General features: G+C 65.2%; 98 protein-coding genes (1 of these 98 running past the window's edge). 37 read left to right on the top strand and 61 right to left on the bottom strand.

Translation table 11 applies throughout. The annotated features are described in order from the left end of the window. Nucleotides 1-46: 46 nt before the first annotated feature. Nucleotides 47-1,699, top strand: coding sequence for an alpha-amylase family protein (locus ELY13_RS09115; protein WP_206436022.1), 1,653 nt, complete (start codon nucleotides 47-49; stop codon nucleotides 1,697-1,699). 22 nt (nucleotides 1,700-1,721) lie between these two features. On the opposite strand, the gene ELY13_RS09110 is transcribed toward ELY13_RS09115, so the two are convergent. Then, nucleotides 1,722-2,225, bottom strand: a complete 504-nt coding sequence (locus ELY13_RS09110) for an NUDIX hydrolase (protein ID WP_126173595.1) — start codon at nucleotides 2,223-2,225, stop codon at nucleotides 1,722-1,724. An 8-nt stretch (nucleotides 2,226-2,233) separates the two neighbouring features. Continuing rightward, a complete protein-coding gene (locus ELY13_RS09105; RefSeq protein ID WP_126173594.1) occupies nucleotides 2,234-3,055 on the bottom strand; it encodes a DUF4336 domain-containing protein in 822 nt (273 codons plus the stop codon). Nucleotides 3,056-3,206: 151 nt separating this feature from the next. On the opposite strand from ELY13_RS09105, the gene ELY13_RS09100 reads away from it, so the two are divergent. The 10 genes from ELY13_RS09100 to ELY13_RS09055 all read left to right on the top strand — a co-directional run bounded on the left by ELY13_RS09100 (nucleotide 3,207) and on the right by ELY13_RS09055 (nucleotide 14,718). Further along, entirely contained in the window at nucleotides 3,207-4,361 is a 1,155-nt protein-coding gene (locus ELY13_RS09100) for a PepSY-associated TM helix domain-containing protein (RefSeq protein ID WP_126173593.1), read from the top strand. Further along, the gene (locus tag ELY13_RS09095; protein ID WP_206436025.1) at nucleotides 4,358-4,558 is read left to right on the top strand and encodes a hypothetical protein; all 201 of its coding nucleotides are present in this window, start codon (nucleotides 4,358-4,360) and stop codon (nucleotides 4,556-4,558) included. Before ELY13_RS09100 ends, ELY13_RS09095 begins: the two co-directional genes overlap by 4 nt. 12 nt (nucleotides 4,559-4,570) lie before the next feature. Next, complete coding sequence (locus tag ELY13_RS09090) at nucleotides 4,571-6,694, top strand: TonB-dependent receptor (protein WP_126173592.1); 2,124 nt, start codon at nucleotides 4,571-4,573, stop codon at nucleotides 6,692-6,694. A 69-nt stretch (nucleotides 6,695-6,763) separates the two neighbouring features. Then, entirely contained in the window at nucleotides 6,764-7,168 is a 405-nt protein-coding gene (locus tag ELY13_RS09085; RefSeq protein ID WP_126173591.1) for a metallopeptidase family protein, read from the top strand. 102 nt (nucleotides 7,169-7,270) lie between these two features. Next, nucleotides 7,271-8,641 carry a 2-oxoadipate dioxygenase/decarboxylase HglS gene (hglS, locus tag ELY13_RS09080; protein WP_126173590.1) on the top strand — a complete coding sequence of 457 codons (1,371 nt, stop codon included), beginning with the start codon at nucleotides 7,271-7,273 and terminating at the stop codon, nucleotides 8,639-8,641. Further along, a complete protein-coding gene (locus ELY13_RS09075) occupies nucleotides 8,638-9,849 on the top strand; it encodes a hydrolase (protein WP_126173589.1) in 1,212 nt (403 codons plus the stop codon). The genes hglS and ELY13_RS09075 overlap by 4 nt, the downstream gene beginning before the upstream one ends. Next, nucleotides 9,846-10,862 (top strand): arginine N-succinyltransferase, encoded by a 1,017-nt coding sequence (locus tag ELY13_RS09070; RefSeq protein WP_126173588.1) that lies wholly within the window; start codon nucleotides 9,846-9,848, stop codon nucleotides 10,860-10,862. Before ELY13_RS09075 ends, ELY13_RS09070 begins: the two co-directional genes overlap by 4 nt. A gap of 4 nt (nucleotides 10,863-10,866) precedes the next feature. Beyond that, nucleotides 10,867-12,132 (top strand): N-succinylarginine dihydrolase, encoded by a 1,266-nt coding sequence (locus ELY13_RS09065; protein WP_126173587.1) that lies wholly within the window; start codon nucleotides 10,867-10,869, stop codon nucleotides 12,130-12,132. Next, nucleotides 12,129-13,514, top strand: coding sequence for a succinylglutamate-semialdehyde dehydrogenase (gene astD, locus ELY13_RS09060; protein ID WP_126173586.1), 1,386 nt, complete (start codon nucleotides 12,129-12,131; stop codon nucleotides 13,512-13,514). The genes ELY13_RS09065 and astD overlap by 4 nt, the downstream gene beginning before the upstream one ends. A gap of 91 nt (nucleotides 13,515-13,605) precedes the next feature. Further along, entirely contained in the window at nucleotides 13,606-14,718 is a 1,113-nt protein-coding gene (locus ELY13_RS09055; protein WP_126173585.1) for an NADH:flavin oxidoreductase/NADH oxidase, read from the top strand. 9 nt (nucleotides 14,719-14,727) lie between these two features. On the opposite strand, the gene recQ is transcribed toward ELY13_RS09055, so the two are convergent. Next, nucleotides 14,728-16,491 (bottom strand): DNA helicase RecQ, encoded by a 1,764-nt coding sequence (recQ, locus tag ELY13_RS09050; protein ID WP_126173584.1) that lies wholly within the window; start codon nucleotides 16,489-16,491, stop codon nucleotides 14,728-14,730. Between the two features lie 148 nt (nucleotides 16,492-16,639). Between recQ and ELY13_RS09045 the strand changes: the two genes are divergently transcribed. After that, entirely contained in the window at nucleotides 16,640-17,755 is a 1,116-nt protein-coding gene (locus tag ELY13_RS09045; RefSeq protein ID WP_126173583.1) for an NAD(P)-dependent alcohol dehydrogenase, read from the top strand. Nucleotides 17,756-17,761: 6 nt separating this feature from the next. On the opposite strand, the gene maiA is transcribed toward ELY13_RS09045, so the two are convergent. The 10 genes from maiA to ELY13_RS08995 all read right to left on the bottom strand — a co-directional run bounded on the left by maiA (nucleotide 17,762) and on the right by ELY13_RS08995 (nucleotide 28,233). After that, nucleotides 17,762-18,421: a maleylacetoacetate isomerase gene (gene maiA, locus ELY13_RS09040; RefSeq protein WP_241233613.1), complete on the bottom strand. Its 660-nt coding sequence runs from the start codon at nucleotides 18,419-18,421 to the stop codon at nucleotides 17,762-17,764. Further along, the gene (gene fahA / locus ELY13_RS09035) at nucleotides 18,418-19,710 is read right to left on the bottom strand and encodes a fumarylacetoacetase (protein WP_241233612.1); all 1,293 of its coding nucleotides are present in this window, start codon (nucleotides 19,708-19,710) and stop codon (nucleotides 18,418-18,420) included. The genes maiA and fahA overlap by 4 nt, the downstream gene beginning before the upstream one ends. Continuing rightward, a complete protein-coding gene (locus ELY13_RS09030; protein WP_126173580.1) occupies nucleotides 19,707-20,252 on the bottom strand; it encodes a VOC family protein in 546 nt (181 codons plus the stop codon). Before ELY13_RS09030 ends, fahA begins: the two co-directional genes overlap by 4 nt. Further along, complete coding sequence (gene hppD, locus ELY13_RS09025; protein WP_126173579.1) at nucleotides 20,249-21,346, bottom strand: 4-hydroxyphenylpyruvate dioxygenase; 1,098 nt, start codon at nucleotides 21,344-21,346, stop codon at nucleotides 20,249-20,251. The genes ELY13_RS09030 and hppD overlap by 4 nt, the downstream gene beginning before the upstream one ends. Before the next feature lie 119 nt (nucleotides 21,347-21,465). Next, nucleotides 21,466-22,323, bottom strand: coding sequence for a phenylalanine 4-monooxygenase (phhA, locus tag ELY13_RS09020; RefSeq protein ID WP_126173578.1), 858 nt, complete (start codon nucleotides 22,321-22,323; stop codon nucleotides 21,466-21,468). Nucleotides 22,324-22,361: 38 nt separating this feature from the next. Beyond that, the gene (locus tag ELY13_RS09015) at nucleotides 22,362-23,207 is read right to left on the bottom strand and encodes an HpcH/HpaI aldolase/citrate lyase family protein (RefSeq protein ID WP_126173577.1); all 846 of its coding nucleotides are present in this window, start codon (nucleotides 23,205-23,207) and stop codon (nucleotides 22,362-22,364) included. Next, nucleotides 23,204-23,656: a MaoC family dehydratase gene (locus ELY13_RS09010; RefSeq protein WP_126173576.1), complete on the bottom strand. Its 453-nt coding sequence runs from the start codon at nucleotides 23,654-23,656 to the stop codon at nucleotides 23,204-23,206. The genes ELY13_RS09015 and ELY13_RS09010 overlap by 4 nt, the downstream gene beginning before the upstream one ends. Beyond that, entirely contained in the window at nucleotides 23,656-25,524 is a 1,869-nt protein-coding gene (locus ELY13_RS09005) for an acetyl/propionyl/methylcrotonyl-CoA carboxylase subunit alpha (RefSeq protein ID WP_126173575.1), read from the bottom strand. Before ELY13_RS09005 ends, ELY13_RS09010 begins: the two co-directional genes overlap by 1 nt. Nucleotides 25,525-25,528: 4 nt before the next feature. After that, the gene (locus ELY13_RS09000) at nucleotides 25,529-27,124 is read right to left on the bottom strand and encodes a carboxyl transferase domain-containing protein (protein ID WP_126173574.1); all 1,596 of its coding nucleotides are present in this window, start codon (nucleotides 27,122-27,124) and stop codon (nucleotides 25,529-25,531) included. Next, nucleotides 27,121-28,233, bottom strand: a complete 1,113-nt coding sequence (locus tag ELY13_RS08995; RefSeq protein WP_126173640.1) for an isovaleryl-CoA dehydrogenase — start codon at nucleotides 28,231-28,233, stop codon at nucleotides 27,121-27,123. Before ELY13_RS08995 ends, ELY13_RS09000 begins: the two co-directional genes overlap by 4 nt. A 243-nt stretch (nucleotides 28,234-28,476) precedes the next feature. On the opposite strand from ELY13_RS08995, the gene ELY13_RS08990 reads away from it, so the two are divergent. Further along, on the top strand, nucleotides 28,477-30,588 hold the full coding sequence (locus ELY13_RS08990) for a PQQ-dependent dehydrogenase, methanol/ethanol family (RefSeq protein ID WP_241233611.1): 2,112 nt from the start codon (nucleotides 28,477-28,479) through the stop codon (nucleotides 30,586-30,588). Nucleotides 30,589-30,766: 178 nt separating this feature from the next. On the opposite strand, the gene ELY13_RS08985 is transcribed toward ELY13_RS08990, so the two are convergent. From ELY13_RS08985 to ELY13_RS08970, 4 genes are read right to left on the bottom strand one after another with little or no spacing between them, the layout of a single operon-like run. Continuing rightward, nucleotides 30,767-31,045 (bottom strand): hypothetical protein, encoded by a 279-nt coding sequence (locus tag ELY13_RS08985; RefSeq protein ID WP_126173573.1) that lies wholly within the window; start codon nucleotides 31,043-31,045, stop codon nucleotides 30,767-30,769. A 4-nt stretch (nucleotides 31,046-31,049) separates the two neighbouring features. Next, nucleotides 31,050-33,590 (bottom strand): cbb3-type cytochrome c oxidase subunit I, encoded by a 2,541-nt coding sequence (locus tag ELY13_RS08980; RefSeq protein ID WP_126173572.1) that lies wholly within the window; start codon nucleotides 33,588-33,590, stop codon nucleotides 31,050-31,052. Beyond that, nucleotides 33,587-34,621 carry a cytochrome c oxidase subunit II gene (locus ELY13_RS08975; protein WP_126173571.1) on the bottom strand — a complete coding sequence of 345 codons (1,035 nt, stop codon included), beginning with the start codon at nucleotides 34,619-34,621 and terminating at the stop codon, nucleotides 33,587-33,589. The genes ELY13_RS08980 and ELY13_RS08975 overlap by 4 nt, the downstream gene beginning before the upstream one ends. Then, nucleotides 34,614-35,036 carry a c-type cytochrome gene (locus tag ELY13_RS08970; protein ID WP_126173570.1) on the bottom strand — a complete coding sequence of 141 codons (423 nt, stop codon included), beginning with the start codon at nucleotides 35,034-35,036 and terminating at the stop codon, nucleotides 34,614-34,616. The genes ELY13_RS08975 and ELY13_RS08970 overlap by 8 nt, the downstream gene beginning before the upstream one ends. A gap of 58 nt (nucleotides 35,037-35,094) precedes the next feature. Here ELY13_RS08970 and ELY13_RS08965 point away from each other — a divergent pair, with 58 nt between their 5' ends. Next, nucleotides 35,095-35,838 carry a c-type cytochrome gene (locus ELY13_RS08965; RefSeq protein ID WP_126173569.1) on the top strand — a complete coding sequence of 248 codons (744 nt, stop codon included), beginning with the start codon at nucleotides 35,095-35,097 and terminating at the stop codon, nucleotides 35,836-35,838. On the opposite strand, the gene ELY13_RS08960 is transcribed toward ELY13_RS08965, so the two are convergent. The 3 genes from ELY13_RS08960 to ELY13_RS08950 are packed head-to-tail and all read right to left on the bottom strand — an operon-like array spanning nucleotide 35,729 to nucleotide 38,746. Continuing rightward, the gene (locus ELY13_RS08960; RefSeq protein ID WP_126173568.1) at nucleotides 35,729-36,379 is read right to left on the bottom strand and encodes a cytochrome b; all 651 of its coding nucleotides are present in this window, start codon (nucleotides 36,377-36,379) and stop codon (nucleotides 35,729-35,731) included. The genes ELY13_RS08965 and ELY13_RS08960 overlap by 110 nt on opposite strands. Continuing rightward, entirely contained in the window at nucleotides 36,376-37,101 is a 726-nt protein-coding gene (locus ELY13_RS08955; RefSeq protein WP_126173567.1) for a cytochrome c oxidase assembly protein, read from the bottom strand. The genes ELY13_RS08960 and ELY13_RS08955 overlap by 4 nt, the downstream gene beginning before the upstream one ends. A gap of 46 nt (nucleotides 37,102-37,147) precedes the next feature. Continuing rightward, on the bottom strand, nucleotides 37,148-38,746 hold the full coding sequence (locus tag ELY13_RS08950) for a GMC family oxidoreductase (protein WP_126173566.1): 1,599 nt from the start codon (nucleotides 38,744-38,746) through the stop codon (nucleotides 37,148-37,150). A 172-nt stretch (nucleotides 38,747-38,918) separates the two neighbouring features. Between ELY13_RS08950 and ELY13_RS08945 the strand changes: the two genes are divergently transcribed. From ELY13_RS08945 to ELY13_RS08935, 3 genes are all read left to right on the top strand, one after another. Beyond that, nucleotides 38,919-39,779, top strand: coding sequence for an alpha/beta fold hydrolase (locus ELY13_RS08945; protein WP_206436021.1), 861 nt, complete (start codon nucleotides 38,919-38,921; stop codon nucleotides 39,777-39,779). Beyond that, on the top strand, nucleotides 39,776-41,044 hold the full coding sequence (locus tag ELY13_RS08940) for a spinster family MFS transporter (protein WP_126173564.1): 1,269 nt from the start codon (nucleotides 39,776-39,778) through the stop codon (nucleotides 41,042-41,044). Before ELY13_RS08945 ends, ELY13_RS08940 begins: the two co-directional genes overlap by 4 nt. A gap of 331 nt (nucleotides 41,045-41,375) precedes the next feature. After that, a complete protein-coding gene (locus ELY13_RS08935; RefSeq protein ID WP_241233610.1) occupies nucleotides 41,376-41,969 on the top strand; it encodes an OmpA family protein in 594 nt (197 codons plus the stop codon). Nucleotides 41,970-42,015: 46 nt separating this feature from the next. On the opposite strand, the gene ELY13_RS08930 is transcribed toward ELY13_RS08935, so the two are convergent. From ELY13_RS08930 to ELY13_RS08920, 3 genes are read right to left on the bottom strand one after another with little or no spacing between them, the layout of a single operon-like run. Then, nucleotides 42,016-43,452, bottom strand: a complete 1,437-nt coding sequence (locus tag ELY13_RS08930; RefSeq protein ID WP_126173562.1) for an efflux transporter outer membrane subunit — start codon at nucleotides 43,450-43,452, stop codon at nucleotides 42,016-42,018. A gap of 8 nt (nucleotides 43,453-43,460) precedes the next feature. Next, on the bottom strand, nucleotides 43,461-45,026 hold the full coding sequence (locus ELY13_RS08925) for an MDR family MFS transporter (RefSeq protein ID WP_126173561.1): 1,566 nt from the start codon (nucleotides 45,024-45,026) through the stop codon (nucleotides 43,461-43,463). Beyond that, on the bottom strand, nucleotides 45,026-46,165 hold the full coding sequence (locus ELY13_RS08920; protein ID WP_126173560.1) for an HlyD family secretion protein: 1,140 nt from the start codon (nucleotides 46,163-46,165) through the stop codon (nucleotides 45,026-45,028). Before ELY13_RS08920 ends, ELY13_RS08925 begins: the two co-directional genes overlap by 1 nt. Before the next feature lie 96 nt (nucleotides 46,166-46,261). On the opposite strand from ELY13_RS08920, the gene ELY13_RS08915 reads away from it, so the two are divergent. Beyond that, the gene (locus ELY13_RS08915) at nucleotides 46,262-46,705 is read left to right on the top strand and encodes a MarR family winged helix-turn-helix transcriptional regulator (protein ID WP_126173559.1); all 444 of its coding nucleotides are present in this window, start codon (nucleotides 46,262-46,264) and stop codon (nucleotides 46,703-46,705) included. A 3-nt stretch (nucleotides 46,706-46,708) separates the two neighbouring features. Here ELY13_RS08915 and ELY13_RS08910 read toward each other — a convergent pair whose 3' ends face one another. Further along, a complete protein-coding gene (locus ELY13_RS08910) occupies nucleotides 46,709-48,034 on the bottom strand; it encodes an FAD-binding oxidoreductase (RefSeq protein ID WP_126173558.1) in 1,326 nt (441 codons plus the stop codon). Nucleotides 48,035-48,250: 216 nt separating this feature from the next. On the opposite strand from ELY13_RS08910, the gene ELY13_RS08905 reads away from it, so the two are divergent. Genes ELY13_RS08905 through ELY13_RS08895 form a run of 3 tightly spaced genes read left to right on the top strand, consistent with a single transcriptional unit; the run spans nucleotide 48,251 to nucleotide 50,870 of the window. After that, nucleotides 48,251-49,039, top strand: a complete 789-nt coding sequence (locus ELY13_RS08905) for a nucleotidyltransferase family protein (protein ID WP_126173557.1) — start codon at nucleotides 48,251-48,253, stop codon at nucleotides 49,037-49,039. After that, the gene (locus ELY13_RS08900) at nucleotides 49,020-49,751 is read left to right on the top strand and encodes a metallophosphoesterase family protein (protein ID WP_126173556.1); all 732 of its coding nucleotides are present in this window, start codon (nucleotides 49,020-49,022) and stop codon (nucleotides 49,749-49,751) included. Before ELY13_RS08905 ends, ELY13_RS08900 begins: the two co-directional genes overlap by 20 nt. A gap of 42 nt (nucleotides 49,752-49,793) precedes the next feature. Continuing rightward, nucleotides 49,794-50,870 (top strand): AI-2E family transporter, encoded by a 1,077-nt coding sequence (locus ELY13_RS08895; protein ID WP_126173555.1) that lies wholly within the window; start codon nucleotides 49,794-49,796, stop codon nucleotides 50,868-50,870. Nucleotides 50,871-50,973: 103 nt separating this feature from the next. Here ELY13_RS08895 and ELY13_RS08890 read toward each other — a convergent pair whose 3' ends face one another. The 5 genes from ELY13_RS08890 to ELY13_RS08870 form a co-directional block, all read right to left on the bottom strand. Continuing rightward, complete coding sequence (locus ELY13_RS08890) at nucleotides 50,974-52,341, bottom strand: phosphomannomutase/phosphoglucomutase (protein ID WP_126173554.1); 1,368 nt, start codon at nucleotides 52,339-52,341, stop codon at nucleotides 50,974-50,976. 297 nt (nucleotides 52,342-52,638) lie between these two features. After that, nucleotides 52,639-52,941 carry a hypothetical protein gene (locus tag ELY13_RS08885; RefSeq protein ID WP_126173553.1) on the bottom strand — a complete coding sequence of 101 codons (303 nt, stop codon included), beginning with the start codon at nucleotides 52,939-52,941 and terminating at the stop codon, nucleotides 52,639-52,641. Nucleotides 52,942-53,014: 73 nt separating this feature from the next. After that, nucleotides 53,015-53,227, bottom strand: a complete 213-nt coding sequence (locus tag ELY13_RS08880; RefSeq protein ID WP_126173552.1) for a hypothetical protein — start codon at nucleotides 53,225-53,227, stop codon at nucleotides 53,015-53,017. 56 nt (nucleotides 53,228-53,283) lie between these two features. Then, nucleotides 53,284-54,246 (bottom strand): glycosyltransferase family 2 protein, encoded by a 963-nt coding sequence (locus tag ELY13_RS08875; RefSeq protein ID WP_126173551.1) that lies wholly within the window; start codon nucleotides 54,244-54,246, stop codon nucleotides 53,284-53,286. Then, nucleotides 54,243-55,067 (bottom strand): hypothetical protein, encoded by an 825-nt coding sequence (locus ELY13_RS08870; protein WP_126173550.1) that lies wholly within the window; start codon nucleotides 55,065-55,067, stop codon nucleotides 54,243-54,245. The genes ELY13_RS08875 and ELY13_RS08870 overlap by 4 nt, the downstream gene beginning before the upstream one ends. 194 nt (nucleotides 55,068-55,261) lie before the next feature. Between ELY13_RS08870 and ELY13_RS08865 the strand changes: the two genes are divergently transcribed. The 5 genes from ELY13_RS08865 to ELY13_RS08845 all read left to right on the top strand — a co-directional run bounded on the left by ELY13_RS08865 (nucleotide 55,262) and on the right by ELY13_RS08845 (nucleotide 59,851). Next, a complete protein-coding gene (locus tag ELY13_RS08865) occupies nucleotides 55,262-56,710 on the top strand; it encodes a carotenoid oxygenase family protein (protein ID WP_126173549.1) in 1,449 nt (482 codons plus the stop codon). After that, nucleotides 56,707-57,237 carry a nuclear transport factor 2 family protein gene (locus ELY13_RS08860; RefSeq protein ID WP_126173548.1) on the top strand — a complete coding sequence of 177 codons (531 nt, stop codon included), beginning with the start codon at nucleotides 56,707-56,709 and terminating at the stop codon, nucleotides 57,235-57,237. Before ELY13_RS08865 ends, ELY13_RS08860 begins: the two co-directional genes overlap by 4 nt. Continuing rightward, entirely contained in the window at nucleotides 57,234-58,337 is a 1,104-nt protein-coding gene (locus ELY13_RS08855; RefSeq protein WP_126173547.1) for an NAD(P)-dependent alcohol dehydrogenase, read from the top strand. Before ELY13_RS08860 ends, ELY13_RS08855 begins: the two co-directional genes overlap by 4 nt. Further along, complete coding sequence (locus ELY13_RS08850) at nucleotides 58,337-59,191, top strand: alpha/beta hydrolase (protein WP_126173546.1); 855 nt, start codon at nucleotides 58,337-58,339, stop codon at nucleotides 59,189-59,191. Before ELY13_RS08855 ends, ELY13_RS08850 begins: the two co-directional genes overlap by 1 nt. A gap of 81 nt (nucleotides 59,192-59,272) precedes the next feature. After that, nucleotides 59,273-59,851 (top strand): YceI family protein, encoded by a 579-nt coding sequence (locus ELY13_RS08845; protein WP_126173545.1) that lies wholly within the window; start codon nucleotides 59,273-59,275, stop codon nucleotides 59,849-59,851. On the opposite strand, the gene ELY13_RS08840 is transcribed toward ELY13_RS08845, so the two are convergent. From ELY13_RS08840 to ELY13_RS08740, 21 genes are all read right to left on the bottom strand, one after another. Beyond that, the gene (locus tag ELY13_RS08840) at nucleotides 59,852-60,778 is read right to left on the bottom strand and encodes an XdhC family protein (protein WP_126173544.1); all 927 of its coding nucleotides are present in this window, start codon (nucleotides 60,776-60,778) and stop codon (nucleotides 59,852-59,854) included. Next, nucleotides 60,775-63,243 (bottom strand): malto-oligosyltrehalose synthase, encoded by a 2,469-nt coding sequence (gene treY / locus ELY13_RS08835; RefSeq protein ID WP_126173543.1) that lies wholly within the window; start codon nucleotides 63,241-63,243, stop codon nucleotides 60,775-60,777. Before treY ends, ELY13_RS08840 begins: the two co-directional genes overlap by 4 nt. Continuing rightward, entirely contained in the window at nucleotides 63,240-65,243 is a 2,004-nt protein-coding gene (gene malQ, locus ELY13_RS08830; RefSeq protein ID WP_126173542.1) for a 4-alpha-glucanotransferase, read from the bottom strand. The genes treY and malQ overlap by 4 nt, the downstream gene beginning before the upstream one ends. Further along, the gene (gene treZ / locus ELY13_RS08825; RefSeq protein WP_126173541.1) at nucleotides 65,240-66,925 is read right to left on the bottom strand and encodes a malto-oligosyltrehalose trehalohydrolase; all 1,686 of its coding nucleotides are present in this window, start codon (nucleotides 66,923-66,925) and stop codon (nucleotides 65,240-65,242) included. The genes malQ and treZ overlap by 4 nt, the downstream gene beginning before the upstream one ends. Beyond that, complete coding sequence (glgX, locus tag ELY13_RS08820; RefSeq protein WP_126173540.1) at nucleotides 66,925-69,024, bottom strand: glycogen debranching protein GlgX; 2,100 nt, start codon at nucleotides 69,022-69,024, stop codon at nucleotides 66,925-66,927. Before glgX ends, treZ begins: the two co-directional genes overlap by 1 nt. 6 nt (nucleotides 69,025-69,030) lie before the next feature. Continuing rightward, nucleotides 69,031-71,223 (bottom strand): 1,4-alpha-glucan branching protein GlgB, encoded by a 2,193-nt coding sequence (gene glgB, locus ELY13_RS08815; RefSeq protein WP_126173539.1) that lies wholly within the window; start codon nucleotides 71,221-71,223, stop codon nucleotides 69,031-69,033. Then, complete coding sequence (treS, locus tag ELY13_RS08810) at nucleotides 71,220-74,456, bottom strand: maltose alpha-D-glucosyltransferase (protein WP_206436020.1); 3,237 nt, start codon at nucleotides 74,454-74,456, stop codon at nucleotides 71,220-71,222. The genes glgB and treS overlap by 4 nt, the downstream gene beginning before the upstream one ends. Beyond that, complete coding sequence (locus ELY13_RS08805; RefSeq protein ID WP_126173538.1) at nucleotides 74,453-77,548, bottom strand: alpha-1,4-glucan--maltose-1-phosphate maltosyltransferase; 3,096 nt, start codon at nucleotides 77,546-77,548, stop codon at nucleotides 74,453-74,455. The genes treS and ELY13_RS08805 overlap by 4 nt, the downstream gene beginning before the upstream one ends. An 84-nt stretch (nucleotides 77,549-77,632) precedes the next feature. After that, on the bottom strand, nucleotides 77,633-78,046 hold the full coding sequence (locus tag ELY13_RS08800) for a DUF2934 domain-containing protein (protein WP_126173537.1): 414 nt from the start codon (nucleotides 78,044-78,046) through the stop codon (nucleotides 77,633-77,635). 84 nt (nucleotides 78,047-78,130) lie between these two features. After that, nucleotides 78,131-80,146: an acetyl-CoA carboxylase biotin carboxylase subunit gene (locus ELY13_RS08795; RefSeq protein ID WP_126173536.1), complete on the bottom strand. Its 2,016-nt coding sequence runs from the start codon at nucleotides 80,144-80,146 to the stop codon at nucleotides 78,131-78,133. Next, nucleotides 80,147-81,148, bottom strand: a complete 1,002-nt coding sequence (gene bioB, locus ELY13_RS08790) for a biotin synthase BioB (protein WP_126173535.1) — start codon at nucleotides 81,146-81,148, stop codon at nucleotides 80,147-80,149. Between the two features lie 98 nt (nucleotides 81,149-81,246). Further along, complete coding sequence (gene scpA / locus ELY13_RS08785) at nucleotides 81,247-83,388, bottom strand: methylmalonyl-CoA mutase (protein ID WP_126173534.1); 2,142 nt, start codon at nucleotides 83,386-83,388, stop codon at nucleotides 81,247-81,249. Then, nucleotides 83,381-83,803 (bottom strand): methylmalonyl-CoA epimerase, encoded by a 423-nt coding sequence (gene mce, locus ELY13_RS08780; protein ID WP_126173533.1) that lies wholly within the window; start codon nucleotides 83,801-83,803, stop codon nucleotides 83,381-83,383. The genes scpA and mce overlap by 8 nt, the downstream gene beginning before the upstream one ends. A gap of 153 nt (nucleotides 83,804-83,956) precedes the next feature. Beyond that, on the bottom strand, nucleotides 83,957-84,790 hold the full coding sequence (locus ELY13_RS08775; RefSeq protein WP_126173532.1) for an HAD-IIA family hydrolase: 834 nt from the start codon (nucleotides 84,788-84,790) through the stop codon (nucleotides 83,957-83,959). Continuing rightward, nucleotides 84,787-86,253: a biotin carboxyl carrier protein gene (locus tag ELY13_RS08770; protein ID WP_126173531.1), complete on the bottom strand. Its 1,467-nt coding sequence runs from the start codon at nucleotides 86,251-86,253 to the stop codon at nucleotides 84,787-84,789. Before ELY13_RS08770 ends, ELY13_RS08775 begins: the two co-directional genes overlap by 4 nt. Next, entirely contained in the window at nucleotides 86,253-87,602 is a 1,350-nt protein-coding gene (locus tag ELY13_RS08765; RefSeq protein WP_126173530.1) for an acetyl-CoA carboxylase biotin carboxylase subunit, read from the bottom strand. The genes ELY13_RS08770 and ELY13_RS08765 overlap by 1 nt, the downstream gene beginning before the upstream one ends. A 2-nt stretch (nucleotides 87,603-87,604) precedes the next feature. Beyond that, complete coding sequence (gene accB / locus ELY13_RS08760; protein ID WP_126173529.1) at nucleotides 87,605-88,084, bottom strand: acetyl-CoA carboxylase biotin carboxyl carrier protein; 480 nt, start codon at nucleotides 88,082-88,084, stop codon at nucleotides 87,605-87,607. Then, on the bottom strand, nucleotides 88,081-89,133 hold the full coding sequence (locus ELY13_RS08755; RefSeq protein WP_126173528.1) for a PEP/pyruvate-binding domain-containing protein: 1,053 nt from the start codon (nucleotides 89,131-89,133) through the stop codon (nucleotides 88,081-88,083). The genes accB and ELY13_RS08755 overlap by 4 nt, the downstream gene beginning before the upstream one ends. 3 nt (nucleotides 89,134-89,136) lie before the next feature. Then, nucleotides 89,137-90,972: a PEP-utilizing enzyme gene (locus tag ELY13_RS08750; RefSeq protein WP_126173527.1), complete on the bottom strand. Its 1,836-nt coding sequence runs from the start codon at nucleotides 90,970-90,972 to the stop codon at nucleotides 89,137-89,139. 215 nt (nucleotides 90,973-91,187) lie between these two features. Next, nucleotides 91,188-91,691 carry a general stress protein gene (locus ELY13_RS08745; RefSeq protein ID WP_126173526.1) on the bottom strand — a complete coding sequence of 168 codons (504 nt, stop codon included), beginning with the start codon at nucleotides 91,689-91,691 and terminating at the stop codon, nucleotides 91,188-91,190. Between the two features lie 323 nt (nucleotides 91,692-92,014). After that, entirely contained in the window at nucleotides 92,015-92,986 is a 972-nt protein-coding gene (locus ELY13_RS08740) for a helix-turn-helix domain-containing protein (RefSeq protein WP_126173525.1), read from the bottom strand. Between the two features lie 130 nt (nucleotides 92,987-93,116). On the opposite strand from ELY13_RS08740, the gene ELY13_RS08735 reads away from it, so the two are divergent. The 4 genes from ELY13_RS08735 (at nucleotide 93,117) to ELY13_RS08720 (ending at nucleotide 96,076) form a co-directional block, all read left to right on the top strand. Beyond that, nucleotides 93,117-94,157, top strand: a complete 1,041-nt coding sequence (locus ELY13_RS08735; protein ID WP_241233609.1) for an amidohydrolase family protein — start codon at nucleotides 93,117-93,119, stop codon at nucleotides 94,155-94,157. A gap of 299 nt (nucleotides 94,158-94,456) precedes the next feature. Beyond that, nucleotides 94,457-95,002, top strand: a complete 546-nt coding sequence (locus tag ELY13_RS08730; RefSeq protein WP_126173524.1) for a DUF6644 family protein — start codon at nucleotides 94,457-94,459, stop codon at nucleotides 95,000-95,002. A gap of 13 nt (nucleotides 95,003-95,015) precedes the next feature. Next, complete coding sequence (locus ELY13_RS08725; protein ID WP_126173523.1) at nucleotides 95,016-95,519, top strand: DUF6644 family protein; 504 nt, start codon at nucleotides 95,016-95,018, stop codon at nucleotides 95,517-95,519. Between the two features lie 50 nt (nucleotides 95,520-95,569). After that, a complete protein-coding gene (locus tag ELY13_RS08720; protein ID WP_126173522.1) occupies nucleotides 95,570-96,076 on the top strand; it encodes a hypothetical protein in 507 nt (168 codons plus the stop codon). 72 nt (nucleotides 96,077-96,148) lie between these two features. On the opposite strand, the gene ELY13_RS08715 is transcribed toward ELY13_RS08720, so the two are convergent. Genes ELY13_RS08715 through ELY13_RS08700 form a run of 4 tightly spaced genes read right to left on the bottom strand, consistent with a single transcriptional unit; the run spans nucleotide 96,149 to nucleotide 99,887 of the window. After that, complete coding sequence (locus tag ELY13_RS08715) at nucleotides 96,149-96,997, bottom strand: class III extradiol dioxygenase subunit beta (RefSeq protein WP_126173521.1); 849 nt, start codon at nucleotides 96,995-96,997, stop codon at nucleotides 96,149-96,151. Next, nucleotides 96,997-97,422: a protocatechuate 4,5-dioxygenase subunit alpha gene (gene ligA, locus ELY13_RS08710; protein ID WP_126173520.1), complete on the bottom strand. Its 426-nt coding sequence runs from the start codon at nucleotides 97,420-97,422 to the stop codon at nucleotides 96,997-96,999. Before ligA ends, ELY13_RS08715 begins: the two co-directional genes overlap by 1 nt. A gap of 51 nt (nucleotides 97,423-97,473) precedes the next feature. Next, entirely contained in the window at nucleotides 97,474-99,429 is a 1,956-nt protein-coding gene (acs, locus tag ELY13_RS08705; RefSeq protein WP_126173519.1) for an acetate--CoA ligase, read from the bottom strand. Between the two features lie 47 nt (nucleotides 99,430-99,476). Then, nucleotides 99,477-99,887: a MarR family winged helix-turn-helix transcriptional regulator gene (locus ELY13_RS08700; RefSeq protein ID WP_126173518.1), complete on the bottom strand. Its 411-nt coding sequence runs from the start codon at nucleotides 99,885-99,887 to the stop codon at nucleotides 99,477-99,479. A gap of 100 nt (nucleotides 99,888-99,987) precedes the next feature. Here ELY13_RS08700 and ELY13_RS08695 point away from each other — a divergent pair, with 100 nt between their 5' ends. The 3 genes from ELY13_RS08695 to ELY13_RS08685 all read left to right on the top strand — a co-directional run bounded on the left by ELY13_RS08695 (nucleotide 99,988) and on the right by ELY13_RS08685 (nucleotide 104,572). Continuing rightward, nucleotides 99,988-100,848, top strand: coding sequence for a p-hydroxycinnamoyl CoA hydratase/lyase (locus tag ELY13_RS08695; RefSeq protein WP_126173517.1), 861 nt, complete (start codon nucleotides 99,988-99,990; stop codon nucleotides 100,846-100,848). Between the two features lie 129 nt (nucleotides 100,849-100,977). Further along, nucleotides 100,978-103,101: an acetate--CoA ligase family protein gene (locus tag ELY13_RS08690; protein ID WP_126173516.1), complete on the top strand. Its 2,124-nt coding sequence runs from the start codon at nucleotides 100,978-100,980 to the stop codon at nucleotides 103,099-103,101. Between the two features lie 31 nt (nucleotides 103,102-103,132). Beyond that, nucleotides 103,133-104,572: an amidase gene (locus ELY13_RS08685; protein ID WP_126173515.1), complete on the top strand. Its 1,440-nt coding sequence runs from the start codon at nucleotides 103,133-103,135 to the stop codon at nucleotides 104,570-104,572. A 13-nt stretch (nucleotides 104,573-104,585) separates the two neighbouring features. On the opposite strand, the gene ELY13_RS08680 is transcribed toward ELY13_RS08685, so the two are convergent. The 5 genes from ELY13_RS08680 to tsaD form a co-directional block, all read right to left on the bottom strand. Beyond that, the gene (locus ELY13_RS08680) at nucleotides 104,586-104,969 is read right to left on the bottom strand and encodes a response regulator (RefSeq protein ID WP_126173514.1); all 384 of its coding nucleotides are present in this window, start codon (nucleotides 104,967-104,969) and stop codon (nucleotides 104,586-104,588) included. A 92-nt stretch (nucleotides 104,970-105,061) separates the two neighbouring features. Continuing rightward, nucleotides 105,062-105,682: a hypothetical protein gene (locus ELY13_RS08675; RefSeq protein WP_126173513.1), complete on the bottom strand. Its 621-nt coding sequence runs from the start codon at nucleotides 105,680-105,682 to the stop codon at nucleotides 105,062-105,064. 197 nt (nucleotides 105,683-105,879) lie between these two features. Continuing rightward, nucleotides 105,880-107,433: a lipopolysaccharide biosynthesis protein gene (locus ELY13_RS08670; protein WP_241233608.1), complete on the bottom strand. Its 1,554-nt coding sequence runs from the start codon at nucleotides 107,431-107,433 to the stop codon at nucleotides 105,880-105,882. Then, complete coding sequence (locus ELY13_RS08665; protein WP_126173512.1) at nucleotides 107,430-108,422, bottom strand: NAD(P)H-dependent glycerol-3-phosphate dehydrogenase; 993 nt, start codon at nucleotides 108,420-108,422, stop codon at nucleotides 107,430-107,432. Before ELY13_RS08665 ends, ELY13_RS08670 begins: the two co-directional genes overlap by 4 nt. After that, nucleotides 108,419-109,465 carry a tRNA (adenosine(37)-N6)-threonylcarbamoyltransferase complex transferase subunit TsaD gene (gene tsaD, locus ELY13_RS08660; RefSeq protein ID WP_126173511.1) on the bottom strand — a complete coding sequence of 349 codons (1,047 nt, stop codon included), beginning with the start codon at nucleotides 109,463-109,465 and terminating at the stop codon, nucleotides 108,419-108,421. The genes ELY13_RS08665 and tsaD overlap by 4 nt, the downstream gene beginning before the upstream one ends. 47 nt (nucleotides 109,466-109,512) lie before the next feature. Here tsaD and hemC point away from each other — a divergent pair, with 47 nt between their 5' ends. Genes hemC through ELY13_RS08645 form a run of 3 tightly spaced genes read left to right on the top strand, consistent with a single transcriptional unit; the run spans nucleotide 109,513 to nucleotide 112,128 of the window. Continuing rightward, nucleotides 109,513-110,439: a hydroxymethylbilane synthase gene (gene hemC / locus ELY13_RS08655; protein ID WP_126173510.1), complete on the top strand. Its 927-nt coding sequence runs from the start codon at nucleotides 109,513-109,515 to the stop codon at nucleotides 110,437-110,439. Continuing rightward, nucleotides 110,436-111,143 (top strand): uroporphyrinogen-III synthase, encoded by a 708-nt coding sequence (locus ELY13_RS08650; RefSeq protein WP_241233607.1) that lies wholly within the window; start codon nucleotides 110,436-110,438, stop codon nucleotides 111,141-111,143. Before hemC ends, ELY13_RS08650 begins: the two co-directional genes overlap by 4 nt. Nucleotides 111,144-111,162: 19 nt before the next feature. Then, nucleotides 111,163-112,128, top strand: a complete 966-nt coding sequence (locus tag ELY13_RS08645; RefSeq protein WP_206436019.1) for an MICOS complex subunit MIC60 — start codon at nucleotides 111,163-111,165, stop codon at nucleotides 112,126-112,128. Here the strand turns inward: ELY13_RS08645 and ELY13_RS08640 are convergent. Further along, nucleotides 112,125-113,357, bottom strand: a complete 1,233-nt coding sequence (locus ELY13_RS08640; protein ID WP_277600648.1) for an FAD-dependent monooxygenase — start codon at nucleotides 113,355-113,357, stop codon at nucleotides 112,125-112,127. The genes ELY13_RS08645 and ELY13_RS08640 overlap by 4 nt on opposite strands. 28 nt (nucleotides 113,358-113,385) lie before the next feature. Then, nucleotides 113,386-115,053: an alkaline phosphatase family protein gene (locus ELY13_RS08635; RefSeq protein ID WP_126173509.1), complete on the bottom strand. Its 1,668-nt coding sequence runs from the start codon at nucleotides 115,051-115,053 to the stop codon at nucleotides 113,386-113,388. Between the two features lie 83 nt (nucleotides 115,054-115,136). Here ELY13_RS08635 and ELY13_RS08630 point away from each other — a divergent pair, with 83 nt between their 5' ends. Further along, nucleotides 115,137-115,343, top strand: the 5' end (the start) of a protein-coding gene (locus ELY13_RS08630; protein WP_126173508.1) for a protein-disulfide reductase DsbD family protein. 1,803 nt of this gene lie beyond the right edge of the window; the window shows 207 of its 2,010 coding nt (coding positions 1-207); its start codon is at nucleotides 115,137-115,139; its stop codon lies off the right edge, out of view.

Genomic DNA, 115,343 nt, shown 5'->3' with positions numbered 1-115,343 from the left:
TGAGGGAACGTTGGAGCGGAGGCTACGTTTGCCCCGAATGGTTCAGATGGTCTGGTACAAAAACGCCATCATCTATTCCGTCAATGTCGAGAGCTACATGGACGGGAATGGCGATGGAATCGGCGACTTCAAGGGGTTGGCGCGTCGTCTCGATCACATCCACGGCATAGGCGTAGGGGCCATCTGGCTGCTGCCCTTCCAGTCCAGCCCGAGGCAGGACCACGGGTACGACGTTTCCGACTACTACAGTGTCGATCCGCGATTCGGGACGCTGGGAGACTTCGTCGAATTCACCGATCAATGCGCGCAGCGCGGCATCCGGGTGATGATGGACCTCGTGTTCAATCACACGTCGGACCAGCACCCCTGGTTCCAGGAAAGCCGCTCCAGTCCCGACAATCCCAAGCGGGACTGGTACATGTGGTCCAAGGAAAAGCCGGAAAACATCCATGAGGGCATGGTGTTTCCCGGCAAGCAGGAAGCCGTCTGGACGTACGACAAGAAGGCGCGCGCCTGGTATTTCCACCGATTCCACAAATTTCAGCCCGATCTCAACATGAAGAACCCCGAGGTGCAGGCGGAAATCCTGAGAATCATGGGCTTCTGGCTGCGGCTGGGCGTGTCTGGCTTCCGGCTCGACGCGGTGCCCTTCATCATCGCGACGGACGAGCATGAGGAGGCAGGCGGCACCGAGCGGGAGTTCGCACTGCTGCGCAAGATGCGCGAGTTCTCCCAGTTCCGTGACGGAGATTCGGTCCTGCTGGCCGAAGCCAACGTGAAACCGGAGGCCAGCATCGAGTATTTCGGCCCATCGGCCGAGCGCCTGCACATGATGTTCAACTTTTGGGTCAATCCGCGCATCTTCTATGCCTTTGCCACTGGGGATGCGGGGCCGCTCAAGGAAGGGCTCGAAAAGACGCGCGAGATTCCGCAAAGCAGCCAGTGGGCCCAGTTCCTGCGCAACCACGATGAGCTCGATCTCAGCCGGCTGACCGAGGAGCAGCGGCAGAAGGTCTATGACGAAATGGCTCCGGATGAGGGGATGCGCGTGTTTGACCGGGGCATCCGCCGCCGTCTGGGGCCGATGCTGAAGGGTGATCAGCGGCGGATCAAGGCTGCGAACAGCCTCTTGATGAGCCTGCCCGGAACCCCCGTGCTGCGGTACGGCGACGAAATCGGGATGGGCGAGAATCTGGACCTGGAAGGGCGCACCGCCATCCGCACGCCCATGCAGTGGGACGAGCACGGCCAAGGCGGTTTCACCACCGCCGAAGAAGCCTGTATCCCGCTGATCGAGCACGGGCCTTACGGCTTCCACGAAGTCAACGTCTCGCAGCAGCGGCGGGACCCGGAATCTCTTCTCAACTGGTTCGAGCGCATCATTCGCCTGCGCCAGGAACTGCCGGAAATCGGCTATGGCGCCTTCCGGATCATCGAGACCGAGCCGGAAATCCTGGCGATGTGCCACGAATGGGAGGGTTCCGCGATCCTGACGGTGCACAACTTTGACGGGCAGCCGCGGCAGGTGGAATTCAGGATCAATGAAGACGAACAGGAAAAGCCGCCGCTCATCAACCTGCTGTCGAACGATCACGTACAGCCGCAAGCCGACGGCATGTACCGCTTCGTGATCGATCCGTATGGCTACAACTGGTTCCGCTGCGGTGCGACCAGCGTCGGGCTGGCGCGCAAGGATTGACGGATCCCGGCCGGCGCTGGTCTTAACGCGAAGGGGGTGCCGATCCGGAGGACTTCAGCCGATCTTCCAAGGCGTACAGTAGCGGCTTCTGGCTGGTCAGCATCATCGTTTCCGCCTTCCTGAGCGGAAACCAGCGTGCGATCTCCACTTCAGGAAATTCAGCCCAGGCTCCGCTTTTGGGCGGCCACTCCATGCGGTAGGTGTTGCTGCGGACCGTCTCGTGATCGAGATCCTGTTCCAGTGCAAACGCCTCCACCAGCTTCCCGCCAGCCTGCCGGACAGTCGCCAGCGGTTCCGGCGTGTCCGCAAGCGGTGTCCCGAGTTCCTCTTCCGCTTCGCGCATCGCTGCGACCAGCGGGCTCTCGCCTTCTTCGATCAGGCCCTTCGGGATCTGCCAGGCCCCCACGTCGCGACTTGTCCAGTACGGGCCCCCCGGCTTGATCAGCAGCACTTCGACGTCCGGGCCACGTCGCCGGAAAAGCAGCACCCCGGCGCTCCGTTCCTTGCCTTTTGCCCGGCCGCCCATTCCTTGTCTCAGCCAAGCCAGGCCAGCGCCTGGCGCAGCCGCTCCGCTCCGCGTTCGGCGAACCAGTCTCCGTGGGCAAAGATCACGCGTTCGGGTGCAAGGCCGGACAAGCGGCGCACACTCGCCTTGGCTTGCGCACCTCCCAGCTTGATCGCGGCGCGTGCGTGAGCAGGAGTGGTGGCGCTGGTAGCCATCGCGGCCTCCATCACCATTCCGCTTACGGCCGGCAGCTTCTCCGGTTCAAGATTGTCGATCAGGTCGGTCAGCAGCAAGGTGCGGGAAGGCGTGTGGAAGAACCAGGCTTCCCGGAAGCCCTTGCCCTCGATGATGCCTTGCTCGATTTCGTCCGACCATGCCCCCGGGGGTACGGGTCCAAGGTCGCGGTCCAGCCGCACGCCGGATCGGCGGACCTGAAAGCGATTGCGCAAGCCCGGAACTGCCCAGGTGATCGCTTCCGGATAAGCCTGTTCCCAATCCTGCAAAAAGGTCCAGTGTCCGATGCTGGGGGCGACCAGGTGGCGAACAGGGCCAAGTTCCTCGATCTGCCGCGCCATTTCGGGCGAATACTGCGTCGGGGAATGAAGCAGGAGATCGCCCGATGCGAGCCGGATCACCGTCATCCGCACCGGCAAGGACAAGCCCATCGGGTGGATCGGGCCGCTGTCGACGATCCAGACGTTGTCGGCCACTGGTTTCAGCGTGTCGGTCGGTGGGTACGTAACGAGCGGGTCGGTTCCCCCCGGTCCCTGCCGACGGGACAGGGCATACGCGGCCAGCGCGCCAGCGCCTAATGCGGCGGTTGCGGTCAGAAGCTTCGTTCCGGTTTTCATGCGATCCTCGCGAACACGATCAAGGGAGTTAAAAAAGCAGCGAACAGGCGGCGAGTCCGTTCCCGCGGTGAGGACCGATAGGCGCAAAGCTCCGCGCTATTGCGAGTGATTTGCATTGACCGGAATCGGGGCGGCGAATAGGGCGCAGCCCATGAAGAGCGCTGCGATCCGCCGCTGGTATATCGTGCACAAGTGGAGCAGCCTGATTCCCACGCTGTTCCTGCTGATGCTGTGCGTCACCGGGCTGCCGCTGATCTTCCATGATGAGATCGATGTCCTGGCGGGAGAGGACTATGAAGCGCGGCTCGCCGGCATCCCTTCGGCCGAAGGGGGCGTTCCGCTGGACACGATGCTGTCGCGCGCCCTGGCCGATCGGCCAAGGGAAGTGCCGTTGTTCATGGCATTCAGCCCGGACAGTCCGCTGCTTACCATCACCACCGGGCCAAGCCCCGATGCGCCGGGCAGCGCGATGACCCTTCTGTTCTTTGATCGGGCAAGCGGCACGCCGCTCGGCCCGGCGCCGACCGGCGGGTTCATGGATTTCATCCTCCAGCTGCACACCGACGTGTTTCTCGGTCTGCCGGGAATGCTGCTGCTGGGCGCGATGGGGCTGCTGTTTGTCGTGGCGCTGGTTTCCGGTGCGGTGCTCTACGCCCCGTTCATGCGCCGCCTCGACTTTGGAACGCTGCGGCTGGGGCGCAGCAAGCGCACCGGCTGGCTGGACCAGCACAATCTGCTCGGCATCGTGGCGCTCGCCTGGATGCTGGTGATCGGGCTGACCGGGGCAATCAACGCCTTCGCCGATCCGCTGACCGACAACTGGCGCAACACGGAACTCGCGGCGATGACATCGGCCTATGCGGGAGCGGCGCCGCTTTCCCCGGATCGCTACGGATCGCTGGACATGGCAATGGCGGCGGCGCAGGCGGCCTTGCCGGGGCGTTCACCCCAGTTCATCGCCTTTCCCGGCGGCAGCTACAGCTCCGCGCATCACTACGCCGTGTTCTTCCAAGGCGATACGCCGCTGACCCAGCATCTGCTGACACCGGCGCTGATCGATGCGCAAACCGGCGCGCTGACCGATGCGCGCGCGATGCCGCCGATCAACCAGGCCCTGATGATGTCGAAGCCGTTGCACTTCGGCGATTACGCGGGCCTGCCGCTGAAGATCATCTGGGCCGCCCTGACGCTGGCGACCGTCTGGATCCTGTGGACTGGCGTCCTGCTGTGGCTGCGCCGCCGACCCGGTGCGGTCGAGCGCCGGGTTGCGGAGATCGCCAGCGGGGCAAGCGGCGAGCTTGCATGATGAAGCCGCGTCGCCCTGCACGCTCCTTGGGGCAGGCTTTCGCGTGGCCGCTGGTTCTGGCGATCTCCACCGTTGCCGGGCTGCTGCTCGGCCTGACCGGAGACGGCTTGCCCGATTTCGCCGCATGGGTCCTGCTCGCCAGCGCGCCGGCCGCGCTGGTGGTTGCCTGGGGCCGCCGCCAAGACAACAAGAAGTGAGAGACACGACAAATGTTTAGCCAAAAGGCTGCCCGGACTGCATTCCTGCCGGCATTCGTGATCGCCGCCGCACTCGCGCAGCCCGCTTTCGCGCAGGAGGTGACCAGCGAGATCATCGTGACGGCACAGGCCCGCAACGCGACCGAAGTCATCAACGGCGGGAGCGCGGGCGTGCTGGGTGATAAACCGGCGGAAGACCTGCCGTTCGCGATCCGCAGCTACAGCGAGGCGCTGATCCTCAACCAGCAGCCGCTGACCCTGGGCGAAGTGCTGCAGAACGATCCGACCATTCGCACGACCTACGGCTTCGGAAACGCGGCCGAACAGTTCATCATCCGCGGCTTCACGCTGTACGGAGACGACGTGGGGCTGAACGGCTTGTACGGCATAACCCCGCGCCAGTTGATCGCGCCGGAACTGTTCGAAAGCGTGCAAGTGCTGAACGGCGCCAACGCCTTCCTCTACGGCGCGGCTCCCGGCGGATCGGGAGTGGGCGGCAGCGTGAACCTCGTGCTCAAGCGGGCGGGCCTTCTTCCGCTCACGCGCGCGACGGTGGGTTACACTGAAGAGGCGCACTTTGGTGTCAGCTTCGACGTGGCCCGCCGGTTCGGGCCTGATGGCCAGTGGGGTGTGCGGATCAACGGGGCCTATCGAGACGGCGAAGTGGCGATAGACGGGGAGGACCGGAGCACGAAGGTGCTGGGTACTGCATTCGACTGGCGCGGAGAGCGGGCGCGGGTTGCGGTCGATCTTGCGTGGCAAAGCGTCCAGGTCGACAACCTGCGGCCGAAAGTGACGCTTGGCTCCAATGCAATCCCCCGTGTTCCGGAAGCGGACGCGAACTACGCGTCCGACTTCACCTATACCGATCTGCGCGATGTGTTCGGAACGGTCAGCGCAGAGTACGATCTCGCACCCGATACGCTGCTCTATGCCCGGGCCGGCGCGCGAGACGGGAGCGAGGAAGGGATCTACGGCGGGATCACGGTGCTGGATGCCGCAACCGGGGCTGCTACCGGCAACGCCCTTTACGTCCCGCGGACCGACAACAACGAAGCGCTGGAAGCGGGGCTGCGGTCGAAGTTCGGTGCCGCCATCACGCATGAGATCAACGTCGGCGGCAATGCGGTGTGGCAGGTGAACCGCAACGCGTTCGACTTCCGGTACGGACCGGGTTACGCGGGGTTTGCCACGAACCTGTACGATCCTGTGCAGGTCGAGCTGCCGAGTTCTACAATCGTCGGGGGCGACCTGGACGATCCTTTCCCGATCGCGCGCACCCGGCTGATGAGCGCCTTTGCCTCCGATACGATTGGTTTTCTGCAGGATCGGGTGCTGCTGATAGCCGGTCTGCGGCTGCAGGCCATCCGGGTGAAGAGCTACAGCGCCTACAACGGCGGCCAGCTCGATATGACGTATAACGAAGACGCGCTGACGCCGGTTGTGGGTATTGTTGCGAAGCCCGTTTCGAACGTTTCGCTTTATGCCAACCGGATTGAGGCGCTGCAGCAAGGGCCGACCACGCCCATCGATCCCGCTCTGAGCAACCCCGGGGAAATGCTGGCCCCTCGTCGTTCCGTTCAGTACGAAGTGGGCGGCAAGATGGATCTGGGCCGGATGTTCGCCGCACTGGCGCTCTTCAACATTGAACGTCCGGGTGAAGGTATCCTGCCTGATGGTTCCTACGGATATGTGGGGGACCAGCGGCACCGCGGGCTGGAGTTCACGCTCAACGGCGCCATTGCGCCCGGACTGCGTCTGATATCCGGCCTGACGGTGATCGATGCCGAGTTCGAGGGCGGAAACGCGGTAGCGGGCGTGCCGGAGTTCGCGGCGAACGCGAACCTTGAATGGGACATGCCCTTCGCGCCGGGGCTGACCCTGACGGGACGAGTGATCCACACTGGGGAGCAGTGGGCGAACGCGGCGAACACGCTGGAGCTGGACGACTGGACCCGGTTCGATCTGGGCGGGCGCTATGTCTTCGTGGCCGGGGACACGCCGGTCACGCTGCGGCTGACGGTCGATAACATAGCGAACGAACGATACTGGGCATCGGCTTTCGACACCTTCAGCGCCGCGCTGCTTCAGGGCCAGCCCCGTACGGTCAAGGCTTCGATCTCCGCGGACTTCTGATCCACGGGGGGTTTGTACCAGGGTAAGGGGGCATTGCAGTGCACGGCTCCCGCTCCTACTCTCCTGCTTATGGCACGGCGTATCGGCATGGCTCCCACGGCGGAGGAAATGGAAGCGATGGCGCGGGCCGCGCTTGCGCGCCTGCCGGACGAGTTTGCCCGTCATCTGGGCGCCGTGGTGCTACAAGTGGAGGAATTCGCCGACGAGGAAACCCTCGGTGAACTCGGGATCGAGGATCCGTTCGAGCTGACGGGAGTGTACCAGGGGCTCCCCCTCCACGTGAAGAGCATCGAACACACCGAGACGATGCCCGACCGCATCCGCTTGTTCCGCGCGCCCATTCTCGATGAATGGATGGCGCGCGGCGACGTGAGCCTGGAACAGCTCGTCAGCCACGTCGTGATCCACGAAGTCGGCCATCACTTCGGCCTGTCGGACGACACGATGCACGCGCTGGAGGACGAGGCAGACTGAGCGGAGCCGGAAAGGGATCGCAGGGTTTGAGGTGGCGCGAAGACTAGGCTAGACCCGGTCGGTTGCATATGAAACCATGTGCGCCGCAACGGAGGTCCTGTGATGCAATTCGTGCCTTCCGATCATGTCCGCGCTGCCTTTTCAGCGACGATGTCGGCGATGTACCGGACCGAAGTGCCGTTGTACGGCGATCTGCTGGACATCGTGGCGGGCATCAACGCAGCGGTGCTGGAACGCGACGATGGGTTGCGCCAGTCCCTCGCTTCGGCCGATGAACTGGACCGGCTCGACAGCGAACGCCATGGGGCCATCCGGGTCGGCACGGCGGAGGAATTGCGGCTGCTTCGCCGAGCGTTCGCCCTGATGGGCATGAAGCCGGTCGGCTATTACGACCTCACGGTAGCGGGGGTGCCGGTCCATTCCACGGCGTTCCGCCCGGTAGAACTGGAGGCCCTGCAGCACAGCCCGTTCCGGGTATTCACATCCCTGCTGCGGCTGGACCTGATCGAGGATGCCGATCTTCGCCGCGAAGCCGGGGAGCTGCTCGGCGCGCGCCGCATTGCCTCATCCCGTGCGGTGGATCTGGTGGAAACCGGAGAGCGGCAAGGCGGGCTCGATCCGGCGCAAGCGGACGAATTCGTGGCCGAAGCGGTCGACATCTTCCGCTGGCACAGCGAGGCGAACGTGCCGCTCGATACATATGGTCGCTTAAAGCAGGCTCATCCCCTGATCGCAGACGTCGTCTCGTTCAAGGGGCCGCATATCAACCACCTGACCCCGCGCGTGCTCGATATCGATGCCGCGCACGCGGAAATGCAGCGCCGGGGAATGGAAGCCAAGGCGGTGATCGAGGGCCCACCCCGGCGCGCGGTGCCGATCCTGCTGCGGCAGACGAGCTTCAAGGCGCTGGAGGAAAGCGTGCAGTTCCCGGGCGCAATTTCGCTTAGCGACGGCACGCACACCGCTCGTTTCGGAGAAATCGAACAGCGCGGCGTGGCGCTGACTCCAGCGGGGCGCGCGCTCTACGATTCCTGCCTGGATGAAGCGCGGGGCCAAGGCGGATCGCAAGCCCTCGATTACCCGGACCGCTTGTCCGCCGCGTTCGCGCGTTTCCCGGACGATCTCCAGGCCCTGCGGCAGCAGAAGCTCGCCCATTTCCGCTATACGGTAACAGCCGAGGGGAGAGACAACGGCAAGGGGGATGCCGGACGGGATCCGGAACGCTGGATCGCCGAAGGCTGGGCCGAAGCGTATCCGCTGGTGTACGAGGATTTCCTGCCCGTCAGCGCCGCCGGGATCTTCCAGTCCAATCTTGGCGGGCAGGAGCAAGGCGCCTACGCTGGCAAGTCTTCCCAGGACGCGTTCGAGCGCGCACTTGGCACTCCGGTGCTCGACCCATTCATGCTGTATGAAGCAATCGAGCAGGCTTCGCTTGAAGCCGCCGCGAAGGCCGTGGGGGCAGCCGTCCAATGAACCAGCTATTCTCCGCCGAACAGGACGTGATCGATTTCGTCGATGCCGCCGCCATGCTGGGCCAGGTGGAACGCTGGAGCGCAATCAATTCGGGCACGCGCAACCTTGATGGGCTGGATCGGCAAGCCAGCGAACTGGCGGAGGCGTTTTCCGCCTTGCCGGGAGATGTGCGGCTGGAGAACCCCGCGCCCGTGACCGCGATTGCGCCCGGCGGGCAGGAAGTGGACTTGCAGCACGGGCGGCACCTCGTCCTGTCGGTCCGTCCCGAAGCCGGGCGGCGATTTTTGCTGACCGGGCACATGGACACCGTCTTTGGGCCCAATCACCCGTTTCAGCAGCAGCGATGGCTGGACGATGAAACGCTGAACGGCCCGGGCGTCGCGGACATGAAGGGCGGGATCGCCGTGATGCTTGCCGCGCTTCTGGCGTTTGAGCGCAGCCCCGCAGCTTCGTCGGTCGGCTATGACGTGATGATCAATTCGGATGAGGAGACGGGATCGCTGTCTTCCGCTTCGCTGATCGCGCAGCTGGCGGCCGGGAAAGCCGCCGCCCTGACGTATGAACCTTCCGCGCTGCCGGACGGCACGCTCGCCCACGCGCGGGGCGGCAGCGGGAACTGGAGCGTGACGATCACCGGCCGCTCCGCCCATGCCGGTCGCAACCCGCAGGACGGGCGCAACGCGGTAGTCGCCGCCGCCGCGCTGGCGCTGGAACTGAAGGCGCTCGAAGGACCGGACATCACCATCAACCCGGCTCGGATCGATGGCGGCAGCGCGACCAATGTCGTGCCCGACCACGCCGTGCTGCGGTTCAACATCCGCCCAAAGTCCAACGAAGCGGCGGAAGCCTTCATTCAGCATCTCAATGGTTTGGTGCGCAATCTTGAGGCGGTGCACGAAGTAAAGGCGACCCTGCACGGGGGGCTCAGCCGTCCGCCCAAGCCGGTGGATTCGGCGGCGGACAAGCTGTTCGCGCTGGTGAAAGGCGCGGGGGCGGCGCTGGGCCAGACGATCGGCTGGCGCGACACCGGGGGAGTGTGCGACGGCAACAACATCGCCGCGTGCGGTGTGCCCGTGGTGGACACCATGGGGGTGCGCGGCGGATCGATTCATTCGCCGGACGAGTTCCTGATCGTGCCCTCGCTCGCCGAGCGGGCGGCGCTATCCGCCGTGGTGCTCCACCGTCTTGCATCGGGAGAAACGGCATGACCTTCCGTATTCGCGCCGCCACGTCCGGCGATCTTGAAGCGTTGTATGAAATGGCCAAGCTGACCGGCGGAGGCTTTACTAACCTGCCGCCCGATCGCAATTCCCTCGGGGCCAAGCTCGCCAAGGCCGAAGCCGCGTTCGCTCGAGACGAGCAATCGCTGTCCGATGAGCTGTACGTGATGGTGCTGGAAAACGTCGCCACCGGGGAAGTGCGCGGCACGTGCCAGCTGATGAGCCAGGTCGGCCAGCAGTGGCCGTTCTATTCCTATCGCAAGACCACCCACACCCAGCATTCGCGAGAGCTGGAGCGGACCGTCCGGGCCGAACTGCTGTTCCTCGTCACCGATCTGGAAGGCTGCAGCGAAGTGGGCGGATTGTTCCTCCACCCCGCGGAACGGGCCGGCGGCCTGGGCCTGCTGCTTGCACGCAGCCGCTATCTGTTCATCGCAATGCACCGGGCTCGCTTTGCCGATCGGGTCCTAGCCGAACTGCGAGGGATCATCGATGAGCGCGGCGGCTCCCCGTTCTGGGACGGGGTAGCGGGCCGGTTCTTCGGGATGAGCTTCCAGGAAGCCGACTATTTCAACGCGATCAACGGCAACCAGTTCATCGCCGACCTGATGCCCAAATATCCGGTCTATGCCGCGATGCTGACCGACAGCGCGCGCACCGCCATCGGAATGCCGCACCCGACCGGGCGCGCGGCGATGCGGATGCTGGAGAACGAAGGATTTTCCTACGAAGGCTATGTCGATATCTTCGATGGCGGCCCGACGATGATCGCGCGCACGGACAACGTGGCCAGTATCGCCAGCGCCCGGGCGGCCCGAACCGGGCGGATCGATCTGGAAAGGGGCGAGCAGGCGCTGATTGCCAGTGGAACCCTTGGCCGCTTCCGGTGCTGTTACGGAGCGCGCGCCTTCGCGGAAGATGGGACGGTGTCGATCGACGCCAGCGCGGCGGACATGCTCGGCGCGGAGCCGGGGGACGAGGTATGGAGCGTGAGCCGGTAATCCCATGGCACTGACGGAAATCAACTTCGACGGCATCGTCGGCCCGAGCCACAACTACGCAGGTCTCAGCCTCGGTAACCTGGCCGCGACGGCGCATGCGGGGAATGTCTCCTCTCCGCGCGCCGCCGCCTTGCAGGGGATCGCCAAGATGCGGGCGAACAAGGCGCTGGGGCTGGTGCAGGGATTTTTCCTTCCGCTGCCCCGGCCCAACGCGCGCTATCTGACGCACCTCGCCGCCGATGCCGCCACTGATCGGGGGCTTATTGCCGGGGCATGGTCTGCCTCCAGCATGTGGACCGCAAATGCGGCGACCGTTTCGCCGGCGCCCGATACGGCGGACGGCAAGTGCCACCTGACGGTCGCGAATCTCGTCACGATGCCGCACCGCGCGCACGAATGGCCGGACACGCTGCGCCAGCTGCAGGTCGCTTTTTCCGACAAGGCGCATTTTGCCGTCCACGATCCGGTGCCGCCGAGCTTCGGCGACGAAGGCGCGGCCAACCACATGCGGCTGACGGCCGGACACGGGCAGCCGGGGCTCGAAGTATTCGTTTACGGACGCAGTGGCGGCCGCTTTCCGGCACGGCAGCATGAACAGGCGAGCCGGATCGTCGCCCGTCAGCACAGGCTTGATCCGGAACGGGTCCTGTTCATCGAACAGAACCCGGACGCAATCGCGGCCGGCGCGTTCCACAACGATGTCGTCTCGGTCGCAAACGAGCGGGTGCTGTTCACGCACGAACAGGCCTTCGCCGATCCCGCAGCCGCCTACGAGGCAATCCGCGCGAGGTTTCCGGCGGTCGAGATCGTGGAAGTCCCAGCCAGCGCGGTCAGCCTCGAAGAAGCGATCCGCACCTACTTGTTCAACGCCCAGTTGCTGAGCCTGCCCGAAGGCGAGATGGCGCTGGTGATCCCAACGGAGGCGGACGAATCCTCGGCGGTGCGCGGCTGGCTTGACCGGATGCTTGCCTCGAACGGGCCGATCCGGCGCGTGATCCCGGTGGACGTCAAGCAATCGATGGCCAACGGCGGCGGCCCTGCGTGCCTGCGCCTGCGCGTCGTCGCCGATCCCGCCACCGTCGATCCGCGCTTCCTGCTGGATGACGAAAAGGCCGACCGGATCGAACGGGTGATTGCCCGCCATTGGCCCGAGCAGATCGACCCGGCCGACCTCGGCAGCCCATCGCTGGAAAAGACCGTGCAGGATGCGCGCAGCCATTTGCTGGACGCGCTGGACCTTGCCAAACTTGCTGGATCGGAGAGCGCATGACCACCTTCCAATCGACGAACCCGGCGACCGGTGAGGTCGTATGGGAAGGCCCCGGTACCGGAGCAGACGAATGCGCGGCGCTGGTCGCCCGCTCCCGCGCCGCATGGCAGGACTGGCGCCGCACCGCGCTGGAAGACCGGATCGCCATCACGCGGCGGTTTGCTGAAATCCTTGAGCGCGATGCGGAAAGCCTGGCAGAGGATCTTGCTCGGGAAACCGGGAAGGTCCGCCGGGAATCCCTGGCCGAGATCGGCAGCATGCGGGGCAAGGTCGCCATCTCCATCGCCGCGCAGGCGGAGCGGGCCGGAACCCGCAGCGAGCCGACCGCCTTCGGCCAGGCGGTGCTGCGCCACCGCCCGCACGGAGTGATCGCGGTCTATGGGCCTTACAACTTCCCCGGACACTTGCCCAACGGCCACATCGTCCCTGCCTTGCTGGCGGGCAATTGCGTGGTGTTCAAGCCGTCCGAGGAAGCGCCCCTGATCGCGGAGCGGACGCGGGCTGCCTGGCGAGAGGCGGGATTGCCCGAAGACGTCCTGCTGCTGGCGCAGGGCGGGGCGGAAACCGGCGCGGCGCTGGCGGAACAACGGATCGACGGTTTGTTTTTCACCGGATCGGCCAGCGTCGGCGCGCATCTGCGCCGCGCGATGGCGGAACGGCCGGACGTCATCCTTGCGCTGGAACTGGGCGGCAACAACCCGTTGATCGCGTGGGATGCAGATCCGCAGGCGGCCGCGTCCATCGCGGTGAACTCCGCGTTCGTAACTACCGGCCAGCGCTGTTCCTGCGCCCGCCGCTTCATCGTGCCGGACGATGCATCGGGCGCGGCGATGATCGAGGCGACGGTTGCGCTGGCGAGCGACCTGAAAGTTGGCGCTTGGGATGAGCAGCCGGAGCCGTTCATGGGGCCGTTGATATCGGCCAAGGCGGCGGACCGCGCGCTGGCGCAGGTCGAACAGCTGCTGGCGCGCGGCGCGAAGCCGCTCAAGCCGTTCGAGCGGATTTCCGGACGTTCCGCCGCCTTCGTCACACCTGCCGTGCTGGACGTGACCGGCTGCGATGTGCCGGATGAGGAAATCTTTGCGCCCGTGCTGCAAGTCCGCCGCGTGTCCGATTTCGACACCGCACTCGCGGTTGCGAACGATACCCGCTTCGGGCTTGCGGCCGGACTGGTCAGTGCGGATGCGGCGTTGTGGGACCGCTTCTTCGACACCGTCCGCGCCGGCGTGGTCAATTTCAACCGTCCGACCGCCGGTGCATCCGGCGCGATGCCGTTCGGCGGAATCGGCGATTCCGGCAATCACCACCCGAGCGCTTACTATGCGGCGGATTACTGCGCCTACCCTGTGGCCAGCCTGGAAGCGCCGAAGCCGGGAGGCTGATGCCAGTGCGACTGGAACAGGCCGCGAGCGGCGCGGTTGCCGGTAAGACATCTGCTTCGCAGCAGCCTTACCCCGTATCAGGACAAAAAGAATGACCGGACCCAAGCTTTTCGCCCCGTTTCAGGTGGGCGGCCTGACGCTCGCCAACCGCATCGTGATCGCCCCAATGTGCCAGTATTCGGCGGTCGACGGGCAGATGACCGATTGGCACACGATCCATCTTGGCCAGCTTGCCTTGTCGGGCGCGGCGCTGCTGACGATCGAGGCGACAGCGGTGGTGCCGGAAGGACGCATTACCTACGCCGATGTCGGCTTGTGGGATGATGCCACTGAAGCCGCGATGGCTGAGACGCTCCGGAAGGTCCGTCAGTATTCGGACATGCCGCTGGCGATCCAGCTGGCCCACGCCGGGCGCAAGGCTTCGACCGAAGTGCCGTGGAAGGGCGGACAGCAGCTTGCCCCGAGCGATCCCAATGGCTGGCAGACGGTCGCTCCGTCCGCCTTGCCGTTCGAGGAAGGGGAGAACCCTCCTGTCGCTCTCGACCGGGAAGCGCTGGCTGACTTGTGCCGGGCCTTCGCGGAAGCGGCGCGGCGGGCAGCCCGGCTGGGGATCGAAGGCGTGCAGATCCACGCGGCGCACGGTTACCTGCTCCATGAGTTCCTCTCCCCGCTCTCCAACCGGCGAGAGGACGAATACGGCGGCAGCCTTGAGAACCGCATCCGCTTTCCGCTGGAAGTGTTCCGTGCCGTGCGGGAGGCTTTTCCCGCTGACCAGCCCGTTACCGTCCGCGTATCCGGCACCGACTGGGTTCCGGGTGGCTGGGACATTGAGCAGACCATTGCGTTTGCCAAGGCGCTGGAAGCAGAAGGCTGCGCGGGAATTCACATTTCGAGCGGCGGGCTCGACCCCCGGCAGGACATTCCGGTGGGGCCAAACTACCAGGTCCCGCTGGCGCGCGCGGTCAAGCAGGCGGTGGACATGCCGGTCATCGCCGTTGGCTTGATCACGGAGTATGAGCAGGCCGAGGCGATCGTCGCCACCGGCGATGCGGACATGATCGCACTGGCCCGGGGCATGCTCTACAATCCGCGCTGGCCCTGGCACGCTGCCGCCCATCTGGGAGCGCAAGTGCAGGCCCCGCCGCAGTACCTGCGGTCCCAGCCGCATCGCTACCGCGACTTGTTTGATCTGGAGCGGGACTGAAGGCCTGCGTCAGGCGTAGGCGGCGATCACATCCAGAAAGGCTTGCCCGTAAGCTTCGCGCTTGCGGGTGCCGATGCCGCTGATGCGGCCAAGCTCACCCTCCGTCATCGGGCGGGTTTCCGCCATGTCGCGCAAGGTGCTGTCGTGGAAGATCACGTAAGGCGGCACTCCGGCCTCCCGCGCCAGATCGCGGCGGCACGCCCGCAGCGCCTCGAATAGCGGATCGCCGATCGGGTTGGCGTCCGATCCGCCGCGCTTGCGCCGCGCGCGGGCAGGGGGAAGCACCAGCGCCACGGTTTCTTCTCCCCTTAGCAGGGACCGTGCGGCGGGGCCGAGCGCCAGCCCGCCGTGTTCGTTGGTCTGCAAGGCGTCGCGGACCATCAGGGCGCGGGCGACCGGCTTGATCAGGGCCGCTTCCTCGCCTTCCACGATCCCATAAACCGACAGCGCATCATGCCCCCGCTGGCTGATCCGCTCATTCGGTTTTCCCGTCAGCACGGCCTCGATATGGCCAAGCCCGAAGCTCTGGCCCGTGCGATAGACTGCCGACAGCAGCTTGCGTGCCGTCTCGGTCGCGTCGGTGCAGGCCGGCGGGGACAAGCAATTGTCGCAATTTCCGCACGACGCCGGCGGGTCTTCGCCGAAATGGCGGAGCAGGACAGCCCGGCGGCACCCGGCCGTTTCCACCAGTGCGCCCAGGGAGGAGATGCGCACCCGCTCCCCCGGCTGACGGGCAGGCTCCACTTCCGCGATGCGCTGGCGGGCGCGGGCGAAGTCTTCGGCTCCCCACAAGAGCGTGGCCACGGCGGGATCGCCGTCCCGGCCGGCGCGGCCGCTTTCCTGGTAATAGCTTTCGATCGACTTCGGTAGGCCTGCATGGACCACGAAGCGCACGTCCGGCTTGTCGATCCCCATGCCGAAGGCGACGGTGGCAACCATGACCATTTCCTCGCTGGCGAGGAAGGCGGACTGGTTGGCAGCGCGCACGGCCGGATCGAGCCCGGCGTGGTACGGCAGGACCGGGCGTCCCTTGTCGCCCAGGCTCTCTGCCAGCCGCTCCGTCATCGCGCGGGTCTGGGCATAGACGATGCCGGGGCCGGGATTGGCGGCAAGGATATCCGCGACTTGCCGGGTCAGGCTCGCGCGAGGCTGCACGGCATAGCGGATGTTCGGCCGGTCGAACCCGGAGACGATCAGCCCTTCTTCCGGAATGCCGAGCTGGGTCAGGATGTCCGACCGGGTGTGCGCATCCGCCGTCGCGGTAAGGGCGAGGCGAGGGACGCCGGGGAAGGCATCGAGCAAGGGACGCAGCAGGCGGTAGTCGGGGCGGAAATCGTGCCCCCATTCCGATACGCAGTGTGCCTCGTCAATCGCGAACAGGCTGATGCTGGCCCGCTCCAGCAAGCTGCGAAACCCGTCGCGGCTGGCGCGTTCCGGAGCGACGTAAAGCAGGTCCAGCTCACCCGCGACCAGGCGGTCCTGCGTCTCGCGCCAATCCTCGTCCGCGGACGTCAGGCTGGCAGCGCGAATGCCCACCGCCTGGGCGGAGCGGAGCTGGTCGTGCATCAGCGCGATCAGCGGGGACACGACGACGCAGCACCCCGGAAGCGCGACCGCGGGAAGCTGGTAGCACAGGGATTTGCCCGCGCCGGTCGGCATGATCGCCAGCGTCCCTTCGCCTGCCATCACCCGGCGGACGACGTCTTCCTGCACCCCGCGAAAGGATTCGAAGCCGAAGATGTCGTGGAGGAGGTTGGCGATTTCAGGAGGCATTTCGAACAGGCTATAGGAATGCCGTGCGGGTCTGCCTAGACGCAGCTGTCTGAAAAGAAGGGCCTGCCGCCCGGACCTTGCGCCCGGAGGGTAGACGGCAGAGCGAAACGGTGAGACATCCGCAGGGTAACCTACCGGGAGACAGGATATGGAAGTCAAGGCCGCCGTTTGCAGCGGAAACACCGAACCGTTCACGATCCGGAACGTGACGCTGGACGATCTCCGGCCCGACGAACTGCGGATCCGCATGGTCGCTTCCGGGATCTGCCACACCGACATGGCGGTGCGCGACCAGCAGCTGCCCGTGCCTCTGCCCGTGGTGCTTGGCCATGAGGGCGCCGGAATCGTCGAGGAAGTCGGCAGCAACGTCACCTCCGCGCAGCCGGGCGACCGCGTGGTGATGAGCTTCAACAGCTGCGGGCACTGCCCCAGCTGCGATGCGGAAGCGCCGACGTATTGCTACGATTTCTTTCCGCACAACTGGTCCGGCACGCGCGCTGACGGCAGCCCGACGCTGTTCGCCGACGGGGAGCCGATGAACGGCAACTTCTTCGGCCAGTCCAGCTTTGCCACGTACGCCATCGCGCACGATCGCAACGTGGTGAAGGTACCGGACAGCGCATCCGACATTCCGCTGGAACGGCTTGCTCCGATCGGCTGCGGTTTGATGACGGGCGCCGGGGCCGTGCTGCGGTCGATGAAGGTGCGCGCGGGGATGCCGATCGCGGTGTTCGGCGCGGGTACGGTGGGAATGGCTGCAATCATGGCGGCGAAGATCGCCGAGGCCAATCCGATCATCGCGGTGGACGTCAATGACGAACGGCTGGCCCTGGCAAAGGAACTGGGCGCGACCCACGCCTTCAACGGGCGCGACGATGCCCCGGGGAAGATCCGCGAAGTGTGCCCTCAGGGCCTTGGTTACGCGTTCGATACCACCGGCATCAACACGGTGATCGAACAAGCCTGGAGCCTGCTTGCGCCGAAGGGCGTGGTCGGCATGGTCGGCGCGTCAGATCCGGCAGATGAGCTTAACTTCAATGAAGCGATGTTCATGGGCGGCGGACGCACGGTGATGGGCATCCTCGGCGGCGATAGCGACGTCGGCCCCTTCATGCTGGAGCTGATCGGCTACCATCTGGAAGGCCGGTTTCCGTTCGAAAAGCTGATCGGCTACTTCGATTTCGGCCAGATCAATGAGGCCATCGAAGCGAGCGAAAGCGGCAAGGTGGTGAAGCCGGTTCTGCGGATCGGCAACGAAAGCTGAGCTCGATCACCCGGGCCGGTCAGCATCGGGCTGCCGGTCCGGGTGGGCAGCGGCCACTTCGGGCACGCGTTCGGCTCGTGTCGCGGCGGCGCACAAGGCGGGGTAGGCGTCCAGCGAAACATTGAACCGCCGCGCGGAGTAGACTTGCGGCACCAGATGGCAATCCGCCAGCGTCAGCGTGTCTCCGAAGGCATATTCCCCGCCGTGCTGGCGGATCGAGACTTCCAGAGCGGCAAACCCGTCCGCGATCCAGCGGGCGATCCAGCGGGACTTGCCCGCATCGTCCACACCCATGTCCTGCGTCAGCGCCTGCAGCACCCGCAGGTTGTTGAGCGGGTGGATGTCGCAAGCAACCGTCATCGCCATCGCACGGACGATCGCGCGGTCGTCCGCGCTTTCCGGCAGCAGCGGAGGATCGGGATAGGTTTCCTCCAGCCATTCGAGGATCGCGCTGCTTTGGGTAAGGGCCGTGGTCCCAGCGACGAGCGCCGGGACCAGCCCTTGCGGATTCAGGGCGCGGAAATCGTCCGAACGCTGATCCCCGGTGCGGAGGTCCCGCGGGACCTGCCGGTACTCGACGTTCTTTAGGTTCAGCGCGATCCGCGTGCGGTAGCTGGTTCCGGACCGCCAGTACCCATGCAGGACGAGATCGCGCGTCTCGCTCATGGTGCAGGCGCGATCCGGGCGCGGCATTCGCCAAAGCCGATCCGCACATGACCGGGTGCTTCGGCGAAGGCGGTGATGATGACTTCGTCGCCATCCTCAAGGAACGTGCGCGTTTCCCCGTTGCCGAGGTCAACTGCTTCCTTCCCGCCGCCGCTCAGTTCCAGCAAGCTGCCCCGGCTATCCTCTTCGGTGCCGGACAAGGTCCCAGTGCCGAGCAAGTCACCCGGGCGCAGGTTGCAGCCATTGGACGTGTGGTGGGCAAGCAGCTGGGCCGCCGTCCAGTACATCGCCGTCATCGGGCCCTGGCTGAGGCGATGGGGCGCCTGGCCCTGCTCGCGCATTTTCGGGGTCAGGATGTGGACTTCCATCGTCAGGCCAAAGGCGCCGCGTTCCTGGTCTTGCGGGTCGAGCAGGTAGGGCAGGGGTTCCGGATCGCCGCCCGATCGCGCCGGTTGCGCCTTCCGGTATGGCGCCAGCGCGTCGAGCGTCAGGATCCACGGGGACACCGTCGAATGGAAGCTTTTGGCGAGGAAGGGCCCAAGCGGCTGGTATTCCCACGCCTGAATGTCGCGGGCCGACCAGTCGTTGAGGATGGAAATGCCGGCAATGTGTTCCGAAGCTTCGGAAATCGGCACCGGGCGGCCAAGATCGTTACCCCGGCCCACCCAGATCGCCATTTCCAGCTCGTAATCCAGCCGCTTGGTCGGGGCGAAGCTGGGCGCGTCCGTGTCCGGTGCCTTGGTCTGGCCGTTCGGCCGGATTACCTCGCCGCCGGACGCGCGGACCGAGGAGGCACGCCCATGGTAGCCGATCGGCACGTGCTTGTAGTTCGGCAGCAACGGGTTGTCGGGCCGGAAGATGCTGCCGACGTTCACCGCGTGGTTAATCCCGGCATAGAAGTCCGTGTAGTCGCCGATTTCAACCGGTAAGTGCAGCGTACAATCCGCCGCTTTGTGGAGGTGGGGCCGAACGCTGGTTTCCTTGGCGGGATCGGTCAGGAGATCGAACAAGGCAAGCCGCAGCGCGTGCAGCGCTGCGTTGCCGGAACCGAGCAGCGGGTTCAGCACCGGGCCGCCTGCCACGTGCGCTGCCTCCGCCGCATCGCCGTCCAGCAGGGGCGCGATGGCGGCGATATCGAGAACCATGTTCCCGATGGCAACGCCTCCACGGGGTAGACCACCGGGAGGGGAGAACACGCCGAGCGGCAGGTTCTGAACCGGGAAATCCGGGTGCTTGTTGGCGGATTCGACCCAGCTTTGCGCATGGGGATCATGGGTGTGGTCGGTCAAGCTTCCGGCTCCTTGTGTAGCCAATCGGCGTGGCGGGGGGCTTTCTTGGTCCGGGACCATTCCTCCAGCATCGCCGGGGCGACGCGGGACAATTCCGCGTACTGGTCAGGCGTGCCGATGTCGCAGGCCAGTTCGATCCGGTGGCCGTTCGGATCGAAGAAGTAGATCGAGCGGAACACTCCATGGAAAGTCGGGCCAAGCACGTCGATGCCTTGCGCCTCGATATGCTCCCTGGCTGCGAGAAGCGCATCCATGTCCGGCACGCGAAGGGCAATATGCTGCACCCACGCGGGCGTGTTCTGGTCCCGTCCCATTTCCGGCTTGCTTGGCAATTCGAAGAACGCGATCACGTTGCCGCCGCCGCATTCCAGGAACACGTGCATGTAGGGATCGGGCTCTCCGGTCGAAGGGACGCGGTCTTCGGCAAAGGCGGTGGTGAAGGTCATGCCGAGCACCCGCTCATACCATTCGACCGTCTCCTGTGCGTCCTTGCAGCGATAGGCGACGTGATGAATGCCGCTGGTCTTGAACTTTGCCGTCACGCCTGGCCTTCCTTTTCCCGCAAGTCCTTCTCCAACGCACCGCGCCGCATCTGGTCCCGCTCCATCGATTCGAACAAGGCCTTGAAGTTGCCTTCGCCGAAGCCTTCATCCTTCTTGCGCTGGATGAATTCGAAGAAGATCGGACCGATCAGCGGTTCGGAGAAGATCTGCAGCAACAGCCGGGGATCGCCTTCCTCGGTCGATCCATCGAGCAGGATGCCGCGCTGCTGCAACTCGCCGGCGGGCTCTCCGTGGCCGGGCAGACGCTCATCCAGCATCTCGTAATAGGTCTGCGGCGGCGCGGTCATGAACGGGGTGCCGAGCGCTTTCAGCTTGTCCCATACGGCGATCAGATCATCGGTCAGGAAGGCAATGTGCTGGATGCCTTCACCATTGTATTCCTTCAGGAATTCCTCGATCTGTCCGCCGCCTGCATCGCCTTCCTCGTTCAAGGGAATGCGGATCAGGCCGTCCGGCGCAGTCATCGCACGGGAGGTGAGGCCGGTGTATTCGCCCTTGATGTCGAAGTACCGGATCTCTTTGAAGTTGAAGAGCTTTTCGTAGTACTTCGCCCAGTGCTCCATCTGCCCCTTGTGGACGTTGTGGGTCAGGTGATCGATGATCTTGAGCCCCGCGCCCTTGGGATGGCGGTCCACGTTCGGCAGGTACTCGAAATCGATGTCGTAGATCGACACCTCGTCATAACGGTCGATCAGGTAGATGATCGCCCCGCCGATCCCCCGGATGGCGGGGAGGCGCAGTTCCATCGGTCCGGTATCGACCTGCACGGGCTCGGCCCCGCGGGAAAGCACTTCGTCGTAAGCCTTGCGGGCATCCCGCACCCTAAACGCGAGCCCGCAGGCCGACGGACCGTGCTTGGCAGCAAATTCCGCGGCCGGGGATCCGGGTTCGTAGTTGGTGATCAGGTTCACGTCTCCCTGGCGCCACAGCTCCACATCCTTGGAGCGGTGACGGGCAATGCGGGTGAAGCCCGTCGCCTGGAAGACCTGTTCCAGCACGCCTTTCTCCGGAGCGGAAAACTCGACGAACTCGAAGCCGCACAAGCCGATGGGATTTTCGTGCAGATCAGCCATTCTCTCTCTCCAGACCAGTGGCGGCTGCAAGGCCGCAGATAGTTTCGATGGAAACTACATTGCTCCTGCGCGAGCTCCTTTGCAAGGGCGGAAGGGTGTCATTGGGGGGAGCCGTTCGATCAGCGGGACCGGGAATAAGCTTGCGTGCCGCGATGGATCACCCGATCATCCGGCAGCACCGCGTCCGGCGCGATTTCTTCCGCGCCGATCAGTTCATCGTACAGCGGGGCAAAGTCGGTGTTCAGCGTCCGGTCCAGCAGATCGTCGAAGCTGTCGATCACGAAGTAGGTCTGCTGGAAATCGTCGATCTTGTACTGCGTCCGCATGATCCGCTTGAGATCGAACCGGATCCTGTTGGGTGAAGGATCGTCGAGCGCGAAGATGGATTCGCTGCGCGAGGATACGATTCCCGCGCCGTACAGCCTCAACCCTTCCGCCGACTGGATGAGACCGAATTCCACCGTGTACCAGTAAAGCCGGGCCAGGAGGTCGATCGCTCCGCGCCCGCCCGCGCGCTGGCCGCCGATGCCGTAGGCCTGCATGTAATCGGCGAATACCGGGTTGGCGAGCAGGGGCACGTGTCCGAACACGTCATGGAAGACGTCCGGCTCCTGCAGGTAATCGAGCTGGTCCGGTTTGCGGATGAAGCTTCCGGCAACGAAGCGCCGCTCCGCCAAATGGTCGAAGAACACCGCATCCGGGACAAGGCCGGGCACCGCGACCACTTGCCAGCCGGTCGCCTTCATCAGCCGGTCGGACAATTCCTCGAAATCGGGAATGCCGGGCTTCGACAGGCGCAGGATGTCCAGCCCTTCGAGGAACTCCGGCGCGACGCGGCCGGGCAGCAGCTTCGCCTGCCGTTCGAACAGGGTGTCCCAGACGGCATGCTCTTCCGGGGTGTAAGCGTTCCAGTTCTGGGGAATCGTCCAGTCGCTGGCGGCCCCTTCCGGGAGAACGAGAGTATCTGCGTCGGCCATCCTTTTTCTCCTCAGAAAAAATGCGCCAGTTCCAAAACTTATCCCTCAGCGCATCGCAGGATCAGGCCTGCTTGCTTGAGGTGCGGGGCATCGAGCATGCGGCCGTCCAGCGCGATGGCGCCGGTTCCGGGGTTGGCTTCGAACAAGTCCACGATCCGGCGCGCGCGTTCGATTTCCTCGGCGGACGGGGTGAAGGCCTGGTTGATGACCGGGACTTGCGCCGGGTGGATCGCCATCATCCCGGTAAAGCCGTCCCGCCGCGCCCGGGCAGCATAAGCGGCGAGGCCATCGGTATCGCGAAAATCGGGATAGACCGTCTCGATCGCCGGAACCCCCGCCGCGTGGGCGGCAAACAACGCTAGGCTGCGGACGAGTTCGTACGGCGCGGTGTACCGGCCATCCTCCTCCCGAGAGGAGATCGCGCCGATCGCGGCGGGCAGGTCTTCTGCGCCCCACGTCAATCCGGCAAGCAGGCTGCCTTTTTCGGCGTAGCTGCCGAGTTGGAAGATCGCGGCAGGGGTTTCCGTGGCGATGGGGAGGATCGGGGCCGAGATGCCTCGGCTCTCCATCTGTTGGCGCAAGTCCGCCACGCTCCCCGCGCCTTCCGCCTTGGGCAGGACGATGGCGGCAGGGGCAAGACCGGTGAGCGCATCGAGATCGTGCGCGTTGCCGGCACCGTCCAGCGGGTTCACGCGAACCATCACCTGCACGGAACCGTGATCCTGCTGGAGGAAGGCAGCAACCGCCTGCCGGGCCTGACTCTTGTTGTCGGACGTCACCGAATCCTCAAGATCCAGGATCAGCGCATCCGCGCCCGAGCCGAGTGCCTTTTCCATTCGGTCCGGCCGATCCCCGGGGACGAACAGGAGGGAGCGCAGCCTCACGCGCCGCTCCGCTTCAGCAGGGCGGTACGCAGACACTCGCAGACGATCTCGTCCCGCTGGTTCAGCAGGCGGTGGCGCCAAGTGACGATCCCTGCCTCCGGACGGGACTTGCTGTCCCGCAGGTCGGTGACTTCGCTTGTCGCCCGCAGGGTGTCTCCGATAAATACCGGCTTCGGCATCGTCAGCTTGTCGTAGCCGAGATTGGCAATCAGCGTGCCGAGCGTCGTGTCGCCGACGGTCAGCCCCACCATCAGGGAAAACGTAAAAGTCCCGTTGACGAGGATTTGCCCGAACTCGCTCGCCTTCGCCGCTTCCGCATCGAGGTGAAGCGGCTGCGGGTTGTGGGTCATGGTGGAAAACAGGAGGTTGTCGGTCTCGGTGACCGTGCGGCGGATGTCGTGCTCGATCCGGTCGCCGATTGACCATTCGTCGTAAAAGCGGCCCGCCATCAGCTTTCCTCCGGTTGGATCAGGGCGAGCAAGGCGCCTTCGGTCACTTGCCCACCGGTTTTCGCGGACAGATCGGCCACTGTTCCGTCGAACGGAGCGAGCAGTGCCTGCTCCATCTTCATCGCCTCAAGCACGAGCAGCTTCTGGCCCTTTGTCACCGCGTCTCCGGCCGCGACGTCGACCGAGATGATCCGGCCCGGCATCGGGGCGAGGATCGCTCCATCCGAAATGCCGCCCGATGTCGCGTGATCGGCGGACGGTTCCGCGACGGACCACGCCTCTCCCTTGTGGAACAGCACGCGTTCCCCGCCGACCGCAATGGTCCTTGCTTCCGGAGCAGGATCTTCCAGCGTGACGACGTGCGGCACCGCGCCGACTTCTACCACCACGCGCAGGTCGCGCGGTTGGTTGGGGCGCAAACCGGAAAGCGCCGTCCACGGATCGGAGCCTGGAGGCGGCAGCAGGGACTGCGCGGCGGCTTGCAGGACCTCCTGCGAAGGCTCACCGCCCGGGATCAGCCGGTCGGCGTGACGTTCGATGAAACCGGTGTCGATGTTTCCGGCGACGAAGTCCAGATCGGACGCCGCGCGGGCGAGGAAGGCCGCGTTGGTCTTCACCGGCCAGACTTCCACGTCCTCGCACGCCGATGCCAGCGCCCGCGCAGCCGCCGTGCGGGTGGGCGCATGGACAACCAGCTTGGCAATCATCGGATCGTACCAGGTGGTGACCTCATTCCCTTGCTCGACGCCGCTTTCGACGCGAATGGTCCCCGGCAACGAAAGATGGCGCAGCGGACCGGTAGAGGGGAGAAACCCGGCGGAAGGATTTTCAGCGTAGAGCCGCGCTTCCATCGCCCAGCCGTGGATCGCGAGGCCTTCCTGCCGTTTCGGCAGCGGTTCGCCCGAGGCGACGCGCAATTGCCATTCGACCAGATCCTGCCCGGTGATTTCCTCCGTGACGGGATGTTCAACCTGGAGCCGGGTGTTCATCTCCATGAACCAGATGCGGTCCGCCCGCAGGCCTTCGCTGGCGTCGGCAATGAACTCGATCGTGCCTGCGCCGACGTAGCCTACTGCCTTGGCGGCCTTCACAGCGGCTTCGCAGACAGCGGCGCGGGTCTCCGGGTCCATTCCCAACGCGGGCGCTTCCTCGATCACCTTCTGGTGCCGCCGCTGGAGCGAACAATCCCGTTCGAACAAGTGGACGACGTTGCCGTGAGTGTCGCCGAACAGCTGCACCTCGATATGGCGCGGAGACAGGACGTATTTCTCGATCAGCACATCGTCGTTGCCGAACGAACTGGCCGCTTCGCGCCGGCAGCTGGCCAGCAAGTCGCGGAACTGTTCCGCATGATCCACCCGCCGCATGCCCTTGCCGCCGCCGCCCGCGACCGCCTTGATCAGCACGGGATAGCCCACTCGCCCGGCTTCGGCTTCCAGCCGTTCGGGGCTCTGGTCATCCCCGTAATAGCCGGGCGTCACGGGAACGCCTGCGCTCTCCATCAGGCGCTTGGCTGCGTCCTTCAGGCCCATCGCGCGGATCGCGGATGGCGGCGCGCCGACCCAGACAAGGCCGGCCGCGCTCACCGCTTCGGCGAACTCGGCGTTTTCGGACAGGAAGCCGTAGCCGGGATGGATCGCCTGCGCTCCCGTCCGGCGCGCTGCATTGAGGATCTTCTGCTGGTCAAGGTAGCTTTCGCGCGCCGGGGCAGTGCCGATGCAGACGGCCTCATCCGCTTCGCGCACGAACGGCATGGCCGCATCCGCATCGGAATGGACAGCAATGGTGCGAATCCCCAGCCGCCGCGCGGTGCGGATGATCCGGCAGGCAATTTCCCCGCGATTGGCGATGAGAAGGCTTTCGATCATCGGATCACATCCTGAACACGCCGAACTGCGCCCGGTCGGGAATCGGGGCGTTCAGGGTTGCGGAGAAGGCAAGGCCAAGCACGTCCCGGGTCTGCACCGGGTCGATGATCCCATCGTCCCACAGCCGCGCGGTGGCGTAATAGGGATTGCCTTCATCCTCGTACTTCTGGCGGATCGGGGCCTTGAACGCCTCGGCTTCTTCTGGCGTCCAGTTGTCTGCATCGCGGTGCACGGTGGCGAGCACGCTGGCGGCTTGTTCCCCGCCCATCACGCTGATCCGCGAATTGGGCCAGGTGAACAGGAACCGGGGCGAATAGGCCCGGCCCGCCATCCCGTAATTCCCGGCGCCGAAGCTGCCGCCGATCAGGACGGTGATTTTCGGCACTTGTGCGGTGGCGACCGCGGTGACCAGCTTGGCCCCGTGGCGGGCGATCCCTTCCGCCTCGTACTTCCCACCGACCATGAAGCCGGAGATGTTCTGCAGGAACAGCAGCGGGATCCCGCGCTGGCAGGCGAGCTCTATGAAGTGGGTACCTTTCACCGCGCTTTCGGAAAACAGCACGCCGTTGTTCGCCAAGATCGCCACCGGCATGCCCCAGATATGTGCGAAACCGCAGACCAAGGTCGTGCCGTAGAGCCGCTTGAACTCGTGGAATTCCGATCCGTCGACAATCCGGGCAATCACTTCGCGCACGTCATAGGGCGCGCGTACATCAGTCGGGATCAGGCCGTAGAGGTCCTGCGGATCGAGCAGGGGCGGGCGCGATTCCTGAAGGTCAAGCCGCGCGTGGGACGGCGGGGGCAGGGTGCCGACTATGTCGCGCACGATTGCCAGCGCGTGCGCGTCGTTTTCGGCCAGGTGATCGACCACGCCGGATTGCCGCGCGTGCAGATCGCCGCCGCCCAGAGCCTCTGCGCTGATCTCCTCCCCGGTTGCCGCCTTCACCAGCGGCGGACCAGCCAGGAAGATGGTCGCCTGATCGCGGACGATCACGCTCTCGTCGCTCATCGCCGGGACATAGGCGCCCCCGGCGGTGCAGCTGCCCATCACGCAGGCGATCTGGGCGATTCCTTCCGCCGACATCTGCGCCTGGTTGAAGAAGATGCGGCCGAAATGATCCCGGTCGGGAAACACGTCTGCCTGGTACGGCAGGTTCGCGCCGCCGCTGTCGACCAGATAGACACAAGGGAGCCGGTTTTCCCGCGCGATTTCCTGCCCGCGCAAGTGCTTCTTGACGGTCATCGGGAAGTACGCGCCGCCCTTCACGGTCGCATCGTTGGCGGCGATCATCACCTCGCGCCCGCGTACCCGGCCGATCCCGGCGACGATCCCCGCGCCCGGTGCCTCGTCGCCGTACATCCCGTTCGCGGCAAGCTGGCCGATTTCGAGGAACGGCGATCCGGGATCGAGCAGCCGGTGGATCCGGTCGCGGGGGAGCAGTTTTCCGCGATCCAGCTGCCGTTGCCGGTGGCGTTCTCCGCCTCCCATGGCGGCGGCGGCGACTCGGTCGCGCAGGTCCTCCGCAAGCGCGCGGTTGTGCCGTGCGTTGGTCTGGAAAGCCTCGCTTTCCGGATCGATCAGGGTGGACAGGCGGCTCATCCCGCCACCAGCTCCCGCCCGATCAGCATCCGGCGGATTTCGTTCGTTCCGGCCCCGATATCGAGCAGCTTGGCATCCCGCATGTAGCGTTCCACCGGCCAGTCCTTCGTGTAGCCCGCTCCGCCCAGCGCCTGCACGGCTTCGTTTGCGACCTTCACCGCGTTCTCGCTCGCCAGCAGGATCGCGCCGGCTGCATCGAACCGCGTGGCCTGCCCGGCATCGCAGGCCCGCGCGACGGAATAGACGTAAGCGCGCGAGGAATTGAGCGCCACATACATGTCGGCGATCTTGGCCTGCATTAGCTGGAAGCTGCCGATCGGCTGACCGAACTGTTTGCGGTCCCGAACGTAAGGCAGGACCACGTCCAGACAGGCCTGCATGATTCCCAGCTGGATGCCGGACAGGACGACGCGTTCGTAATCCAGCCCGCTCATCAGCACTTTCACACCGCCGTTCAGCGGCCCCATCATGTTCTCTTCCGGCACGAAGCAGTCGTCGAACACAAGCTCGGAGGTGGGGGATCCGCGCATCCCGACCTTGTCGATCTTCTGGCCGATGGAAAATCCGTCCATGTCCTGTTCGATCAGGAAGGCAGTGATGCCTTTCGCGCCCGCATCGGGATCGGTCTTGGCATAGACGACCAGCACATCGGCATAAGGCGCGTTGGTGATCCAGAACTTGGTGCCGTTCAGGCGATATCCGCCGTCTACCTTTTCCGCCCGGAGCTTCATGGACACGACGTCGCTGCCCGCGGCGACCTCGCTCATCGCGAGCGCGCCGACATATTCGCCGGAGATCAGCTTCGGCAGGTACTTGCCCTTCTGATCCTCATTCCCCCAGCGGCGAATCTGGTTGACGCACAAGTTGGAATGCGCGCCGTAGCTGAGGCCGACGGAGGCAGAGGCGCGGGCGATCTCTTCCTGCGCCACGACATGCTCAAGGTAGCCGAGGCCAAGTCCGCCCCATTCCTCTTCCACGGTAACACCGTGCAGGCCAAGCTCCCCCATCTGGGGCCACAGCTCGATCGGAAAGCGATCGTTCTCGTCGATCTCGGCTGCGATCGGCGCGATCTTCTCGGCCGCGAAGCGCGCCGTCGTATCCCGGACCATGTCGGCAGTTTCGCCCAGGGCGAAGTTCAGGCCAGTTTCAAGCACTCGATCCTCCAAAAGCTCTGTGCGGCTCTTTCTTCCATCTTCGCAGGCGGGAGCGGGTCTGTGAAGTGGTTACGTTCGAAACCTTATTCGAATGCGAAACAGGAGCCCGAAACAATTTCATCAACGCTGACGCTCCGGTCTGGCTCCTGCGTCCAGATGGGCTAAGCTTTCAAAAAACAGTTGGTGAGGAGAGAGGGTGTGGGGATCAAGACGGCGAGTCTTTCGCTGGGTGTCGCGTCAGTCCTGTTCATGCTGGCGGGATGTGCAAACACGGCGCCGCAAGCGGGCGCCGTGACGGAGGAACGGCTGCTCGCCGCCGAAGACGATCCAGACAACTGGCTTGGCCACGGACGCACGTATGCAGAGCAGCGCTTCAGCCCCTTGAGCGACATCAACGAAGGCAACATCGGCCGCCTCAGCCTTGCCTGGGCGGTCGAACTCGACACCAATCGCGGACAGGAAGCGACGCCGATCATTGTCGACGGGGTCATGTACATCACCACCGCGTGGTCGAAGGTGATGGCAATCGATGCTGCGAGCGGCGAGACGCTGTGGACGTTCGATCCGAAGGTGATCGGCGCGAAAGGTGCGGATGCCTGCTGCGATGTGGTCAACCGCGGCGCGGCGGTATGGGAGGGCAAGGTCTTCGTCGGCACGATCGACGGGCGGCTGATCGCGATCGATGCCGGCACGGGGGAAAAGCTGTGGGACGTGGTCACCGTTGACCAGTCGAAACCGTACACCATCACCGGTGCGCCGCGCGTGGTGCGGGACAAGGTGATCATCGGCAACAGCGGCGCCGAACTGGGCGTGCGCGGTTATCTCAGCGCCTATGACACCGATACCGGCAAGCTGGCCTGGCGGTTCTACACGGTGCCGGGAAATCCCGCCGATGGCCCTGACAACGCCGCGTCCGATGAAGCTTTCGCGCGGTTCGCGGGCAAGACCTGGAACGGCAACTGGTGGGAAATGGGCGGCGGGGGGACCGTGTGGGATTCGATCGTCTACGATCCAGAATTCGACCAGCTGCTTGTCGGCGTCGGCAACGGATCGCCCTGGAACCACCGCGCGCGTTCGGCGGGGAAGGGGGACAACCTGTTCCTGTCCTCGATCCTCGCGCTTGATCCCGATACCGGGGCCTACAAGTGGCACTATCAGGTAAACCCGGCCGAGACATGGGATTTCACGGCCACTCAGCAGATCACGCTGGCGGACCTAAAGATCGAAGGGAAGCCCCGCAAGGTGCTGATGCAGGCACCGAAGAACGGGTTTTTCTATGTGATCGATCGCAGCAACGGGAAGCTGATCAGCGCCGAACCCTACACGGAGCAGAACTGGGCCGAAAAGATCGATCTGATTACCGGGCGCCCGGTGGAAGTGCCGGAAGCGCGGTTCGCCGACAAGCCTTACACGGTCTATCCCTCGGGTATCGGCGGCCATGCCTGGATGCCGATGAGCTATTCGCCCAGGACCGGCCTGGTTTATATCCCGACGATGCACGTCCCGCTCTCCCTTGCGGATGATGTGAACTATGAACGCCACCCGGGGCGCTGGAACACCGGCGTCTCCTTCCTTGCACCGCCGGAAGGATCGATTGCCGGCGATACGCCGCTGGAACGGCGGCAGGCGCTGGCGGCGACGAACCGCGGGACGCTGGTCGCCTGGGACCCGGTGAAGCAGGAAGCCGCGTGGAAAGTCGATTACGACTGGCCTTGGAACGGCGGCACGCTGGCGACCGGGGGCAACCTGGTGTTCCAGGGTGACGGACGCGGGATCTTCCATGCCTATACCGCCGATACAGGCAAGGAAGTATGGCGGTTCGATGCCCAGCGCGGCGTACTTGCGGGCCCGGTCACCTACCGGGTGGATGGAGAACAGTATGTCGCCGTAATCGCCGGGTACGGCGGATCGATGGGCATGGCGACCGAGACCGACTGGATGCGCCGTCCGCCGCCCAGGGGCGTGATGCTGGCGTTCAAGCTGGAAGGGGACGCAAAGCTCGCCCCGCTACCTGCAGCCGCGCCGCGCCCTTACGTTACCAGCGATGAGACGTTCACCGCAGAGCAGATCGCGGATGGGCAGCGGTGGTACCTGACCTACTGTTCGATCTGCCACGGCGGCCCTGTGAACCCGGACTTGTTCCGCTCTCCCGTGGCCACCAGCCAGCAGGCGTGGCACGCTGTGGTGATCGAGGGCGCGCTGGCGGACAACGGAATGATCAGCTTCGCCCCGTGGCTGTCTCCGGAACAGGCTGAAAACGTCCGCGCCTACGTTCTGTCCGAAGCGAGAAGGAAGCAGGCGGGGTCGTGATCCCCATTCACGGAGGCTATCCGCGAGGAGCGGTGGTTGCGAGCCTGGCGACGAAGGCGGAGCGGGAATCCCGTTCCGCCGCGTCAGCCGCAGAGTTGCCTAGGATGGCCTGCCTCGGTTTCTGACCGTCCGCGCAAAGCGCGTGGTCCTGAACCCGTCAGCCGCTTGGGTCCTCTTGTTACCAGACCAGCAACGGCGGCAAGGCGTCGTAGATGACGCCCGTGGTCGCAATCCCGATCGCCAGCAGGCCCAGCGTGCTGTGATCTTCGCCCCGTTTCCATAGCCAGAAGAGGGCTGCCAGGGCGATCAGCGTGGCCCCGGCGGCGACCCATCGTGCGGCCGACTGGTTCGGAAAGATCAGCTCTCCGGAATACGCGGCCCCGAAATGGATCAGCCAGATCCCGAAGGCGTACACCAGCGTGCGCCAGTTCTGCGGCTGGTCGATCGGGCCGTCCATCCGCTCAACCCCCCAGGAACAAGCGGGGGAGGAGCGTGAGCGCCGTCCCCTGGATGGCGGAATAGGCGATGAACCGGGCAACGATGTCCATCGTCACGTTCGTGGGGGTCGTCAGCAGGCCCCGCGCTTCCCGGAAGCCGAGATACGCGGCCATGATCAGGCTGATGATCACGACCTGCCCCTGCAGCACCATCAGCATGAACACGATCGCTCCCATCCCCGATTCCGTGGGCCGAAGTCCGATGTCCTGCCAGCCGGTCATGTCGAGGTACAGCGATCCTGCCAGGATCACCGCGGCAATGGCCTGGAACACCCACGGCGCGTCGTGCGCGTATCCGCCCGCTCGCCGCTTCAGAATCCAGCGCCCGATCCAGGTGCAGGCGAGGGCCACCCCATTGGCGCCGACGATCAGCGCCGTCTCGCCCAGCGAGGGGGGATCGATCCAGACTTCGGGGTTGATGCCGTAAAGATAGAGGTAGGCAAAGACCGCCATGAACGCGATCATCCCCAGCACCACCATCAGTACATTGAGCGCCCACCAGCCGTGGCCCTTGGGACCGGTGATGGCGACGGGCACCATGATGCCGCCGCCGATGTCGACTTCCTTCTTATCGGGAAGCGGCCGGTCGGTTTCCCATAGCCACCGCAGCACGGAAAACACGGCAATAACCCCGCAGAATATTCCGAACATGTAGGCTTGGACGGTCAGCGACAGGAAGAACCCGGCCGTGAACACGGCGGCGGCTAGCGGCCAGGGTGACGGCCCCGGCATCAGCTGAACGTATTGCGGTTCCGCCCGAATCGGTGACGTGATCAGCGTCTCGCGCGTTCCGGTGGGTGCGTTCGGCAGGAAGTAGCGGCCCTCCTCCACCTCATCGCAGATGTTCGGATTGTCCCACAGCGGCTGGCGCGAATGGACAACCGGGATCGAGCGCGTCGAATAAAGCCCCGACGGCAGCCACTCCAGGGTGCCGCCGCGATAGACGTTCCCTGCGCTTTCTTCCGTGGAGAAGCGGAAGTTGCGGGCGAGGTCGAACAGGAACAGCAGGATTCCGGCGCCCAGGATGAAGGATCCGATGGTGGACGTCAGGTTGAGCACATCGAACCCGCGCCCCGGCAGGTACGTGTAGACCCGGCGCGGCATGCCCATGAACCCGGTCAGGTGCATGGGCAGGAACGTCACGTGCATGCCGGTGAACATCAGCCAGAAGATCCACTTCCCCAGCTTGTCGGACAAGGCCTTGGAACTCGTCATGGGTGCCCAGGTGTAGAAGGCGGCGAACATCGGGAACACCATCCCGCCGATCAGCACGTAGTGCAGGTGGGCGACGATGAAGTAGGTATCGTGGACCTGCAGGTCGAAGGGCACGAGGCCGACCATCACCCCGGTCAGCCCGCCCATCGTGAACGTCACGATGCTGCCGATCACGAAGTGCGCCGGAGTAGTGCTTTGGACTTTCCCGCTGGCGAGCGTGGCGATCCAGCAGAACACCTGAATGCCCGCAGGCAGGCTTACCGCCATGCTCGCGGCGGAGAAGTAGCCGGTGGAGACCGCCGGCATGTCCGTGGCGAACATGTGGTGCGCCCAGACGCCGAAGCTGATGAAGCCGGTCGCCACCAGCGCCAGTACGTTCAGACGGTAGCCGATCAGCTCCGTCCGGGCGATGGATGTCACCATCACGCTCATCAACCCGGCGGCGGGCAGGAAGATGATGTAGACTTCCGGGTGACCGAAGAACCAGAACAAGTGCTGCCACAGCATCGGGTCGCCGCCGCGCGTGGGATCGAAGAACGGCCAGTTGAACGCCCGTTCGATCTCCAGCAGCATCGTGCACAGGATCACCGCCGGAAAGGCGAGCACGATCATCACCGCGAACACCAGCATCGCCCACGCGAACATCGGCATTCGGTCCAGCGTCATGTTCGGCGCGCGGGTGCGCAGCACGCCCACGATGATCTCGACCGCACCGGCGATGGCCGAAATCTCGATGAAGCCGATGCCGAGCAGCCAGAAATCGGCGTTCAGGCCGGGGCTGTACGTCTCGCTTGTCAGCGGGGGGTACATGAACCAGCCGCCATCCGGCGCAAGGCCCACGAAAAGGGAGCAGAAGAACGCCAGCCCGCCGACGAAATAGGCCCAGAACGCGTAAGCCGACAAGCGCGGGAAGGGCAGGTCCCGTGCCGCCAGCATCTGCGGCAGCAGCATGACCCCGATCGCTTCCACCGCAGGGACGGCGAACAGGAACATCATCACCGTGCCGTGCATGGTGAAGAACTGGTTGTACGTGTCCTGCGGCAGAAACTCCTGCATCGGCGCGGCCAGCTGCACCCGCATGCCCAGCGCGAGTATCCCGGCGAGCAGGAAGAACAGGAAGCTGGTCGCGACGTACCAGAAGCCGATGTAGTTGTTGTTGACCGCCGTAAGCAGGCCCCACCCCTTGGGAGCGGCCCAGATGCGGTTCAGCTCCTCAACGTCCTCATCCGGCTGTTTTTCGGTAGGGAAGCGATCGTAGAGCGCGGGATCGAACCCGGTTTCCGAGTTCATTTCTGCTGTTCCAGCCACATGGCCATGGCGGCGATGTCTTCGGCCGGCAAACGATCGTAGCTTGGCATTCGGATGCCGGGCTTGATCGCCTGGCTATCGCCGATCCAGCCCATCATCGTGCCGAGGTGGTTGGGCAGGATGCCCGCGCCCAAGGTCCGCCGCGAACCGACGTGGGTCAGGTCCGGCCCGGCCAGCCCGTTCGCTTCCGTGCCGGCGACGCGGTGACACGCCGCGCACCCGACCGACATGAACAAGGCCCGCCCACGTGCGGCCTCACCGACGATCGGTGTCGGCGGAATGCGCGGGGGCACGTCATCGTCGACGACGGGCAGCGCACCCGCGACGTCAACGCTTCCGAAGGGCTCGATGGCTTCGCCCAGCGCAATGTTCCGCTGCACCGCCCACTGCTTCCATTCCTCCGGCTCGTGAGCCACGGTGACGAAGCCCATCAGCGCATGGGGCCCGCCGCAGTATTCCGCGCAGACGCCCCCGAAGACGCCGGGACGGTCAGCCTCGATCCGCAGCAATGTCACACGTCCGGGGATCATGTCCTTCTTGCCGGACAGGTGCGGGACCCAGAAGCTATGGATCACGTCGGCCGATGTCAGTTCGAGTACCACCGGGACATTCGTAGGAATGTGGATCTCATTCGCGCCGTCCATCACTACGCGCCCCTGGTTGTCGAGGTACTGGACCCGAAACCACCACATCTCCCCGACGACCCGGATGCGCATTTCCTTGCCGGTGATCGGCTCCGACAAGGAACCGGTCATCATCAGGCCCCAGACCAGCAGCACGCTCAGCACCACGCCTGGAAAGGCGATCCCGCCGATCCAGACCGTCTTCTCCCCGCCGAGCTTGCGCTTCAGGCTGTCCGGCCCTTTCACGGCAATCCAGAGGGCAATGACCACTATGAGCGTGACCACAAGGGCCATTGCCAGCAGCACCCAGGCAAGGATCGTCACCCGCTCGGAATAGGGTCCGGCGGGATCGAGAACTGGCGGCGGCCAGCCCCACAGCGCGTCAATCATTGTCGATCCCGTAGAGATAGGCCGCGATGTCGGCCGCTTGTTCCTCGGTCAGCGGCATCGGCGGCATGGTGGAGCCGGGCTTCACGGCCGGCGCGTTGCGGATGAAGGCGGCAAGCGTGCCCGGGCGGTTCGGCAGATGCCCGGCGATCAGCCCGACATCGTCGAAGCCCGCCAGCGAAGGACCGAGCCGGCCCTTGGGCCAGTCCAGCCCCGGGATCTCGTGACAGGCGCCGCAGCCGACCTTGTCGATCAGGGCGAGCCCGCGGCTTGCCGCCGCGCTGTCCGGCATGCGCCGCGTGGTCGGCGGCTCCTTGCAGGCGGAGACGAGCGCAAGCGCCGTTAATGCCCCTGCGCGCGCCAACCCGGGTAGCCCCAACCCGCGTCCTGGCACTTGTCGGGTGATCCGTGATTTCATGCCGCCCCTGTTGAACCTCAGGGGAACCGGTTAGCACCCGTAAATGTTCCCGTAACCGATGCAATCGACCGCTCTGCGCAAAATCTCGCGCCTTTTCGCCGCAGGCGGGCTCGCGCTCGCGGCTTCGTCCTGTTCGCCGAACCCGGAGCCGAGCCGTTTCGACGACACGGGGCAGCTGGTGGCGCTTTCCGGCGGCAACGCGGGCGCGCAATCGGCCTGCCACACCTGTCACGGCCTGGACGGGGCGGGAGACGGCAATCTCACGCCCCGGCTCGCAGGGCTGGAGGCAGGCTATCTCGCGCGGCAGATGATCTTCTTTTCGGACGGGTTGAGGCATCACGCCGCGATGAGCTGGATCGCATCCCAGCTGACATCGGAGCAACGGATGATCGTTGCCGACTATTACGCCGGGATGGAGTGGCAGCCGGCCGATCTCCAGCCGGCGGTGAACTATGTGTGCGACGGGAATGCGGCCCGGTTGTACCAGCTCGGCGATCCCGCGCGCGGGATAGAGGCTTGTGCCACCTGTCATGGGGAAGACGGGCGCGGGGTCGGGTTCGGGAACCCGGACATTTACGGCCAGCCCGCTCCCTACGTCGCGACGCAGCTCAGGCACTGGAGGGAGGGGGAGCGGTACGGCGACCCGATGGGCGTGATGCTGCGGGAAGCGCAGCGGCTGGAGGAAGACGAGATCAAGCCTCTTGCGGATTATGTTGCATCGCTCCGGGGGATGTCTCGTCGTCCGGGATATCGGGAAGGATGCCCCGAACCACGTCGTCCCGATTCCAGAAATGGTGCTTGAGCGCCGCGCCGACGTGCAGCGGCAGGAACAGCGACAAGGCCCAGACACCCGCGACATGCACGCTCTCGGCAAAGGTCATTACCCAGTACTGCCAGGCGGGTGACAAGTCGTAGAACGGCATCGGCGGCACGGCGACGATGCCCGCCAGCGAAAGCGGCTGCGCCGGCTGGATTGCTGACCACATCGCCCAGCCGCTGAGCGGCAGGATCGCGAACAGGGTATAGAACGCGTACTGCGTCCCGTGCGCCACGGTGTGCTGCCATTCGGGAGCCCCGGAATCGTTCACCGGGTCCGGGATGAACAGGCGCCACAGGCCGCGCCAAATGGCCAGGAACAGGATCGTTAGCCCGATCGCGGCATGAACCCAATACGCGGAAAGCTTTTCCCCGCCGACGAAGAACCGTTCCATGATCCACCCGAGGCCAAGCTGGAACAGCACCAGCGCGGCCATGATCCAGTGGAACCAGATACCGACGGGGGAATACTTCTTTTCCTTCGTATAGCTGACCGCCCATTCCCGGATGTGGTCGAGCAGCTTCACGCCCGGACTCCATCACCGATGGAGCGGTAAAGGATCGCCATGGCCGCGAGCAGGTAGATCGCGCTTGCCGGAGCCCACATCACGATGCCCGCAAGCTGCTGGTCCTCCAGCGGAGAAAAGCCCCAGGCCTGCGTGGTCAGCCAGTGCGGGGCATAGAACGCGCGCTGGGAAAAGACGAACAAGGCGCCGAGCACGCCCATGGCGATCATCGTCCCGAGCAAGGAAGCCGCTGCGGCCGTAGCGGGGGCGCGCAGGACTTTTGCCCACCACAGCGCCGCGGTTCCGGCGATCGCCGCCTGCATTGCCCAGAATACCACGTTGGAATCCATCGCGGCGGCATACAGCGGCGGCGCATGCCAGCCCCAGAACGTCAGCGCGTGAACGGCGGTCCAGACTGCCAGCGAGCCGGGAAACTCACGCTGATGCAAGCGCAGCGCGGCCATCGCCAGCGGGCCGAGCAGCACGGCAAGCATCACGTCATGGACCACGCGAACGGTAAACAGCGCCGAACCCATGGCGCAGAACGGGCTGACGAACAGGAACGCAGCCACCGCCAGGAAACCATATCCGGCGCGCCGGTCCATGGAAGAAGATCGCCAGAGCACCGCCGCAGCCAGCGCCATGGCGCCGAGCAACAGAGGGTCGAAGTTCCACCGCCCCCACCATTCGGCAGGAACCGGGCCTACGCCGCAATAGGGAAGCCACTGGCCGGTGCTGGTCATCGCCCTCTCACGTTTCGCTGCCTTAACGCGTGAGCGGAGATAAGTTTCACGCCCCGCGCAGCAGATCCGATGCCTTTTCGGCGATCATGACAGTCGGAGCGTTGGTGTTGCCCCGGATGATGTCGGGCATCACCGATGCATCGACCACCCGCAAGCCGGGCACTCCGCGCACCCGCAGCTGCGCATCGACCACGGCCTGCTTTCCGGTGCCCATTGCGCAGGTGCTGGTCGGGTGCCCGCCGCTCATCACGCTGGCGCGCAGCCAGCCATCGATCGCCTCGTCCGATGTCGCGTCGGCGCCGGGCGCCAGTTCCGCGCTGACGTGCTCGCTGACCGGGGCTGTGGCGAAGAAGCGGCGCATGAACCGGACCATCTCGCGCATCCGCACCCGGTCGGATTCCTCGGCCAGGAAGTTCAGCAGGATGCGCGGGTTTTCGGCCGGGTCGGCGGAACGGAGCGACACGCGGCCCCGGCTTTCGGGGTTGAGCAGCAAGGTTCCGGCTGACAGCTGGTGGCCCACGCCTTTGCGTACGCCAGGAAACCACGGGCGCGCAGCGTAGGACGTATGGCTGACCTGGAACTGGATGTCGGGCCGGTCTTCCTTGTCGCTGGAGCGGTAGAAGCCTTGCACGGTCAGCGGGCTTTGCGCGGGATGGCCTTTCCCGGTCAACCACCACCGGGCGACGGAGAACGCCAGCCGGTCAAGCCGCAGGTCGCGCTCAAACGTGTGGTTCTTCGATGCCTGCCAGAAGGTGAGGGCGATCGGGTGGTCCTGCAGGTTCGCGCCGACGCCGGGGAGATCGACCAGCGGATCGATGCCGATTTCCTTCAGGTGGCTCGCCGGGCCAATGCCAGACAGCATCAACAGCTGGGGCGAATGGAACGCGCCCGCGCTCAGGATCACTTCCCGCCGCGCGCGCAGCTGGCGCAAGGGGCCTTCCTGCCGGTATTCGACGCCGGATGCCCGGCCATCCTCGATCAGCACGCGGGTGGCTTGCGCGCTGGTGACGACCCGCAGGTTCGGCCGGTTCTTTGCCGGTTCCAGATAAGCGCGCGCGGTGCTGTCCCGGCGGCCGTTGCGGATCGTGCAATCGGGAATGCCGAAGCCTTCGGGCTCCGCCACGTTGAAATCGTCGGTTTCCTGATAGCCGAGTTCCTGCGCCGCCTCGATGAAGGCCGGATAGAGTTCCGGATGAGTCTTCATCGGGGTGACGGCGAGCGGTCCTTCGCCGCCATGTTCCGGCCCGGCGCCGCGCCAGTTGCGTTCCGCTCGCTTGAAATAGGGCAAGACGTCTGCGTAGCCCCAGCCGGGCAGACCGCTGGCTGCCCAGGAATCGTAATCGGCGGCCATGCCCCGGATGTACATCGTTCCGTTGATCGAGCTGCACCCGCCCAGCAGCTTTCCGCGTGGCAGGGGCTGGACGCGGCCATCAAGGTGCGGCTCCGCCTCGCTTTCCGTGCCCCAGCCGAAACGGGGGCTGGACGATGCGGTCATCCACGCGAGCGGCATTTCGATCAGCGGGTGGCGATCCGACCCGCCTGCTTCCAGCAGCACGACCTGCACGGTGGGGTCCTCGCTCAGCCGGTTGGCCAGCACGCAACCGGCGCTGCCCGCACCAACGATGATGTAATCGCAATCCGACATGGTTCCTCCGGTGCTCCCTATTGCGGAAATCGGCGCTCTCCGCAAACCGATCCTCGATGACGGGGGAGCTTGCGCTTCCGCTTGCCGGAAGATCGGCCGCCGGATCAACGTGGCTCTCCAGTGTTCGTCCCGTCCACTTTCCGCTACGGACGCCGGCTGGCGGAGGCGAACAGTGGAATTTGCGGAGCATCGCTATCGGAGCGCGGACGGAAAGCTGGACCTTTTCGCCCGGGATTACCCGGGGGAAGGGCCAGCCCTGCTACTGATGCACGGGCTCACCCGCAACAGCGCGGATTTCGAGCCGCTGGCGGCTTGCCTTTCCGGGCGGTACCGCCTGATCGTGCCTGATCAGCGCGGGCGCGGCTTGTCGCAGCCGGATTCCGATCGGGCGAATTACCGCCCGGACATCTATGTCCAGGACATGTTCGTCCTGCTCGATGGGTTGGCGATCGACCGGGCGGGGCTGATCGGCACGTCGATGGGCGGGCTGATGGCGATGATCATGGCGTCGATGCAGCCGGACCGTATCCCGGCCATCGTGCTCAACGACATCGGTCCTGAAATCGACCCCGCGGGGCTGAGGCGGATCGCGGGCTATGTCGGACCGGGTGAACCCTTCGCCACCTGGGCCGAAGCGGCGGCCCGGTGCAAGGCGATCAACCAGGATGCCTTTCCCGACTTCACCGGGCGGGACTGGAACGACTTTGCCCAGCGCACGTGCCGGGAAGGGGAGGATGGCCGGATCGCCTTCGCCTATGATCCGGCGATTGCCGCAGGGTTCCAGAACGAGGGCGGCGTGGCGCCCCCCGATTTATGGCCGCTGTGGGATGCGCTGGCCGCCGTTCCTGTCCTGCTCCTGCGCGGTGAGTTGTCCGATCTCCTGAGCGCTGGCACCGCCCGGCAAATGGCTCGTCGCCATCCGGGCCCGTTTTCCCGGGTGGACGTCCCGCGCCGGGGGCATGCCCCGCTGCTGGATGAGCCGGAGGCTTTCGCGGCGCTCGAGACTTTCCTCGCCAGGTACGTCGGCGAATGAGTGCCCCGGAACAAAGCGCCGCAAAACCGGGCGTCGTGCTGACGATGCTGCTGATCGTCTACGTGTTCAACTTCATAGACCGGCAGATCCTCGCCATTCTAGCCGCGCCGATCCAGCGCGACCTTGAGCTGAGCGACAGCCAGATGGGGCTGCTTGGGGGCTTTGCTTTCGCGCTGCTCTATTCCACCCTGGCCGTACCGCTTGCCGCGCTGGCGGACCGCACCAGTCGGTCCTGGGTGATAACCGTCTCGCTGGTGGTGTGGAGCGGGTTCACCGCGGCCTGTGGGCTGGCGCAGAGCTTCGGGCAGATATTCCTCGCCCGGCTGGGTGTGGGCGTCGGGGAAGCGGGCGGAGTTGCCCCGTCCTATGCCGTCATCGGGGACTATTTCCCCAGCAAGCGGCGCGCGTTTGCCTTGTCGATCTACTCGCTCGGGATTCCGATCGGTTCGGCGGCAGGGGTGCTGGCGGGCGGCTATATCGCCAGCGCGATCAGCTGGAGACTGGCGTTCTTCGTTGTCGGATTGGGCGGCTTGCTCGTCGCGCCGCTGTTCAAGCTGCTGGTCCGGGACCGGCCGCGCGCAGCTGTAGGCGACACTCCATCCGAAAGGCCGTCCTTTGGCGAGACGGCCCGGCTTCTGGCGGGCAAGCGCGCCTTCTGGCTGCTGTCATTCGGCGCGGCCTCGTCCTCGATGATCGGTTACGGCATCGCGTTCTGGCTGCCGAGCCTGCTGCAGCGCAGTTTCGGTTTTGACTTGATCCAGGCCTCCCAATTCTACGGCGCGCTCCTGCTGCTGGGCGGTATCGCCGGCGTGCTCGGCGGCGGCTGGGTGGCTGACCGGTTGGGGGGTAGGAACCGGGCCTGGTACGGGTATGTCCCCGCGCTGGCCTACGTGATCGGCACTCCGCTGTTCGCCGCCGGGATCAGCAGTTCCAGCGCGAAGGTCGCGTTCCTCCTATTCCTGGTGCCGCAGGGGTTGTCCTATGTCTGGCTGGGGCCGGTGCTCTCCGCGATCCAGCACCTCGTTTCACCTCCGGCGCGGGCGACGGCCTCGGCCTTGTTCCTGCTGATCAACAACCTGATCGGCCTCGGCGGCGGGATTTACGCGCTGGGTGCCTTTTCGGAATTCCTCACGCCCGTCTATGGAGCTGAGGCCCTGCGGTATTCGATGCTCTACGCGCTTGCGCTCTACGGCGTTGCCGCGCTGCTGATGGCCTTGGCTGGCCCTCACCTGCGGCGCGAATGGGTGGCGGAACAAGCTGCCTGAGAGAAGCCCCCCGCCGAAGCGGGGGGCAGGTAGGGACGCGTATCCGGCCAAGAGGAAAGCCGGCTGCCCAAATTACGCATCTGGAAGTCTGCCGTTCCACCGCTCAGCGGTGCCCGCATGCAACTCGTCGCTTCGGGAAAGGGAACGATGGCGGCTATTCCGCATTTGCTGTGGAACTGGACTTCTTCGTCAGCCGACAGGTGCGGAGTCACGTTCCGGAGGCGAACACTTGCGGGATCGCAGGCCGCAGCCGCCGCAGACATGGGCCGGACGATCCGGCGCTAAGAGGAGAACCCAAATGGCCAATATACCGGTTGAACGGAAATCAAGCTTGGCATGGCTCTGGATCCTGCTGGCTCTCATTTTGCTGGCCCTGCTGCTGTGGTGGATCTTCGCCGATGATGACGAAGTGGAAACGGTTGCCCCAATGGCTGCTGAAACCGCGGTGATGACCCCGGTCGACAACACGCCAATGGCCGGTACGACCGAACCTGTCGACACCGTAGGGCCGGCCGGCACTGCGCTGACCGCGGAAACCGCCGCTCAGGCAAACCAGAACGCCCTGCAGCGGCTGACAGCCAATCCTGACGCAACCCCGCGGGTCTACTTCGCCTTCGATTCGGCCGAACTGACCGACGGCGCCAAGGCAGTGCTCGATCAGCTGGTGCAGGTAAATCCGGGCGCGAGAACCGAAGGCATCACGTTGGCCGGGTTTGCGGACCGCGCTGGTCCGGTGCCGTACAATCAGGAGCTCTCCGGCGAGCGTGCCGAGGCTGTGAAGCAGTACCTCAGCACCAAGGGCATCGCCGCCGACGTGATCGAAACCGAAGCGGAAGGCGAACGGCCGCCCCTCGTTGAAACTGGCGACGGCGTGCGCGAACCGCTCAACCGCCGCGTGCGGATCGAGATGGGCGACAGCGCCTAATCATTGAGAAGTTGCTAATCGAAGGGCCGCGGATTTCCGCGGCCCTTCACGTTTCCGGCCCAGCCGACCATCCAAGGCCAAGCGCCTTCTCGACCTGTACGAAGGCGATCGTCAGCGCAGTCTTGCCGCTGACCAGCGCCTGCTCCGCGGCAAGATGCTGCCGTTCCGCTTCGATCACCTCTGTCTGCGCCACGACACCCGCCTGATAGCGTTGCCCCATCAATTCGACGATCCGGGCGGTGCTCTCTTCCGCCCGTGCGAGGCTGGCGACGACCTCACGGCGATACCGGAAGGCCGCCAGCGCATCCTCGACATCGCGCAAGGCTGCAAGAACGACCGCCCGGTATGCCGCTTCCGCTTCGTCGCGCGCTGCTTCTGCCTGATTTACCCGCGCCTTTGCTTGCCCGAAGTCCAGCAGGTTCCACTCCAGCATCGGCGCCGCGATCGTGGTGAAATCGTCCAGTTGGCCAAGGTCCGTCAGGCGAGTTCCGCCAATCCCGAGGATGCCCATGAAGCTGAGCCGCGGCAGGCGCGCTGCCTCGGTGGCGCCGATCCGGTCGGTCGCGGCGGCAAGCTGCCGCTCCGCAGCGCGGATGTCGGGGCGGCGGCGTAGCAGAGCCGCGGGATCGCCGACGGCGACGCTCGCCGGGGGCAGGGGAATCGCCGCGTTCCCGCTCACCAGCGCATCGATCGATCCCGGGATCTGACCCGTCAGGATCGCCAGCGCGTTCTGGAACGCGGCGGCTTCGGCGTAAGAGGGGAGCAGTTGCGCTTCGGCGTTTCGTATCTCGGCCTGCTGCTGTTCGATATGAATTTGCGAAGCCGTGCCCCGTTCGAAACGCTGCCGGATGAACTCGAGCACCTGGCGCCTTGCGTCCAGTTGCCGTTCCCCCAGGGCTATGCGCAGCTGCGCTTCCCGCAGCTGCAGATAGGACTGGGCTACGGCGGCCGTCAGGGTAACCTGCGCATCGGCGACACTGGCCTCTGCCGCTTCGAACCGGGCCCGTTCCGCCTGGTTCAGTCGCCGTCCGCCACCGAACAAGTCGATTTCCCAGCTGGCGTTGAGGCCAAGGTTGAAGAACGTGACGGCGCTCGCGCCGTCCGATGGCGCCTCCTCGCTTCCGAGGTCAAGGCCGGGCAGTCGCAGGTGCGCCGCGGTGCCCGTCGCGCTGACGGTCGGGTAATCATTTCGGCGCTCTATCCGCAGGGCGGCGCGGGCTTGTTCGACGCGGGCACGTGCGACCGCGAGGTCGGGGCTGGCGGCAAGCGCCTGCTGTTCCAGCTGGTTCAGCACCGGATCGTCAAGCGCCCGCCACCAGCGGGCCAGTTGCGGCTCCTCCTCCGGCATGGTCGGCGTAGCGCGAACGAAGCTGCCGTTCTCGTCGCCAATGGGAGGCAGGACCCGCGGAGGGCCCGCGTAGTCCGGTCCCACCGTACAGGCGCCGAGGAGGAGCAGAGAAGAAAGGGGGATGAGCTTGCGCATGGCGCTCCTCAATGCATCGGGGCCGCTGAGATGCCTTTCGGCAGCGGCTTCAGGAACAGGACGAGCGGGGTCACGGCGACGGTGCCTACCGCCAGAAGCCAGAACAGGTCGTTGTAGGTCATCACCAGCGCTTCCCGCATGATAGTGCCGGAAATCGCCCGCAGCGCAGCTTCGGCGCTGCCGAGCATTTCCGTCATCCCGGCAAGATGGTCCTGCACGGCCAGGTTGTTGGCCTGCAGCAGTTCCTCGATCCTGCGAGTGTGAAGCCACATGCGCTGCTCCTGTATCGTGGCGAGGCTTGCCAGCGCGAGCGAGCCGCCAATGTTGCGGGCAGCGTTGAACAGGCCCGCCGCATCGCCGGCGTTTTCGCGCGGAACGGACGAGATCGCTGCCTGGTTGAGAAACACGAAAGCAAGGATCATCCCGGTGCCCCGCAGAACCTGGGATACGACGAAATCGCCGCCGTCCGCGGCCGCGGTAAGGGTCGTCTCGACATAGCAGCTCATCGCCAGGATCAGCATCCCGGCCGCAACGGCGACCCGCAGATCGAGGTACCGCATCAGCAGCGGCGTGAACGGCATCAGCATCATGCTGGGAATGCCGGACAGCATCACCACCTTGCCAGCCTGGAGCGCGTTGTAGTCGGCAATCGCGGCCAGGAACTGCGGGATCACGAAAGAGGTGCCGTAGAGGACCATGCCCATCATCAGGGCCATGACCATCACGCTGCCGAACGAGCGATCAAACATCAGCGATAGCCGGATCACCGGCCTCGCGGAGGTCACCTGTCCGATTGCCAGCAATACGAACCCGAAGGCGCTCATGGCGGCCAGCTGGACGATGAACGCGGAGGAAAACCACTGTTCCCGGTTGCCTTCTTCCAGCATCACGGTCAGCCCGCCAAGCCCGAGCGCCAGGCCCAGGATGCCGAGCCAGTCGGCGTCCGCCAGCAGTTCCGGCTTCATCTTCCGGTGGGGCAGGCCGACCAGCAGCAGCGTCACGAGGATCACGCAGATCGGCACGTTGATGAGAAAAGCGTAATGCCAGCTGAATTCCTCGGTCAGCCAGCCGCCCAGCAACGGCCCGATCACCGGGCCCGCGATGGCGGTGACCCCGAAGGCGGCCGAGCCGATGGGCTGCTGGCTTGGGGGCAGGCGAGTGGCGATGATGGTCATGGCCGTGGGGATCATCGCCCCGCCGGTGAAGCCTTGACCCGTGCGGCCGATTACCATCATCGTCAGGGTGCTGGCGGTTCCGCAGACCACTGAAAATCCGGTAAAGAGAATTGCGGCGATCAGCAGGAGCGTTCGCAGGCCGAGCACCCGCTCAAGCCAGGCGGACAGCGGGATGATGATGATTTCGGCGACGAGGTAGGACGTCGCGATCCACGTCGCTTCGGTGGCGGTCGCGCCGATTTCCCCCTGAATCGTGGGCAGGGCCGAGTTGACGATGGAGATGTCGAGCGTCGCCATCATCGCGCCCAGCGTGCCGGCGGCGACGGCCAGCCACGCGCCGAGATCGGCTTTCTCCTGCGCGCCGCCGGCAGCGGCGGCCGTCGGTGCGGCGCTGGCCATTACTCGGCTGCCTGCTCGATCCGTTCCAGGCTCCCCTTGGCGGAAAGGGTGTTCACGGTCGTCGTCACCGACATCCCGGGCAGCAGCAGCGCGCGCACGGCGGCCGGAGCCTGAATCGAGATGCGCACGGGGATCCGCTGGACGATCTTGGTGAAGTTGCCGGTCGCGTTTTCCGGCGGAAGGAGAGAGAACTGCGCCCCGGTGCCGGGGGCAAAGCTGTCCACCCGGCCGGCAAGTTCGATCCCCTCCAGCGCATCGACTTCGATCGTGACAGGCTGGCCGACGCGCATCAGGCCGACTTGCGTCTCCTTGAAGTTCGCCTCGACATAAAGCTGGCTGACCGGGACGGTCGACATCAGCCGGGTGCCCGGCTGGACGAACTGGCCGGCGCGCACGCTCTTGTTGCCGATCCGGCCGGCGATGGTCGCCCGGATAACCGTGGAGCCGAGGTTGACGTTCGCTTGCGACAGCTGCGCCTCACCAGCCTCACCCTGGGCGAGTGTCTGGCCGACTTGCGCCTCCAGCGTGCCGACGCGGCGGCGGGCTGCTTCCAGCGCCGCCCGCGCCGCGGCGACTTGCGCCTGCGTCTGCTGTAACCGCGCCCGCCGCTGGGTCAGCGCCTCGCGCGGTTCCGCCCCGGTGGCGACGAGTGGTTCGTACCGGTTCACTTCGGTGCGCGCGAGTTCAAGATCGCTTTGGGCGGCGTCCAGCTGGGCTTGCGCCTCCTGCACGGCGGCGCCTTGTTCCGCGATCTGGGCGCGTACGCCCTCCGCATTTGCCCGGGCGATGTCGATCTGCGCCTGCGCCTGCGCGGCCTGGGCGCGATAGTCGCGGGGGTCGATCCGCACCAGCGGATCGCCGGGCTTCACCGCCTGGTTGTCCGCAACGAACACCTGTTCGACATAGCCGGCGATCTTTGGCGAGACGACGACTGCATCGGCCTGGATGTAGGCATCGTCGGTGCTTTCGAGGTATTTCCCGACTTGCTGATACTCCACGAACCAGGCGATGCCGAGGGCGACAAGCCCTAGCAGGATGGCGAGCAGCACCAGCCGCACTCCTCGTCTGCGACGCGGGGAGCGGCGCGAAGCCTTTTCGGGTTCCACGTTCTGTTCGACAGCCGTTGTCTGGGCGTCCACCCTTCGCTCCTTGTTTCGACTCACCCACGGGATCGGGCTGCCACTTGGGCCCGATCAGCGGGTGATGCAATAGCTTATATTGAGGTTCCTCACTAAATGTCCGACACAGAAAACCTGGTGGCCGCGTACGCGGAACTCTACCTGCGCTTCGTGCGGGTAATGGACCGCCGCATGGCTGCCGAGGGCGCCTCGCTCGCCCGCACGCGCCTGTTGCTGTTCCTGCAGCGGAAAGGCCCCATGCGGGCGACGGCTATCGCCGAGTTCTTCGACCAGTCGCCCCGTACCGTGACCGAGGCAATCGACACGCTTGAACGGGATGGTCTTGTCCGCCGCAAGCCCGATCCGTCCGATCGCCGGGCCAAGCTGGTCAGCGTCACGCCCGCCGGGCTGGAGGCCGTCCGCAAGACCGAACCCTTGCGCAGCCAGATGGTCGAACGAACCTTCGGCGTGCTCAATGCGGAAGAGAAGGCCTGGTTGGCCGAGATTCTGGAAAGGCTGTCCGCCACGCTGCCCGGCAGCGGCGAAGGGCCGGAGGGCTGAAGATCAGGTGAGGAAAGAGAAGAACCGGTCCTCCGGATCGTACCGTTCTCGCAGCGCGCGCAGCCGGTCGAGGCATGCGGGGGCAAAGCAATCCTCCACTCGCTCGGGTCCGGCCGTCAGGTCCGTTTCCCCGACGTAGCGGCCTTTCCGATGCGGTGCGAGCGCTGCGTCGGCGCCGCTGACCCAGGCAAGGTGCGCCTCATCGTCAGCCGGATCGTCCCACAAGGCGTAGATTCCGGCCGAAGCGCCGCAGCCGACCGACAGGGCGCAGCCGAACAAGCCCGGATCGGGCGCATCGCAGCCATCTCCGCCCGGGGAGAAGATGGAGATCGTCGCGATCGAGGGACCTTCCGCCACCGGCTGCGCGGCGCGCAGCAGTTCTCCCGGCGAGGCGTCAGTCCACAGGTAGTCCCCCGCCATGCGCTTCCCCGATGGCATCGCGGAAAGCTGCGGCAAGTCGGCAAAGCCCATCGGCTTTTCCTCGAACGCCCCGGCTCGATCGACGGCAGCCGGACGGTCCCGGAAAGGAGTGAGCCGGTTGCGCACCTCGGCATCGTCGTCGCCCGTCGCCACCACTTGCAGATGCACCCCGGGTCCGGAAACCTGCGGCACCGATCCCGCGATGCACGTTATCTCGACCTTGGAATCGGCGGCGAGGGTGGCGGTGTCCAGCCAGTCCGCGATTGCCGGAACGCGCTCGAGCGGGAAGGTCGCGCTCAGCACGTGGACGCATTTCGGCAGCGGGTACAGCTTCAGCCGGTAGCGGGTCACCACGGCAAAGAAGCCGGAGCCTGCGCCCCTTGCCGCCCAGAACACGTCCGGATGACTGTCCTCGTTCGCGCGCAGGATCTCGCCCGCAGCGGTGACGACCTCGATTTCCGTCACGCTGAGACACGCCGGACCCCATTCGCCGAAGTTCCAGCCGAACCCGCCGCCCAGCAGGTACCCGCTCAACGCAACGTCCGGACAGTGCCCGACGGGAAAGGCAAGTCCATGGTCCGACAGCGCCTCGAGCAGCGCGCCGCCCTTGGCACCTGCACCGACCCAAGCCTGCCGTTTCTCCGCATCGATCGAAATTCCGTCAAGCGGGCCGAGGTCGATCAGCACGCCGCCATCGCGCAAGGCCGACGCCTGATAGTCGTGTCCGCTGCCGCGCACCGAAACCTTCAAGCCGTTCAGACGGGCGAACTCCACTGCTTCAACCACGTCCCGGGTCGATCGCGCCTCCACGATCCGCTCGGGAGAACGAGCATCGTGCAGCCGCTGATTCCAGATCAGCGCTTCGCGCGCTCGCTCGTAAGCCACTGAATTTTTCGCGAAACCGACCATGTCGGGAGCTTACGAGCGAGCCAGCGTGCCGTTCCCCGCAAGTGGTTGAACAAGGAAGCGGAGCGGTCCGGACGCGCTCGCCAATCAGGCGCGGGACGGCCGCATCCGCCCCTCCGTCAGGAGACAGTTTGGTGCCGTCCGGATCAATCCGGGCCTTCCGCGTGTTGACCCTGTGCACGCGCCTCGGACAAGCCGGGGCGGGGCTGGAAGGAAGCAATGAGTTCAAGCGGCACCATCGACCCCTCCCACTTCGATCCTCCGAAGGACGCGGAAGAGTTTTATCGCGAAGCGCTGCGGCTGATGGTGGAATGGGAAATCCCGTTCCTGCTTGGCGGAACCTATGCGCTGACCTGCTACACCGGAATCCGGCGTCCGACCAAGGACATGGACGTGTTCTGCAAGGCAGGCGACGCGCCGCGCCTGCTCTCCCGGTTCCAGGATGCCGGATACCGCATCTCGGTGGAAGACGAGCGCTGGATCGGCAAGGTCTGGCAGGACGATCTGTTCTTCGACGTGATCTACAGCTTCTCCTCGGCCAACCTGCCGGTGAGGGACAGCTGGTTCGAGGAGGAATATACCGCCGACGTCTACGGCGTGGATGTCCGGATCGTGTCGCCCACGGAGTTCATCATTTCCAAGCTGCTGCTGCAGGACCGCTACCGCTACGACGCGGCGGACATCGCCCACGTGATGCTGAAGAAGCATGAGGAAGTAGATTGGCAGCGGCTGCTGTCCGCGATGGAGTTGTACTGGGAAGTGCTGCTGATCCAGCTGCTCAACTTCCGGTTCGTCTATCCCAGTGAGCGGGACTGTATCCCGCAGTGGCTGATGGATGAACTGCTTGAGCGAGTGCAGATGCAGAGCAAGCTTCCACCCACCAAGATGAGAGTGTGCCGGGGGCGGCTGTTCTCCCCGCGCGATTACCTCGTCGATATCACCGATTGGGGCTTTGCCGACGTCGTCGGCAAGGGACTGGAGGAACCGCATGAACGAGAAGAACACTGAAACCCTGACTCTCGCCGCGATCGGCGACCTGCACGTGACGGAAAACTGCAAAGGCCGCTATCGTGAGCTGTTTGAGGACATGTCCGCGAACGCGGACATCGTCGCCCTGTGCGGCGATCTGACCAACGTCGGGAAGATAAGCGAAGCGGAGATTCTGGCTGAAGATCTTGCCGCCTGCTCCCTCCCCATGGTCGGCGTGCTCGGCAACCACGACTACGAATGCGGTATTCCCGAGGAGGTCACCCGCATCTTCGAGCAGGCGGGCGTGACGATGCTGGACGAAATGGCGACCGTGGTCGAAGGAATCGGCTTTGCCGGAGTGAAGGGCTTCATCGGCGGATTCGGCCGCAACGAACTCGGTGCCTTCGGGGAAGAGCCGATCAAGACCTTCGTCGATGAGGCACGGAACGAGGCGCGCAAGCTGGAAAACGGCTTGCGCTCGCTGCGGACCGAGAAGACCGTAGCGGTGCTGCATTACTCGCCGATCCACGATACGGTCGTGGGAGAACCGGCCGAAATCATGCCTTTCCTGGGCTCATCCCGGTTGGCGGCGGCGGTGGACCGCTTTGCCAACGTCAAGGCCGTTGTCCACGGCCATGCCCATCGGGGCGCATACTCAGGCACCACGCCCGGCGGAGTGCCGGTATTCAACTGCGCTCAGTTCGTGGTGGAGCCCAAGTTCGGGAGGCCTTACGCCCTGATCGAAATCTGAACGGACACTGGAACCTGCGGCCGCGTAAATCGTCGCACAGCTATGTCTCTGGAACCGACACGAGCGCCAAACGAGGCGCAGAGCATTGCCCTGACCGCCCGGAAGACGGCAGTCGTTCTCCTGCTGGTTGGGCTTGCGCTGCTGACGTACGCGCTTGCAGACGTGTTGGTGCTGATTTTCGGGGCAATCCTCGTCGCGGTGATCCTGCGGGCGATCGGGGACCCGATCAGCCACTACACCCGTCTCCCGCACAAGGTGTCCGTGCTGATTGCGGTCCTGCTGATCGCGTTGTTCATTGCGGCGGCTTCGTGGTTGGTCGGATCCCGGATCAATGCGCAGTTTTCCGACATGTGGCAGGCGCTGCCGCAGGGATGGGACCAGATACAGCAGCGGCTGAGCGGATCGTGGCTGGGCAACCAGGTCGCGTCCTCATTGCAGGAAGCGCGGCCGGATGTCCGGGATATTGCTGCACGGCTGGGCGTGATCGTTGCCTCTATCGGCGGGGTTCTGACCGATCTTCTGCTGGTGCTGTTTGCCGGTCTTTATCTTGCGCTTGCGCCCGGACTGTTCCGCGAGGGGCTGGCGAAGCTGTTCCCGAAGCGGCGGGAGGACGAAGTGAAATCGGCGCTGGACAACAGCGGCCGGGCGCTTCGCAAGTGGCTGCTCGCCCAGTTGATCTCCATGACTATCGTCGGCACGCTGACCGGTCTTGGTTTATGGCTCGCAGGGGTGCCCTATCCGATTGCCCTGGGCCTGGTTTCCGCGGTGATGGAATTCATTCCGATCGTAGGGCCGTTCCTGGCGGCGGTGCCCGGTATCCTTCTGGCCTTGCTGGACAGCACCGGGACGGCGCTGTGGGCCGCCGGTGTTTATCTCGCCGTGCAGCAACTCGAAAGCGATGTCATCACGCCCTACGTCATCAACGAGGCAGTCTCGATTCCCCCGGCGCTCACGTTGATGGGCGTGCTGATCCTGGGCGCCTTGTTCGGCGTTATGGGCGTAATCCTGGCCGCACCTATGCTGGTGGTCGCGATCGTGCTGACAAGCCAGCTCTATGTCAGAGATTCGCTGCATCACGACGTCCGGATTCCGGGCGCGGGCAAAGACGAGGACGATTGATCCCCGTCGAGTGAGCAGGCGGGGCACACGGCAGACGCGCCAGCGGAGTGGGACGGACGGCGCCCTGTCCGGCTGCAACTCCCGTTTATGCTGCGGCTCCTGTTTATGCTGCTCTATCGAGGTCCGGGCTGAGGCCTTCGCGGTGCAGTTCCCTGGCCAGTTCGCTTACGATCCGGTCGAGCGCCTCCGGCGAATCCGCCTCACACCGGGCGGCCAGCTTGTCCTCCGTCCCTGCATTGCGCAGCAGCCACCAGCCGCCGGGAACCCGGACGCGCAACCCATCGGTGCGATCGGCAGCTGTATGCCGCTGACCGATTGCGGACAGAACCGCCTCCTTCCGGGTCGCCGGGCAAGCAAAGCGCATTTCTGGGGTTGCGAACCGCTGCGGCAGGCCTTCGCGGAACTGCTCCAGCGTCTCGCCGGAACGAGCCAGCGCCCGCAAGGTCCGTACGGCGTTGTAGATCGCATCGTCGGCATGATGCCATCGGTCGCCGAAGAAGATGTGGCCGCTCATCTCTCCGGAAAACGGAGAGCGTTCCGCCAGCATACGGTCCCGGATCAGGACATAGCCCGATGGCGCCATCACGGGCTTTCCCCCGGCTTGCGCGATGCCATCGAACAGCACATCGCTGGATTTGACATCGGCAATGATGGTGCTCCCGGGATGATCGCGCAGGGTGTCGCGGGCCAGCAGCAGCATCAGCTGATCGGCCCAGACGATGTGTCCGCTGCCATCCACCACCCCGATCCGGTCTCCGTCGCCATCGAAGGCGAAGCCGAGGTCCAGCTGCTCCTCGATGACCTTGTGGCGTAGCATCGCCATGTTCTCGGGTACCGAGGGATCGGGATGATGATGCGGGAAATGCCCGTCGATCCGTGCACACAGCGCATGCTGCCCGGGCCCGAGCCGCTTTGTAAGCCGGGAAACGATGTCTCCCGTTGCGCCGTTCCCGCTGTCCCAGGCGGCAGGCGGCAGGGCGATCCCCTCCAGCTCCGCGCACAAGGCATCGAGATAGGCCTCGCTGGCATCGACCGGTTCAAGATGGCCGCCGGGCGCTTCGGCGGGATCGATCGTCCACAAGGCGCCCAGCGCCTGTCCGTGAACCGGATGCCCGCTCAGGTGGAACTTGAACCCGTTCTGGTCGGCCGGGTTGTGCGATCCCGTGACCATCACCCCGCCATCAAGGCCAAGAGTGCGAATGGCGAAGGAGAGAAGCGGTGTAGGCCCAGGCGGCAGGTGGCTGATTTCCATCCCGCCTTGCAGCAAGGCTGCGATCAGTGCGCCTTCCAGTTCGGGGGAGCTCAGCCGTCCATCGCGGGAGACGGCGATCCGCCGCGCTCCTTTTTCACGCGCAAGAGCGGCGAACGCGCGGCCGACCGCGCGGGCATCGTCCACGGTCAAGGTCGTCCCGACCACGCCGCGCAAGTCGTAGCTGCGGCGGAGCTTCGGATTGATCGCCGGTTCAGCCACGGGTTGCCTTGCCGGATACAAGTTTACCCAAGGCGGTGCCCAGCGACGTGCGCACGATCGTTTGCTCCACCGTCATGTCCATCGGCTGCCTTTCGAAGTCGTGGCCAGATAGCGCCCGTGTTCCCGCCGCACCGGCGGTGCAGCGGGAAGGGAGTTTACCGAAATGAGGTGCGCTGGAACAGCCCGCGGCGAGACAAGGCTGCACGGGTCGCTGATCGGCAGGGCGGATGAAGCCCGGGAGGCGGTGTCAGCGGTGGTCCTGCGCAACTACGTTGGCTGTGATACTGCCCGCTCGTATCAGTCCTGTTCGTCGTCGTCGTCGCGGCTGACGAACTTGTTGAACCGGCTCACCTCGCCATCGGCGGTTTCGTCCTGGTGCAGGAAGGCGAGGTTATTGTCCTCGAAGGTCTCGAAGAAGGTATCCCAGTCGATCGGTTCGAGATTCTCGTCATCCTCGCCGCCGGGCTCCTCGAAGTTGATCCGCAGAATGCCGCCGCCTTGCTTGTGACCGGAGGCATCGACACGGGAGGGCGTGCCGCCCCGTTCCTCAACCCACTCGCGGATGAAATCGTGATCGGTCGTCTTGGTCGCGCTCGCCATGAATGTCTTGCTCCTCAGGTGCGGAGGGTGATCGTTTCTGACCAACGGATAGCGGCGGTGTGGTTTCCCGCCGTCAGCTGAAGATCAGCGCCAGCACGAGGATCAGGACCACGAGCACAAGGCAGCCGATGCCGGCCTTGGCGACGTTGAAGCCGGTCGCTCGCGCGCTCACCACGTCATTGGGGGATTGGCTGCCATGGACCAGACCGCTGCCGCAGGAAGGGCAGGCCGGGTCTTCCGGACCAAGATTTAGCCCGCAGTCAGGGCACGTCCGGTGTTCGCTCATGGCATGTCAACGTGCCGGCGCTGGGAAGGTTTCCCGTGCTCAAAGAAGGGGAAAGCTCATGCGGAACCGGGCGCTCCGGTGTCGGTCGGCCGCAAGCTGTCCACGTGGTCACCATAAGCTTCCAGACACTCGCGATAGCGCTCCCGCAGCTCCGCATCGCGGAACAGCTGCGCCATCTGCCACATGACGCCGGGGATCCACCGGGTGATCGAGTGATCTTCGACGTCGTTCTTGTTGAACGCGCCCCAGTTCCAGTCCCGGTCCCACTCCCGGGTAATTCCACCGCCGCGCGCGTGCTTGACGAGGTAATCCTCCCGCGTGCGGGTGTTGTAGTGGTTAACTTGCGCCAGATCCCAGCGAGCCGGCTGAAGCTGAAGGAACTCCCGCGCTTCCCGGTACGGAGTACCAACCGGCTGCCCCGCGCCGTCCACGGGTTCCAGCCGGAGCAGATCGTCTTCGCGCGCTCCCATCGGCCCGTGCGGGCTGAGGACCATTTCGTAGCTGCCCAACCGGGTGAAGAGTGTCTTGAACGATCCGTTGGATGCGTCCTCCCGCTCTGCCGACTGGGTAAAGCGTCCCAGCACCAGATCGGGTGACCAGGCCCGCCGGCCGGAGCTGCCGAAGATGCGCCAGTTGAGGAGGAACGCGGTCGCCTTAGGGACGGCGTCGATCAGATCGGGCACGCGTCCGTTGCCGGTGTGGACGTTGAGGAATTCATCGGCGTCGAGCACCATCGCCCAGTCGCCTTCGGCCTGCGGCAGGACCGCCTCGGCGGCCTTGTAGGCGACCAGTTGCGGCTTTTCATCGGGCCCGGGGGTGCAGCGCAAGTGGCGCAGCATTCCCATTTCTTCCAACCGGTCGAGCAGTTCGGGTGAGCGATCGACGCAGTCGTTGCTGCACACGATCACATCGGTGAACCCGATCAGCCGGTGATAGACCAGCCATTCGAGGACGAACGGCCCTTCGTTGCGCATCGCCGCAACCAGCGTGATCCGGCGGGAGGGTGTATCTTCGGTCACGAGCTTGCCCCTGCGGCTATCAGCGGGGCATCATCGGCACTCTCTGCCTGTTCCATTCCCAGTCGGTACCGTGTTTCCGCCGATAGCGGGCGACCCTGTTCCGCGACGGTCCGGGCAAAGCGCCGCCGCCACAGCGCAAACGGCCCCTGATGTTCCGAGTGGTTCTCCCCGCTGTTGACGAGGTAAGCGCCCTCGAGCGGCAGCATTGCCAGCGTCTCGCCAATTTCTCTGGCCCGGGCATCCCATTCATGGTGAGAGCCGAGCCGGTCATGCGGGACCGGCTGCCCAGGTTCCAGCCGCGCCACGGTGGAGGAGCCGCACAGCCGGTGGAACGGCCCGTCGAATGCATCCGGGTGCGGCAGCGGCAGGGCGTGGCCGCTGCGATGGTCGATCGCGAAACCGTCTTGCACCAGTCCGCCGATGATCCCGGGTCCGATCAACTTGCGGCTGATCTCCACGGTGCGCCGGTCGACCAGGTCATCCGCGTCGCAGTACATCAGCAGTCCGCCGCCTTGCTCCAGCACGTGCTCCCGGATCAGCCACTTCTTCATTCCGCCATCGTCGTTGGCACCGCTGGGTTCCGCGACCGGCCAATCGGCTTCAAGGAAATGGAACCGGGCATCGTTGGCGGCGAGAGCTTGCCAGCCTGCGGGAGCATCATGGCCCGCAACCACGATGCGAAAGTCCGCATCCGTCTGCGCAAGCAGCGAATGCAACGTCTGGTCGAACAGCCGGTTCACCTGGCCCCAGTCACGCGCGGCTTCGCGCGCGATTAGCGGGATTCCGAAGAAAAACGGCGCAGGATGTATCGAGCCGGTCAAGAAATCTCCCTGTCCAAGGTCCTTTGGGCGTGAACCGCGGCCCTAGCGGGAGAGTTCCCGAAGCGGCAAGGGCGGGTCGTAATTGACACTGCCCGGCGGGTAGTTGAGTTTGTTTCGAACAGAACAATGAGTCGGGTACGGCTATAAAGCCGACGCGGCCCGCCGAACAACGGTAGAGACAAGGGAGAGTCTCAATGGAAGTCACCTTCCCCCAAATTGCGCTGTACGAAGGCTGGGGCAAGCCGATGCGGTCCGAATGCACCGTGGAGGGGCTGGAGCTGATCGAGGGCAAGGTACCTGAAGAGCTGAACGGCACATGGTACCGCGCCGGGGCCGATCGCCAGTATCCCCCGATGAACGGGGAAGACATCTTCATCGACGGCGAAGGCATGATGTTCCAGTTCCGGTTCGAGGACGGGCACGTCAGCTACCGAAACCGCTGGGTCCGCACGCCCCGCTTCGAACTGCAACGCCAGCATCGCCGCGGATTGTTCGGCCAGTATCGCAACCGCTACACCGCCGCGCCGGAAGCGGAAGGCGTCAGCCCCGGTACGGCCAACACCTCGATGCTGTGGCACGGGGGACGGCTGATGGTGCTGAAGGAGGACGATCTCCCGTTCGAGATCGACCCCGACACGCTCGACACCATCGAGAAGACCGATCTGGGCGGACAAGTAAGCGCCGCCAGCCTTTCCGCCCACCCGAAAGTGGACTGGGTCACCGGCGAACTGATCACCTATTCCTTCCAGGCCAAGGGAGAGGCGACTCGCGATTTTGCGATCTACATCTTCGATCCCGAAGGGCGGAAGAAGCACGAAGTCTGGTTCGAGGCGCCATGGGCTGGCGTGGTGCACGACTTCGCAGTGACTGAAACCCACATCATCGTGCCGTTCTTCCCGCTCTGCACTCCGGACGTCGAAGGGCTGAAGCAGGGGCGCACCTTCTACGAATGGCATGACGACAAGCCGACCCGCGTCGCGGTGATCCCGCGCTACGGCAAGGCAGAGGACATCCGCTGGTTCGAAGGACCGACGACCAGCGCCGGGCACATGATGAACGCAGTGACCGACGGCACGACCATCCATCTCGACGTGTGCCTCTACGACGGAAACTGCTTTCCCTTCTTCAAGTCCCCGGACGGGCGTGATTTTCCGGCTGTTCCGCCGATCCTGACCCGGATGACATTCGACCTTTCGCGCAACGACGATGGCTATGAGACGGGGACCATCATGCCCGTCCCGTGCGAGATGCCGCGCACCGATGATCGCTGGCAGGGGCGCGACTACAGCCACGGCTGGGTGCTGGTCCGCGATCCCCGGACGGACACCTCCACCATCGGCCACGTCAACGTGAAAACGGGTGCGCTGGAAACCTGGAAGCACGGCCAGAAAATCGTCGCGCAGGAGCCGCAGTTCGTCCCCCGTGCGCCGGATTCGCGTGAAGGAGACGGATGGATCCTCTCGATCCTCAACCGGGTGGATGCCGGCCACAGCGAGATTGCTGTCTTCGACGCGCTGGACATTGCAAAGGGCCCGGTCGCCCGGCTGCACTTGCCCGTCCGCATACGGGCCAGCTTCCACGGGGTCTGGGTCCCCGACGAGGTGCGCGAGAGCGGCCGCTACGAAATGGAGGCCGTGGCGTGAGCGCATGCTGGCCCGAGGGGGTGCCGGCGCGGATGCCGGCGCAGGACCGCTGCGACATAGAGGAAACCTTCGCCCGCTACGCCTGGGGCATCGATCTTGCCGACGAGGACATGGTCCGTTCCGCCTTTGCGAAGGACGGAAGCTTCGATCACTTGTGGCAGGGCGAAGTACGCGGACACGACGCGATTATCGAGAACCTGAAGGAGCTGTGGTACGACCGGCAGCACTGGTGGCTGGGCCGACAGCACTTGTTCCAGCACTTCCTGATGACGCCCACGCAGGAAGGGGCGCGGGTCCGGTCCATGTTCCAGATTCTGCAGTTCAACGTCGATTACGGGACCAACTTCGTCTTCGGCATCGGCACACGGGATGACCGGCTGGTGAAGGAGGACGGCGTCTGGGTGTTCAAGCGCTTGTTCGTCAACGCCTGGCGATCCCTGGAAGACGTGCCGTTCAAGGGCGAGGTGCGGATACAGGGCCGCCCGAAGATGAGCCCTCCAAGGCATGAGCTGGAGGACGAGGAATGAGGATCACGGCCGCCGTTTCCCACGCCGGATCGCCTGCGCCGAAGCTGGAGGAGGTTGAACTCGCCGATCCGCGGGAGGATGAGATCCTTGTCCGGATTACCGCCACCGGCATCTGTCACACAGACCTTCATGCCCATGCCGGAATTGGCTGGCCCGGGCCCAAGCCTTCCGTGCTCGGCCATGAAGGAGCGGGCGTGGTCGAAAAGGTGGGCAGCGCCGTGACCCACGTGAAGCCGGGCGACAAGGTCGTGCTGTCGGGGGCATCGTGCGGCCAGTGCAGCCCATGCCTGGCTGGCACTCCGACCTACTGCCGTGAGGCGATGCCGCGCAGCTTCGGCTGCCGCCGATCGGACGGGACCAGCGCGCTGATGCAGGATGGGGAGCCGGTCGGCAGCCACTTCTTCGCCCAGTCGAGCTTTGCCACTTACGCCATCGCCCAGGCCCGCGGCGCGGTGCCGGTGCCGGACGACGTCCCGCTCGATATCCTCGCTCCGCTGGGCTGCGGGATCATTACCGGGGCTGGTGCGGTGATGGAAGGGTTGCAGGTCCGCCCGGGGCAAAGCCTGGTCGTGTTCGGCGCGGGCAGCGTCGGACTGGCGGCGGTGATGGCCGCGCGGATCGCCGGAGCGACCACCATCGTCGCGGTCGACGTGCTGGCCGACCGGTGCAAGCTGGCGCTGGAACTCGGCGCAACCCATTCGGTGGATGCGAGCGCGAACGATCCGGTCGAGGAAATCCGCAGGATCCTTCCGGGCGGGGCAGACTTCAGTTTCAACACGACCGTGTCCGCGGCTGTCTTCACGCAGGGCCTGAAGGTTCTGGGCAATCGCGGCGTCGCCGGGTTCGTCACGCGTCCGCGCGGGGAATGGACCCCGGACATGATGGACATGCTCGCCGGCGGCAAGACGCTGACCGGCATTCTTGGCGGCAGCGCCAATCCCCGCTTGTTCATCCCCAAGCTGATCGACTTCTGGCGTCAAGGCCGCTTCCCGCTGGAAAAGCTGATTGCCCGCTACAGTTTCAAGGATTTCGATCAGGCGTGGGATGATTGCGAGGCGGCCCGTGTGGTCAAGCCGGTGCTGGTGATGGAGGAAAGCTGATGGACCGCAAGTCGCTTTACGACCGGATTGCCCTGTGGGGCTCCGCCTTCACACCCGACATGCTGGGCGGAACGATGGAGCTTTATGCTCCCTTGGTAATGCGCCCGGAGGAAGAGCGGGTGCTGCGGGACATCGCCTACGGCTCGGATGAACGGCATCGGCTCGACGTCTTCCGCCCCGGGACGGACAACGCGCCCGTGCTGGTGTTCGTCCACGGCGGCGGCTTCGTGCGCGGCGACAAGGGCGGGCGGGACGACCCGTTCTACAACAATGTCGGCGCGTGGGCAGCCCGCAGCGGGTTTGTCGGCGTGACGATGACCTACCGCTTGGCCCCGACGCACCAGTGGCCTGCGGGTGGAGAGGACGTGCTGTCGGCGGTCCGCTGGTTGAAGGCGAACATAGCGGAACACGGCGGCGATCCAGACCGGGTCTTCGTGATGGGCCAGTCGGCCGGCGCGGCCCACGTGGCCGAGGCGGTGCGGCGTTCCTCCCCGGGCGATTTCTCCGGGGCGCTGATGATCTCCGGCATCTACGATGTGGTGGCGGCGGGGCGCAGCGAATTGCACGATGCCTACTACGGCACCGACGAAAACCGGTTCGCGCAGCAATCGACCATGCCTGCGCTCGGGGAAACGCAGATCCCGTGCCTGTTCAGCATCAGCGAGTACGATCCGCCCGAATTCCAGAGCCAAGCGGCAATGGTGGTCGAAGCGCGGCTGCAAGCCACACGGCATTGGCCGGAAATGCACTGGCTGGCGGGGCACAACCACTTGTCCAGCGTCAGTCAGATGGGGACCGAACATGACACGTTGGGCCCGCTGATTGCCGATTTCATTGAGCGGCACGGTCCGTAATAGAGACGCCCGCAAGCCGGGTGCGATCGTCACCTGAGTGAGTGCGCGAAGCTGCCAATCCATTCCGATGAAGGACGCAAGATGAAATCCTATTCCCTGTTCACTCCGGCGCGGTTCGGCCTTGCCGGCTTGATGCTCGTGTCCGCCGCCGCCTATGCCGCTGCACCGGGCTGGACTCTCGATCCCGGCCAGAACCAGCTGACGTTCGAAGGCACCCAGGCGGGCGCGCCGTTCACCGGCAGGTTCGACACATGGGACGCGAACATCGTGTTCGACCCGCAGGCGCTGGACCAGAGCCGGGTCGCGGTGACGATCGACACGGCCAGTGCCGCCACCGGCGATCCGACGAAGGACGGCGCACTGCCGGAAGCAGACTGGTTCAACAGCGAACGCTATCCGCAGGCAACGTTCACCAGCACTGCCATCCGGGAGGTGTCTCCCGGCAACTATATCGCGGACGGCACCTTGTCGCTGAAAGGGCAGGATGTGCCGGTCAGCCTGCCGTTCACCGTCGCAATCGAGGGCAACCGCGCCGTTGCAAACGGATCGCTGACGTTCGACCGGACGCAGCTGGGGCTGGGTATGCAGGCGGACCCGGGGGCAAAATGGGTCGGACGCGACGTGGACCTGAAGTTCACGGCCGAAGCGACGAGGAAGTAATCACCCGGCGGGGTGCAACGCCTCGTATTCTCCGGCGATCTGGGCGAGGACGGAAAGCGCCAGCATCGCCGGCTCGCGGCTGTGCGGCGTTACCCCGATCGGGCTAAGAATTCGGGAAAGCTGATCGGGCGCGATCCCGTGGGAGGACAAGCGGGCCAGCCGCTCTTCCCGGGTGTGCCGCCCGCCTTGCGCGCCGATATAGAATGCCGGGGTGTCCAGCGCCCATTCCAAAATGGCTTGCTCCCACTCGTGGTCGTGGAACAGCAGCACGATCGCGGTCCAAGGATCCGCTGCGATCCCTTGAGGCCGCTGGCCCAGCGACACGTCTCGCGTGTGAGTCTCCGCTTCCAGCCCTGTCGCCGTCGACAGCGCAGCCAGCGCTTCCGGTTCAGGCCCTTCGCCAAACAGCTGCAAGCGAAGTGCCGGGATGAACCGACGTTCCCGCAGCAACGGAGCTTCGACCGGAAGGCGCAGGGCGGCAGGTTGACGGGTATCCAGTCGCTCGGCCACATCGCGGCACAAGGCGCGATCCGGTTCGGGGTCGATCAGAATGTCGAGCCCGCTGCCGCAGGGCAGGCGAAAATCGATCAGCGGGGAATTGCGCCCGAACCGCTTGACCGGACGGGTGCCTTCAGCCCGTGCCTCGGCGATTTCGGTTACCAGCTGGCGTTCCAGACAACCATCGGCCAGACTGCCGGTGACCGAACCGTCAGGATGAACCGCCAGCTGCGCGCCCATCCGGCGGGAGAAGCTGCCTTCCATCCCCACGATGGTGCACAGGCCGACTTCGGGTGCGCAGGCAGCACGCAAGGCTGCACGGTCATCCGCCCAGCGGATTGCCGTGGCTGTTCTGTCGATGGGCTGGCTCACGGGCGCGACGCTTACACCGGGCAAGCGGCCGCTGGCCAGCAGGAAGGTATCGTTCACGTCACCGCGATGCTGACGGGAGACTGGGCGAACAGGGTCGCGGCGTCCTGCCGGGCATTGTCGCCTCCGTCGGCAAAAGTGATGCAGGTGTCGCTCCACCACGCCGGCTCCGGCACCGAGCTTTCGCTACCAAGCAGCGCCGGCGCGCAGTGGACGGTCACCGCACAGCGCAGGATCCGACCCTGCGCTACCCGGCTGAAGGCCAGCGCGTTGTCCGCCCTCGGGCCCGCGATTTCGGCAGGAATGTACGTGCCGTCCGCGAACACGTCCGGGTGCTTCTGCCGCAGGGTCAGCAAATCGTGTATCAGCTGCAGCTTGGGATGGCTGCCGTCTCGCAGGGCCTGTTCGCGCAAGGCATAGTCCACCGGGCGGCGGTTATCGGGATCAACCAGACTGAAATCGACCATCTCGGTACCCTGGTAGGTATCCGGAACCCCCGGGACCGTGCAGCGCAGCGCAGCTTGCGCCAGACTGTTGGCGATCCGCGCGGCTTCGGTATGCTCGACGAAGGCAGTGACCTGGGTCAGGAACTCGCGGTGCCCGGGTTCGAACAAGCCCATCAGGAAGTCGCGGCAGCGGGTTTCATACTCAGTGTCCGGTTCCGCCCATGTGGAGCGGACCTTTGCCTCGCGCAGCGCCTTTTCCTGCCAGGCAGCTAGCCGTTCCGCATAGTCCCGCAGGCCTTCCCGATCATCGACACCCAACTCTTCCGGCCAGGCCCCGAACAAGGTCTGGTACAGCATGTAACGATCCGCCGCATCCACCCCGGAGTCGGCTCCGTTCGCCGCTCCGTCCCACTGGGTCACGCGCTGACGCCAGATTTCCGGGACCACGCTGAGGATCGCCAGCCGGGCGCGGACATCCTCTCCGCGCTTGTGATCGTGGGTCGCGGTGGCGAGCATCGAGTGGGGGAAATAGCGCGCGCGGTCCCGGCACCGTTCGTGAAACGCCTCCGGCGACATTGCGAACAGCCCCGGATCGAACCCGACGTTGTTGCGCGAAAGCAGCCGGCCGTAACGGTAGAATGCGGTGTCCTCCACCGCCTTGGCGGCAATCGGAGAGGACAACTGCTGGAACCGGCGCACCGCCTCGGCGGCAAGCGCGGCGTCGCCCCGACCTTCACCCGCAAGCCAGGTCAGTACGGCATCGGCAACGAAGGTCTCCCCTGGCGGAGTAAAGCGGCGCGCAGTCTTGCGGACTTTTTCCCGCACCGTGCGATCGGTATCGGGCGCGGCCTTGCCGGTGCCGTAAGTGCGGTACACCGGAAACACCCAGATCATGTGGGAAATTGCCCGGCGCAGCATGGCCGGGGTAAAGCCCTTCGTCTCCGGTGCCGAAAGCGCCAGAGCATGGAAGGCCTCCACGCATCCAGCCAGCTGCCCTTCGAACGCCCAGGACAGCATCTGCTGCCGGGCAAGCAGTTCCTCTTCCTCGAACGGCAGCGTGCGGCCCGAAAACTCCTCCCACAACGCGGTCAGCGGAGCTTCCCCGCCTCGGTCGTGCAGCAGGCCGGAGATGTCCTCCATGAAGTCATACCCGCTCGTCCCGTCGATCGACCAGTCGCGCGGCAGGCGCTCCTCGGGTCCGAGGATCTTTTCGACCACGATGTAGGCCGGACCCGCCGGAGTATCGGCCGGTCGTTCGATCGCGTCCATCCGCTGCCGCAACGTGCGGCAGTAGGCGGCGGGATCGGTCAGCCCGTCGACATGGTCGATCCGCAAGCCGTCGATCAGCCCTTCGCCATAGAGGCGGAAGTAAAGCGCGTGGCTTGCCTCGAATACCTCCGGATCCTCGATCCGCAGGCCAGCCAGTTCATTGACGGTGAAGAAGCGCCGCCAGTTGAGCTGGTCGTTCGCGGTACGCCACCAGCCGAGACGGTAGTTTTGCCGCTCGATCAGTCCCGCAAGCGCTGTCCCGTCACCCTCGGCAGGCAAGCTGGCGTGATCCTCCGGCCGGATCGGCAGGCGGTGTTCGCCATAAACCACCAGCTGCGGTTCCTTACCAGAGCGGTCGAGCGTGACCGCACCGTCTTCCAAGACGTCGTCGAGCGGGGAGCCGAGGATCGGCACCAGCGGTTTTTCGCGCCAATCGATATCGAAGAAGTTGGCGTAGCGGCTTGCCTCCCCGTGCTGGAGCACGTCGTTCCACCACGGGTTCTCACCCCCGCCAACGCCCATGTGGTTGGGCACGATGTCGATGATCAGACCCATGCCGCGCTGGCGCAGCGCGGCGACCAGACTGCGCAAGCCTTCTTCCCCGCCCAGTTCCGGGTTCACCCGCGTCGGGTCGGTGACATCGTAGCCATGGGTCGACCCGGACCGGGCAGTGGTAATCGGCGAAGCGTAGATGTGGCTGATGCCGAGCGCTTCGAGATAAGGCACGATTTCTTCCGCACGAGCGAAGGGGAAATCGCGGTTGAACTGGAGGCGGTACGTCGCGCCCGGGATGTTCGCAGGCTTTGTCATTGCGGCTTCTGCCTTCTAGGGCGGCTGTCGGTCAGGCGTTCGAGCCGCCGGGCCACGTTCGGTCGGGCGATCAGGTCGCTCGTCGACTCCGGCATTCGGCGGCGCCAGTTGGGATGCTGGTCCGTCGTGCCGGGGAGATTGGGTTGCTCGGCAAGCCCCACGACATCTTCCAGCGGCACGATTGCCAGCTCGCTCGGCGTGCGGCCGAGATGGACCAGCGCGGCATCGGCAACAGGATCGGTGTTGTCTGGAGCGGGACGATCTCCTTCCGCCGCGCCGGATACGGTGAAGGCGTGCCACAGCTGGCCGCGCTCCCAATCCCGCCGGCTGCGCTCCTCGCCCGCGTTCTCTTCGCTCGTGCGGCCGAGCTTGCGGTTCCAGTCCAGATCATGGCCGCTCCACCACCCGGCGACCGTGGGTAAGTCATGGGTGCTGGTGAGCGCGACAGCCTGCCGATCCCATTGTGAGGGAGGGCGGAAATCGCCATCGTCTTTCCGCTCAAACCACAGGACCCGCATCCCCAGTAGGTCGCGCGCCTCCAGTTGCGGGCGCAAACCCTGCGGAACGGTGCCAAGATCTTCGCCGATCACGATAGCCCGGGCGCGATGGGATTCGATCGCCAGCACGCGCAGCATGTCCTGCAGCGGATAGGTCAGATACGCCCCTTCGGAAGAAGGGCATCCGTGCGGGATTACCCACAAGCGGCTAAGCCCCAGCGCATGATCGATCCGGATCCCGCCTGCGTGGTCCAGCGCGGCACGCAAGGTGGCGATGAACGGTTTGAAGCCGGTGCGGCGCAAGGCGGAGGGGGAAAATCCGGTGATCCCCCAGTCCTGTCCTTCCGGCCCCAGCGGATCGGGCGGTGCGCCGATGGAAAGCCCGTTCAGCAAGTCGCCAGGGCGGCTCCATCCGTGGCTTCCGCCGCTGTCCATCCCGACTGCGAGGTCGGAGATCAGGCCGACTGCCATCCCCGCGTCGGTTGCGGCGCGCTGGGCAGCATCCAGGCTGGTCTTGGCCAGCCACTGCGCGAACAGGAAGAAATCGACCTCCTCGCGGTGCTCGGCCGCGAAGCGAGCAACCGCCTCGCCGGCAGGATCGTGATATTCCTCCGGCCAGCCTTGCCAGCCGTTGGCCCCGGTATCGAGGAAATGCGCGTGAAGCGCGTCGAAGATCGCGTGACGCTCCAGTTCGGTCCCGCCTTCTTTCGCGTAGGCGGCAACGGCCTGCCGCACGCCGTCGCTACGGGCCGCAAAGGCCTTGCGCAGGGCGGCGAGCCGGGCGGGGATCGCGTTTTCCCAGTCGATCAGGTCCGGCCCGGCATCCTCGTTCAGCGGATGGCCGACCAGCGCGGGATCGCCGAACAGGATGTTGAGAAACAACCGGCTGGACGGGGCATAAGGGCTGAACCGCGCCGCGTTGGCGGGGAACAGGGCATGGGTCGGGCTGATTGCCAGGGCGTCGGCCCCGGTCGCTGCAAATCCGCGTACCGCTTCCGCAAGGGAGCCAAAGTCTCCGAACGCCCGCGGCTCCGATCCGCGCAGCGAAGGAACCTGGGCCGCAGTGCCCCAAAGCTTTCGGCCGGGGGCGGCATCGGACACCCCAAAGCACCGGGCCGGTGCGATCGCGAGCTGGTATTCGCAGCCGCCGACGGTCAGGCTGTGATAGCCTGGCGTGCCGATCCCGGCCACGCGAAGGCCGTGTTCCGTGCGTTCGAGGGTGAGCGACTGGCGGGAGCCGTCTTCCAGCACCAGTTCCGCCTGGTCCGTTCCACCTGTTTCCGGGACCGTCAGCGGATCGCCGCAATCAGCGGAAAAGAAAGTTTCGGGCGCACGGCACCGCTCGAGACTGTCCGCGATCTCCTGATCGTCGTCCGCCGGATAGCCGAGCGCATTCAGCACGCGGCGCAGGGAATCGTCGGACACGCGCTGGGGTTTGCCCGCCGCGTCCTGCCAGTCGATCTGCAGCCCGGCTTCCCGGGCAAGACGATGGAGCGCGCTCATAGTGATAGCCTCGCGGTGAAACTGCCCGGTTCGCCGGCTTCACCAAGAGCGAACAGGCATTCGCCTTCCTCAGGGAAGGATACGCCGGTTTCGCCCAGGTTGATGGCGAGGATCAGCCGCGCGCCGTCATGCATTACCCAGCGCGCTACGACGGCGCCGGTCCCGAGAACCTCCGCACCCATTCCGCGGGTTTCCTCCAGGCGAGGCATGATGTGCTGGTGCCGCAAGGCAATCAACTGGCTGTAGAACGCGCGCCACTCCTCGGCGTCAGGACCGGGGCGGGGCACGGACGTGTCGAATGTTTCCTGATCGTTCGGGTCCGGAATGCCCTTGCGTGTTTCCGGATCGGAGAAGGCCGCGAACTTCGCAAATTCCTTGCGCCGCCCTTCGCGCACCGCATCAGCCAGTTCATCGTGAAAATCGGTGAAGAACAGGAAGGGAGAGCGGCTGCCGCTTTCCTCCCCCATGAACAGGAGCGGGATCTGCGGCATCAGCAGCAGCAGGGCGGTGGCTGCGCGCAGTTTGTCCCGGTCCGCAAGCCGGATCAGCCGTTCCCCCAGCGCCCGGTTACCGACTTGATCGTGGTTCTGCAGGAAGGAGACGAAGCGGGTCGCGGGCAAGTGCCCGCTCGGCTTCCCGCGCCCTTCCTCACCCTGATGGATGAAGCCTTCGGAAAGACAACGAGCGAGCTTTTCGGTCGGGTTCTCGACGAAGGCCTCGTAGTACCCTTCGCTCTCGCCGGTCAGCAGGACGTGCAGGACGTTGTGAAAGTCGTCGTTCCACTGCGCATCGTATAATCCGGGGCGGAGCCGTTCGGGATCGTTGTGCTCGTTCTCCAGGACGAGGTGAACGTGGCGACCGGGCAGGGCCTCGCGGATTTCCTGAGCCATCGCATCGAGGAAGGCATCATCCGCAATCGCGTGAACGGCATCGAACCGCAGCCCGTCGAGACGATATTCCTGCAGCCACATCCGCGCGTTGTCGATGAAGAACCGCTTCACCGGCTCCCGCGACACGGCAACCGCGCTGCCCCACGGAGTGTCCGAATGCTGATCGAAGAACGAGGAAGCATAGGCGCCGAGGTAATTCCCCTCCGGCCCAAAGTGGTTGTAGACCACGTCCAGGAACACCATCAGTCCAAGATCGTGCGCCCGGTCGACCAAGGCCTTGAGATCGTCCGGCGAACCGTAGCTTTCGTGCACCGCATAGGGCAGCACCCCGTCATAGCCCCAGCCGCGCGTTCCGGCGAAGGCAGCGACGGGCATCAGCTCGATCGCGGTGACGCCAAGCTGGGCAAGCTGCGGCAAGTGCTCCGCCACTCCGGAAAAACCGCCAAGCACCCCGGGATGCACTTCCTGGATCACCGCCTCTGTCCAGGGGCGGCCCGACCATTCCTGCATGCGCCATTCGTAGGCGAAAGGATCGCTGAGCACGCTCCAGCCATGGACCCCGCCCGACTGCGCCCGGGATGCGGGATCGGCCACGGCGAGATCGTCGCTGATGCGAAAGCGGTAGCGGTCGCCTGTCCGGGCAGGCGCTTCGGCGGTGAACCAGCCATCCGCTGATCGCTGCATCGGCAGCGCGTCGCGCCCGTCGATCTCCAGCGCGACAGAATCCTTGTCTGGCGCCCACAGCGCAAAGCGCACGCGGTCACCCCCGAGAAACTGCGGTCCCCACTGCATCAGTCCACCCGTCCCGTGCCGACGACCAGCACTGCGGAATGGGATTGGACTTCGATATCGGTACCCACGTCGCGCTCCGGCGCGCAGGGGTCCGCACTGTCGATCACCAGCTTGCGTTCCAGCGCCGGAGGGGGGAGCGCGAACGTCAGCGGCTTGTCCGATCCGTTCATCAACATCGAGACGACTTCGAGTGCGCCGTCCTCCCTGCGCCGTACCCGCCGCATCAGCAGCGCACGGCCTGCCGAGTTGTGCCAGTCGGCTTCGGCCAGATGCTCTCCGCGTTCATCGAACCAGTCGATGTCGCGGATGCCGGGCGCGACTTCCACTTCTCCGTGCAGGAAGTGATTGGCGCGCAGCAGGGGATAGTTTCGGCGTACTTCGGTCAGCCGCCGGACGAAGTCCGTCAACGCCTGGCCGCGCTTGCTTTCCAGTGCTTCCCAGTCGAACCAGCTGATCTCGTTGTCCTGGGAATAGGCGTTGTTGTTGCCGTTCTGGGTACGGCCGAATTCATCGCCGCCCAGCAACATCGGCGTGCCGAGCGATCCGAACAAGGTGGTCAGCATGGACCGCATCATCCGGTCACGCATCGTCTGGATACGAGCGTTCTCGGTCGGTCCTTCCTCTCCCCAGTTGCGGGAGAAGTTTTCCGAGTGGCCATCGCGATTGTTTTCGCCATTCGCCTCGTTGTGCTTCTGTTCGTAGCTGACGATGTCGTTCAGCGTGAAGCCGTCATGCGCAGTGACGAAGTTGACGCTGGCCCACGGGCGGCGAGCCCGGCGGTCGAACAAGTCGGCCGAACCGGAGATTCGAGCCGCGAACTCCGGCCGCATTCCGCCGTCCCCGCGCCAGAAGCGGCGGGTAGCGTCGCGGAACTTGTCGTTCCATTCGGCAAATCCAGGTGGGTGGTTGCCGAGCTGGTATCCTCCGGGGCCGATATCCCACGGCTCCGAAATCAGCTTCAGCTGGTTCAGCACCGGATCCTGCCGCAAAACGTCGAAAAAGCCGGAACGCGGATCAAACCCGTTGTTCCCGTCCCGCCCCAGGGTAACCCCGAGATCGAAGCGGAAGCCGTCCACGTGATAGCTTTCAGCCCAATAACGCAGCGAATCCGCTACCATCTGCAGGACGCGCGGATGGCTGAGATCCAGCGTGTTACCCGTGCCGGTGTCGTTGACGCAGTAGCGCGGCTGGCCCTCCACAAGACGGTAGTAGGTGGCGTTGTCCAGCCCGCGGAAGTTGAACGTGGGCCCAAGTTCGCTGCCTTCGGCCGTGTGGTTGTAGACCACGTCCAGAATCACCTCGATCCCTGCTGCGTGCAGGCGGCGGATGGCGATCCGCAGTTCGTCGCCCGTGGTTCCTGCCATGTAGCGCGGCTCGGGCGCGAAAAACGCCAGCGAGTTGTAGCCCCAGTAGTTGGTGCGCCCCTTTTCCTGAAGCCAGCGATCCTGCACGAAGGCATGGATCGGCAGCAGTTCCAGCGTGGTGACGCCGATCCGGTGCAGGTGATCGATCACCCGCGGATGGGCGAGCGCGGCGAATGTTCCGCGTTCTGACACGGGGACTTCTTCCAGCAGCTTGGTCAGGCCCTTGACGTGGGCTTCGTAGATCACGGTTTCGGTCCATGGAATGCGCGGGCGCACATCGCCCGTCCAGTCGAAACCGTTGGCCGTGACGATACCCTTGGGCATCGCGTGGGCGCTGTCGCGCCGGTCCATGCTCAGGTCCTTGCGCCTGGACCGCAGGTTGTAGCCGTAAAGCGCATCGGTCCAGCGCACCTCACCCGCCACCCGGCGGGCATAAGGGTCCAGCAGGAGCTTGTACGGGTTGAAGCGGTGGCCGTTTTCCGGCTCATACCGTCCGTGGGCGCGGAAGCCGTAGAGCAGCCCCGGCGTGGCTTCCGGCAGGTAGCCGTGCCAGACCTCGTCCGTCCATTCCGGCAGTTCCAGCCGGGCGATCTCCTTGCGTCCGCTCGGATCGAACAAGCACAAGTCGATCCGGTCCGCGTTCGCGGAAAAGACGGCGAAGTTGACGCCCAGCCCATCGAAGGTGGCGCCGAGCGGATAGGGGTGACCAGGCTCAAGCCGGTCGGGGACTCTCATCACGCGTCAATCTTTCTCATGGCGCAGGATCACTGCGGCAAGCGGGGGAAGGGTGAGTTCGGCGGAATGAGGCTGGCCGTTCCAGCCGACCCCGTTCGCGTCGATCGTGCCGCCGTTTCCAAGGTTCGATCCGCCGTAGATCCCGGCGTCGCTGTTCAGCACTTCCCGCCACGTGCCGCCCTTGGGCAGGCCGACGCGGTATCCGTGCCGCGGCGTCGGCGTCATGTTCAGCGCGACCGCGATCGGCGGGCCGTCGCCGCCATGACGGGCGAAGGCAAACACGCTGTTCTCGGCATCATCCGACACCAGCCAGTGGAAGCCGCCGGGTTCGGTATCCAGCGCGTGGAGCGCAGGTTCCGAGGCGTAGAGGCGGTTGAGATCGCGCAGCAGCACCTGAACCGAAGCGTGCTGCGGATCGTCCAGCAAGTCCCACGGGATCGGCGCGTCGTGGTTCCATTCGGTTTTCATTCCGAGTTCGCAACCCATGAACAGCAGCTTCTTGCCCGGATGAGTCCACATGAACGCCAGGTAAGCCCGCAAGTTGGCGAATTTCTGCCAGCGGTCCCCCGGCATCTTCGCCCACATCGATCCCTTCCCATGAACGACCTCGTCATGGCTGATCGGCAGGAAGTACTTTTCCGAATAGGCATAGACCATCGGGAAGGTCAGGTCCCCCTGATGCCACTTGCGGTACATCGGATCGCGTTCGATGTACTGGAGCGTGTCGTGCATCCAGCCCATGTTCCACTTGTAGTCGAAACCAAGCCCCCCTTGGGAAACCGGTGCCGTCACTCCGGGCCAGGCCGTCGATTCCTCTGCGATCGTCATTGCCCCGGGGCAGCGTTCCGGCACGATCGAGTTGAGGTGCTTCAGGAAGGCAACCGATTCGAGGTTCTCCCGCCCGCCATGGACGTTAGGCACCCATTCGCCTGCGTTGCGGCTGTAGTCGCGGTAGAGCATGGAGGCGACCGCATCGACGCGCAGTCCGTCGATGTGGAAGGTTTCCAGCCACCAAATCGCCGAGGCCAGCAGGAACCCGGATACCTCGTTGCGTCCGAGGTTGTAGATCAGGGTGTTCCAGTCCTGATGGAACCCCTCGCGCGGGTCGGCATGCTCGTAGAGCGGAGTGCCGTCGAACTGGGCCAGCCCGTGTGCGTCGGTCGGGAAGTGAGCCGGAACCCAGTCCAGGATCACGCCGATCCCGGCCCGGTGGCACGCATCGACGAACGCAGCGAAGTCTTCCGGGCGCCCAAACCGCGACGAAGGCGCAAACTGGCCGAGCGGCTGGTAGCCCCACGATCCGCCGAACGGGTGCTCCATGATCGGCAGCAGCTCGATATGGGTAAAGCCCATGTCGGCGGCATAGGGGATCAGCTTGTCGCTCAACCCCCGCCAATCGAGCGTCTGGTCGCCGCCGCCTTCGGGCTTCATCCACGATCCGGCGTGAACTTCATAGACGCTGATCGGCGCTTGCGGCGCGTGGCGCTGGGCGCGTTCGGCCATCCAGTCATCGTCGGTCCAGCGGTACTCGGCCGGGGCCGCGACGATCGAGGCGGTCGCGGGTGCGCGCTCCGTCTGGCGCGCAACCGGGTCCGCCTTCTGGACAATCCCCCCGTCCGCGCCCGCAATTTCGAACTTGTAGCGCGTTCCGGGGCCAAGCCGGGGAATGAATAACTCCCACATCCCCGCTGAGTGGCGCACCCGCATTGGGTGGCGGCGCCCATCCCAGTTGTTGAAATCCCCCACCACCGAAACGCGCCGGGCGTTCGGGGCCCAGACGGAAAACGCGACGCCCGAAACTCCGTCCATCGTGCGGGGCTGCGCGCCGAAGACATTGGCGAGTTCGAAATGCCGTCCCTGAGAAAACAGGTGCAGGTCGAAATCGGACAGGACCAGCCCGAAGGAATAGGGATCCTCCGTTTCCTGCACCGTGCCGCCGGGCCAGGTGATCCGCAGCAGGTAGGCGCGGTCTTCGCTCAATTTACCGCTGAAGACCCCGGAAGCGATCTCCTCCATCTTCCCCAGCGACTGCCCGCCGTCCCGCGCAGCCAGTTCGACGCTTTCGGCGCCGGGCTGGAAAGAGCGGACGATCCGGCCGCTCTCGTCCCCATGCGGGCCGAGATAGGCGAAGGGATCGTCCAGCCGGCCTTGCAGCATGGCTGAGGCTGCTGCCCCTAGCGCGTTGTCGTGTGCGGTCATTCGGTATCTCCGGCAAGCAGGTTACGGGCTGCGCGGGCCAGTCCGGCCGCCGGCACGCCGATCCAGTCGGGCCGGTTGGCGGCCTCATAGGACACTTCGTAGGCAGCCTTCTCAAGGATGAAGAGGTCGAGCAGCGGATCGGGTGCGCCCTCTCGGCAATATCCGCGCAGGAACGCGTCGGTCGCGCTGCTGCGGAACAGGGAGGCCCGCTCGTGCGCCTGTGCTTCCCATGTGTCCGACCCGGCGGGACGAGCGCGTTCCGCCATCCCGGCCGCGTAGTCGAACGATCGGACCATCCCGGCGACATCGCGCGCCGCCAGGTCTTTCGCGCGCCGTTCCTCCAGGGGGCGGGTGGGCTCGCCTTCGAAGTCGATGATCATCACGTCGCTGCCGGTGACGAGCACCTGGCCCAGGTGCAGGTCGCCGTGGATCCGGGTGCGGCTGCGTCCTTCCGCCCGGCGCGCGGCTTCTCCGATGCGCTGGATCAGGGCGTCGCGGTTGTCGATCACGAACCGCGCTTCCTCGCCCGCGTCGCCTTCAAGGTCGGCACTCCGCAGCCGTTCGATTGCCTTGTCCACTTCGCCCTTCACTCGGCCGCCAAGCTTGTCGGCTTCGCCAAGGTCCATGGTTTCCGGCGCGAATGCTGGATCGTCCGTCTGGCGGGCCAGCACCTCGTGCATCTCGGCCAGGCGCCGTCCGAGGTTTTCGGCAAAGTTCTCGTAATTGGAGAAGGTCCAGTCGGTGTCGCTGGCCAGCCGTTCCAGCGCGCCGAGTGTCCATTGCCAGCCGTCGCCCTGGTTGTAGACGAAGGCCTGCGCGATGATCAGCAAGGTCTCCTGCCCACGCTCAACCCGCTTTACGGTGCCGAGGATCGGCGGCACGTTGGCGAAACCGTTGGCGGCGAGATAGCGAACCATCTCGGCGTCGGGATGGATCCCGGGCGCCAGCTTGCGCAGCAGCTTGAGCACGGCCGCGCGGCCGAGGATCATCGTGCTGTTCGATTGCTCGGCAGCGATCCATTCCGGCTCGGCATCGGGCGCAAGGTCGAAAGCGTCCGTTGCTTCGAATCGCAGTTCGCCGCCATCGCTCGGCACCGTCAGCCCGCCTTCCATCCCGGTAAGGACGGAGCGCGCAAACGGAGCCAGCGCAAACCCATCGGTCAGCAACCCGACGTAGCGGTCCCGCCGTACACGGGCGATGGCAAGATTGGATGCGAAAGGACCGTTGGCCGCACCCTCCCACGCGATGCCCAGCGGCAGGGCATAGGTCGCGGTGCCGCTTTTCGTGGTCACCGCGATTTCGGACAGGAGCAAGTCCTCGGTCGCGGGCATCGCGGTGGTCCGCAGCAGCTCCACGTTGGAGATCCTCTCATCCTTCGCGCCGAACCAGCGGCGGTAGGGAAGGTATTCGGGAAGGATGTCGTGCTCGAGAGCGTGCCGGTTGCCCGGGCGGGTCACGTCGGACAAGTTCGGGCGCAGCACGAAAGTATGCCGCTCAACTTCCACTCCGGGGGCGGCCGTGGCCCACTCGGGTGCCTCGGCGCTGCCGCCCAGCTCGAACCACAGAAAGCCATACGGGGGAAGAGTCAGCAGGTAAGGCAGCTGGCCGATCGAGGGGAAGGGCGTGCCGCCGGAAAGCTCCACCGGAGTGCAGCCTTCGAACTCGTGCAGGTCCAGCTCGACAGCTTGCGCCGTGCGGCTGAGGTTGGCGACGCACAGGATCGTTTCATCCCGGTGCTGGCGCAAGTAGGCCAGGATACGGCGGTTCGCCGGGCGCAGGAACGTCTGCGTGCCACGACCGAAGGCGTTATGCTCCTTGCGCACGGCCAGCATCCGCTTGATCCAGTTGAGCAGTGAGTGCCGGTCCCGCTCCTGTGCCTCGACGTTGACCGCTTCATAGCCATAGAGCGGGTCCTGGATCGGGGGCAGGGTAAGGGAAGCCGGATCGGCCCGGGAAAACCCGCCGTTGCGATCCGGGGACCACTGCATCGGCGTGCGCACACCGTCCCGGTCGCCCAGGAAGATGTTGTCCCCCATTCCCAGCTCGTCGCCGTAATACAGCACGGGAGTGCCGGGCATCGACAGCAGCAGGGCATTCATCAGTTCGATCCGGCGGCGGTCCCGCTCCATCAGCGGAGCGAGGCGGCGGCGAATACCGAGATTGATCCGCGCGCGCCGGTCGGCAGCATAGGTGTTCCAGAGGTAGTCGCGCTCCGAGTCCGTGACCATTTCCAGCGTCAGCTCGTCATGGTTGCGCAGGAAGATCGCCCACTGGGCGTCTTCCGGAATGTCCGGAGTCTGGCGCATGATGTCGGTGATCGGGAAGCGGTCTTCCTGCGCCACCGCCATGTACATCCGCGGCATCAGCGGGAAGTGGAACGCCATTTGGCATTCGTCCGTGCGCCCGTCCTTCTCACCGAAGTACTGCTGGGTTTCCTCCGGCCACATGTTCGCTTCGGCAAGCAGCATCCGGCCCGGGTAATGCGCGTCGAGATCGCTGCGGATCTTCTTCAGGACCTGGTGCGTCTCGGGCAGGTTCTCGTTGGTCGTGCCGTCCCGCTCAATCAAATAGGGGATCGCGTCCAGCCGCAGGCCGTCGATCCCGGCGTCCAGCCAGAAGTGCATGACCGACAGCACTTCTTCCAGGACCTTCGGATTGTCGAAGTTCAGGTCCGGCTGGTGCGAATAGAACCGGTGCCAGAAATAGGCCTGGGCTTCCTCATCCCAGGTCCAGTTCGACTTTTCCGTGTCGCAGAAGATGATCCGCGTGCCGGAATAGAGCTTGTCGTTGTCAGACCAGACATACATCTCCCGCTCCGGGCTGCCCGGCGGTGCCTTGCGGGCAGCCTGGAACCACGGGTGCTCGTCCGAAGTGTGGTTGATCACCAGTTCGGTAATCACGCGGAGGCCGCGTTCATGCGCTGCGTCGATAAACGCGCGCACGTCCTCCATCGTACCGTAATCCGGGCTGATGTCGCTGTATTCGGCGATATCGTACCCGTCATCCCGGCGCGGGGAGGGGTAGAACGGCAGCAGCCACAGCGCAGTCACGCCCAGATCGGCGATGTAGTCCAGCTTCTGCATCAGGCCTTTGAAATCGCCGATCCCGTCATTGTTGGAATCGAAGAACGACTTCACGTGCAGCTGGTAGATAACGGCGTCCTTGTACCACAACGGGTCGTCGGCATCGCTGATCGTAGCGGAAGCGGAATTGGGGCGGGGCATCTCGTTCATGCGGCACCTCCCGGAACGCTGAGGCGCCAGATGCGGTACGGCTCATCAGGGGCAAGGCGAATGTGCTGGGCCTTGCCGCTCCATTCGAAGCGATGCCCATGCGCCAGGTCTTCCACCGCGACGGTCCCGTTATCCTCGACGCCGAATTCCCACAGAGGGATCTCGAAATCGCATTCGTGCGCGTTGTGCGGATCGAGGTTGACCATCACCATGATCATTTCCTTCCCGTCGGGAGAAGGCTTGCCGTACCAGAGGATATTGTCGTCATAAGCGGGGTAGAACCGGGTGTTGAGGTGCGTCTGCAGCGCAGGATGCGCGCGGCGCAGGCGGTTGAGCAGGGTCACGTCGTCGACGATGTCGCCGGGCGTGCGCAGCGGGCGGGGGCGGATCTCGAACTTCTCGGAATCGAGGTATTCTTCCTTGCCGGGGCCAAGCGGCTCGAACTCGCACAGCTCGAAGCCGGAATAGACGCCCCACAAGCCTGAAAGCGTCGCGGCCAGCACGGCGCGGATGCGAAAGCCCGGACGGCCGGAGGTCTGGAGATAGAGCGGGTTGATGTCCGGCGTGTTGACGAAGAAGTTCGGGCGATAGAACTCCTTGGGCGCGGTAGTGGTGAGCTCGGTGATGTACTCCATCAGCTCATCCTTCCGGTCGCGCCAGGTGAAGTAGGTGTAGCTTTGGGAAAAGCCGATCTTGGCCAGCCGATACATCATCGTGGGCCGGGTGAAGGCTTCCGACAGGAAGATGACCTCCGGATGCCGTGCACGGACTTCCGCGATCATCCACTCCCAGAACGGCAGCGGCTTCGTGTGCGGGTTATCGACCCGGAACGTCTTCACCCCGTGGTCCACCCACAGCAGGACCACGTCGCGCAAGGCTTCCCACAGTCCCGGCACCGCGTCGGGACCGTAGAAATCGACGTTGACGATATCCTGATATTTCTTCGGCGGGTTTTCGGCGTACTTCATGCTGCCGTCCGGACGCCAGGCGAACCAGCCTGGATGCTCATTCAGCCATGGGTGATCGGGCGCAGCCTGGATTGCGAAGTCGAGCGCGATTTCCAGCCCGTGTTCGGCCGCGGCCTCCACCAGCCGCCCGAAATCCTCGAACGTGCCCAGTTCCGGGTGGATCGCGTCATGCCCCCCGTCCTTGCTGCCGATGGCGTAGGGGCTGCCGGGATCGTCCGGGCCGGGGGTCAGCGTATTGTTCGGCCCCTTGCGGTTGATCTTGCCGATCGGATGGATCGGCGGAAAATACAGCGTGTCGAAACCCATATCCCGCACGTGCGGGAGGATGCCCATCACATCGGCAAAGGTGCCGTGGCGCGCCTTGTCTTCGGTGATGGAGCGGGGGAACAGCTCATACCAGCTGGAGAAGCGCGCCTCGACCCGCTCGGCATCCACCAGTTGACGCGGAGAGACGAGCGCATGCCGCCGGTCGTCCGCATCGGCCATCAATCTGGCGAGGCTCTCATCCAATAGCAGCCGGGCGCAGTCCTCTCCCTCAGCTTTTGTCAGCTGGTTCAGGTAGTCTTCCAGTGCGCCGCGCAGCTGCCCCTGTGCCCGGCCAGCTGCTTCCTGCACCAGCGCGCGTCCTTCGGCATGGTCTACATCCTGCGCGACCTTGGCGTCCCACTTCTTGGCGAAATCCCGCTGGAAGCCGCCGAAGCGGTCGAGCCAGCCTTCGACGACGAATTCGTGCCGGCCCATCCGTTCCACCGGAAATTCCGCGCGCCAGCGGTCGTTCGGCAGCTGGGTCATTCGGGCGGAGGACCACTGGTCCTCGTTCACCGGACGCCAGCGCAGTTCCGCCGCGAGCTGTTCATGCCCGTCGGCAAACACCGTCGCCTCGACCGTAACTGTTTCGCCGACCACGCGCTTGATCGGAAAATCGCCGCCTTCGACGCTGGGAGAAATATCCTCGATCACCAGCCGGGGCAGATCGCGGAAGGACCCGTGCGACAAGGGACGGTGCGTGACGGGTTGGCTGCGGGTGACCTTGAGCAGGCGAACTTCTCCGGGCTGAAGCGGCGCGGATGCATCGCGCGCTGGGGTAAGCGGCTGCGGATCGCCGAATGCGCCCGCGGCGGATGAAAGATCGGACGGGCCGGGAACCGGCTGGGCCTGCGATCCCTGGTTGATCATCACGATCAGCGCATGTTCGGCGCTGCGCAGATCGGCATCGTTCGGACGCAGCAGAACGGTGACCGGCGCGGAACTGGCGGACAGGCGCACCAGCGGGCCGGAGTAGTCCTGCGCTTCGGAAGCACCGGACGCCGCGCGCGCTGCATCGTCCCTGATGGCGTCGCTGGACAGGAACTCGATCGGGGCAATCACGCCGGAACAAACGGCAGAGGCTGCCGCGAGCCGGGTACGAGCGCCTTCGCCCGACGACTGGTCGCCGCGAATTTCGCCCAGCACAGGTCCGCAGCCGCGCAGGTCGTCCAGTTCATCAAGGAACCAGGGCGCACGAAGGTCCCACCATGCGAACGAGGAGACGAGAAAATCCACCCCTGCATCGGTCAGCGCGCCCGCCAGCGTGCGGTCTTCGCCGAGCGGCCCGGCGATGAACAGCAGGTTCGCTTCCTGGCTGCGCGCTTGCGCGATCAGCGGCTTCAGCAGCTCGGGCGCGATTCGTTCCGCGCCGACGATGCGGAACCCGCGCACGCCGCGGCCCACCAGCGCGTGCAGCCGTTCGCCAAGCGGGCCGGCAAGCACGTCGGCATGGCGGTCGGTGCGCAACCGCGCGATCGCCTCGCCCGCTGCCGGCATGTCCTTGCGCGGATCGATCGGCACGGGTCCTTGAGCGGAGCGGCGGATCGCGAATGCGTCCGGATCAGACTGCACCAGCGGATGGTCGACCGGAAACCGCGTAAGGTCGACCTCGGCGATCAGCGTCAGTTCGGCCGCGCGACATCGCTGGGCCAGAGCCGCAAGGTCTCGCCCTTCCTCTTCCGAAAGCCAGGAAGGAACGGGGCACTGCAGGCCGTCGAACCCGGCCTCTCTGGCTTGGCGCAGGGCCTTGTCACTCAGCTGCGGATCGTCTGAGCCCGAAAAGCGGGCAGAGAGGATGCGGACGGCAGAATTAGTCAAGGCGATCTCCGGATGGTGCGGGGCGACAACTCACCTTTCCAACAATGGCTTCCCGCCATCGTTCCGAAAGCTTTCAATCCGAACCTACTTCGATCGCTTGCCCCGGCCCGCAGCGCCTTTTTTCACCGTCGCCTTGACCGTCTCCGGCGTGGTGTTGCTGCTGACTGCATTGGAGAATTGCTTGGCCTGGAGCGCTTCGCCGACCGAGTCCGGATCGGCGCTTGCCGCCGGAGAGGGCTTGGCCGCGCGGGACCTGCTCGCCTTGGTAGCCTTGGCGATCGCCAGCGGTTCGGACTCGGCGGCCTTGCGGCTGCGGGTCTTCGGCGCTGGCGGGGCGGCGGCAGGCTCCTGCGGGGCAATGCCCGTTTCGCTGCGCGCATCGCTGAATTCTGCGCGGGCCTGCGCCCAATGGTCTTCCGATCGGCCTTGGGGGCGGCCTTCGTTCTCCCAGATCTCATAAGCGCGATCGCGGATACGCTTTTCCAGGTCGCTGTTCATGCTGGTCTCCTTGGCGCGGGTTATTGCCTGTCGCCTGACTAACACACGAAACGCGGGTTGTTGCCCGAAACTCCCCCGGAAACATTACTCCAGTTCCAGAATAACCGCGTCGGCGGCCACGCTTTCGCCCTGGGCCGCGCGGATAGCCGTGACGACCCCGCTCTTTTCCGCCCGGAGAATGTTCTCCATCTTCATCGCCTCGATCGTGGCGAGCGGCTGCCCCGGCTCGACCTGATCGCCTTCGGCCACGTGCAGGCCGACCAGCAGGCCGGGCATCGGGCAGATCAGGAAGCGGGAGAGGTCGGGCGGTTCCTTCTCGATCATGTGCCGCGCCAGCGGAGCGGCATGGGCAGGGAGCACGCGCACGTCATGCCGCGCGCCACGCGTCGTCAGCCGGAAGCCCAACCGGGTCGGCTCGATCCGCACCGTCAGCGGCTCCTCATCCGCTTCCGCCTCGATCAACCGGTCGCCGGGCGTGTACTCGAAGGCGAGGTTCACCGGCTTGCCATCAACCAGGATCTCGTCCTCGGTGATCTCCACCTGCCGGTCCTCACCCGCAAGGCGCACCTCCCAGGCGAACGGCGGCGGGGGCGATCCGTTCAGCTGACCGGAAACCTGCCGCGCCCTGTCAGCCCGCGCCGTGGCGAGCAGCCCGGCGAGAGCGGCGAGATGGCGTTGCAGCTCGTTCGAAGGCGGGGCGCCGTGGAAGCCTTCCGGCCACTCCTCGGCGATGAACCCGGTCGTCAGATCGCCCGATCGGAAGCGCGGGTTCTGCATGATCGCGGACAGGAAATCGACGTTGTGGCCCAGTCCCGTGATTTCGAATGCGTCGAGCGCCTGCACCTGCAAGTCCGCCGCTTCGTCCCGCGTCGGTGCCCATGTCACCAGCTTGGCGATCATCGGGTCATAGAAGATCGAGACCTCGCCCCCTTCGGCCACTCCATCGTCGAGGCGAACATAAGCCTGATGGCCCGTCTCGCCGGGCTGCTGGTGCAATTCGGCTTCGGGGGGGGAATAGCGCACCAGCCGTCCGGTGCTTGGCAGGAACCCGCGATAGGGGTCTTCCGCGTAGACGCGGCTTTCGATCGCCCAGCCGTCGATCCCGATGTCCTCTTGCGCAAACGGCAGCTTCTCGCCCGCTGCGGCCCGGATCATCTGCTCGACCAAGTCGATGCCGGTGATCGCCTCGGTGACCGGATGCTCCACCTGCAGCCGCGTGTTCATCTCGAGAAAGTAGAAGCTGTCTCCGCTCGGATCGGCTCCGCTGACGATCAGTTCCACGGTTCCTGCGCTGTGATACCCGACGGCGCGAGCCAGCGCGACGCACTGTTCCCCCATCTTGCGGCGCATCTCCGGCGTGACGAACGGGGAGGGTGCTTCCTCCACCACTTTCTGGTGTCGCCGCTGGATCGAGCATTCTCGCTCGTTAAGGTAGAGAATGGTCCCGTGCCTGTCGCCCAGCACCTGGATCTCGATGTGGCGGGGATCCTCGATGAACTTCTCGATGAACACGCGGTCATCGCCAAAGCTGCTCAGTCCCTCGCGCTTCGTCGCCTCGAATCCCTCGCGCACGTCTTTTTCCGACCACGCGAGCCGCATGCCCTTGCCGCCGCCGCCCGCGCTGGCCTTCATCATCACGGGATAGCCGATCTCGCCCGCGATGCGCACCGCGTGCTCGGTATCATCGATCTCCCCAAGGTGCCCGGGCACGACGTTGACGCCCGCGTCCTTCGCCAGCTTCTTGCTTTCGATCTTGTCGCCCATCGCGGCGATTGCGGAAGCGGGGGGGCCGATGAACGCGATGCCCTCAGCCTCCAGCGCCTCGACGAAGCTCGCTCGCTCCGACAGGAAGCCATAGCCCGGATGGACGGCCTCGGCTCCGGTCGCCTTGCAAGCCGCGATGATCTTTTCCGGGAGCAGGTAACTATCGGAAGCCGGGGCAGGGCCGATGTACACTGCCTCGTCTGCAAGCTTCACGTGCGGCGAGCGAGCGTCCGCGTCGGAATAAACCGCGACGGTCGCAATCCCCATCCGGCGCGCGGTGCGAATGATCCGGCAGGCGATTTCGCCCCGGTTCGCGATCAGGATCTTGGAGAACATCTATTCCGCCGCCTCGGCTGCCCCGCACGCGCGCATCGGTTCTTCCCCCCTCATGGCCTTCAGGCCCAGCTTGGCGAACATCGCCCCGTCGCTGTCGTCGCCTGCGTTCGGGGCGGTCAGCAGCTTGTCCCCGGTGAAGATCGAGTTCGCGCCCGCAAGGAAGCACAGCGCCTGCGTCGCCTCGCTCATGCTTTCACGCCCGGCCGACAGGCGGACCATCGAAAGCGGCATGGTGATGCGGGCGACGGCGACGGTGCGGACGAATTCGATGTCGTCGATCTTCGCCAGCGGCGTATCGGCCAGCATGTCGCCCAGCACCGTGCCCTTTACCGGCACCAGCGCGTTGATCGGCACGCTTTCGGGATGCTGCGGCAAGGTGGCGAGCGTGTGGACGAAGCCGACCCGGTCCTCCCGCGTTTCACCCATGCCGACGATCCCGCCGGAACACACGTTGATCCCCGCTGCCCGCACATGCCCGAGGGTGTCCAGCCGATCGGCCATCGTCCGCGTGGAGATCGCCCGCTCATAATATTCGGGGCTGCTGTCGATGTTGTGGTTGTAGTAGTCGAGTCCCGCATCGGCGAGCATTTCCGCCTGATGGGGCTTCAGCATGCCCAGCGTCATGCAGGTTTCCAGCCCCATTGCCCGGACGCCCTTCACGATCTCGACAATCGCCGGCATGTCGCGGTCCTTGGGATTGCGCCAGGCCGCGCCCATGCAGAACCGCTGGCTGCCTGCATCCTTCGCCTGCGCCGCGCGCTGGAGAACTTCCTGCACCGCCATCAGCTTGGTGGCCTTCACGCCGCTGTCGGCATGGACCGACTGGGAGCAGTAGCCGCAGTCCTCTGCGCAGCCGCCGGTCTTGATCGAAAGCAGGGTGCACAGCTGCACTTCGTCCGGTGCGTGGTGGGCGCGGTGCACTTCGGCGGCGCGGAAGACGAGTTCGGTAAACGGCAGATCGAACAGCGCGGCGATTTCGGCGCGGGTCCAGTCGGTGCGCATCTTCCCTCCTGTTTTCAGGTGGGGCCGGGGGTTCGCTTGTCCGGACGCGGAGCTTCCGCTCGCGTTCGATGCTCGCAGCAAACCGGACGGTGACTGATTCATTCCATTGCTTCCTTCGTCTCACCCAAAGGTGGCATGTTGTGGCCGAGCAGGCGCAGCACGTCCGCGGCGCATTCGACCACGTTGGAGCCGGGCCCATAAATTCCCTGCACTCCCGCTTCCCGCAGGAACTCGTAATCCTGCGGCGGGATCACGCCGCCTGCCACGACCTTGATGTCCGCCCGCCCGGCTTCCCGCAGCAGGCGGATCAACTCGGGGATCAGGGTCTTGTGCCCGGCGGCAAGCGAGCTCGCGCCGATGGCGTCGACGTCATGTTCCAGTGCCATGTTCACGGTTTCCCGCGGTGTCTGGAACAAGGGGCCGGAAATCACCGCAAAACCCATGTCGGCAAAGGCGGACGCGATCACGTTCGCCCCTCGGTCATGCCCGTCCTGCCCCATCTTGGCGACCATGATCCGCGGTGAACGGCCAAGCCGGCGCTCCACGGCCTGCACGCCTTCGATCACCTGCGCATATCGGGCGTCCTCGCCAAAGGACGCGGCATAGACCCCGCGCACGGGCACCGGGGTGGTGTCGTACCGCCCGAAGGTGGACTCCAGGGCGTCGCTGATTTCTCCCAGCGTCGCCCGGGCGCGGGCGGCCTCGACCGCTAACGCGAGAAGGTTCGCGCTTCCGTTCGCGCCCTCCGTCAACGCAGCCAGGGCGGCGCGGCACTTCGCCTCGTCCCGCTGGGCCCGGACTTTTCCGATCCGAGCGATCTGCCCTTCGCGAACCTTGTGGTTATCGATCTCCAGCGTTTCGATCCGCTCGACCTCTGCCGGGACGTACTTGTTGACCCCGACGATTACGTCCTCGCCCTTGTCGACCCGCGCCTGTCGGGCTGCCGCGCTTTCCTCGATCCGGCGCTTGGGCATTCCGCTGGCGACGGCCTTGGTCATGCCGCCCAGCGCATCGACTTCGTCAATCAGCTTTTCCGCGTCTTCCACCAGCTTTGCGGTCAGCGCCTCGACATAGTAGCTGCCGCCCAGCGGATCGGCGACATGGGTGATTCCGGTTTCTTCCTGCAGCACCAGCTGCGTGTTGCGGGCGATGCGGGCGGAAAAGTCCGTCGGGAGCGCGATCGCTTCATCCAGCGCGTTGGTGTGGAGCGACTGCGTGCCGCCCAGCACGGCGGCCATGGCTTCGACGGTGGTGCGGATCACGTTGTTGTACGGATCCTGTTCCTGCAGGGAGACCCCGCTGGTCTGGCAATGGGTCCGCAGCACCTTGGACCGGTCGCTCTTCGCGCCGAGATCGTCCATCACCCGGTACCACAGCGTGCGCGCCGCCCGCAGCTTGGCCACTTCCATGAAGAAGTTCATCCCGATGCCGAAGAAGAACGAAAGGCGCGGGGCGAAGGCATCGATGTCCAGCCCGGCGGCAACCGCTTGGCTTACGTATTCCTTCCCGTCGGCGATGGTGAAGGCCAATTCCTGCACTGCCGTCGCCCCGGCTTCGTGCATGTGGTAGCCGGAGATCGAGATGGAGTTGAACTTCGGCATGTTGGCCGATGTGTAGGCGATGATGTCCGACACGATCCGCATGCTGGGGGCAGGCGGATAGATGTAGGTATTGCGGACCATGAACTCCTTCAGGATGTCGTTCTGGATGGTCCCGGAAAGCTTGTCCTGCGAAACGCCCTGTTCTTCGCCCGCGACGATGTAGAACGCCATTACCGGGATCACCGCGCCGTTCATGGTCATGGACACGCTCATCTGATCGAGCGGAATGGCGTCGAACAGGATCTTCATGTCCTCGACCGTGTCGATCGCCACGCCCGCCTTGCCGACATCGCCGACCACGCGCGGGTGATCGGAATCGTAACCCCGATGGGTGGCAAGGTCGAACGCGACCGAAAGCCCCTTCTGCCCGGCCGCAAGGTTGCGGCGGTAGAACGCGTTCGATTCCTCGGCGGTGGAAAAGCCGGCGTACTGGCGGATCGTCCACGGACGGCCGGAATACATGCTGGCATACGGACCCCGGGTGAACGGCGCGAAGCCGGGTAGGCCGGGGCCTTGGGCCGGAAGATCGTCCGCCGTGTAGAGTGGGGAAATCGCGAACCCTTCCGGCGTATGCCAGGCGAGATCGCGGCCCTTCACTTCCTTTGCGGCCTGGTTTTCCCAGTCCTTCCGATCAGGCATGAACCGGGCTCTCCATGATCTCGGTCAGGATGCCGCCCATATCCCGTGGATGGAGGAAGAAAATCGGCGTCCCGTGCGCCCCGATGCGGGTCGGGCCGAGGATGCGCTTGCCCTGACCTTGGAACCATTCACGCGCCGCGCCGATGTCCGGTACCTCATAACACAGATGGTGTTGCCCGCCTGCGGGGTTCCTGGCCAGAAAGCCGTGGATCGGGGAATTGTCGCCCAGCGGCTCGATCAGTTCGATCTGGGTGCCGCCATTCGGGGTGTCGACGAAGCACAGCCGCACGCCTTGCTCCGGCATCTCCACCGGCTGACTGATGCGGGTTGCCCCTAGCACGTCCCGATGGAAAGCGATCGCGGCACTGAGGTCGGGCGTGGCTACTCCGACGTGATTGAGACGGCCAAGTTTCATGTCCGATCCTTTCCCGCCCCAGCGATATGCCAGTCGGCGCAGCCGCGCAAAGAAGCAAAAGCAGTTTGCAAGGATATTGCCCGAAACCCGCGTAGACCGCAGTCATCATTGCGGGGAAGAGGGCTGGAAAGCAACCGGACAAAGGGGCGCCGCTCAGTCCGGCAGGTAGCCACCCGTCAGCAGCTCGCCCACGGTCTCAATCACCAGGTGCGGACGGCGTTCAGGCGCTTGTGCGGCCCATTCTTCGCGGCTGGTGGTGCCGCTGGTCACGCCGATGCCAATGGCGCCGCCGGCTTGAGCCATTTCCGTCTCAACCCGGGGATCGTCCCCGATCACCCACACGTCCTCTGCCGCGAGGCCAAGCTGCGCGGCGACGAAGTCCATCGCGTGGATCGAGGGCTTGCCAGTCACTTCCGGCTCTTTTCCCGTGACCCGCGCAATTGCGCCGCAGATCGCGCAGGAATACCCGAACGCCGGACCGGCCTGCGTGGCGAAGAACGGCACATCGGACGCCGTGAGGAACGCTGCGCCGTCCATCACGCGGGAGCATGCGGCGTGGATATCCTCCATCGTGCAGTTCGGATGCCACGCGACATAGACCGCGTCCGCGCTACCCGCGCTCTCGTTGGTCGCAACGCAGCAGGCAATCCCGTGGCCTTTCAGCGCGTCGACCACGCCTTGGGTGCCGAGCACCAGCACGTTGGCAAAGCCCCGGTCCCGGATCACCTTGGCCGCGACGCTGTTCGGGGTGAACAAGCGCTCATCCCTGATCGGCAGGCCGACCTTGCGCAGCTTGGGTGCCTGGACGCTGGCCGCATAGGCGCTGCCGTTGGTCAGGGCGAGGAAGGGAATCCCGCGCGCTTCCAGCGTCTGCAGCACGTCCACCGCGCCCGGTAGAACCTGGTATTCCCCGAGCTCGCGGTTCGACAGGATGAGCGTCCCGTCCAGGTCGAACATGAAGCCTTTCGGCGGGCGCAGGTCGGTCATGCCTTGGCTTCCAGTTGCAGCCGGAACCCGGCTTTTTCAACGGTGACGTGCGTCAGGTCTTCCCGCTGAAGCAGGCGGCGCAGGAGTTCGATGACCGGACGCGCTTTCGGGTTGTATTCGCGCGGGGCGGGGCCTTTTTGCGCCATCGCATCGACCAGGTTGGCCGGCATGGTTGCCCGCAGCAGGAATTCCTCGTCCGAAAGGTTCGCCCCGATGCGCTTGCGCAGTTCGGACAGCGGAGCCATTCCCGTTTCCGCATCGAGTTCCTTCGTGCGCGGGTTGGCCATGATCTTGTCCATCACGTTCGACGCGATCGGCACGTTCGGGCGGCCGAACTTGCCCAGCGCGTAGCGGATGATCTCATCCGGGATCACGGAATAGCGTTCCTCCGCCGTCACGTTCATCACGGCCTGCGTCTGCAGCATCTGGGCAAACGGAGTCATCACGATCGGCCAGCCGAGCTCCTCGCGCACGCGGCCAAGTTCTTCTATCACCGCGCCTTCCAGGTGCGGCACGCGGTGATCGGACAAGTGCCGCCGCATCGTGCCGACCATTCCGCCAGGCAGCTGGTGATGGAAATAGGCCGCGTCGAACGGCATCGGGGCGCCCGTGGGCATTCCTTCCGCTTCGGCCAGCGCGGTGAAGTAGCGCGCGACTTCGGCCACGGCATCGTCATCGATTTCGACCGTGTGGCCCATTTCGCGCAAGTTCTTGATCGTCCGCTGAATCGGCGGGTTGCTGGTCCCGTCGGCAGCCCCGCCGCTGGCGCACTGAAGGGCGGAAATGCCAAGGTCCGCTCCGTCGAGATAGGCTCGTTCGGCGAGGCCGATGGTGCAGTGGGCATGCAGTTCCAGCGGCTTGTCCCCGATTTCCGCCAGGATTGCGGGGATCAGCGTGCGGGCGCGCTGGCTGGTCAGCAGACCGCCCGGATCCTTGATGTAGAACGCGTCGATGTCCGGGCTTTCTGCCATGACCCGCGCGGCTTGCGCATAGTGGGCATCGTCGTGGATTGGGCTGATCGTGTAGACGAGGGCGCCGATCACCTGCTCTCCGCCTGCGCGCTTGACCATCTTGGCCACTTCCACGTTGGCAGCGGCGTCGTTCATCGGATCGGCAAGCGCGAAGCGGCGGATTCCGTTGTTCGCCAGCGTACGGAACGCCAGCTCCATGAATTCGGGAGAGGCGGTTTCCCAGGCAATGAAGCGAAAGCCCGTGGACAGGAACTGAAGCGGCGTGTCACGGCAGATCTCCGCCATCGCGCGGATCCGCTCCCACGGGTTTTCCTGCTTGTAGCGGACCGCCACACCCATGTGAGTGGACGTGGTGAAATCGATCGCCTTGAACCCGCAGCGCTCCATCACCGGCGCAATGGTCAGCGTCTTTGCGGTGTCGATCCCCAGCGCCCCCCACAGGCACTGATTGCCATCACGCAGGGAGGTTTCGACAAGCTGGACGTTCGCCATCAGGCGGGTTCCCTTTCCATCATTCGTGCGAGGAATCCGGTATCGATCCCGCCTTCCGCGAAGGCGGGGTCGGCCAGGATGCGCTGCTGGAAGGCGAGGTTGGTCGCCACGCCTTCGATCCGGGTATCCGCCAGAGCCTGCCGCAAGCGGGCAAGCGCCGTGGCCCGGTCCGGCCCGTGGGCGATCACCTTCGCGATCATCGAATCGTAGAACGGCGGTATCTTCGCGCCGTCGACGATATGGCTGTCCACCCGGACGCCGTCCCCGGCGGGCCACTGGACATGCGCGACGGTGCCGGGCGAGGGCATGAACCCGTTCTCCGGATCTTCCGCGTTGATCCGGCATTCGATCGCCGCGCCGTTCAGCGCGATCTCCTCCTGCGTCAGGCGGAAATCACCGTTCGCGATGGCGATCTGTTGGGCTATGAGGTCGATCCCGGTCACTTCTTCCGTGACGGGATGCTCCACCTGAATGCGGGCGTTCATTTCCAGGAAGTAGAATTCGTCCCGCGCCACGTCGTACAGGAACTCCACCGTTCCCGCGCCGCGATAGTCCAGCCGCTCCGCAAAGCGGACCGCTGCCCCGAGCAGCTTCTCACGCGTGGCGGCCGGCAAGTGCGGAGCCGGCGTTTCCTCCACCAGCTTCTGGTAGCGGCGCTGGACGGAGCAATCGCGTTCCCCGCAGTGGATCACGCGGCCTGTGCCATCGCCCAGCACCTGCACTTCGATGTGGCGCCCCTGCGCAACGTAGCGTTCCAGATAGACCCGCGCATCGCCGAACGCGGCCCCGGCTTCCGCACTGGCCATGTCCATCGTCGGGATAAGGTCCTCCAGCCGCTCGACCAGCTTCATGCCCCTCCCGCCGCCGCCGCCGACCGCCTTGATCAGCAAGGGCGCGCCGATCTTCTTGGCCAACGCGCGCGCTTCCTCTGGGCTGTTCACGGGTCCGCCCGGCACGACCGGCACGTCCGCGGCGATTGCTTCGGATCGGGCCCGCAGCTTGTCGCCCACGGCATCGATCTGCGTGGCGGTCGGGCCGACGAAGGTGATGCCTTCCTGCTCGCACAGCCGGGCCAGTTCGGCCCGTTCGGACAGGAAGCCATACCCAGGATGGATCGCGTCGCACCGGGTGCCAAGCGCAGCCTGCACGACCGTCTCGATCTTGAGGTAACTCGCCCCCGGTTGGGCAGGGCCAAGGCACACGGCCCGGTCCGCCATCCGCGCGCCGAGCGTTGCCCGGTCCGCTTCGGAAACCCCGAGCACCGTCTCGATACCAAGCTTTTGGCACGTGCGGATGATCCGCACCGCGATCTCGCCCCGGTTGGCGATCAGGACACGGCGAACCGGCACGATCAGTCCGGCCGCACGAGGATCAGCGCCTCGCCATGTTCGACCAGTTCGCCGTTCTGCCCCAGAATTTCCACCACTTCGCCGCGCACGCCGGACCGGGCGGAGTTCATCAGCTTCATCACCTCGATGATCCCGATGACACTGTCTTCCTCCACCCTGCTGCCGACTTCCACGAACGGCGGCTCCCCCGGCTTGGGCGCGCGATAGAACACGCCCAGCAAGGGGGACTTGACCTCGATCAGCCCTTCCTCGCGCGATTGACTGGCCGCTGGGGCGGGAGCGGGTGCGGGAGAAGACGCGGGAGCAGGGCTGGCCGCTGGTGCTGATGCCGGCGCCGCTGTGGGCGTGCCGGTTTGCCGGGCGGCCGCGGCCCCACGGGACAGTTCCAGCTTCAGGCCGTCCATCTCAAGGCTCAGCCGGTCGAAGCGCGAGGCTTCGAGCAGGGCCATGACTTCCTCGATGTCCTTGTGGGTCAGGCTCACTTCTTTCCCCCGAAGATCGTCATCACGTGGCGCAGCGGGTTTTCTTCCGGCGGCTTGACCGGGGCGACCTTGTCCTTCGCCGACCAGACCGTTTCCGGACGGCTCTGAAGCAACAGGATATCCCCCGACTTATCCACAGCCCACTCGATGTCCTGTGGGCGTCCATAGTGCCGCTCAACTTTGCGGCCGATTTCGCGCAGGCGCATCAGTTCATCGTCGGTGAGGCAGGGGGCGGTGCGCTCCTCTCCCTGCAGTTCCACCTCCTGGATACCGCCTTGTTCGGCCGGCACCTGCTTGGCGTGCTTGTCGGAGATGTCGCGGGCGGAAATCTCTCCAGTGATCTTGCCGACCACCCACCGATCCGGCGTGACCTCGCCCGAAACTACCGCTGAACCCAATCCGGGCGCGCCCTCGATGGTGATGACCGACTTGTCCCCTGTCAGGGGGCTGCGGGTGAACATGACCCCGGCGCAGCGGGCATCGACCATTTGCTGGATCACGACCGCCATCGCCACGCCGTCTTCCGGCAGGCCGTGCTTGCGGCGGTAGGTGATGCTTTCGGTCGAATAGAGGCTGCCCCAGCACTCGCGCACCCGGGTTACCGTCTCTTCGGGCGTCAGGACCCAGAGGAACGTGTCCTGCAGGCCCGCGAAGCTGGCGTCCTCGGCGTCTTCCGTCGTGGCGGAGGAGCGGATGGCCACCGGCACCTGCCCGCCGCCGCACAATTCCGCGTGGGCCCTGAGGATCGCTTCGTCCACCGACGCGGGCAGGGGCTCCTCCACCACCCGGCGGCGCAGTTCTTCCGAAAGCTCCGTCACGGCGCCAAGATCGCCGGCATCCACTTCCATAACGCGCGCCCGCACAGGGGCGCGGGCTTCCAGCGTGTCGAGGAACAACTCGAACGCACGGGTGGTCACCACGCATCCCGGCGGCACCGGGATGCCCGCCTTGATCAGTTCGCCTAGGCTGCCGCCTTTGCCGCCCACCGTCGGGCGGTCATCGATCCCCACTTCACGGAACCAGGCGATCAGCGTGTTGCGGTTCACCATTGCTCAGGCATCCTCCAGTGCGCGTTCTTCGTGGAGGATGGTCACGGTGCCACGCCCGCCATCCACGCGGATGCGCTGGCCATCCTTGATCCTCTGGGTGGCGGAGCCGGTGCCGACCACCGCAGGCAGCCCGTACTCACGGGCGACAATGGCCATGTGGCTCATCGATCCACCGATGTCGGACACAGCGGCGCTGATCTTCTGGAAGATCGGGGCCCAGGTGGGGTTGGTCACCTGGCACACCAGAATGTCGCCTTGTTCCAGCCGTCCGATTTCCTTCACGGACTTGATCACCCGCGCCGTCCCTTCGACCACCCCGGAACAGGCGGCAAAGCCCTTCAGCTCGTTCTCGTCCGCCTCGCCATCCGAAAGCCACGCGTCCAGGTTGTCCCGCGTAATGCCCCACAGCATGACGATTGCGGGATCGTCGATCACGTCCGGCACGACTCCCAGCGCGGGCGAGACGCTGTGCTTGCTCCATTCCTCAATCGCGGCTTGCCGCTGCTTCACGATCGCGGGCCAGTGCTTCGGACCTTGGGGAGGTGACCCGCTGGACCACGACAGCATCAGGTCGATGATCGCGCTTTCCACCTCGTAGTGGGTCAGGTGGAACACGTCTTCTTCCTTCGCGAAGAACCCGTTTTCCGCCAGCAGTGCGCCAAATTCGCGGATCTTGTTGAAGAACAGGTTGGTGTACCAGTGCTCGCAGTAGAACTTGTGCCCTTCGACGTAAGGGAACACGCGGTGGGCCAGCTCGATCAGCTGGTCGTAAGTCGCCTTGTCCTCTTCGGTGTCGAGCAGTTCGCGGTAATCGGAAACGAGCTGGTCCCGCTCCTCGATCAGGCGCGCCATGGGACGCTCGATGTTCTCGCCCGCCTTGATCTTGTCGATATAGCCGGGCAGCGCGGCGAACGGCATCGACAAGTCATCGTTCCAGGACCGGTGATAGTGGTAGAACCCGTCCCCCACGTTGACGTTGAACCAGGGGTTGCGAGAGCTTTCCAGGTCCTTCAGCCATTCCCGGCCGTTCTCGCCCAGCTGGTCCAGCGCGCCGAGTACGGTTTCGATGTCCATGTCGTCATGGAACTGGCCGTCCACGCCCAGCTCCACCGCGCGGCGGGCAAGACGCTTCACTTCTTCGTCCGGACGGAAGATTTCCGCTTCCATCCCCGCGACCATCCGGCTGATCGCCTGGTCGGAAATCTCGGGGAAGGCGCGCTTGCAGAAGTCGAAGAACGTCATGTACGCGCCGTAGCCGAGCAGCAGAAACTCGAAGTGGTGGTGCCACATCCGGTAGTAGCCTTCGAGCTGCTTGCGGTACGTGTCGAGCAGCGCGTGGTTGGATGCGACGCCCTTGCCGGTGTGGGTCGTCTCGATCGGCTCCCATTCGGGCAGCTCAGGCTTCGGCAGCGTCTGCGCTTCCGCGATCAGCGCCTTCATCTTCTCCTTCCACTGGTCGTAAAGCCGTTCCCAGTTTTGGTAATAGTAGAAGGCGCGTTCCTGAAAGAGCTCCTGCCGTTCCGCGATTTCAGCGGGGTCGGTTACCGGGACGCCGCCGATGAATACGCGGCCGTTGATGATCCGGTGATCGATGCCCTTGGTGGTCGGCAGCACGTGCACGCGGGTGTTGAACGATCCAAGCGCGGCATAGGCCGCTTCCGCCGTAATCATGTCGAAGTGATGCATCGGCTCGGGAAAATGCATCGAGTTATAGAACCAGAACCGCTCATCATCCTCGGGCGTGAACTGGACATAATAGGGAAACGCCGCCTGCGCAGCCTCGGTACCCGGAATTACCTTGACGGAACTCGGCAGTGGAAAACTTTTCGTATCGGCCATCGCATCTCTCCATGAAGTCCCGCGCGCGCCAGTTGATGGCGTCTGTCGACGGAATTTCGTTGAAGGTGTTCTAGCGCGGCAATCAGCGACAGCGAAGGATTTCCGCGCACGGCGGTTGGGACAAACGCGCAATGCACCGGCAGGAGGCGCGACAGCGAAAGGGGAGCCGCGCCGACAGGCGGGCTCCCCTTTTAAGGTCTACATTTTTTAGAGGTTTAGATCGTGCTGGCGCGCGTCGAGTTGTGGCCGCCGTTCCGGTAAAAGATTTCCTCCACCAGCTGGCGATCCTGCGCGCCGTTGGCATCCACCGACACGAACACGCCGCCGTTGCGGATCCGATCGCTATAGTAGTCCGCGTCCGCATCGCTGACGCCGTGATCCTTCAGCGCTTCGTTCATGGTTCCCGCTGCGGCGCCGACGGCTCCGCCAACAGCCATCGCGGCAGGAGTGGCTGTCGCAGCGATCGTGCCAGCCGCAATGAACGGACCAACGCCGGGAATTGCAAGCGCCGCGACGCCCAGTCCCGCGCCGAGCGCGCCCCCGCCGAGGATGCCCCGGAGCAGGTTCGTATGATCGTCGTCGGTAACCTGGGTGTCTTCCCGCCAGCTCGGATCGCGAGCGATAACGGAGAGGTCGCGGTCGGGAACCCCGGCTGCCCGCAGTTCTTCCACGGCGCGGCGGGCTTCTTCCTGAGTATCGAACAAGGCCGAAATAGTCATGCTTTTCTCCATTTGATGTTCTGGCAAAGCAAGGCTGGCGCGGCGTTTTCGTTCCAAGAACCGGATGGGAATACGCTAGCCCGAAGGATTGGTCCGCCAGCACGCAGCCGCCACAATCCCGGGCTGCGGAACAGGCGCGGGGGACCGCCGTTCACTTCCGGAACCCCTCACGCGCCTGTCGCGCAACCGCGTAAGGCCAGTACAAGGCGGACGAATGTTCTTTTTCTTTTCCAATCGCTTCGGTTGCCTCGGCTCCTTGCTCGTCACGGCAATCGGCACCTTTATCCTGCTGGCCCTGCTCGGGTTTCTCTAACCGCAGGCCCTCATCGTACCTGGCCGGCCCGCCACTGGCTTGGGCTCACCCCGAAACGCTTGCGGAACAGGCGCGTGAAGTATCCGGGATCCAGAAAGCCGCAACGATAGGCGATCTCGCTCACGGACAGCCCGCTCGCACGCGGATCGGTCAGCGTGTCGCTTGCGCGATCGAGCCGCGTGGTATTCAGTTCCTGCACGAAGCTGGTTCCGCTGCCCGCCAGCAGGGTCTGCAGGTAGCGCTTCGACAATCCCAGATCGGCTGCAACCGCTTCCGGCGTCAGCGTGGTATCGGCAAAGTCGCTCTCAATCCGGCGCAGTATCTGCCGGGCCAGTTGGCCCCTGTGCCGGTTGGCGAGCCGGCATTCGTCTGCCGCTTCGTGGAAGCCGGTCGCCAGCGTCAGCAAGGTGCCGACTTGCTCCGCGATCATCGGACGGGGCAGGGGAGTGTCCTCGATCCCCTCCACGATGGTTTCCAGCAAGCTGCCGAGCGGCGCCCCCCAACCTTCCCGCGCGGTGACAGCGCGGCCAAGCAGGGCGCCGGGATCGGGCAGGTAGCGGTCAAGCCATCCAAGCGGCATCATCAGGTCCACCGCCTCATGAGCGGTGTCCATTTCCATCTGGTAGAAGCGCGTGTTGTCCAGCAGCACGAACTCGCCCGGGTTCACGGTGAAGCGCTTGCCCGCCACCCGGGTCTTCAGCGACCCGCGCCGGGCATAGACGAGCTGGATCGAAGGCGCCGCCTTGCCCGATCCGCTGCCGCAGTGAACCACGCGCTGCGCCGGAGCATTCAGCCGCAGCAGGCGCAGCTGCCCGATGCCGTGGCTGCTCCAGCGCGCGGCGAAGCTGTCCGCATCGAACACGCAGACATCGATCGGCGCGATCGTGCTGGCCGCCCAGCTCTGCCACTGGGCAATGGCATCGCCCCGGGAAAGCCCGGTCGAACTCCAGCTGCTGTCCTGGGCGGCGCGAAGCTGTTCCATAGTGAACGGTTGTACGGTGCACGAGGGCAGGGGGCCAGAACTTCTTTACCTGATGCGCTGAAGCGCTTCCCCGTTGCCGCAGCCTGTTCTCCCGTTAAGCTTGGCACAATAATAACAGGAGAGGACCCACATGGCCGGACACATCCGCAAGATCGCCACCGAAGAAGCATGGTCGATCCCCGAAGTAGCCGAGGAACTGCGCAAGGTCGCCCGCGGCCCGTCGCAAAGCCTCGACAAGCTGCTCGTCGCCGGGGTCTACGACGCGGAAAACGACACTACCGGCTATGCGAAAAGCAACTTCATTGAAGGCCTGCTCGATGCCGAAGGGCAGCGCCTGCGGCTGATGGACGAACACGGAGTGGACATGCAGTTGCTCGCGCTGACGGCGCCGGGCGTGCAGATGTTCGACGCCGATACCGCGCACGATCTGTCGATCCTCGCCAATGACCGGCTGGCCGAATTGTGCCGCAAGTATCCCAAGCGCTTTACCGGGCTGGCCAGCATGGCTCCGCACAGCCCGAAACGCGCGGCAAAGGAAATGGAGCGGGCGATCAACGATCTGAAGCTCAACGGCTTCATGATCAACAGCCACACCAATTCCGAGTACCTCGACGATCCGAAGTTCTGGCCGATCCTGGAAGCGGCGGAGGCGATGGACCGTCCGATCTACATCCACCCGCGTGCGCCGTCCGATGGACTGAAGGACCCGCTACGCGACAACGGGATGGACAGCGCGATGTGGGGCTATGGCGTGGAAGTGGGCACCCACGTGGTGCGGATGATGGCTGCCGGGGTGTTCGACCGGTTCCCCAGACTGAAGATCGTGATCGGCCATATGGGCGAGGCGGTGCCTTTCTGGATCTGGCGGATCACCTTCATGAACAGCCGCGCCCAGAAGGTCGGCCGTGCCGGCAAGACGGAGCTGACGATGGAGGAATACTTCCGCCGCAACTTCGCGGTCACGACCAGCGGCGTCGAAGATCCGCTGGCCTTGCGCTACACGATTGACCGGCTGGGGATCGAAAATGTCATGTGGGCGATCGACTATCCCTACCAGCCGGTGAAACCGGCAGTGGAGTTCATCGACACCTTCCAGTGCACCGATGAGGAACGCCACGCGCTCTGCCACGGAAACGCGGAGCGGATATTCCATATCGATCCTGCGGGGTAACTACGCCCTGAGCGCTCATTAACGGGTCCGGCGCGCAACGCCGGACTCGTGCCTCCCGTGCGGGACGTGCCCTCTTCGCAAGCGACGCGCTCGCCTTCAAGGCAGGCGTGAACCGCGCTGCCGCCGAACACCGCGATCCCCTGGCTCGCCAGGGTCCCGGCGCATGTCCGGAAAAGTCGGACGAAGTCAACGGAGTTTGATCCCGATCAAAGCCCGCACCTCCCTCCAGCGCGTAGTCTGGCGCGCGGCAGGCGTGCGGCTTTGCAGCCGCTGCCCTGCGTCGAAAGGGGGAAGGGGAAATGCCCAGTTTTATCGAAGTCTTGCTTTATCTCGGCGAATGGATCCGAAACAGTCCGGTCCCGGAGTTGTCCCTGTGGATCGGGGACCAGCCGTTGAGCTTGTGGATGGGCGCCAACTTCCTGGCGATCCCGATCCTTCAGAGCCTGCACATCCTGGCCATCGCCGCGGCTTTCGTCTCCGCGCTGATGATCAACCTGCGCATCCTCGGCATCGGGGGAGAAGGCCAGAGCCTTGGCCGGACAGTGACCCGCTACCTGCCCTGGACCTGGGCCGCCCTCGGCATGCTGACGATCACCGGGCTGGGGCTGGTGATCGCCGAACCCGTGCGCGAGATGATGAATCCGATGTTCTGGATCAAGCTTGCTCTGGTCGTGGGGCTGATCGTGCTCGGCATCGTGTTCCAGATCGCTGCGCGCCGCAATGAAGGAAGCTGGGCCACGGCCGACGGCGGGGCGCTGCCGATGCGGGCCGGAGCGGCCGCGATCATCGTCCTGTGGTGCGGGATCATCTTTGCCGGGCGCTGGATCGCCTACGCGCCTGTCTGAGAGGGGAGAGACAATGAATCCGACAACCATCGCACAGTGGCTCCAGTCCTCTGCACTGGGAGACTACATCTCCGCTTCCGCCTGGGTTTTCCCGACGATCGAGTCCATCCACGTAATCGCGATCGTCACCGTGGTCGGCTCGATCGCGATCATGGACTTGCGGCTGCTCGGCTGGGCGTTTCGCGACCGCGCCGTGACGGAGTTGTCGCGGGACATGCTGCGCTGGACCTGGGCGGCGTTCGCGCTCGCGGCAATAACGGGGCTGCTGCTGTTCATCAGCCGAGCCGAATCCTACATCATCAACCCGTATTTCCAGTGGAAGATGGCGCTGCTGACGCTCGCCGGATTGAACATGCTGTTCTTCCACTTGTCGACCTGGCGCACGGTCGCGAACTGGGATTCTACGGCCGCCATCCCGGTTTCCGCCCGCGCCGCGGGAGGGCTTTCGCTCGCCTTCTGGATTTTCGTGGTGTTCTGCGGCCGGGTCGTCGGCTTCACTCTTGGGGTCTATGTCTGATACCGCTCACCGGAGCTCCGGTCCGGAGCTCCGGTGCAAGGTGAGTGGATATGGGCGTTCAAATGGTCGTCAACGACCGCATGCAGCAGGGGTACACCTACGAACGCACGGCTCCGTTCGGTCAGGACTTCGATCCCGGGTTCACACCCGATCTAACCCCGGCTGAAGCGCTGGAGCTGGGGATCTTCTGCGGCAAGTACATGACCGATTGCCGGGATGAATTCCCCGCCAGCTGGTTTGACAACGCCAAACTGGCAGCCGGGCCTGCGGATTGTTCGCTCAATTACTTTGGGGTCCGCGCCAGCACGCCCCTGACGGTGTGGCAAGCCAAGGGGTGGCTTCACCCCGACGATCCGCGGGGCTGGTTCCAGTGGTACTGCCGATACTACTCCGGCCGGAGAATGCCGGGCGAGGACAAGCGCCAGATCGGCCGCTGGCGATCCTTCCGGCGCCACGCCGCGCAAGTCGAACGATACTGCGAGCCGGGCGATCCGTTCTGTCGGCCGAAGCAGCGTCAGGCGCTGTTGCAATGGGCCTACGACAGCCGGGTTCTGTAAGCGCGCCCTCCCGAGCCGCCGGATGGGAGTTCGGGAGGGCGCTGACTCATTCGCCTGCGGAGCGGCTCCGGGTCAGGATTCTTCGGCGGGTTTCAGCACCAGATGCCCGACAGCCGTGTTCGACGCGGGGACGTGGTAGAACCGGTGGAGCATGTCGACCTTCTGACCCAGCGCCGCGCGCATGATCAGCCACATGATCAACTCGATCCCCTCGGAACCTGCTTCCCGGAGGAATTCCAGCCGGGTGATCTTGCGAAGATCATCCGTCTCACCGATCAGCTTGTCGAGGAAGGCGTTGTCGAATTCCCGGTTGATCAGTCCGGCGCGGGGGCCCTGAAGCTGGTGGCTCATGCCGCCCGTGCCCCAGATCTGCACGTTGAGATCTTCCGGAAAGGAAGCCACCGCTGCACCGATTGCCTCACCCAGCTGCCAGCAGCGGTCGGCCGAAGGCGTGGGGAACTGGGTGACGTTCACGGCCAGCGGGATGACCTTTGCCGGCCATTCCGACACCTGACCGAAGACGAGCGAGAGCGGCACCGTCAGCCCGTGATCGACATCCATGTGGTTCATGATCGTGATGTCAAATTCGTCGAGCACGAGCTGTTCGGCCAGATGGCCGGCCAGTTCCGGATGCCCGAAGACAGTCGGCACCGGGCGAGCGCCCCAGCCTTCGTCGGCCGGTTCGAACTCCTCGGCAAAGCCGAGCGCGAAGGTCGGGACGATGTCGAGCATCATGGCCGAAGCGTGATCGTTGTAGCAGAGGATGACGACGTCGGGCGTCTCATCCTTGACCCACTGCTTCACCCATTCGTACCCAGCGAACACAGGTTTCCAGTAATCGTCCTGCGTCTTGCCAAGATCGATGGCCGCGCCGATTGCGGGGACGTGGCTGGTGGCGACACCGGCGGTAAGACGAGCCATCAGCTTTTGTCCCGGATGGAACGGTTGCCTTCGGCCTTGCGTCCGCCCGAGCGCATCATCGCGCCGTATTCTTCGGGGGTCAGGTCAGTCATGGAACTCACGGCCTTTTCAGTGCTCCACCCGTCGGTGTTGGACAGCTTGACGAGGAAATAGATGTTTCCGCCAAGCTCGATCAGCTTCCCGAAGTCGCGCTTGAGCACGGCCTGCTTCTGATCGTCGCTCATGCGGTAGCGATCGAGATAGGCTTGCTCATCGGCACGGAAAGCGTCCCGGTTGTCCTTGTCCATCAGGGACATGCAGAACTTGTGCAGGTGGTAGGCCTGGCGCGAGCGCCGGGCCGTGAAGATACGGGTGCCTGGAATATCTTCCAGATCCTCGAGCGGGTAGAGGCGCTGACGCGGCGCCGGGCGTTCATCTTGGGTCACGGGCGGGCGCCTATCAGACGATCGCCCGCCTGCAAAGTCTTCCCGCCGCGTTCATGTCGGCGGACGGTTCGCCAGAAGGTCATCCACGACTTCGGGGTCGGCGAGGGTGGAAGTATCTCCCAGATTTCCCGTGTCGTTCTCCGCGATCTTGCGCAGGATACGGCGCATGATCTTGCCGGACCGGGTCTTGGGAAGGGCAGGGGCGAACTGGATCACGTCAGGCGAGGCGATCGGGCCGATTTCGTGGCGCACCCACTTCACCAGCTCTGCCCGCAAGTCCTCGCTGCCGTTCTCGCCCGAGACCGGCGTGACGTAACAGTAGATGCCTTGTCCCTTGATGTCGTGCGGCATTCCGACAACCGCCGCTTCGGCCACCTTTCCGTGAGCGACCAGCGCGCTTTCGATTTCCGCCGTACCCATCCGGTGGCCCGAGACATTCAGCACGTCATCGATCCGCCCGGTAATCCAGTAGTAGCCGTCGCTGTCTCTCCGGCAGCCGTCGCCCGTGAAGTACTTGCCTTCGAAGGTGCTGAAGTAGGTCTGGAAGAACCGCTCATCGTCGCCATAGACGCCGCGCATCTGGCCGGGCCAGCTGTCGGCAATCACCAGCGCGCCTTCACAGGCGCCCTCCTGCAGCTGGCCTTCCCCGTCGACGATCTGCGGCACGACCCCGAACATCGGCGTGGCCGCGCTGCCCGGCTTCAGCGGCGTGGCGCCGGGGAAGGGGGTGATCATGTGCCCGCCTGTTTCGGTCTGCCACCAGGTGTCGACGATCGGGCAGCGGCTGTCCCCGACCACATGATAGTACCATTCCCATGCCTCGGGATTGATCGGCTCCCCCACGCTGCCAAGCAGGCGCAGGGTCTTGCGGCTGGTGTTCCTTACCCATTCATTCCCCTCGCGCATTAACGCGCGCAGGGCAGTCGGCGCGGCATAGAAAATCTCCACGCCGTACTTGTCCACCACTTGCCAGAAGCGGGAGAAATCGGGGAAGTTCGGCACGCCTTCGAACATCAGGCTGATGCCTCCATTCGCCAGCGGGCCATAGACGACATAGCTGTGGCCGGTAATCCATCCGATGTCCGCCGCGCACCAGTAGACCGGCGGCGTGCCGTCCGCGTGGGCCCGGTAGTCGAACGTGTATTCGTGCGTCATGGCGGTCCACACGGCATAACCGCCGGTGGTGTGCAGCACGCCCTTGGGCTTGCCGGTCGATCCCGAAGTATACAGGATAAACAGCGGGTCTTCGGCGCCCATTTCCTCTGGTTCGCACGTGGGGGACTGGTCTTTCACCGCGTCCGCCCAATCGATGTCGCGTCCGGCCTTCATCGGCACGTCCGCACCAGTGTGGCGCAGTACAATCACGCGGCTGACCTTCGCGTGATGTTCCAGCGCCTCATCTACGTTGGCCTTCAGCGGAATTCTCTTGCCGCCGCGCAGGCCTTCGTCGGCGGTGATAACGAGGTCGCTCGCGCAGTCCTCGATCCGGCCGCCGAGCGCTTCCGGGGAGAACCCGGCGAACACGATCGAGTGAATCGCCCCGATCCGCGCACAGGCGAGCATCGCGACCGCCGCTTCGGGTACCATCGGCAGGTAGATCGTTACCCGATCTCCTTTCCGGACCCCGCTTGCCTTCAGCGCATTGGCGAAGCGGCAGGTTTCCGCGTGGAGCTGCCGATAGGTAAGGGTGCGTCCGGGTTGGCCGGGGTTGTCCGGCTCCCAGATAATCGCCGGCTGGTCGCCGCGGGTTTGAAGGTGGCGATCGAGGCAGTTGGCAGCGAGATTGAGCGTGCCGTCCTCAAACCACCGGATGCGGAAATCGTCTTTCCGAAAGCTGGTGTCCTTGACCCTCGAGAAAGGCCGGATCCAGTCGATCCGCTGCGCTTCGTCGCGCCAGAAGGCATCCGGATCCTCGATAGACTGGCGATACTTCCGCTCGTACGCGTCCGCGTCGATCAGGGCGTTTTCCGCCCAAGCTTCCGGCACCGGATAGACCGCCTGTTTCACCCTTGTCTCCCTTGCATGGCGAGAGAAGGCATAAAGCGTTGGCTCGCCTATCGCCAGAGGGCGTCGAGCGCAGGCAGCAAGTGTGCGCGATGCTGCTCCGGAATACGAGCGATCATGTCTGCCTCGAACGCGTCGATCACGCTTTGCGCGGCAGTGCACTTCTCGCGTCCCGCCGATGTGAGCTCCAGGCCCCGGGATTTTCCGTCGATCGGAGAGCGGCCGATCAGGTCGGCTTCCTCCAGCCGGTTGAGCAGGGGCACCATGTTGGCGCGCTGGATGTCGAGCTGCCGCGCCAGGGCGCTGGCGGTCATTCCAGGATTTGCAGCAATCACCATCAGGGCGGATGCATCGGCCTGACGCAAGTCGAGAGCGGCCAGCCGCGCCGCGAGTTCCGCAGACATTGCGTTAGCCGCGCGGCGGAGGGAATATCCGGGGTATCGGGCAAGCGGATCACGCATCGGTGCAACGCTAGAGAATGTTGTTGCCTATAGCAATCCGCGTGCTTATCGACCGATCGTAATACCGCATAGCAATCCGATTCGTCAGGAGAGATAGACCATGGCCATGCCGTCAAAGCCCGATCCGCGCCCCGAGGAAGAAACCGTCCGCTACGAAATCAAGGACGGCGTCGCATGGGTCTACTTCAACCGTCCCGACAAGCGGAACTGCATGAGCCCCAAGCTCAACCGGCAAATGGGCCGGGTGCTGGACGAACTGGAATTCCGTGACGACGTGCAGGTTCTCGTCCTCACCGGCGAAGGGCCGAGCTGGTCGGCGGGCATGGATCTGCTCGAATACTTCCGCATGAGCGAGCAGGAAGGGCTGCACGCCACCCGCCGCTCCCAGCGGGAGGCTTACAGCTGGTGGGAACGCCTGCGCTGGTACGAAAAGGCGACGATCGGCATGATCAACGGCTGGTGCTTCGGCGGCGCCTACGGTCCGCTGTTCGGCTGCGACCTCGCGTTCGCGTCCGACGATGCGCAGTTCGGTCTTTCGGAAATCAACTGGGCGATCCTGCCGGGCGGCGGCGCCTCCAAGGTCGCGGCCGAGCTGATGCCGTTCCGCAAGGCGATGTACCACGCGATGATGGGTGAAAACCTGACCGGCAAGCAGGCCGCCGAATGGGGTCTGGTCAACGAATCGCTCCCCGCCGACAAACTGAAGGAGCGCGTGACCGAGGTCGCGAACGTCCTGAAGAAGAAGGACACGCACGCCCTTCGCGCCACCAAGTGGGCCGTCCGCCGCGTGCGGGAGATGACCTACGAAAACGCCGAGGACTACCTGATCCGCGCGCAGGAAGCGCTGAACGACTTCGGTGGCTGGGAAACCCGCAGGGAAGCGACCAAGCAGTTCCTCGACGACAAGACCTTCAAGCCCGGCCTGGGTGCTTTCGACAAGTCGAAGCTGCAGGGCGACTGAGCAAGGCGAAGAGGCGCGTGCGGAGCTGAACTCCGCGCGCGCCTTTTATAACGCGCGGCACTTCCCCCCGCTCGACTCGTCACGTCGGATTTGGCATCGGGCACTTCCCGGTCCGCAGGAGATACTCGCATGACTACCAGGCGCTTCACCAACCAGCAGATCGACCGTTTGCTGCGGCCCAAATCGGTCGCGGTCGTCGGCGCCTCGGATCGTGTGGGTGCGTTGGGGGCTACGCTGCTCAACAACCTGGTGCAGTACAACTTTGACGGCGACATCTACCCGGTCAACCCGAAGCGGGAAGAGATCGCCGGGCTCAAGTGCTATCCGGACGTGACGGCGCTGCCTGAAGGAATCGATTGCGCGGTCCTCGCCATTCCGCGCCAGTTCGTGCTCGAAACCACGCGCCAGCTGGGCGAACGCGGGTGCGGCGCGGTGGTCATTTACTCGGCCGGATTCTCGGAAGCTGGCGAGGAAGGCATGCGGGAGCAGCTGGAGCTTGGCGAGATTGCTCGCAAGCACGGGATGGTGATCGAAGGGCCGAACTGCCTCGGCTGCACCAATTACGTTGAGCGGGTACCGCTGACCTTCGTCGAAACCAACATGATGACGCCGCCTCCCGGGGCGCGGGCCGTCGGGGTCGCCAGCCAGTCGGGGGCGCTGGCCGCCGTTCTCGCAACAGCGCTTCACCCGCGCGGGTGCTACGTCAGCGCATCGGTTTCTACCGGCAACGAAGCGGCAAGCGGGGTCGAGGACTACGTCGAGTGGCTGATCGACGATCCCCACACGCACGTAATAGCGATGTACGTCGAAAGCTTGCGCCGTCCGAAGGCGTTCATTGCCGCCGCGCGCCGTGCGCGCGAAGCCGGCAAGCCGATCGTGATGCTTCACCCCGGAAAGTCCAGCAAGGCTCAGGAAAGCGCCGCAACGCACACTGGCGCGATGGCGGGCGACTACCAGCTGATGAAGGCCAAGCTGACTCGCGAAGGCGTGATTTTCGCCGATACGCTGGAAGAACTCGCCGACATCGCCGAAATCGCGCTCCGCTGTCCGGCCCTGCCGGGTGCGAATATGGCGGTGCTGGGCGAAAGCGGCGCGCTGCGGGGCCTGGCCTTCGACATTGCCGAGGATATCGGGCTCGACCTGATCGATCTCAACGATGAGAACAGCCCGGCGTTGCGCGCGGTGCTGCCGGACTTCGTTCCTGTTTCCAACCCGACCGACATCACCGCGCTCGGCTTGTCGGAGCCGGAGATCTACACGAAGGTGCTGACCGCGCTGCTCGAGGATGAGCGGGTAGGGTCGGTGGTCGCCTCGATCATCCAGTCGGACCCGATCACCAGCGGCATCAAGTTTCCGCACATCATCAAGGTGCTGGAATCCGGAACCTTTACCAAGCCGCTGGTCTTCGCCGGGGTGGATGAAGGGGCCAAGGTGCCGGAAGAGTACATCGAAGGCCTTCGTAAAGTGGGGATTCCCTGGTTCCCCAGCACGGAACGCGCGTACCGCGCGATCGCCCGTCTCGCGGACCTCGCCAAGCGCGACCTGACCGATCGCTCGGCCGAGCCGATCGAGGCTCCGTGGCTCGAGGATGTCTCGGGCGTCGTTCCGGAATACAAGGCCAAGGCATTGCTGAAGCCGCTGGACATGCCATTCCCGGAAAGTCGCTTCGCCGCGAGCGCCGAGGAAGCCGTTTCGGCTGCCGAGATGGTCGGCTTTCCCGTCGTGATGAAGGCGCAGGCCGCCACGCTCGGGCACAAGAGCGATGCCGGCGGTGTGATCCTGAACCTGCGTACTGCGCAGGACGTGCGCGATGCGTTTGTCCGCATGTACGCCAACGTGAAGGCCTACGATCCTTCGATCCAGCTTGATGGTGTGCTGGTGGAAAAGATGGGGCGCATGGGCACCGAGATGATCGTGGGCGCGAAGAACGATCCCGAATGGGGTCCGGTCGTGCTGGCGGGATTCGGCGGTGTGACCGCGGAAATCCTGAAGGACGTGAAGCTGTTCACTCCGGATCTCGATCAGGCGGCGGTGCACGAAGGCTTGCTGGGCCTCAAGCAAGCCGCGATCCTGAAGGGCTACCGCGGCTCGCCCGCGCTCGACATTGCCGCGCTTGCGGAACTGATCGTCCAGGTTGGCCGGATCATGGCGGGTAACCCGGCGATCCGGGAGATCGACCTGAACCCGGTGATCATTCATCCGGAAGGCGAAGGCGTGGTAGCGCTGGACGCGCTGATGCTGGTGGAGCATTAACTAGAAAAATACGTCCAGCCGGGAGACTTCCATGACCGACCAGCCGCTTGCCCTCGCTTCCGCGTCCGAGCAGCTGGAGTGGCTTGATGCCGGGCGGATCGGCGCGGTCGACTTGCTGGACCTTACTCTGGAACGGGTCGACCGGTTCAATCCCGAATTGAACCTGGTCGTCGCCTTCGACCGGGATGGCGCGCGAGCTGCGGCCCAGGAGACGGATCGCCGACGCGCGGCAGGGGAGACGCTGGGCCCGCTCGCCGGCCTGCCGATTACAGTCAAGGATTCCTACGAAGTTGTCGGCATGCCTGCGACATGCGGGCTTGAGATGCTACGTGATCACCGGCCGGAACAGGACGCCGACGCGGTCGCGCAACTGAAGGCGGCGGGCGCGATCGTTTTCGGCAAGACCAATCTTCCGGCGGGCGCGAGCGATTGGCAATCCTTCAATCCGGTCTACGGCCTCAGCCGCAATCCATGGAATCCGGACCGGACCGTCGGAGGCTCCTCCGGCGGGTCGGCTGGTGCGGTCGCCTCGGGCTTCACGGCATTCGAACTGGGCAGCGACATAGCGGGATCGATCCGGATCCCGGCCCACTTCTGCGGCGTCTTCGGCCACAAGCCAACGTACGATCTGGTGCCCCTGCGCGGACACATCCCGCCGCTTCCCGGCATGCTGCACCAACCGCAGCTTGGGGTCGCCGGACCACTGGCCCGAAGTGCGGCGGATCTTGCGCTCCTCCTTCCGCTGCTCGCCCGTTCCGGGGCGCGGCCGCGGCTGTCGCAGCCGGGGCAGAAGCGACTGGAAGACTTCCGCGTCGGGATATGGATGGGCGAGGGCGCCTATCGCCTGGATGGTGGTTATCGCTCTGCGCTGGAGGCTTTCGTGGACGATCTCCGCAATGCCGGCGCATCGATCGAGCCGGTCCAGTTGCCGGTCGATCCACGTGAAAGTCAGGAAATCTATCTGCAGACCCTCTTCGCTATCGTCGGCGCGCCTGCTCCTGAAGAAGCCGGGGCCTTCGAGCAGCTGGCGGCGGAAGATGACACCGGGATTGCGGCCAAGCTCGCTCGTTACATGCGGACCTCGCTTGGCGAGTGGTTCGGACTGGCGGAAAAGCGGGAGCACCTTTTCCGCGCCTGGGCTGACTTCTTCACCCGTTACGACGCGCTCCTGTGCCCGGCTGCGCCGGTCGTCGCGTTTCCGCACATGGCCGAAGGCAGCGGAGTTCACTCAGCCCAGCTGTTCAGGCGGATCACCGTCGATGGCAAACCGGCGCCTTATCTCGACTTCACGTGGCAAGGGCTGGCCACCGTCGCCAATCTCCCGGCCACGGTGATGCCCAGCGGGCGCCTGGTGGAAGGCGTTCCCGCGGGAATCCAGGTCATCGGGCCCTCCTTCGGAGACCTGACGACCATTCGTTTTGCAGAAGTTGCGGAGCGCGCGACCGGCGGGTTTCGCGCTCCTCCGCTTTAACGATCCAGCACGATCAGGCGTGCTGGCTCACCGCGCGCTGAAGCATGTCGATCAACTGGTCGGGCGGGCAGGGCTTGGACACCGCCTGCGCCTCGGGATACCGCTCGGACAATTCATGCGGCATGACATGGCCGGAATGGAAAATGATCGGGACGCCGGCTTCGCTCAAGGCGTCGGCCAGCGGGTAGACTTCGCCGTCAGCCGTGTGGACATCCAGGATGGCGCAATCGGGCATCTCCTGATCGATCGCGACAAAGGCATTCTCCTTGTCCGCAAACGGCCCTTCAAGGGCAAAGCCGATGTCCTTCACCGTTTCCGACAAGTCGAGCGCAATGATGAACTCGTCTTCCACCACGAGAACCGTGGGATGGCGCGATTTTTCGTTGGGATTCGACATTCAGCTCACTCTTTCTGCTCCTTGCCGGCAAGACGGCTCAAGCATGAATGGGCGGAGCAGTGGCCGGTTCCCGGTTCCGTTGCAGGCCGTGCCTAGACTTTGCCGAACCGATCCTCGAAGCCTGCTTTGTCTCCTTCTGCAAGGAACCGGGCCTGTTCAATCCAATGATCGCGCCGGATGCGGCCCTGGAACCGGCCCAGTTGGGTGTCGATCCGGTCTATGTCCGCTTCGTCCCAGGCGGCAATCTGGGCAAAACTGTTCACGCCGATGGAGCGGAGGAGGGTTTCCAGCTTCGGGCCGACGCCCTTGATCCGCTTCAGGTCATCTTCGGTGGAAGCGACAGCTGGTTCGGGCTCGGCCACCTGAACGGGGGGGAGTTCCGGTGGGGTTTCCTTCACCGGTTCGGCAGGCTCGTTCGCAACAGGCTCCTGCCGCCGATTGGCGTCCGTCGCTGCTGCCACCACTTGTCCGACCCCGGCAAGACCGATCGGGGCGGCCGGCATGACTTCCGTTGCCGCCGCAGCCGCCGCCGGAGCGGAATCGATCAAGGCCTGGTTCCGCTTCGGCGGTGCGGCGTCTTTTTCAAGCGGGTCCGTCCTGGTCGTTTCCACCCTTGTCCGCCGTGAAGCGACGAAGAGCCACCAGGCAAGCGCGATCGCGACCAGGATCGCAATCAGGAACAGGATCCAGTTTTCCTGAAAAACTTCATTCATCGCGGACGCTCTCCACATGCTGGCACCGGGGTCTTCTGAAGCTTCCGATTGCCCGGTGAAGGGGAGGGAAGCTTCCGGCCGCTACGGCTCTCTCAATTGGTCGAACGTCCGTCATATGGCCCGCGAGCCGGGAGGCAACCCCGCCGCGCCGAAAGATTTTCCCAGTTGATCTAAGGACATGAGAGTAGATCGAAGCGTCAGGCACTGGCTGACGGAGTCTGCGGGACCGGCGGTTCGGCAATCTTGCGGCGGAACAGAACGCGGTCCTCCGGTCCGAAGCCCCAGCGCCAGATAACAAAGCCATAGACCGCAAGGATTGCGGGAACACCGAAAATCAGTTCGGCCCACTCCGGCAGCTTGGTGGCCAGCCATCCGACCAGCGCCGCGGGCACGGCCGCGTACACCAGCGCACGGCGCCAGTTGTTGATCGGCTGTTCCAGCAGGCGCGAAAGCATGATCGCCTTGACGATCGACGCGGTCGCCAGCGCGATCATCAGTGAAAGTCCCGCGGCCGCCGCCCGGTAGAGATCGCCGAGCGAATAGTGATCGACCAGCTGGATCAAGCCGACGGTAAGCACGCCCTGAAGAACGATGGTGCCCAGCGAAACAACCAGATTTCGCATCCGTGCAACATAGATCAGTGCGGCTTCGGAAACGACGGCCGTCGCCGCCACGACTTCCGCAGCCAGCAGAAAAGCGAGCGCTCCGTTGCCGCCGACGAACTTCGGGCCAACCAGGCCCATTATCGCTTCTCCGGGAATGCCAAGTGCAAGGGCAATCCCCGCCTGGGCGGCAACGATCCAGAAGCCTACCTGGCTGACCTGACTGGCAATGGCTGCGTAGTCGCGTTCGCGGATCTTGCGCGTGATGACCGGGCCGAGAATGGGATCGAAGCTGCTTTTCAGCTTTTGCGGCAGGCTCGCGACCTGCTGGGCGATGTAGTAGACACCCACTGCGGCGGGTGAGGCAAACACACCCAGGATGAGGATATCGAGCCGCCGGGTGCCCCATTCGATCGTATCCGCCCCGGCAAGAGGCAGCCCGCGCACCGTCAGGCGCGCCATGCGCCCCAGATCCGGCCGCCAGCCGGCAGGCAAGCCATAGCTCTTGAAGAACGGCCAGAGGGCTGTGGCCAGCGCGGCATAGACCGAAGCCAGATAGGCCAGCGAAAGTCCACTGCGCGGCACCACGAAGTAAAGCAGCCCGGCCATAATCGAGATCGTCCACGGCTCCACCACGGCTCGTGAGCGCACGGTGGCCCCGACGTCGAAGCGATAGGCCTGCGCGGCCAGCACCAGTTCGGTCAACGCGACCGCGGGGACGGCCAGCACCAGCAGCCGGTCCAGCGGAGCATGGATCCCGCTGGGGAACATCAGAGCAGGCACCAGCCACAGGAAAGCGGCGAAGCCGAGGCCGACGACCAAGGCGAGCAGCAGCCCGTCGAACACGATGTGGACCGGCTGCTCGTCCGTTCCGTCCGCTTCCGAAAGGCGCTGGGCGAGCCCGCGCTTCTCCCCGATGGTGGAGATCATCGCTACCAGTTCGACCACCACCAGCGCGGAGGCGAACCGGCCAAGAGCCTCCGCGCCGTACAGCCTTCCGGCAATGAACAGGAACGGCAGCCGGGCGAGCAGGCGGAGCAGGAAACCCAGGAAATTCGTCCGCCCCCCGCGCGCCAGCGCCTGCAGGTCTCCGGAGCCGTCTTCCGACGGGCTGCCCTGTGAGACGCTGCCCTGTACCGGATCGGTCAAGCCGCCGGTCCTTCCGCCGTCAACGGGCGGGCCAGGAGCTCGCTTGCGACCTCGCGCGCCGGTTCCCCCTGCAACAGGCGTGAGACGGCCGTCACGATGGGCATCGCAATGCCGTGCCGGGCTGCGAGTTCGGCGAGGACGGGCGCTGTGAACGCGCCTTCGGCCACGGTCTTGCGATCCGCCAGCAGCTTTGCCGGATCGTGCCCTTTTGCCAAAGCCTTCCCAAGCGAGAAGTTGCGGCTCGCCGTGGACGAACACGTCAGAACAAGATCGCCGAGGCCGCACAGGCCGGACAGCGTCTCCCGCTCCGCCCCGTACGCTTCGCCAAAACGCAGCATTTCGGCATATCCTCGCGCGATCAGCGCGGCACGGGCGTTCTGGCCCAGCTGCAATCCATCGACCACGCCGCAGGCGATCGCCAGCACGTTCTTTACCGCGCCGCCGATTTCAGCCCCCGCGACGTCATCGGAATAATAAGGGCGAAAGCTCGGGCGGGCGACGGCGGCAGCAAGGCGGCGCCACTGGGGTTCCCCGCCGCCACAAGCCAGTGTCACCGCCGTAGGCAGGCCAGCGGCGACTTCGTGGGCAAAGGTCGGCCCGGACAGAACGGCAATGTCGCTATCTGGCGCGACTTCGCGCGCGACTTCGTTCATCAGCCGCCCGGTTCCGGCCTCAATCCCTTTCGAGCAAAGCACCAGATCGCGCGGAAAGGCAGGAAAGGCGGCCAGAACCTCGCCCAGGTGCTGCGCGGGGGTGACGAGCAGCACGATGGCGCACCGCGCAGGCTCGGCAAGGTCGCTGGTGGCGCGAATGGACGCGGCAAGGGGAGTGTCCGGAAGATAGGTGGAATTCATCCCGTCCCGGTTGATCGCGTCCGCCAGCGCGTTGTCCCGCGCCCAGAGCAGGACGTCGCGCCCATCGCTTGCCAGCATCTGCGCCAGGGCCGTGCCCCAGGCGCCGGCTCCGATAACGGCGACGTCCGCGCTCACGCTTTGGCTCCCGCGCCGCGCACCGGCTCGGCGCCGGGGTCAAGCGGCCAGCGCGGCCGCGCGGGGACGTCCAGGGGAGAAGCCTCTCCCTTCGCGAACCGCTCGATACCCGCCCATGCAATCATCGCGGCGTTATCGGTGCAGAGCTTCAACGGGGGGGCGACGAAGCGCAAACCGCGGCTTGCCGCGCATTGTTCAAGCTCCGTGCGAACGCGGGTGTTGGCGGCGACGCCGCCGGCAACGACCAGGGCGGTGACTTCATCCATTGTCTCAAGTGACCGCTGCATCCTGTCGAGAACACAGTCGATTGCCGCTTGCTGGAAGCTGGCGGCGAGATCGGCGGGGGCGTAGTTGCCGCTCTCATGCGCTCGCAGGACAGCGCTTTTCAAGCCAGCAAAGGAGAAATGCGGTTCCCGCTTGCCCACCAGCGGGCGGGGCAGGGGGACACCGCGCGGGTCGCCTTGCTGCGCCAGCCGTTCAACCGCGGGGCCGCCCGGATAGCCGAGTCCGAGAATCTTGGCGGTCTTGTCGAACGCTTCGCCCAAGGCATCGTCGATGGTGGTCGCCAGCCTTTGGTACCGCCCCACGCCTTCGACCCGGAGGATCTGGCAGTGGCCGCCGGAAACCAGCAGTAGCGCGTAGGGGAATTGCAGGGTGGGATCGGCCAGCCGGGGGCTCAGTGCATGGCCTTCCAGGTGGTTGATCGCGATCAGCGGCTTTCCACTCGCCGTCGCGAGAGCCTTGCCGGTTACCAGCCCAACCATGACGCCGCCGATCAGTCCCGGGCCGGCAGTCGCTGCGACGGCATCGACATCCCGAATCTCGATTTCGGCCTCATCCAGCACGGCTTCGATCAGCGGAGCGAGCCGTTCGGCATGGGCACGGGCAGCGAATTCCGGAACCACACCGCCGTAAGGAGCGTGAACGTCGTCCTGAGAGGCGATTTTCTGGGCAAGGATGCGCCGCTCGCTTGTCACCAGCGCCGCGGCAGTCTCGTCACAGCTGCTTTCGATACCGAGCACCAGGGCGGGGCCATTCGTCATGGCGGGTTCCACTGGACGCAAATGCGTTTTAGGGCAAGCAAGCGCGCATGAACGATACAGCTCAACTCCGTCTCGGCACTCGCCGATCGCCGCTGGCCATGGCACAGGCCGAAGAAACGCGCGCGCGCTTGTGCGCCGCGCATGGCTGGCCCGAAGCCGCGGTTGAATTGCAATCCGTCATCTCAGGGGGTGACAAGATCCAGGATCGCCCGCTGGCCGAAATCGGCGGAAAAGCACTCTGGACGCGGGAGCTGGACGGTTTCCTGGCAGAAGGACGGATCGATGCCGCGGTGCATTCCATGAAGGACGTGGAGACCGAACGGCCGGAGGAATTCGTGTTCGGAGCCATCCTGCCCCGCGCCGACAAGCGCGACGTCTTGGTGGGAGCGGCAAGCCTGGCCGAGATTCCGCGCGGCTCCACGATCGGCACCAGCGCCCCGCGCCGGGCGGCGCAATTGCTCCACACCCGACCCGATTGCCGGGTCGTATCCTTTCGCGGCAACGTCGGCACCCGGATTGCCAAGCTGGCCGCGGGTGAGGTGCGCGCGACGTTCCTCGCCGCTGCCGGGCTGCAGCGGCTCGGCGAAACCGGTGTCGGTCATCCGCTTGAAATGGACCAGTGGATACCGGCCCCGGCACAAGGGGCGATCGGGATCGAGTGCCGCGCCGATGACATGCGGACGCGGGAACTCCTTTCCGCCATCGATCACCCGCCAAGCCGGGCGGAAGTCCTTGCGGAGCGTGCGCTGCTGGCGGCATTGGGCGGCAGTTGCCACAGTCCGATTGCCGCGCTGTGCACTTGGGAGAACGGAGAACTGGCCATGCGCGCGGCCTTGTTCAGCATGGACGGGGCCGAGCGCGTGAGCGGCGACGCACGCTTCGGGGACAGTGACACGGATGGTCCCGCGCGCCTCGCCGCCGATCTGCTGGCCCGCGCCACCCCCGGAATTTCCGCGCTGTTCACCGGGGCGTGAGCGGACCGATCATCGCCATCCGGCCGGAGCCGGGGCTGGGCGGGACCGTGGATGCTGCCCGCGAGATGGGAATGGAAGTGGCGGCTTTCCCTTTGTTCGCCGTCCGTCCGCTGGAGTGGGACGCGCCGGACCCGGCCGATTACGACGCGCTGCTGATCGGCAGCGCCAACGCGATCCGGCATGGCGGCGCAGCGACCCGGGCCATGAGGGGCAAGCCTGTCCATGCGGTGGGTGAGGCAACCGCCGAGGCAGCGCGGCGCGCGGGCTTTACCGTGGCGGAAATCGGCAGCGGCGGCTTGCAGGGCCTGCTGGACCAGCGGGCAGGCCCGCCGATCCGCTTCCTGCGGCTGGCCGGGGCGGAACGGGTCGCGCTCGCTCCTCCGCCGACAGTCACGATCCTGACTCGCACCGTCTATGCGAGCGAGCCGCTGCCGTTGCCGAACGCCATGGCAGCCCTGCTACGCGAGGGCGCCATCGTGCTGCTCCATTCCGCCGCCGCCTCCCGCCATTTTGCCCGTGAGTGCGCGCGGCTTTCCGTCCCGCGCGGTTCGATCCGGCTCGCCGCGCTCGCGCCCCGGGTCGCTTCGGCGGCTGGCAATGGATGGGCCGAGGTGCGTACCGCGCAGACCCCGCGTGAAGGCTCCCTGCTGGCACTGGTGAGGGACATGTGCCATCAACCGCCCCCGGCGCCGGACCAGGCGTGACGAAGTTCGGGATGGGCAGATGGACGACGATACTCTGAACGGGCGAGCCGCACCGGCGAGAAGCCGCAAGCGGACCGTGCTCGGCGTGGCCATCATTGCCTTCCTGCTTGGTGTGCTGGCGATGGCGGCGCTTGCGTGGCAGACGGGCTATCGCTTCGGTTTCGTGACCTCCCCGACGGACGAAGTGCCTGTGGGAGCGCAGACCAGCACACCGCAGGCCGCCCGGACGGCCGAACAGGCCCGGCTGGCAACCGTCGCCATAGCGCAGCGGCAAGGCGGGATGGACCAGCGGGTCGCCGCGATGGAGCAGCGGCTCGCCCGGTTGGACTTGCAGGCGCAGGCAGCGGCGGGCAATGCCGGGCGCGCCGAAGGGCTGCTGATCGCGTTCGCCGCTCGCCGCGCGATCGAACGCGGTGCGCCGCTGGGCTATCTCGCTGACCAGTTGCGGTTGCGGTTCGGCGATTCGCGGCCCAACGCGGTTGCCACCGTCCTCAACATGGCGCGGGATCCCATAACATCCGACCAGTTGATCAGCCGGCTGACCCGGCTTGCACCAACTCTGGCTCAGGCACCTGCGGACGAAGGGCTGTTCAGCCGGATCGGACGCGAAGTGTCCGACTTGTTCGTGATCCGCCGCGACTCCGCGCCCTCCCCGGCAGCCGACCGGCGACTGGCCCGGGCCCGGCTGTTGCTGCAGGAGGGACGGATAGAAGCCGCGATTTCCGAGGTGCGGCACTTGCCGAACGCGGCAGAAGCGGCTGACTGGATCGCGGACGCGGAACGCTATGCCGCCGCGCAACGCGCGCTGGATCTGCTGGAGACGACTGCGATCCTCGATCCGCGCGGCCTGCGCGACAGGGACGGCAACAGCGTGGTGCAGCCAAGCCCGGTAGTGCCCGTTGACCCGGCCGCTGCGCCGCGCGCGGAAGTTGCTCCAAGTCCGGCAGCTGCCAGAGACCCGGTCGTCCCCGTCGCAGGCGATTAGCCCTTCAGCAGTTCAGGCAAGTCTCCGGTGACGCCGCGCGCTTCATCCATGAACCAGCGCTTCAGCGGCGGCGTGCGCTGGACTATCCCCATTCCCAGGCGACGGATTGCGCTGGGCAGGCGTCCCGGGATGCCGAACAGCCGCGTAAGCCCGTCGGTCGCCAGCGCGACCATGAAGCTATCGAGCCCGCGCCAGTTCTCATACCGTTTCAGAACCTGCGGATCGCCCAAATCGAGCCCGAGCCGCATTCCGTCCGCAATCGCTTCCACCAGGGCGCCGACATCGCGCAGGCCAAGGTTCAGGCCTTGTCCCGCGATGGGGTGAATCCCGTGGGCCGCATCGCCGATCAGCGCCAGCCGTTCCGCGGTGATGCGGGCGGTGTGATGGAAGCCGAGCGGAAAGGCGGAGCGCGGTCCTTCGACCGAAACCGACCCGAACACACCGTGCATCCGCTTTTCCACTTCGGTCAGGAAGGCGCGGTCTGACAAGGCGAGAACGCCGGCTGCGTCCTTGTCCGCCACGGTCCACACCAGCGCGCTGCGGTGCTGCCCTGCCGGTCCATCGAGCAGCGGAAGCAGCGCGAACGGCCCGGCGGGATAGAAGATCTCCCAGGCGACGTTGCCGTGCGGCTTTTCATGAACCAGCCCGGCGATGATCGCCTGATGGGAATAATCCCACTTCGCGATCGTTAGTCCGGTTTCCTTGCGGGTAGGGGAATTGCGCCCCTCAGCCGCGACCATCAGCGAAGCGGAAAGCTGCGTGCCGTCCGCCAGCCGAACAGAGACGCCGAAGGGGCCGCGTTCCCGTTCCACGATTTCGGCGCGCGAATGCCAGCTGATCAGCGGTTCGTCCTTCGCCGCTTCGAACAGGGTGAGCCGCAAGATCCGGTTCGCGAACATCCGGCCGAGCGAGCCTTCGTGCGGTTCGGGCCGGAAATCGATTCGGCCGGGGCGCATGCCGTCCGTCACCGCAATCGATTCGATCGGGCAGCCGTGCGGTTCCAGCTGCGGGGCGAGGCCGATGTTGGCGAACAGGTTCCAACTGGCGGTCGAGATCGCCGACGCGCGTCCGTCGAACCCTTCGGCCGTCAGATCCGCTGGATCGGCGCGATCGACGACGTGGCTGGAGATGCCTTGCCGCGCGGCGGCCAGCGCCAGCGTCATGCCGACCAACCCGCCGCCGAGAATCAGGAGGTCCCGCTTGTCTCCATTCGCCGTTTGTCCTGCCACTGCGCTCGCCACTCGTCTGGAATCCTTTTTACCTGATGCAGGTATCGCCGGGTCCGCCGTCGATGTCGAGGCAGCGTCCGTCGAGTGTTCCCGCCGGGATAGCGAGTCCCGTCAGTGCCGCCAATGTCGGGGCGATGTCCACCGTTTCCACCGGGGTTGCTTGTTCGAAGCCGCTCATACCCTTGCGCAAGAACAGGATCGGCACGCGGCGATCATAGTCCCACGGGCTGCCGTGGCCCGTCGCGTGCCCCGGGCCCGGATCGGTCACCGCGACGACTCCCCGCTTCAGGAGGGCCACGACATCGCCCGACCGTTCCGGATCGAAAGAGGCGCGCGCCCGCTGTTCCAGCGTCCAGTCCTGCGGGGAACCCGTGGGACTGGGCAGGGCGGCAAGTTCCGGCGCTGTGAAGACCGCCGCGATTTGCGGGTCTGCTCTCAACATGGTCGCCAGTTCGGCCAATGCGCGGGACTTCTGTGCCGGGTCGAGCTGCGCGGAAAGGTAATAATCGCCGCCTGCGCCAAGGCCCAGGACCAGCGGGCCGGTTGGAACGGACAAGCCGGTGCGCGCCGCGAGAGCCTCTCCCACCGCGCCCGGCAGCAGGCCGGGGGCGGCGCGGGCGGCATCGGGCACGGCCTGTTCGCGGAGCCGCTCCGGCGTGTCCATTCCGCCATGATCTGACGTCAGCATCACCGCGTAATCGATCCCGCGCTGGTCGAGCGCGTCGAGCAGGTTACCGATCGTGCGGTCCACCTCGGCCATCTGGATGCACATTTCCACTCCGGCTGATCCGTAGGAGTGGCCGATATAATCGGTCGCCGAAAGGCTGACGGACAGGACATCGGGCACCGGATCGCGGCCTAGTTGCAGTTCGTCCACCAGCCGAACCGCCAGATCGGCCGTCGCCGCATCGGCCCGCGGCGACGCGCGGAAATCGCCCGGCTTATTCGGAGCCAGCGCGAACCGGTTCGTGCCGACCTTCATCGGCCCGACCGTCACGTCCCGATCGGTAGGGCCGCACCAGACGGGGGCGGGCAAGGCCGGCGCTCCGGCCGCGATCACCGCCGTGGCAGCCCGGTTCACGGCCTGGGCGGCCGGTGACAGCGGACGACCCGCAAAACTGGTGAAGCCACTTCCATCCCACCAGTACGCAGCATCGATGGAATGGCCGCCCATCATGACGACCGAACGGTCCTTGGCGGAAACCGCGACATTCCGGCTTCCGGGGTACGCGGCCTTCAGCCGGTCGCCCAGGGTCGGCACGCGCAAGTGCGCGGCGGAAACGACCGGATCGAACGGACCGCTGGCGGGATCGGCTTCGTCCTCGGCGCAATAGACGCGCTTGTCCGCGCGGGACAGATCGGGATCGACCCACATGTTGGCGATAATCCCGGTGCGCGCGGGGTGCATGCCGGTCAGGATCGTGGAGTGGCCGGGGCAGGTCTCTGTCGCGGCGTGGGACTGGTAGCCGGCGGGAAACACGGCCCCGTCCTGAAGTCGCGCCAGCCCGCCGGTAAAGCGGCGGCGGTAGCGGTCGAACAGATCGCCGGAAAGCTGGTCCACCGAAAGCGCCACGATCAGCCGGGGCGGCTGCGCCGGAGCTGCCGCTTGCTGCGTGCTGTCGGCAGGCTGGGCTGCAAGCGGGGTGGAGCAAGCCAGCGCGGCGGTGGCGGCGAGAATAACGTGACGGAGTCGCATGGTCATGTTCTTGAAAGCCCGTTGTGCTATCGGCAAGAGCGTTTGAATGGCCGGCGCGTGACGGCCGACGGGAGCCGAGGACCATGCGCCGCTATCGCCTGCTTGTTGCATTGCTGTTGCAGTGCCTGGGCTTAATGCTCATCGTCGCTCCGGCCGGGGCGCAAAACCGCAATCACATCGCCGCGGAACTGATCGCCGCCGACGTCGCCCGCCCCGGCGAGGAACTGACGCTGGCGCTGCTGTTCCACCCCGAACCCGGTTGGCACGGCTACTGGTCGAACCCGGGGGAT

It is taken from the genome of Altericroceibacterium xinjiangense, from assembly GCF_003958635.1.
Classification (GTDB): domain Bacteria; phylum Pseudomonadota; class Alphaproteobacteria; order Sphingomonadales; family Sphingomonadaceae; genus Altericroceibacterium_A; species Altericroceibacterium_A xinjiangense.
This window is presented reverse-complemented; position numbering and strand designations above follow the sequence as displayed.

Coding starts and splice junctions, on each gene's coding strand:
- ELY13_RS09115 (WP_206436022.1), top strand. CDS start 47: ATGGTCTGGTACAAAAACGCCATCATCTATTCCGTCAATGTCGAGAGC.
- ELY13_RS09110 (WP_126173595.1), bottom strand. CDS start 2,225: ATGGGCGGCCGGGCAAAAGGCAAGGAACGGAGCGCCGGGGTGCTGCTT.
- ELY13_RS09105 (WP_126173594.1), bottom strand. CDS start 3,055: ATGAAAACCGGAACGAAGCTTCTGACCGCAACCGCCGCATTAGGCGCT.
- ELY13_RS09100 (WP_126173593.1), top strand. CDS start 3,207: ATGAAGAGCGCTGCGATCCGCCGCTGGTATATCGTGCACAAGTGGAGC.
- ELY13_RS09095 (WP_206436025.1), top strand. CDS start 4,358: ATGATGAAGCCGCGTCGCCCTGCACGCTCCTTGGGGCAGGCTTTCGCG.
- ELY13_RS09090 (WP_126173592.1), top strand. CDS start 4,571: ATGTTTAGCCAAAAGGCTGCCCGGACTGCATTCCTGCCGGCATTCGTG.
- ELY13_RS09085 (WP_126173591.1), top strand. CDS start 6,764: ATGGCACGGCGTATCGGCATGGCTCCCACGGCGGAGGAAATGGAAGCG.
- hglS (WP_126173590.1), top strand. CDS start 7,271: ATGCAATTCGTGCCTTCCGATCATGTCCGCGCTGCCTTTTCAGCGACG.
- ELY13_RS09075 (WP_126173589.1), top strand. CDS start 8,638: ATGAACCAGCTATTCTCCGCCGAACAGGACGTGATCGATTTCGTCGAT.
- ELY13_RS09070 (WP_126173588.1), top strand. CDS start 9,846: ATGACCTTCCGTATTCGCGCCGCCACGTCCGGCGATCTTGAAGCGTTG.
- ELY13_RS09065 (WP_126173587.1), top strand. CDS start 10,867: ATGGCACTGACGGAAATCAACTTCGACGGCATCGTCGGCCCGAGCCAC.
- astD (WP_126173586.1), top strand. CDS start 12,129: ATGACCACCTTCCAATCGACGAACCCGGCGACCGGTGAGGTCGTATGG.
- ELY13_RS09055 (WP_126173585.1), top strand. CDS start 13,606: ATGACCGGACCCAAGCTTTTCGCCCCGTTTCAGGTGGGCGGCCTGACG.
- recQ (WP_126173584.1), bottom strand. CDS start 16,491: ATGCCTCCTGAAATCGCCAACCTCCTCCACGACATCTTCGGCTTCGAA.
- ELY13_RS09045 (WP_126173583.1), top strand. CDS start 16,640: ATGGAAGTCAAGGCCGCCGTTTGCAGCGGAAACACCGAACCGTTCACG.
- maiA (WP_241233613.1), bottom strand. CDS start 18,421: ATGAGCGAGACGCGCGATCTCGTCCTGCATGGGTACTGGCGGTCCGGA.
- hppD (WP_126173579.1), bottom strand. CDS start 21,346: ATGGCTGATCTGCACGAAAATCCCATCGGCTTGTGCGGCTTCGAGTTC.
- phhA (WP_126173578.1), bottom strand. CDS start 22,323: ATGGCCGACGCAGATACTCTCGTTCTCCCGGAAGGGGCCGCCAGCGAC.
- ELY13_RS09010 (WP_126173576.1), bottom strand. CDS start 23,656: ATGGCGGGCCGCTTTTACGACGAATGGTCAATCGGCGACCGGATCGAG.
- ELY13_RS09005 (WP_126173575.1), bottom strand. CDS start 25,524: ATGATCGAAAGCCTTCTCATCGCCAATCGCGGGGAAATTGCCTGCCGG.
- ELY13_RS09000 (WP_126173574.1), bottom strand. CDS start 27,124: ATGAGCCGCCTGTCCACCCTGATCGATCCGGAAAGCGAGGCTTTCCAG.
- ELY13_RS08995 (WP_126173640.1), bottom strand. CDS start 28,233: ATGGTCCGGGATACGACGGCGCGCTTCGCGGCCGAGAAGATCGCGCCG.
- ELY13_RS08985 (WP_126173573.1), bottom strand. CDS start 31,045: ATGGACGGCCCGATCGACCAGCCGCAGAACTGGCGCACGCTGGTGTAC.
- ELY13_RS08980 (WP_126173572.1), bottom strand. CDS start 33,590: ATGAACTCGGAAACCGGGTTCGATCCCGCGCTCTACGATCGCTTCCCT.
- ELY13_RS08975 (WP_126173571.1), bottom strand. CDS start 34,621: ATGATTGACGCGCTGTGGGGCTGGCCGCCGCCAGTTCTCGATCCCGCC.
- ELY13_RS08970 (WP_126173570.1), bottom strand. CDS start 35,036: ATGAAATCACGGATCACCCGACAAGTGCCAGGACGCGGGTTGGGGCTA.
- ELY13_RS08965 (WP_126173569.1), top strand. CDS start 35,095: ATGCAATCGACCGCTCTGCGCAAAATCTCGCGCCTTTTCGCCGCAGGC.
- ELY13_RS08955 (WP_126173567.1), bottom strand. CDS start 37,101: ATGACCAGCACCGGCCAGTGGCTTCCCTATTGCGGCGTAGGCCCGGTT.
- ELY13_RS08950 (WP_126173566.1), bottom strand. CDS start 38,746: ATGTCGGATTGCGATTACATCATCGTTGGTGCGGGCAGCGCCGGTTGC.
- ELY13_RS08940 (WP_126173564.1), top strand. CDS start 39,776: ATGAGTGCCCCGGAACAAAGCGCCGCAAAACCGGGCGTCGTGCTGACG.
- ELY13_RS08930 (WP_126173562.1), bottom strand. CDS start 43,452: ATGCGCAAGCTCATCCCCCTTTCTTCTCTGCTCCTCCTCGGCGCCTGT.
- ELY13_RS08925 (WP_126173561.1), bottom strand. CDS start 45,026: ATGGCCAGCGCCGCACCGACGGCCGCCGCTGCCGGCGGCGCGCAGGAG.
- ELY13_RS08915 (WP_126173559.1), top strand. CDS start 46,262: ATGTCCGACACAGAAAACCTGGTGGCCGCGTACGCGGAACTCTACCTG.
- ELY13_RS08910 (WP_126173558.1), bottom strand. CDS start 48,034: ATGGTCGGTTTCGCGAAAAATTCAGTGGCTTACGAGCGAGCGCGCGAA.
- ELY13_RS08905 (WP_126173557.1), top strand. CDS start 48,251: ATGAGTTCAAGCGGCACCATCGACCCCTCCCACTTCGATCCTCCGAAG.
- ELY13_RS08900 (WP_126173556.1), top strand. CDS start 49,020: ATGAACGAGAAGAACACTGAAACCCTGACTCTCGCCGCGATCGGCGAC.
- ELY13_RS08895 (WP_126173555.1), top strand. CDS start 49,794: ATGTCTCTGGAACCGACACGAGCGCCAAACGAGGCGCAGAGCATTGCC.
- ELY13_RS08885 (WP_126173553.1), bottom strand. CDS start 52,941: ATGGCGAGCGCGACCAAGACGACCGATCACGATTTCATCCGCGAGTGG.
- ELY13_RS08880 (WP_126173552.1), bottom strand. CDS start 53,227: ATGAGCGAACACCGGACGTGCCCTGACTGCGGGCTAAATCTTGGTCCG.
- ELY13_RS08865 (WP_126173549.1), top strand. CDS start 55,262: ATGGAAGTCACCTTCCCCCAAATTGCGCTGTACGAAGGCTGGGGCAAG.
- ELY13_RS08855 (WP_126173547.1), top strand. CDS start 57,234: ATGAGGATCACGGCCGCCGTTTCCCACGCCGGATCGCCTGCGCCGAAG.
- ELY13_RS08850 (WP_126173546.1), top strand. CDS start 58,337: ATGGACCGCAAGTCGCTTTACGACCGGATTGCCCTGTGGGGCTCCGCC.
- ELY13_RS08845 (WP_126173545.1), top strand. CDS start 59,273: ATGAAATCCTATTCCCTGTTCACTCCGGCGCGGTTCGGCCTTGCCGGC.
- treY (WP_126173543.1), bottom strand. CDS start 63,243: ATGACAAAGCCTGCGAACATCCCGGGCGCGACGTACCGCCTCCAGTTC.
- malQ (WP_126173542.1), bottom strand. CDS start 65,243: ATGAGCGCGCTCCATCGTCTTGCCCGGGAAGCCGGGCTGCAGATCGAC.
- treZ (WP_126173541.1), bottom strand. CDS start 66,925: ATGCAGTGGGGACCGCAGTTTCTCGGGGGTGACCGCGTGCGCTTTGCG.
- glgX (WP_126173540.1), bottom strand. CDS start 69,024: ATGAGAGTCCCCGACCGGCTTGAGCCTGGTCACCCCTATCCGCTCGGC.
- glgB (WP_126173539.1), bottom strand. CDS start 71,223: ATGACCGCACACGACAACGCGCTAGGGGCAGCAGCCTCAGCCATGCTG.
- treS (WP_206436020.1), bottom strand. CDS start 74,456: ATGAACGAGATGCCCCGCCCCAATTCCGCTTCCGCTACGATCAGCGAT.
- ELY13_RS08800 (WP_126173537.1), bottom strand. CDS start 78,046: ATGAACAGCGACCTGGAAAAGCGTATCCGCGATCGCGCTTATGAGATC.
- ELY13_RS08795 (WP_126173536.1), bottom strand. CDS start 80,146: ATGTTCTCCAAGATCCTGATCGCGAACCGGGGCGAAATCGCCTGCCGG.
- bioB (WP_126173535.1), bottom strand. CDS start 81,148: ATGCGCACCGACTGGACCCGCGCCGAAATCGCCGCGCTGTTCGATCTG.
- scpA (WP_126173534.1), bottom strand. CDS start 83,388: ATGCCTGATCGGAAGGACTGGGAAAACCAGGCCGCAAAGGAAGTGAAG.
- mce (WP_126173533.1), bottom strand. CDS start 83,803: ATGAAACTTGGCCGTCTCAATCACGTCGGAGTAGCCACGCCCGACCTC.
- ELY13_RS08775 (WP_126173532.1), bottom strand. CDS start 84,790: ATGACCGACCTGCGCCCGCCGAAAGGCTTCATGTTCGACCTGGACGGG.
- ELY13_RS08770 (WP_126173531.1), bottom strand. CDS start 86,253: ATGGCGAACGTCCAGCTTGTCGAAACCTCCCTGCGTGATGGCAATCAG.
- ELY13_RS08755 (WP_126173528.1), bottom strand. CDS start 89,133: ATGGTGAACCGCAACACGCTGATCGCCTGGTTCCGTGAAGTGGGGATC.
- ELY13_RS08750 (WP_126173527.1), bottom strand. CDS start 90,972: ATGGCCGATACGAAAAGTTTTCCACTGCCGAGTTCCGTCAAGGTAATT.
- ELY13_RS08745 (WP_126173526.1), bottom strand. CDS start 91,691: ATGACTATTTCGGCCTTGTTCGATACTCAGGAAGAAGCCCGCCGCGCC.
- ELY13_RS08740 (WP_126173525.1), bottom strand. CDS start 92,986: ATGGAACAGCTTCGCGCCGCCCAGGACAGCAGCTGGAGTTCGACCGGG.
- ELY13_RS08735 (WP_241233609.1), top strand. CDS start 93,117: ATGGCCGGACACATCCGCAAGATCGCCACCGAAGAAGCATGGTCGATC.
- ELY13_RS08730 (WP_126173524.1), top strand. CDS start 94,457: ATGCCCAGTTTTATCGAAGTCTTGCTTTATCTCGGCGAATGGATCCGA.
- ELY13_RS08725 (WP_126173523.1), top strand. CDS start 95,016: ATGAATCCGACAACCATCGCACAGTGGCTCCAGTCCTCTGCACTGGGA.
- ELY13_RS08720 (WP_126173522.1), top strand. CDS start 95,570: ATGGGCGTTCAAATGGTCGTCAACGACCGCATGCAGCAGGGGTACACC.
- ELY13_RS08715 (WP_126173521.1), bottom strand. CDS start 96,997: ATGGCTCGTCTTACCGCCGGTGTCGCCACCAGCCACGTCCCCGCAATC.
- ELY13_RS08700 (WP_126173518.1), bottom strand. CDS start 99,887: ATGCGTGATCCGCTTGCCCGATACCCCGGATATTCCCTCCGCCGCGCG.
- ELY13_RS08695 (WP_126173517.1), top strand. CDS start 99,988: ATGGCCATGCCGTCAAAGCCCGATCCGCGCCCCGAGGAAGAAACCGTC.
- ELY13_RS08690 (WP_126173516.1), top strand. CDS start 100,978: ATGACTACCAGGCGCTTCACCAACCAGCAGATCGACCGTTTGCTGCGG.
- ELY13_RS08685 (WP_126173515.1), top strand. CDS start 103,133: ATGACCGACCAGCCGCTTGCCCTCGCTTCCGCGTCCGAGCAGCTGGAG.
- ELY13_RS08680 (WP_126173514.1), bottom strand. CDS start 104,969: ATGTCGAATCCCAACGAAAAATCGCGCCATCCCACGGTTCTCGTGGTG.
- ELY13_RS08675 (WP_126173513.1), bottom strand. CDS start 105,682: ATGAATGAAGTTTTTCAGGAAAACTGGATCCTGTTCCTGATTGCGATC.
- tsaD (WP_126173511.1), bottom strand. CDS start 109,465: ATGACGAATGGCCCCGCCCTGGTGCTCGGTATCGAAAGCAGCTGTGAC.
- hemC (WP_126173510.1), top strand. CDS start 109,513: ATGAACGATACAGCTCAACTCCGTCTCGGCACTCGCCGATCGCCGCTG.
- ELY13_RS08645 (WP_206436019.1), top strand. CDS start 111,163: ATGGACGACGATACTCTGAACGGGCGAGCCGCACCGGCGAGAAGCCGC.
- ELY13_RS08635 (WP_126173509.1), bottom strand. CDS start 115,053: ATGCGACTCCGTCACGTTATTCTCGCCGCCACCGCCGCGCTGGCTTGC.